Origin of the sequence: Pararhodobacter sp. SW119, assembly GCF_017811755.1 — a bacterium.
Classification (GTDB): Bacteria; Pseudomonadota; Alphaproteobacteria; order Rhodobacterales; family Rhodobacteraceae; genus Pararhodobacter.
Genome location: NZ_JADDJF010000007.1, coordinates 54,114 through 155,820, shown reverse-complemented (window position 1 = coordinate 155,820; position 101,707 = coordinate 54,114). Strand labels below are relative to the sequence as shown.

Annotated in this window: 93 protein-coding genes and 1 tRNA gene (1 of these 94 running past the window's edge); 30 read left to right on the top strand and 64 right to left on the bottom strand. The window is 68.3% G+C overall.

Annotated elements, in window-relative coordinates:
• Positions 1-152: 152 nt before the first annotated feature.
• Positions 153-974, bottom strand: a complete 822-nt coding sequence (locus IM708_RS06970; RefSeq protein WP_209425616.1) for a VPLPA-CTERM sorting domain-containing protein — start codon at positions 972-974, stop codon at positions 153-155.
• Positions 975-1,248: 274 nt separating this feature from the next.
• On the opposite strand from IM708_RS06970, the gene IM708_RS06965 reads away from it, so the two are divergent.
• The gene (locus IM708_RS06965) at positions 1,249-1,722 is read left to right on the top strand and encodes an acyloxyacyl hydrolase (protein WP_209425615.1); all 474 of its coding nucleotides are present in this window, start codon (positions 1,249-1,251) and stop codon (positions 1,720-1,722) included.
• Positions 1,723-1,728: 6 nt separating this feature from the next.
• On the opposite strand, the gene pepN is transcribed toward IM708_RS06965, so the two are convergent.
• The 7 genes from pepN to IM708_RS06930 form a co-directional block, all read right to left on the bottom strand.
• On the bottom strand, positions 1,729-4,275 hold the full coding sequence (gene pepN / locus IM708_RS06960; RefSeq protein WP_209425614.1) for an aminopeptidase N: 2,547 nt from the start codon (positions 4,273-4,275) through the stop codon (positions 1,729-1,731).
• Positions 4,276-4,361: 86 nt separating this feature from the next.
• Positions 4,362-5,021 (bottom strand): DUF1007 family protein, encoded by a 660-nt coding sequence (locus IM708_RS06955; protein WP_209425613.1) that lies wholly within the window; start codon positions 5,019-5,021, stop codon positions 4,362-4,364.
• 56 nt (positions 5,022-5,077) lie between these two features.
• The gene (locus IM708_RS06950) at positions 5,078-6,580 is read right to left on the bottom strand and encodes a replicative DNA helicase (protein WP_209425612.1); all 1,503 of its coding nucleotides are present in this window, start codon (positions 6,578-6,580) and stop codon (positions 5,078-5,080) included.
• A gap of 354 nt (positions 6,581-6,934) precedes the next feature.
• Positions 6,935-7,849, bottom strand: a complete 915-nt coding sequence (locus IM708_RS06945) for a dihydrodipicolinate synthase family protein (RefSeq protein ID WP_209425611.1) — start codon at positions 7,847-7,849, stop codon at positions 6,935-6,937.
• A 43-nt stretch (positions 7,850-7,892) separates the two neighbouring features.
• Positions 7,893-8,564 (bottom strand): orotate phosphoribosyltransferase, encoded by a 672-nt coding sequence (locus IM708_RS06940; protein WP_209425610.1) that lies wholly within the window; start codon positions 8,562-8,564, stop codon positions 7,893-7,895.
• Between the two features lie 32 nt (positions 8,565-8,596).
• Positions 8,597-9,370 carry a DUF1194 domain-containing protein gene (locus IM708_RS06935; protein WP_209425609.1) on the bottom strand — a complete coding sequence of 258 codons (774 nt, stop codon included), beginning with the start codon at positions 9,368-9,370 and terminating at the stop codon, positions 8,597-8,599.
• Positions 9,354-9,776 (bottom strand): VOC family protein, encoded by a 423-nt coding sequence (locus tag IM708_RS06930; protein ID WP_209425608.1) that lies wholly within the window; start codon positions 9,774-9,776, stop codon positions 9,354-9,356. The genes IM708_RS06935 and IM708_RS06930 overlap by 17 nt, the downstream gene beginning before the upstream one ends.
• A gap of 69 nt (positions 9,777-9,845) precedes the next feature.
• Here IM708_RS06930 and thyX point away from each other — a divergent pair, with 69 nt between their 5' ends.
• Positions 9,846-10,751, top strand: coding sequence for an FAD-dependent thymidylate synthase (gene thyX / locus IM708_RS06925; protein ID WP_209425607.1), 906 nt, complete (start codon positions 9,846-9,848; stop codon positions 10,749-10,751).
• On the top strand, positions 10,748-11,443 hold the full coding sequence (locus IM708_RS06920) for a serine protease (RefSeq protein ID WP_209425606.1): 696 nt from the start codon (positions 10,748-10,750) through the stop codon (positions 11,441-11,443). The genes thyX and IM708_RS06920 overlap by 4 nt, the downstream gene beginning before the upstream one ends.
• A gap of 272 nt (positions 11,444-11,715) precedes the next feature.
• On the opposite strand, the gene IM708_RS06915 is transcribed toward IM708_RS06920, so the two are convergent.
• Together IM708_RS06915 and IM708_RS06910 are read right to left on the bottom strand one after the other, a co-directional pair.
• Complete coding sequence (locus IM708_RS06915; RefSeq protein WP_209425605.1) at positions 11,716-11,931, bottom strand: hypothetical protein; 216 nt, start codon at positions 11,929-11,931, stop codon at positions 11,716-11,718.
• Positions 11,932-12,553: 622 nt separating this feature from the next.
• Positions 12,554-12,628 (bottom strand) — tRNA-Lys (locus IM708_RS06910).
• Between the two features lie 90 nt (positions 12,629-12,718).
• Between IM708_RS06910 and dapF the strand changes: the two genes are divergently transcribed.
• Both dapF and mtaB read left to right on the top strand, forming a co-directional pair.
• Positions 12,719-13,543, top strand: a complete 825-nt coding sequence (dapF, locus tag IM708_RS06905; RefSeq protein ID WP_209425604.1) for a diaminopimelate epimerase — start codon at positions 12,719-12,721, stop codon at positions 13,541-13,543.
• A complete protein-coding gene (gene mtaB / locus IM708_RS06900) occupies positions 13,540-14,793 on the top strand; it encodes a tRNA (N(6)-L-threonylcarbamoyladenosine(37)-C(2))-methylthiotransferase MtaB (protein WP_209425603.1) in 1,254 nt (417 codons plus the stop codon). The genes dapF and mtaB overlap by 4 nt, the downstream gene beginning before the upstream one ends.
• Positions 14,794-14,944: 151 nt before the next feature.
• Here the strand turns inward: mtaB and IM708_RS06895 are convergent, their stop codons facing one another.
• Genes IM708_RS06895 through IM708_RS06885 form a run of 3 tightly spaced genes read right to left on the bottom strand, consistent with a single transcriptional unit; the run spans position 14,945 to position 18,487 of the window.
• Complete coding sequence (locus IM708_RS06895; RefSeq protein ID WP_209425602.1) at positions 14,945-16,330, bottom strand: HAMP domain-containing sensor histidine kinase; 1,386 nt, start codon at positions 16,328-16,330, stop codon at positions 14,945-14,947.
• 21 nt (positions 16,331-16,351) lie between these two features.
• Positions 16,352-17,770, bottom strand: coding sequence for an FAD-dependent oxidoreductase (locus tag IM708_RS06890; protein WP_209425601.1), 1,419 nt, complete (start codon positions 17,768-17,770; stop codon positions 16,352-16,354).
• A 3-nt stretch (positions 17,771-17,773) separates the two neighbouring features.
• On the bottom strand, positions 17,774-18,487 hold the full coding sequence (locus tag IM708_RS06885; RefSeq protein WP_209425600.1) for a TVP38/TMEM64 family protein: 714 nt from the start codon (positions 18,485-18,487) through the stop codon (positions 17,774-17,776).
• Between the two features lie 237 nt (positions 18,488-18,724).
• Here IM708_RS06885 and rpmH point away from each other — a divergent pair, with 237 nt between their 5' ends.
• From rpmH to yidD, 3 genes are read left to right on the top strand one after another with little or no spacing between them, the layout of a single operon-like run.
• On the top strand, positions 18,725-18,859 hold the full coding sequence (gene rpmH / locus IM708_RS06880; protein ID WP_209425599.1) for a 50S ribosomal protein L34: 135 nt from the start codon (positions 18,725-18,727) through the stop codon (positions 18,857-18,859).
• A 19-nt stretch (positions 18,860-18,878) separates the two neighbouring features.
• Entirely contained in the window at positions 18,879-19,280 is a 402-nt protein-coding gene (gene rnpA, locus IM708_RS06875; protein ID WP_209425598.1) for a ribonuclease P protein component, read from the top strand.
• Positions 19,277-19,537, top strand: coding sequence for a membrane protein insertion efficiency factor YidD (gene yidD / locus IM708_RS06870; protein WP_209425597.1), 261 nt, complete (start codon positions 19,277-19,279; stop codon positions 19,535-19,537). Before rnpA ends, yidD begins: the two co-directional genes overlap by 4 nt.
• Before the next feature lie 18 nt (positions 19,538-19,555).
• Here the strand turns inward: yidD and rfbA are convergent, their stop codons facing one another.
• From rfbA to IM708_RS06820, 10 genes are all read right to left on the bottom strand, one after another.
• On the bottom strand, positions 19,556-20,434 hold the full coding sequence (rfbA, locus tag IM708_RS06865; RefSeq protein WP_209425596.1) for a glucose-1-phosphate thymidylyltransferase RfbA: 879 nt from the start codon (positions 20,432-20,434) through the stop codon (positions 19,556-19,558).
• Positions 20,431-21,297: a dTDP-4-dehydrorhamnose reductase gene (gene rfbD, locus IM708_RS06860; protein ID WP_209425595.1), complete on the bottom strand. Its 867-nt coding sequence runs from the start codon at positions 21,295-21,297 to the stop codon at positions 20,431-20,433. Before rfbD ends, rfbA begins: the two co-directional genes overlap by 4 nt.
• Before the next feature lie 34 nt (positions 21,298-21,331).
• Entirely contained in the window at positions 21,332-22,372 is a 1,041-nt protein-coding gene (gene rfbB, locus IM708_RS06855) for a dTDP-glucose 4,6-dehydratase (protein WP_209425594.1), read from the bottom strand.
• Positions 22,369-22,932, bottom strand: coding sequence for a dTDP-4-dehydrorhamnose 3,5-epimerase (gene rfbC, locus IM708_RS06850; RefSeq protein WP_209425593.1), 564 nt, complete (start codon positions 22,930-22,932; stop codon positions 22,369-22,371). The genes rfbB and rfbC overlap by 4 nt, the downstream gene beginning before the upstream one ends.
• Positions 22,929-23,948 (bottom strand): SDR family NAD(P)-dependent oxidoreductase, encoded by a 1,020-nt coding sequence (locus IM708_RS06845; protein ID WP_209425592.1) that lies wholly within the window; start codon positions 23,946-23,948, stop codon positions 22,929-22,931. Before IM708_RS06845 ends, rfbC begins: the two co-directional genes overlap by 4 nt.
• The gene (locus IM708_RS06840) at positions 23,945-25,249 is read right to left on the bottom strand and encodes a UDP-glucose/GDP-mannose dehydrogenase family protein (protein ID WP_209425591.1); all 1,305 of its coding nucleotides are present in this window, start codon (positions 25,247-25,249) and stop codon (positions 23,945-23,947) included. The genes IM708_RS06845 and IM708_RS06840 overlap by 4 nt, the downstream gene beginning before the upstream one ends.
• Before the next feature lie 224 nt (positions 25,250-25,473).
• Positions 25,474-26,655, bottom strand: coding sequence for an osmoprotectant NAGGN system M42 family peptidase (locus IM708_RS06835; RefSeq protein WP_209425590.1), 1,182 nt, complete (start codon positions 26,653-26,655; stop codon positions 25,474-25,476).
• The gene (ngg, locus tag IM708_RS06830; RefSeq protein WP_209425589.1) at positions 26,652-28,418 is read right to left on the bottom strand and encodes an N-acetylglutaminylglutamine synthetase; all 1,767 of its coding nucleotides are present in this window, start codon (positions 28,416-28,418) and stop codon (positions 26,652-26,654) included. The genes IM708_RS06835 and ngg overlap by 4 nt, the downstream gene beginning before the upstream one ends.
• Positions 28,419-28,471: 53 nt before the next feature.
• Positions 28,472-30,250, bottom strand: a complete 1,779-nt coding sequence (locus IM708_RS06825; protein ID WP_209425588.1) for an N-acetylglutaminylglutamine amidotransferase — start codon at positions 30,248-30,250, stop codon at positions 28,472-28,474.
• A gap of 92 nt (positions 30,251-30,342) precedes the next feature.
• The gene (locus IM708_RS06820; RefSeq protein ID WP_209425587.1) at positions 30,343-30,702 is read right to left on the bottom strand and encodes an HTH domain-containing protein; all 360 of its coding nucleotides are present in this window, start codon (positions 30,700-30,702) and stop codon (positions 30,343-30,345) included.
• 175 nt (positions 30,703-30,877) lie between these two features.
• On the opposite strand from IM708_RS06820, the gene tatA reads away from it, so the two are divergent.
• From tatA to IM708_RS06800, 4 genes are all read left to right on the top strand, one after another.
• Positions 30,878-31,135 carry a twin-arginine translocase TatA/TatE family subunit gene (tatA, locus tag IM708_RS06815; RefSeq protein ID WP_245243045.1) on the top strand — a complete coding sequence of 86 codons (258 nt, stop codon included), beginning with the start codon at positions 30,878-30,880 and terminating at the stop codon, positions 31,133-31,135.
• Between the two features lie 36 nt (positions 31,136-31,171).
• Positions 31,172-31,777, top strand: coding sequence for a Sec-independent protein translocase protein TatB (gene tatB, locus IM708_RS06810; protein ID WP_209425586.1), 606 nt, complete (start codon positions 31,172-31,174; stop codon positions 31,775-31,777).
• 113 nt (positions 31,778-31,890) lie between these two features.
• Positions 31,891-32,757 carry a twin-arginine translocase subunit TatC gene (tatC, locus tag IM708_RS06805; protein ID WP_209425585.1) on the top strand — a complete coding sequence of 289 codons (867 nt, stop codon included), beginning with the start codon at positions 31,891-31,893 and terminating at the stop codon, positions 32,755-32,757.
• Positions 32,754-33,596 (top strand): ATP-binding protein, encoded by an 843-nt coding sequence (locus IM708_RS06800; protein WP_209425584.1) that lies wholly within the window; start codon positions 32,754-32,756, stop codon positions 33,594-33,596. Before tatC ends, IM708_RS06800 begins: the two co-directional genes overlap by 4 nt.
• A gap of 182 nt (positions 33,597-33,778) precedes the next feature.
• On the opposite strand, the gene IM708_RS06795 is transcribed toward IM708_RS06800, so the two are convergent.
• The gene (locus IM708_RS06795; protein ID WP_209425583.1) at positions 33,779-34,207 is read right to left on the bottom strand and encodes a DUF1499 domain-containing protein; all 429 of its coding nucleotides are present in this window, start codon (positions 34,205-34,207) and stop codon (positions 33,779-33,781) included.
• 133 nt (positions 34,208-34,340) lie between these two features.
• On the opposite strand from IM708_RS06795, the gene IM708_RS06790 reads away from it, so the two are divergent.
• Positions 34,341-35,786, top strand: a complete 1,446-nt coding sequence (locus IM708_RS06790; protein WP_209425582.1) for a mannose-1-phosphate guanylyltransferase/mannose-6-phosphate isomerase — start codon at positions 34,341-34,343, stop codon at positions 35,784-35,786.
• Between the two features lie 173 nt (positions 35,787-35,959).
• On the opposite strand, the gene glmM is transcribed toward IM708_RS06790, so the two are convergent.
• From glmM to IM708_RS06750, 8 genes are all read right to left on the bottom strand, one after another.
• Positions 35,960-37,303 carry a phosphoglucosamine mutase gene (glmM, locus tag IM708_RS06785; protein WP_209425581.1) on the bottom strand — a complete coding sequence of 448 codons (1,344 nt, stop codon included), beginning with the start codon at positions 37,301-37,303 and terminating at the stop codon, positions 35,960-35,962.
• The gene (gene folP / locus IM708_RS06780; RefSeq protein WP_209425580.1) at positions 37,300-38,307 is read right to left on the bottom strand and encodes a dihydropteroate synthase; all 1,008 of its coding nucleotides are present in this window, start codon (positions 38,305-38,307) and stop codon (positions 37,300-37,302) included. Before folP ends, glmM begins: the two co-directional genes overlap by 4 nt.
• A gap of 290 nt (positions 38,308-38,597) precedes the next feature.
• Positions 38,598-39,518: a dihydroneopterin aldolase gene (locus IM708_RS06775; RefSeq protein ID WP_209425579.1), complete on the bottom strand. Its 921-nt coding sequence runs from the start codon at positions 39,516-39,518 to the stop codon at positions 38,598-38,600.
• A 100-nt stretch (positions 39,519-39,618) separates the two neighbouring features.
• Positions 39,619-40,275 (bottom strand): cell wall hydrolase, encoded by a 657-nt coding sequence (locus IM708_RS06770; protein WP_209425578.1) that lies wholly within the window; start codon positions 40,273-40,275, stop codon positions 39,619-39,621.
• 287 nt (positions 40,276-40,562) lie between these two features.
• Positions 40,563-43,136, bottom strand: a complete 2,574-nt coding sequence (gene ppdK, locus IM708_RS06765) for a pyruvate, phosphate dikinase (protein ID WP_209425577.1) — start codon at positions 43,134-43,136, stop codon at positions 40,563-40,565.
• Between the two features lie 282 nt (positions 43,137-43,418).
• Positions 43,419-45,650 carry a glycine--tRNA ligase subunit beta gene (glyS, locus tag IM708_RS06760; RefSeq protein ID WP_209425576.1) on the bottom strand — a complete coding sequence of 744 codons (2,232 nt, stop codon included), beginning with the start codon at positions 45,648-45,650 and terminating at the stop codon, positions 43,419-43,421.
• 17 nt (positions 45,651-45,667) lie between these two features.
• Positions 45,668-46,165 carry a DUF6446 family protein gene (locus IM708_RS06755; protein ID WP_209425575.1) on the bottom strand — a complete coding sequence of 166 codons (498 nt, stop codon included), beginning with the start codon at positions 46,163-46,165 and terminating at the stop codon, positions 45,668-45,670.
• A complete protein-coding gene (locus IM708_RS06750) occupies positions 46,162-47,091 on the bottom strand; it encodes a glycine--tRNA ligase subunit alpha (protein ID WP_209425574.1) in 930 nt (309 codons plus the stop codon). Before IM708_RS06750 ends, IM708_RS06755 begins: the two co-directional genes overlap by 4 nt.
• A 192-nt stretch (positions 47,092-47,283) precedes the next feature.
• Here IM708_RS06750 and IM708_RS06745 point away from each other — a divergent pair, with 192 nt between their 5' ends.
• Positions 47,284-49,062: a trypsin-like peptidase domain-containing protein gene (locus IM708_RS06745; RefSeq protein ID WP_348524949.1), complete on the top strand. Its 1,779-nt coding sequence runs from the start codon at positions 47,284-47,286 to the stop codon at positions 49,060-49,062.
• 73 nt (positions 49,063-49,135) lie between these two features.
• On the opposite strand, the gene IM708_RS06740 is transcribed toward IM708_RS06745, so the two are convergent.
• Positions 49,136-49,825, bottom strand: coding sequence for a hypothetical protein (locus tag IM708_RS06740; RefSeq protein ID WP_245243044.1), 690 nt, complete (start codon positions 49,823-49,825; stop codon positions 49,136-49,138).
• 98 nt (positions 49,826-49,923) lie between these two features.
• Here IM708_RS06740 and IM708_RS06735 point away from each other — a divergent pair, with 98 nt between their 5' ends.
• Together IM708_RS06735 and IM708_RS06730 are read left to right on the top strand one after the other, a co-directional pair.
• Entirely contained in the window at positions 49,924-50,970 is a 1,047-nt protein-coding gene (locus IM708_RS06735; protein WP_209425573.1) for an aldo/keto reductase, read from the top strand.
• A 3-nt stretch (positions 50,971-50,973) separates the two neighbouring features.
• Positions 50,974-51,462, top strand: coding sequence for a hypothetical protein (locus IM708_RS06730; protein WP_209425572.1), 489 nt, complete (start codon positions 50,974-50,976; stop codon positions 51,460-51,462).
• A gap of 16 nt (positions 51,463-51,478) precedes the next feature.
• Here IM708_RS06730 and IM708_RS06725 read toward each other — a convergent pair whose 3' ends face one another.
• The 4 genes from IM708_RS06725 to efp form a co-directional block, all read right to left on the bottom strand.
• Positions 51,479-52,351, bottom strand: coding sequence for a ring-cleaving dioxygenase (locus IM708_RS06725; protein ID WP_209425571.1), 873 nt, complete (start codon positions 52,349-52,351; stop codon positions 51,479-51,481).
• Positions 52,352-52,453: 102 nt separating this feature from the next.
• Positions 52,454-53,059 carry a CDP-alcohol phosphatidyltransferase family protein gene (locus IM708_RS06720; protein WP_209425570.1) on the bottom strand — a complete coding sequence of 202 codons (606 nt, stop codon included), beginning with the start codon at positions 53,057-53,059 and terminating at the stop codon, positions 52,454-52,456.
• A 13-nt stretch (positions 53,060-53,072) separates the two neighbouring features.
• Entirely contained in the window at positions 53,073-53,417 is a 345-nt protein-coding gene (locus IM708_RS06715; protein WP_209425569.1) for an META domain-containing protein, read from the bottom strand.
• A 91-nt stretch (positions 53,418-53,508) separates the two neighbouring features.
• Entirely contained in the window at positions 53,509-54,072 is a 564-nt protein-coding gene (gene efp / locus IM708_RS06710) for an elongation factor P (protein WP_209425568.1), read from the bottom strand.
• Between the two features lie 216 nt (positions 54,073-54,288).
• On the opposite strand from efp, the gene IM708_RS06705 reads away from it, so the two are divergent.
• Complete coding sequence (locus IM708_RS06705; RefSeq protein ID WP_209425567.1) at positions 54,289-54,609, top strand: DUF6280 family protein; 321 nt, start codon at positions 54,289-54,291, stop codon at positions 54,607-54,609.
• Positions 54,610-54,645: 36 nt separating this feature from the next.
• Here the strand turns inward: IM708_RS06705 and IM708_RS06700 are convergent, their stop codons facing one another.
• Both IM708_RS06700 and IM708_RS06695 read right to left on the bottom strand, forming a co-directional pair.
• Positions 54,646-55,476, bottom strand: coding sequence for an alpha/beta hydrolase (locus tag IM708_RS06700; protein WP_209425566.1), 831 nt, complete (start codon positions 55,474-55,476; stop codon positions 54,646-54,648).
• Positions 55,473-56,081, bottom strand: a complete 609-nt coding sequence (locus tag IM708_RS06695; protein ID WP_209425565.1) for a 2-hydroxychromene-2-carboxylate isomerase — start codon at positions 56,079-56,081, stop codon at positions 55,473-55,475. Before IM708_RS06695 ends, IM708_RS06700 begins: the two co-directional genes overlap by 4 nt.
• Positions 56,082-56,185: 104 nt before the next feature.
• Here IM708_RS06695 and IM708_RS06690 point away from each other — a divergent pair, with 104 nt between their 5' ends.
• Both IM708_RS06690 and IM708_RS06685 read left to right on the top strand, forming a co-directional pair.
• Positions 56,186-57,202, top strand: coding sequence for a ribose-phosphate pyrophosphokinase (locus IM708_RS06690; RefSeq protein ID WP_209425564.1), 1,017 nt, complete (start codon positions 56,186-56,188; stop codon positions 57,200-57,202).
• Between the two features lie 84 nt (positions 57,203-57,286).
• Positions 57,287-57,742: a universal stress protein gene (locus IM708_RS06685; protein WP_209425563.1), complete on the top strand. Its 456-nt coding sequence runs from the start codon at positions 57,287-57,289 to the stop codon at positions 57,740-57,742.
• Between the two features lie 321 nt (positions 57,743-58,063).
• Here the strand turns inward: IM708_RS06685 and IM708_RS06680 are convergent, their stop codons facing one another.
• On the bottom strand, positions 58,064-59,350 hold the full coding sequence (locus IM708_RS06680) for an alpha/beta fold hydrolase (protein WP_209425562.1): 1,287 nt from the start codon (positions 59,348-59,350) through the stop codon (positions 58,064-58,066).
• 138 nt (positions 59,351-59,488) lie between these two features.
• On the opposite strand from IM708_RS06680, the gene IM708_RS06675 reads away from it, so the two are divergent.
• Complete coding sequence (locus IM708_RS06675; protein ID WP_209425561.1) at positions 59,489-60,298, top strand: methyltransferase domain-containing protein; 810 nt, start codon at positions 59,489-59,491, stop codon at positions 60,296-60,298.
• A complete protein-coding gene (gene pyrF / locus IM708_RS06670; RefSeq protein WP_209425560.1) occupies positions 60,298-61,002 on the top strand; it encodes an orotidine-5'-phosphate decarboxylase in 705 nt (234 codons plus the stop codon). The genes IM708_RS06675 and pyrF overlap by 1 nt, the downstream gene beginning before the upstream one ends.
• Positions 61,003-61,380: 378 nt before the next feature.
• Here pyrF and IM708_RS06665 read toward each other — a convergent pair whose 3' ends face one another.
• From IM708_RS06665 to IM708_RS06635, 7 genes are all read right to left on the bottom strand, one after another.
• Positions 61,381-62,277 carry a DMT family transporter gene (locus tag IM708_RS06665; RefSeq protein ID WP_245243041.1) on the bottom strand — a complete coding sequence of 299 codons (897 nt, stop codon included), beginning with the start codon at positions 62,275-62,277 and terminating at the stop codon, positions 61,381-61,383.
• Positions 62,278-62,364: 87 nt separating this feature from the next.
• Positions 62,365-62,841 carry an SRPBCC family protein gene (locus IM708_RS06660; protein ID WP_209425559.1) on the bottom strand — a complete coding sequence of 159 codons (477 nt, stop codon included), beginning with the start codon at positions 62,839-62,841 and terminating at the stop codon, positions 62,365-62,367.
• Positions 62,807-63,193, bottom strand: a complete 387-nt coding sequence (locus IM708_RS06655; protein WP_209425558.1) for a metalloregulator ArsR/SmtB family transcription factor — start codon at positions 63,191-63,193, stop codon at positions 62,807-62,809. The genes IM708_RS06660 and IM708_RS06655 overlap by 35 nt, the downstream gene beginning before the upstream one ends.
• Before the next feature lie 75 nt (positions 63,194-63,268).
• Complete coding sequence (locus IM708_RS06650) at positions 63,269-65,344, bottom strand: hypothetical protein (protein WP_209425557.1); 2,076 nt, start codon at positions 65,342-65,344, stop codon at positions 63,269-63,271.
• The gene (locus IM708_RS06645) at positions 65,341-68,139 is read right to left on the bottom strand and encodes a DUF4159 domain-containing protein (protein WP_209425556.1); all 2,799 of its coding nucleotides are present in this window, start codon (positions 68,137-68,139) and stop codon (positions 65,341-65,343) included. The genes IM708_RS06650 and IM708_RS06645 overlap by 4 nt, the downstream gene beginning before the upstream one ends.
• On the bottom strand, positions 68,139-69,029 hold the full coding sequence (locus IM708_RS06640; protein WP_209425555.1) for a DUF58 domain-containing protein: 891 nt from the start codon (positions 69,027-69,029) through the stop codon (positions 68,139-68,141). The genes IM708_RS06645 and IM708_RS06640 overlap by 1 nt, the downstream gene beginning before the upstream one ends.
• A complete protein-coding gene (locus IM708_RS06635) occupies positions 69,026-70,042 on the bottom strand; it encodes a MoxR family ATPase (protein WP_209425554.1) in 1,017 nt (338 codons plus the stop codon). Before IM708_RS06635 ends, IM708_RS06640 begins: the two co-directional genes overlap by 4 nt.
• Positions 70,043-70,126: 84 nt before the next feature.
• Here IM708_RS06635 and IM708_RS06630 point away from each other — a divergent pair, with 84 nt between their 5' ends.
• Complete coding sequence (locus IM708_RS06630; protein WP_209425553.1) at positions 70,127-70,720, top strand: DUF1285 domain-containing protein; 594 nt, start codon at positions 70,127-70,129, stop codon at positions 70,718-70,720.
• 64 nt (positions 70,721-70,784) lie between these two features.
• Here the strand turns inward: IM708_RS06630 and IM708_RS06625 are convergent, their stop codons facing one another.
• The 5 genes from IM708_RS06625 to IM708_RS06605 all read right to left on the bottom strand — a co-directional run bounded on the left by IM708_RS06625 (position 70,785) and on the right by IM708_RS06605 (position 76,980).
• The gene (locus tag IM708_RS06625; protein WP_209425552.1) at positions 70,785-72,182 is read right to left on the bottom strand and encodes an acyltransferase family protein; all 1,398 of its coding nucleotides are present in this window, start codon (positions 72,180-72,182) and stop codon (positions 70,785-70,787) included.
• On the bottom strand, positions 72,179-73,075 hold the full coding sequence (locus tag IM708_RS06620; RefSeq protein WP_209425551.1) for an alpha/beta hydrolase: 897 nt from the start codon (positions 73,073-73,075) through the stop codon (positions 72,179-72,181). Before IM708_RS06620 ends, IM708_RS06625 begins: the two co-directional genes overlap by 4 nt.
• Before the next feature lie 68 nt (positions 73,076-73,143).
• The gene (locus IM708_RS06615; protein WP_209425550.1) at positions 73,144-73,758 is read right to left on the bottom strand and encodes a hypothetical protein; all 615 of its coding nucleotides are present in this window, start codon (positions 73,756-73,758) and stop codon (positions 73,144-73,146) included.
• A gap of 56 nt (positions 73,759-73,814) precedes the next feature.
• On the bottom strand, positions 73,815-76,619 hold the full coding sequence (gene polA, locus IM708_RS06610) for a DNA polymerase I (RefSeq protein WP_209425549.1): 2,805 nt from the start codon (positions 76,617-76,619) through the stop codon (positions 73,815-73,817).
• Between the two features lie 151 nt (positions 76,620-76,770).
• Positions 76,771-76,980: a zinc-finger domain-containing protein gene (locus tag IM708_RS06605; RefSeq protein WP_209425548.1), complete on the bottom strand. Its 210-nt coding sequence runs from the start codon at positions 76,978-76,980 to the stop codon at positions 76,771-76,773.
• Positions 76,981-77,056: 76 nt separating this feature from the next.
• Here IM708_RS06605 and IM708_RS06600 point away from each other — a divergent pair, with 76 nt between their 5' ends.
• Positions 77,057-77,986, top strand: a complete 930-nt coding sequence (locus tag IM708_RS06600) for an ABC transporter ATP-binding protein (protein ID WP_209425547.1) — start codon at positions 77,057-77,059, stop codon at positions 77,984-77,986.
• A gap of 197 nt (positions 77,987-78,183) precedes the next feature.
• On the opposite strand, the gene IM708_RS06595 is transcribed toward IM708_RS06600, so the two are convergent.
• From IM708_RS06595 to IM708_RS06570, 6 genes are all read right to left on the bottom strand, one after another.
• Positions 78,184-79,437, bottom strand: coding sequence for a hypothetical protein (locus IM708_RS06595; RefSeq protein WP_209425546.1), 1,254 nt, complete (start codon positions 79,435-79,437; stop codon positions 78,184-78,186).
• A 58-nt stretch (positions 79,438-79,495) separates the two neighbouring features.
• Positions 79,496-79,981: a CoA-binding protein gene (locus tag IM708_RS06590; RefSeq protein ID WP_209425545.1), complete on the bottom strand. Its 486-nt coding sequence runs from the start codon at positions 79,979-79,981 to the stop codon at positions 79,496-79,498.
• Positions 79,982-80,023: 42 nt separating this feature from the next.
• Positions 80,024-80,695, bottom strand: a complete 672-nt coding sequence (gene pgl, locus IM708_RS06585) for a 6-phosphogluconolactonase (protein WP_209425544.1) — start codon at positions 80,693-80,695, stop codon at positions 80,024-80,026.
• Positions 80,695-82,143 (bottom strand): glucose-6-phosphate dehydrogenase, encoded by a 1,449-nt coding sequence (gene zwf / locus IM708_RS06580; RefSeq protein WP_209425543.1) that lies wholly within the window; start codon positions 82,141-82,143, stop codon positions 80,695-80,697. Before zwf ends, pgl begins: the two co-directional genes overlap by 1 nt.
• Positions 82,144-82,415: 272 nt before the next feature.
• Entirely contained in the window at positions 82,416-83,195 is a 780-nt protein-coding gene (rlmB, locus tag IM708_RS06575; protein WP_209425542.1) for a 23S rRNA (guanosine(2251)-2'-O)-methyltransferase RlmB, read from the bottom strand.
• Between the two features lie 108 nt (positions 83,196-83,303).
• Complete coding sequence (locus IM708_RS06570; protein WP_280859876.1) at positions 83,304-84,080, bottom strand: class II aldolase and adducin N-terminal domain-containing protein; 777 nt, start codon at positions 84,078-84,080, stop codon at positions 83,304-83,306.
• A 201-nt stretch (positions 84,081-84,281) separates the two neighbouring features.
• Here IM708_RS06570 and IM708_RS06565 point away from each other — a divergent pair, with 201 nt between their 5' ends.
• The 4 genes from IM708_RS06565 to IM708_RS06550 are packed head-to-tail and all read left to right on the top strand — an operon-like array spanning position 84,282 to position 90,524.
• Entirely contained in the window at positions 84,282-85,253 is a 972-nt protein-coding gene (locus IM708_RS06565; protein ID WP_209425541.1) for a carbon-nitrogen hydrolase family protein, read from the top strand.
• A 57-nt stretch (positions 85,254-85,310) separates the two neighbouring features.
• Entirely contained in the window at positions 85,311-88,049 is a 2,739-nt protein-coding gene (locus IM708_RS06560) for an aminotransferase class I/II-fold pyridoxal phosphate-dependent enzyme (RefSeq protein ID WP_209425540.1), read from the top strand.
• Positions 88,046-89,533: a biotin carboxylase gene (locus IM708_RS06555; protein ID WP_209425539.1), complete on the top strand. Its 1,488-nt coding sequence runs from the start codon at positions 88,046-88,048 to the stop codon at positions 89,531-89,533. The genes IM708_RS06560 and IM708_RS06555 overlap by 4 nt, the downstream gene beginning before the upstream one ends.
• A 10-nt stretch (positions 89,534-89,543) precedes the next feature.
• Positions 89,544-90,524, top strand: coding sequence for a C45 family peptidase (locus IM708_RS06550; protein ID WP_209425618.1), 981 nt, complete (start codon positions 89,544-89,546; stop codon positions 90,522-90,524).
• A 199-nt stretch (positions 90,525-90,723) separates the two neighbouring features.
• Here IM708_RS06550 and IM708_RS06545 read toward each other — a convergent pair whose 3' ends face one another.
• The 5 genes from IM708_RS06545 to IM708_RS06525 all read right to left on the bottom strand — a co-directional run bounded on the left by IM708_RS06545 (position 90,724) and on the right by IM708_RS06525 (position 97,961).
• Positions 90,724-94,170: a pyruvate carboxylase gene (locus IM708_RS06545; protein ID WP_209425538.1), complete on the bottom strand. Its 3,447-nt coding sequence runs from the start codon at positions 94,168-94,170 to the stop codon at positions 90,724-90,726.
• A gap of 228 nt (positions 94,171-94,398) precedes the next feature.
• A complete protein-coding gene (locus IM708_RS06540; protein ID WP_209425537.1) occupies positions 94,399-94,668 on the bottom strand; it encodes an usg protein in 270 nt (89 codons plus the stop codon).
• A 350-nt stretch (positions 94,669-95,018) separates the two neighbouring features.
• Positions 95,019-96,008 (bottom strand): adenosine kinase, encoded by a 990-nt coding sequence (locus tag IM708_RS06535; protein ID WP_209425536.1) that lies wholly within the window; start codon positions 96,006-96,008, stop codon positions 95,019-95,021.
• Positions 96,005-96,649 (bottom strand): endonuclease III, encoded by a 645-nt coding sequence (gene nth, locus IM708_RS06530; RefSeq protein WP_209425535.1) that lies wholly within the window; start codon positions 96,647-96,649, stop codon positions 96,005-96,007. The genes IM708_RS06535 and nth overlap by 4 nt, the downstream gene beginning before the upstream one ends.
• 31 nt (positions 96,650-96,680) lie before the next feature.
• Positions 96,681-97,961 (bottom strand): MFS transporter, encoded by a 1,281-nt coding sequence (locus IM708_RS06525; RefSeq protein WP_209425534.1) that lies wholly within the window; start codon positions 97,959-97,961, stop codon positions 96,681-96,683.
• A gap of 134 nt (positions 97,962-98,095) precedes the next feature.
• On the opposite strand from IM708_RS06525, the gene IM708_RS06520 reads away from it, so the two are divergent.
• The 3 genes from IM708_RS06520 to IM708_RS06510 all read left to right on the top strand — a co-directional run bounded on the left by IM708_RS06520 (position 98,096) and on the right by IM708_RS06510 (position 100,619).
• Entirely contained in the window at positions 98,096-98,980 is an 885-nt protein-coding gene (locus tag IM708_RS06520; protein ID WP_209425533.1) for a bifunctional helix-turn-helix domain-containing protein/methylated-DNA--[protein]-cysteine S-methyltransferase, read from the top strand.
• A gap of 119 nt (positions 98,981-99,099) precedes the next feature.
• Positions 99,100-99,738: an OmpA family protein gene (locus IM708_RS06515; RefSeq protein ID WP_209425532.1), complete on the top strand. Its 639-nt coding sequence runs from the start codon at positions 99,100-99,102 to the stop codon at positions 99,736-99,738.
• Between the two features lie 110 nt (positions 99,739-99,848).
• The gene (locus IM708_RS06510; RefSeq protein WP_209425531.1) at positions 99,849-100,619 is read left to right on the top strand and encodes an FCD domain-containing protein; all 771 of its coding nucleotides are present in this window, start codon (positions 99,849-99,851) and stop codon (positions 100,617-100,619) included.
• A gap of 172 nt (positions 100,620-100,791) precedes the next feature.
• On the opposite strand, the gene IM708_RS06505 is transcribed toward IM708_RS06510, so the two are convergent.
• Positions 100,792-101,707, bottom strand: partial view of an alpha-hydroxy acid oxidase gene (locus tag IM708_RS06505; RefSeq protein ID WP_209425530.1) — the 3' portion only. Its footprint extends 254 nt past the window's final position; 916 of the gene's 1,170 nt are visible here — the last part of the coding sequence; its start codon lies beyond the right edge, outside the window — the gene reads right to left on this strand; its stop codon occupies positions 100,792-100,794.

Genomic DNA, 101,707 nt, shown 5'->3' with positions numbered 1-101,707 from the left:
ATTTCAAGGCGTTTATGCCGCCCTTCGCGCTCCCCGGGATGCGCCAGGCAGGGGCCTGAACCCGCACCGAGCTGCCGCTGATCCCTAGGAGTGCGCAACGAAAAACGGCGGCCCGAAGGCCGCCGCATCCAGTTCCTGCCGGGCGCGAGGTGTCAGGCCGAAGCCTTCTGCCGCCGGCGGCGCAGCGCGGCCATGCCGCCGAAAACGCCCATGCCGCCCAGAAGCAGGAAGGCCGGTGCGGGAAGCGGAATGACGGCCGCCTTGATCCTGTCGACGCCAAAGCCGTCGTTCCTTTCACCCGACTTGTTTGTCAGGAGAATCTCGACGTCGTTTAAACCGCCCACCAGATCGCTGAAAACCATCGTGACGAAGTTCACGGTCGCATCGCCCTGAGGTCCGATGACCTCGAAGTTCGGCGTAACCTCGAGACCGCCCACCCTGATGAAGAACTCCGTCTTCCTGACGTCCTTAACGTCGGTGAGGAAGAACGACAGATGCGTGAAGGAAAAAGTCTCCTTGGCGGGGATCAACCACTTGATCCCGACATGGTCGTTGCTGTCGAGCCAGTTTTCACCGGACAGAGCCAACCGGCCGAAAGCACTGGGCTCGTCGGATCTGACCACAACGCTGTTCGTCGGCTTCACCCTGGAGGTGCCGTTTCCCTGGGCGCCATCGGGCTGGAAGCTGCCGACGGCAGTGTCCAACGCGATATCGGCGCTGCCGGTGCTCCCCGCCCCGCAGTCCGCGGCAGCAGCAGAATTGTGGGCGACGGTGCAAGCGGTGCGCCCGTCGAAGTCTTCCTGAGCCACGATAAGGAGCGGAGAAATGAACGCGGTTTCCGCTGCCAAGGCGTTAGACACCTTGTCGGTGCCAGTGAAGGTCTGAACCGTGATATCAACGGTGGCGGCAACCGCCATCCCCGTCGAAAGCGCCAGCGCGGCCGTACCCATTGCAATTGACTTGAAAAAAGCCATCGAAAGCCCTCCATACTCGAACCTGTGCCCACTCGTACTGAAACTGGGCTCATGTTCAGTGTTACCAGAAGCTTAATGCCTAAACCAGTGGTCTGGTTGCGCCGGCGCCGCAGTTTCCAAGACTTTCTTCCTGGGGTTGCATGCTTGGGGCTTGACCTCATCTGCTGACAGAACAACGAGCAGACTCAACTGCGGCGGAATTCCACGCGAACCTTGACGCCGCGGGTCTGCGGCGCGATAGAAACCTGATAAGAAAACAAACTTGAGGTCGGGCATGAAAACCTTTGTTTCTCTAGCCGGTGCGCTGGCACTGGCGCTTTCGCCGCTGGCGGCCGCCGCCGAGGGGCCGCGCGCGGACATCCAGATCGGGCGGAATTCCGGCGGGTCGACCGAGGCCTATCTGCGCTATGTCGCGCCGCCGGCACTCGGGCCGTTCCAGCCGGTCTACGGCGTCTCGTGGTCGAGCCGGAACGAGGGCTGGGCCGGCGCGGGCCTTGCCTATACCTGGCGCGGGGCGGCGCAGGGGACCTTCGTGCGGGCGTCGGTGATGCCGGGGCTCTACCGGCGCGGCAGCGGGCGCGACCTGGGCGGCGCCTTCAGCGTGCGCAGCGGGATCGACCTGGGCTATGGCTTTGCCGGGGGCGCCTCGGTCACGCTGTCGATCAGCCACCGGTCGAACGTGGGCCTCTACCGTCGCAACCCCGGGATGAACACGGTCTCGCTCGGGCTGTCGCTGCCGTTGCGCTGAGGCGCGCTATTCGAGCATGCGCTCGACCATCTCGCCCATGTCGCGGCTGAGGCGCGCGTGGCGTCCGATGCGTTCCAGCGCCGCGCGCGCCCTGGCCTGCCGCGCCGAGTCGTAGCGGCGCCAGGCTTCGAACGCGGTGGACATGCGCGCGGCGAACTGCGGGTTGCGGGCGTCGAGCCGGATCAGCCAGTCGGCGAGCAGATCGTAGCCCGAGCCGTCGGAGCGGTGAAAGCCCGCGTGATTGCCGACCAGTCCGCCAAAGAGCGCGCGGAAGCGGTTGGGATTGGTCCAGTCGAAATCGGGGTGCGCGCTCAGCCCCTCGGCCACGGTCACTGCGCGCGCCGGCTGGGCATGGCCGGTCTGCAGGGCGAACCACTTGTCGATCACCAGCCGCTCCTGCTGCCAGCGGTCGTGGAAGGCGGCGAGCGCCGTCTCGCCCCGGCCCGCGTCGATCAGGCAGGCGAGCGCGGCCAACTGCTCGGTCATGTTGTCGGCGGCCTTGAAGACCACCTCGGCCATCTCGCCCCGGTCGGTCTGCGCGACCAGCCCCAGCGCGGTCATGCGCAGCGCCCGCCGCCCGGCCGAGGCCGCGTCGGGGCTGTAGGGCACGACCGGGGCCAGGGCGTTGACCAACCCGCGCAGATCGGCGTCGAACCGGCCGGCCACGGCGCGGCGCATGGCGCGGCGGGCGGCGTGGATCGCGTCGGGGTCGGGGGTGGTGCCGCGGTCGGCCAGATGCGCGGCCAGCGTCTCGTCGTCGGGCAGGCGCAGCATCAGGGCGCGGAAGGCGGGATCCAGGCTTTCGTCGCGGACCACGGGCGCCAGCGCGGCAAGCCAGGCCGGATCGGCGGGCGCCTCCTCGAGGATCATCGCCTCGGCGGCCTGCAGGGCCAGCCGCCGGCCGGCCTCCCACCGCGCGAAGGGGTCGGTGTCATGGGCCAGAAGATGCGCCAGCGCGCCGGGTTCCGGCGCGTGCACCAGCACCACGGGCGCCGAGAACCCGCGCAGGAGCGAGGGAACCGGACGCGTGCCAAGCCCCTCGAAATCCAGCGTGATCTCGTCCTCGGTGAGTTCCACCACCTGCGTCGGCGCAACCTCCTGACCATTGGCGCCGATCAGTCCCAGGGCGACGGGGATCGCCATCGGCGCCTTCTTCGGCTGGCCGGGGGTCGGCGGCACGGTCTGCGACAGGCGCAGGCGGAAGCGGCCGTCCTGCCACTCCTCGCTTACCCGGACGCGCGGTGTGCCGGCCTGTTCGTACCACCGCTTGAACTGGCTCAGGTCGCGTCCCGTCGCCTCCTCGAACACCTTGAGCCAGTCCTCGATCGTGCAGGCCTGTCCGTCGTGGCGGTCGAAATAGAGATCGAGAGCCTTGGCATACCCCTCCTCGCCCACCAGCGTCGCCAGCATGCGAATGACCTCGGCGCCCTTCTCGTAGACGGTGGCGGTGTAGAAGTTGTTGATCTCGACATATTCGGACGGCCGCACCGGGTGCGCCAGCGGCCCGCCATCCTCGCGGAACTGGCGGGCGCGAAGGGTCAGCGCCTCGTTGATGCGCTGCACGGCGCCGCCGCGCGCCTCGGCCATGAACTGCTGGTCGCGGTAAACCGTCAGCCCCTCCTTCAGGCTCAACTGGAACCAGTCGCGGCAGGTGATGCGGTTGCCGGTCCAGTTGTGGAAATACTCGTGCGCGATGATCCGCTCGATCGAGGCGTAATCCTCGTCGGTGGCAATCTCGGGCGAGGCGAGGACGTAGCGCGAGTTGAAGATGTTCAGCCCCTTGTTCTCCATCGCGCCCATGTTGAAGTCGTCGACCGCGACGACGTTGAACTGATCGAGGTCGTATTCGCGCCCGTAGCGCCGCTCGTCCCAGGCCATCGACCGCTTCAGCGCGTCCATCGCATAGCCGGTCTTGTCCTCGTCGCCCTTGCGCACCCAGATCGCCAGGTCCACGTCTCGCCCGGACGCCGTGGTAAAGCGGTCGCGGGTGGCAACCAGATCGCCGGCGACCAGCGCAAAGAGGTACGCGGGCTTCGGGTGCGGGTCGTCCCATTCGGCCCAGCCGGCGCCCTGCCCCGCCGGGTTGCCGTTCGACAGCAGCACCGGCAGGTCGGATTCGATGCGCACCTTGAAGGGCGCCATGACGTCGGGCCGGTCGGGATAGTAGGTGATGCGGCGAAAGCCCTCGGCCTCGCACTGGGTGCAGTACATCCCCTTGGAAATATAAAGCCCCTCCAGCGCGGTATTCGCCTGCGGGTCGATCTCGACCTCGGCCTGCCAGTCGAAGGGGCCATCGGGCAGATGCGCGGCGGGAAGCGTCAGGCCGGTTGCATCGGGCGCCACCTCGACCTTCGCGCCGTCGATCGTGGCCGAAATCAGCTTCAGGTCCTCGCCATCGAGCCGCAGATCGGCGCCCGGCCGCGCCGGGTTCGGGCGAAAGCGGATCTTCGAGGTGACGCGCGTCGCCGTCGGGTCCAGCCGGAAGGTCAGATCGACACGCTCGATCAGGTGGCTGGGCGGCGTGTAGTCGGACAGTCGGATCGGCTGGCGCATGGTGATTTCCCCTTTTTGCGGCTGAGGTGCCACGCCGCGGGCCGGGGTGCAAGCCGCGGCGCGGTCAGGCAGGGACCGATTACGGGTCAATCCCCCGAAGCGGTGCAGTCGAAGCGCAATTCCTCGGCAAAGTCGCGGCCGACAGCGGGGAAATCCTGTTCCAGATCGGCGGCGCCACCGGCGATCAATTCGTCCAGCGCCGCCTGCAGCCGTTCCTCGGCCGCCGAGAGGTCGGGGCCGAAGAAGCGCAGCCGGCAATCGCCGCGCCCCTCGATCCGGCTGTCGTGGCTGATCGTGTAGGAGACGTAGTATTCGGGGTCGTAGACCTGCACGACCAGATCCCCGGCGGCGGGGTCTACGCCGTCCTCGACCCTGCGCCAGTGCTGCGAGACGATCTCGCCGGCCTCCAGCCGCGCGCTCGCGGCCTGCGGGGGTCCGACAGGCAACGGATCGCCCGCGAAATAGGGCCAGAGGTCGCCGTTGAACCCGGGGATCCAGTTGGTATCGAACCCCGAAAGTTGCGCCTCTTCCTCGGGCGTCAGCGCCTCGGCCGCCGGGTCGATGCCCATGTCGCCCAGGATCAGCATCGAGGTGAAGGCATCGTAGCGCCATTCGACCCCGATCTGCTGCAGGTGACCCCCGCCGTCGAAATCGAAGATCAGGCGCGCCTCGACGAATTCGTGCGGGTGCGCCGCAGTAGCGGTGGCAGCGCACGCCAGCACCAACCCGGCAAGCCCGCCGCGCAAGACGCTCGCGGGGGAACCGCGAGGGCGGGATACGCCCCCGATCCCCCCGCGCACGCTCAGAAGCCCGTTCCGCCACCCTGTTGCCAAGGCTGCACCAGGTTTCCGAACCGGGTAAACCTTCCTTCGAAGCTCAATTCGACCGTGCCGATAGGCCCGTGGCGCTGCTTGCCGATCACCACCTCGGCCTTGCCGTGGACGCGCTCCATGATTTCCTGCCACTTCGCCATCCCATCCAGATCGTGATCGCCGGGTTTCTCGCGCTCGCGGTAGTATTCCTCGCGGAAGACGAACATCACCACATCGGCGTCCTGCTCGATCGAGCCCGATTCGCGCAGGTCCGAAAGCTGCGGGCGCTTGTCGTCGCGATTCTCCACCTGGCGCGAAAGCTGGGAAAGCGCAATCACCGGGATGTTCAATTCCTTGGCAATGGCCTTCAGCCCCTGCGTGATCTCGCTGACCTCCTGCACGCGGTTTTCCTTCGATGTTCCGCGAAGAAGCTGCAGGTAGTCGACCATCAGCACGTCCAGCCCCTGCGTGCGCTTCAGGCGCCGGGCACGGGCGGCGATCTGGGCGATGGGCAGCGCCGGCGTGTCGTCGATGAAGAGCGGGCAGGCCTCCAGCGATTTCGCCGCCTCGACGAAGCGGCGGAACTCGCCCTCGGTCATGTCGCCGCGGCGGATCTGCTCGCTCGGCACCTCGGCGGCCTCGGACAGGATGCGCGCGGCCAGTTGCTCGGCTGACATTTCCAGGCTGAAGAACCCGACGACACCGCCCTCGACCGAACCTTCGCTGCCATCGGGCTTCGTGCCGCGCCGATGCGCCTTGGCGATGTTGAAGGCGATGTTCGTCGCCAGCGACGTCTTGCCCATCGACGGCCGCCCGGCCAGGATGATCAGGTCCGACGGATGCAGCCCGCCCAGCTTCTTGTCCAGATCGGCCAACCCGGTCGAGATGCCGGAAAGCTGCCCCTCGCGCTGGTATGCGGCGTTGGCCATGTTGACTGCGTCGGTCACCGCCTTCAGGAACGACTGGAATCCGCGCTCGGCCACGCCCTGCTCGGCCAGCTTGTAAAGCCGCTGCTCGGCCTCGACGATCTGCTCGCGCGGTTCGCTGTCCACCTCGACCTTGCCGGCCCGGGCCGAGATGTCCTGGCCCAGTCGGATCAGGTCGCGCCGCACCGCCAGGTCGTAGATCATCTGCGCATAGTCGCGCGCGACGTAGGCCGAGATCGCCGCACCCGCCAGCCGGACCAGATAGGACGGCCCGCCCAGCTCCTTCAGCCCCGGATCGTCCTCCATGAACGCCTTCAGCGTCACCGGCGAGGCCAGCGCGTTCTTCTGGATGCGCGCCGCGCTGATCTCGAAGATGCGCTGGTGGACCGGTTCGAAGAAATGCTCGGCCTTGATCAGCGACGAGATGCGGTCGAAGACGTCGTTGTTGGTCAGCACCGCGCCCAGCAGTTGCTGCTCGGCCTCGATGTTGTGGGGCAGCACCTCGGGGTGCGCGCCTGCATGCGCCTCGCCCGGGGCTGCATTGCGCAGCGCAGCAATCTCGTTCATGTCACCTGCCTCCCCTTACGCCGATCTCGCGCGGCGCTTCGTGCCCTGGTTGCGGGGTTCACCCAGACGGCGGTTCGCGGCGGCCCAGAGCGAGTCACGGTATGCCAAATCCGCGCCCGCGTTGCAATCTGGGTAAGTCTGGGGATAACCGCGGGAAAACCTTTCCCAGGGCCAGATCTTGTTTGAAATGTGCAGGTTGTGGCAGATTGTTGAAGGCCGAAGCCGAATCAGGAAACTTAGTGTTTCCATATTCGCATCAATAGCCGCTCGGTTGACGCTGCCCTCGACGTCGGTTCGAAAAGCACGCCTGCGCCCCGTCGCTACACCTGCATCCGATTCTCCGTGCCGAGTCCGCTAGGCGCCCGGCGGCGTCGCGGTCGCCGCTTCCACCGCGTCGAGCGCCGCCCGAACGCGCACCCGCGTGGCCTCGGGGATCGGCAGAACCGGACGCGGGGGCGCCAGCGGACCCTGGCCCAGAAATTCGGCCAGGGCGAACATCACCCGAAAACTGCCGAAATCCCGAAACAGCGACCAGAGCGGGGCAAAGGCCGCGTCCAGCCGCTCGGCCTCGGCCCGGTCGCCGGTCTGCGCGGCGCGCGTCAGCGCCCTCGCGGGCCCGGGCAGCAGACCCGCGACGACGCTGTACCAGCAATCCGCGCCGGCCTGCAGCGCCGCCTTTGCCACCCAGTCGCCGCTATAGCCGATGGCGAAACTCTCCGGGACGCAGGCCCGCAGGCGCGCCAGTTCCGCCGCAACATCGCCATCGGCCGGCGGCGGCATCTTCACGGCCACCACGTTCGGCACCTCCGCCAGCCGTCCGATCAGGTCGGGCGAGAAGGTGAATTTCGTCGTGCCGGGATTGTTGTAGATGCACAGCGGCAGCCCGCCGGCCTCGGCTACCGCCTCGAAATGGTGAAACACCTCGTCCTCGGTCAGCGGCTGGTAGGAGACCGGGGCCAGCAGCAGGCCCTCCGCGCCGGCCTGCCGGGCATCGCGCGCGAGGTCGGCGGCCTCGTCGGTGCGCAGCGCGCCGACGCCGACGATGACCGGCACCCGCCGCGCCACGCTTTCCAGCGCGACGCCCAGCGTGCGCTTGCGCTCCTCCGCCGTCAGGTAGGCATACGCCCCGGTACTGCCCAGCAGCCCGATGGACTGGGCATCTGCCGCCACGATCCGCTTCAGAAACGCGCGCAGCAGCTCGGGGGCCAGCCGCCCCGTCGCATCGGTGGGCGTCATGGGAAAGGCCGAGAGGCCGGTGAAGAGGCTCATACGGGTTCCCTCCCGATTGATTGGCGCGGCGGGGTGCGTCGCCTCAGGCCGACGGCGCCCAGTCCCGCGGCGCGCGCAGAAACGCCTCGACCGCGTCCAGAGTGCCTGCATCAAACCCGCTCTCCCGCCGCGCCTCGGCCAGCACGTCCCACCAGGTGCAGAGGTAGTGCAGCTTCACCCCGTGCTCGGCCAGCCGCGGCTCGGTTTCGGGGAAAATGCCGTAGTAGAAGATCACCGCGGTATGGCCGCAGTCCGCCCCGGTCTCACGGATCGCCTCGACGAAGCTCAGCTTCGAGCCGCCGTCGGTGGTCAGGTCCTCGACCAGCAGCACGCGCTGCCCCTCGCTCATCGCGCCCTCGATCCGCGCGTTGCGCCCGTACCCCTTGGGCTTCTTGCGCACGTAGGACATCGGCAGCGCCATCCGCTCGGCGACCAGCGCGGCGAAGGGGATGCCCGCGGTCTCGCCCCCCGCGACGTTGTCGAACGCCTCCAGCCCCGCGTCCTCCATCACCCGGCAGGTCAGGAAATCCATCAGGCACGACCGGATGCGCGGAAAGCTGATCAGCTTGCGGCAGTCGATATAGGTCGGCGCCCGCATCCCCGAGGCAAAGGTGAACGGCTCCGCCGCGTTGAAATGCACCGCCTCGATGTCGAGAAGCATCCGCGCGGTCAGGCGGGCGACGGTGGCGCGGTCGGCAAAGCTGGACGGGATCATCGCGGGGTCTCCTCGGCGGGGTCGCGGGCGCCTTAGCGACTTTCGCGCGCCGCCGCAATCGGCGCGTCCCGCCCCGGCCCCCGGTCGCCCAGCAGCGCCGGGCGCAACTCGCGCAGCAGCTTGCGGGTCATCGCGCGCTCGAAATCGCTGTAGGCGTCGGCCGATTCGACAAACGCCCCCGGCCCGTGCAGCACTTCCGCGGCGAACCAGCCCGACAGTCGCCCCCCCTCCTCGGCCAGCGTGCCGTGATCGACCGGCAGGTCGCCCGACACCGCCAGCGCGTTCACCGTCACCCCCTGGAACAGCGCCCCCCGCAGCGGCCCCGGCTCGGGCCCGTCGTTGCTGACCCCGTCGCCGGCCAGGTCCAGCGTCTGCGCGTCGCAATCCGGTGCCCGGTCCAGCAGCCCCCGCGCCGCCAGCATCGCCCCGCCGACGCCGGTGCGCCCGCTCCACGGCCCCAGCGGGTCGCCCCCCGGCCGCGCGAAGCCCGCGATCCGCCCCGCCGCCGCCGCCAGCGCGGCCTCGTCCACGATCAGCGTCCAGTCTAGTACCATCGCCTGCTCGCGCGCGCCGGCCCAGACGAAGGCGCTCAGCGCCACCGGCGCGCCGGTCAGGAACGCCGCCGCCACCTCGGGCGCGCGCATCGCCGCCGCCGTGCCGCGCATCATCAGCGCATATTCCCGCGAATCGACCGAGGCCGAGACATCCATCCCCAGCACCAGCGCCAGCCGGCACGCCGCCGCCGGCGCCCCGGCCCAGATCACCCCCAGCGCCAGCGCCAGGGTGCGCTCACCAGTGCCCGACATTCTCCATCGATTTCCAGGGCTCGGCCGGCGCCTTCGCCTCGCCCTTCTGCAACAACTCGATCGAGATGTTGTCGGGGCTGCGCACGAAGGCCATGCGCCCGTCGCGCGGCGGCCGGTTGATCGTAACGCCCGCGTCCATCAGCTCCTGGCATTTCGCGTAGATATCCTCGACCTCGTAGGCCAGATGCCCGAAATGCCGGCTGTCCGAGGGCAACCCCTCGTCCCCGTCCCAGTTATACGTCAGCTCCACCGGGCATTCCCGCTGCCCCGGCGGCGCCATGAAGATCAGCGAAAACCGCCCGCCGTCGTTGTCGTGGCGCCGCGTCTCCTCCAGCCCCAGCAGCCGGAAAAAATCCATCGTCGCCTCAAGGTCCTTCACCCGGACCATCGTGTGCAAGTATCGCATGTTGCGTCTCCCGTGTTATACATCGCAAGATAGCGTATCAACGCGCCCCTGCAACCGAAGGTTTCCTCCATGCCGCTCGACCCCCAGCACCAGGCCGAAATCGACGCCCAGCGGGCCAGCCCCCGCCCCACGCTCCGCGCCGTGTCCGAGGGGATGGAGGCCCGCCTCTACACCGCCCACCCGGTGCTGGACCACGGCTTCGTGCGCGTCATCGACTACATGGGCGACGACGCCGCCATCGTCCAGGCCGCCCGCGTCAGCTACGGCGCCGGCACCCGCCACGTCAGCAATGACGAGGGGCTGATCCGCTACCTCATGCGCCATTGGCACTCCACCCCGTTCGAGATGTGCGAGGTCAAGTTCCACGTCAAGCTGCCGGTCTTCGTCGCCCGCCAGTGGATCCGGCACCGCACCGCCAACGTCAACGAATACTCCGCCCGCTACTCGATCCTCGACCGCGAGTTCTACATCCCCGCGCCCGAACACCTCGCCGCGCAATCCACCGTCAACAACCAGGGCCGGGGCGAGGTGCTGCAGGGGGACGAGGCCGCCCGCGTCCTCGACATCCTGAAATCCGACGCCGCCCGCGCCTACGACAATTACGAGGGGATGCTGAGCCAGGACAACCAGCAGGGCCTCGCGCGCGAACTGGCCCGCATGAACCTGCCCGCCAACATCTACACCCAATGGTACTGGAAGACCGACCTGCACAACCTCTTCCACTTCCTGCGCCTGCGCGCCGACGCCCACGCCCAGTACGAGATCCGCGCCTACGCCGAACTCATGCTCGACATCACCGCCGACTGGGTGCCGCTGGCCACCGCCGCCTTCCGCGATTATCGTCTGGGCGGGGCGACGATCTCGGCCAAGGGGCTGGAGGCGCTGCGCCGGATGCTCAAGGGCGAGGAGGTCACGCAGGAAAGTTCCGGCATGAGCAAGCGGGAATGGGGGGAGTTGATGGGGGTGCTGGGGTGAGTGAACTAGCGGGCGCTCCGTCAGCCGAAGTGCTGCAACGGGCCATTCGGATCAGATCACTGCAAGAAGGAACCGGAACAATCATCGACTATGACTCGAAGCAGTATCTTGTCACCGCGGCACACCTAATTTCCGATCGCCCCGAAGCTGACTGCAAGATATTCCTGTCGGAGTCCTGGCAAGACTTCCCCTGTCGATTAATAGCAAGCAACCTCGATTATGACGTAGCAGTTCTCCGGATGCCAGTATTTTTCGATCGCCGGCATCTCCCCTTGGAATTGGATGACAAGAATATTATCCTTGGACAGACAATCTCTTTCTTGGGTTTCCCTTTTGGATACTACGGCTTCGCGCAAGGAGGCTGGGACGAGAAATTTCCACTACCATTTGTTAAGAAAGGTTGCATAGCAACGTTTCATACCCGGGGATTTCCTCATCGAATTGTGGTTGACGGGCTTAACAACCCCGGTTTTTCTGGTGGCCCTATCGTGTTTTCTCACTCCGGCAAACGGAAGGTCGCGGGAATTGTAGTGGGGATGCACGAGGAGGAACGGTTTCTTACATACGCTTTTAAGGAGGGGCATCCAGAGAAGTTGCTGTATGCGCAGAACTCTGGGTTGGTTTACGGTGCAGCTGCAAGCATCATTCTCAGATTAATAGATGAGAACTCCGGCGGATATTCTTTTCCCTAAAGACACAATGACTTCCTGTCTGTTATCCGCCCGGGCCGGAGGCCCGGGCAGCGCCCGACCCGCCCCCACGGGGCGGGCGCTTCTCGCCCACCCCTCGGGCCGGGCGCTGCCCTCCGTTCGGCATCCCCTCACCGGCGGCCGGGCCGCATCGCAACAGTGCGCCCCGCCGGCCTTGCGCGTCACAGCCCCCAGCCCTCCGCTTGCGCTCCGGGCGTTCGTCACTTCGAACCGTCCACTGGACGGTCCGATCCGGCCTGCGGCCGGACCGTTCTTCACCCATGAACCGCCTCGCGCAGGTCCTCGCGGCGCTGGACGGCGGCGCGAAGGCGGCGGGTCCGGTCGCGCGGGTCCTCCTCGGACCCGGGCGTGTGCCGGTCGGGGCCCAGCACCAGCGCCTCGACCAACCACAGAAGGGTCGAGGACGGCAGCTCGGCGGGGCCGCGGAAGGGGGTCGCGATGGTGGCCGCGTGATGGGTCTGGAGGGTCATGGCGGGCTCCTTTCTGGATCGGGTTCGCCGCTTCCTGCGACGCCCCGACCCTACGCCCCGCCCGACATTGCCCCGTAAGGCCGGCGTCAGCGCGGCGTCAAAGCCGCCAGAAGAATTGCCCCGAGCGTCGAGAGCCCGCACCCGGCACGCACCGCGCCGGCCCGCATCGCCATGGGGCACTGTCCGCCGGCGTGGCGCGGAACCGCCCCCGGCCCTGCACTGGCGCTCCGGGCATTCGTTCCTTCGGGCCGTCCACTGGACGGCTCGAACCGGCCTGCGGCCGCACCGGGCCTCACCCCTCGGCGCGCGCCTCGGGCGCCTCTCGCCGGACGGCGCCCTCCTGCGGCCCCGTCCGGGCAGCCCTCACCCTTCGCGGCGTCATTGCTCCACCGGCCCGACTGATCGGGCCTGCGGTCCGACCACGGCGCACCCCGGACGCCCCGGCCCTGACGGTCGCCCCATTTCCTTGCCGAAACCCTGCCGCAGCGTTCGTTACTGCCATACGCTTGCCATACGCTTGCCAGCCACTTGCCATACGCCTGCCAGCCCCCTCGCCAGCGCCCCAAACGCCAGCAAACCCCGGCCAACGACCGGACCAACCCCCTGATCCAAAACGATTATCTGGTGAGCCCGGGAGGATTCGAACCTCCGACCAATTGATTAAAAGTCAACTGCTCTACCACTGAGCTACGGGCCCCTCGCCCGCCCTTTAAGAACAACCTCCGCCCTGGTCAACCCCGAAATCGCCCTACTGGCGCCGCGCCTCCCGCTCCACTATATCCGGCGCATGACTCGACACGGCCTTTCCTTCCTCAAGATGCACGGCGCCGGAAACGACTTCGTGCTCGTCGACTCGCGCGGCGGCCCGGCTGTGACCACCGCGTCGTTGGCGCGCGCGCTCGGCGACCGGCATCGCGGCGTCGGCTTCGACCAGCTGGCCGAGTTGCGCGATGCCGAGGGCGGGGCGCTGAGGCTGGAGTTCTGGAACGCGGACGGCTCGCGCGCCGGGGCCTGCGGCAACGCCACCCGCTGCGCCGCGGCGCTGGTGATGGGCGAAACCGGCGCCGAGGAACTGGATATCCTCACCGCACGCGGTCGCCTGCGGGCAGAGCTTCGCGACCGCGCGATCTGGGTTAACATGGGCGAGCCGATCACCGACTGGCAGGCGATTCCGCTGGCCCGTGCCGCCGATCCCATGCACCTGCCCCTGCCCGGCGATCCGGTCGCGGTTGGCATGGGCAACCCGCATTGCGTCTTCTTCGTTGATGACGCCGATGCCGTCCCGGTGGCCGAACGTGGCCCGCAAGTGGAGCGCGACCCGCTTTTCCCCGAGGGCACGAATGTCGAGTTCGTCAGTCCCCTTGGTCCCGACCGCCTGCGGATGCGCGTCTGGGAGCGCGGGACGGGCATCACGCTCGCCTGTGGCTCGGGCGCCTGCGCGGTGGCGGTGGCGGCACGGGGGCGCGGTCTGACCGGACGGCAGGTGACGATCGCGGCGGATGGCGGCGATCTGCGCGTCGACTGGCGCGATGATGGTGTCTGGCTGACCGGGCCGGTGACGACTGTCTTCGAAGGCCGGCTCGATCCTGCGTTCCTGGCGGCGCTGTCATGAACGCGCCGGTCTTTGCCACGCTCGGCTGCCGGCTGAATGCCTACGAGACCGAGGCGATGAAAGCGCTGGCCGAGGCCGCGGGTCTGCGCGAGGCGGTGATCGTGAACACCTGCGCGGTCACCGCCGAGGCGGTGCGAAAGGCGCGGCAGGAGATCCGCCGGCTGCGCCGCGAGAACCCCGAGGCGCCGATCATCGTCACCGGCTGCGCGGCGCAGACCGAGCCCGAGACCTTCGCCGCCATGCCCGAGGTGACGCGCGTGATCGGCAACCATGCCAAGATGCAGCCGGAAACCTGGACGGCGCTGACCCCGGACCTGATCGGCCGGACCCAGCGTGTGTGGATCGACGACATCATGAGTGTCGAGGAAACGGCGGGGCATCTGATCGACGGCTTCGGCAGCCGGTCGCGCGCCTATGTTCAGGTGCAGAACGGCTGCGACCATCGCTGCACCTTCTGCATCATCCCCTACGGCCGGGGCAATTCGCGGTCAGTTCCCGCCGGCGTCGTGGTCGAGCAGATCAAGCGACTGGTTGGGCAGGGCTACAACGAGGTGGTGCTGACGGGCGTCGACTTGACCAGTTGGGGCGCGGACCTGCCGGCGTCGCCGCGGCTGGGCGACCTGGTGCGGCGCATCCTGAAGCTGGTGCCGGACCTGCCGCGTTTGCGCATCAGTTCCATCGATTCGATCGAGGCCGACCCGGCGCTGATGGAGGCCATCGCGACCGAGCCGCGGCTGATGCCGCACCTGCACCTGAGCCTGCAGGCAGGCGACGACCTGACGCTGAAACGGATGAAGCGCCGGCACCTGCGCGACGACGCGATCCGCTTCTGCGAGGAGGCGCGCCGCCTGCGCCCCGATATCGTCTTCGGCGCCGACATCATTGCGGGCTTTCCGACCGAGACCGAGGCGATGTTCGAGAATTCCTTGAAGCTGGTCGAGGACTGCGGGCTGACCTGGCTGCACGTCTTTCCCTTCAGCCCGCGCAAGGGCACGCCGGCGGCGCGGATGCCGCAGGTGGCGGGTCCCGCGATCCGGGAGCGCGCGGCGCGGCTGCGGGCAGCGGGTCAGGCGCGGGAGGCGGCGCATCTGGCCGCGCAGGTCGGGCGCCGCCATGCGGTGCTGATGGAAAGCCCGCTGATGGGCCGGACCGAGCATTTCGCCGAGGTCGATTTTGACCAGCCGCAGCCCGTCGGGCAAGTGGTCGGGGCGACGATCCGGGGAACCGACGGGGCGCGGCTTCGGGCGTGAGAGGTCCCCAGGCCCGTTTCCGGCAGGGTGTGCGCGCGCGCACAAAGCGGCAATATATTGTTTTTCTATATAAAAAGTCGTGATCTTAACCAAAACGAAAGTTTTGCGGCAGCCGTCGCGTCGACCGCTTTCGGGGTATTCCGCGCCGCGGCTACATCCGCTGCGGCAGCACGATCCGGAACTCGGTCCCGTTCTGATCGCTGCGCACCAGGTCCAGCTTGCCGCCGTGTCCGCGCACCAGTTCGGCCGCGATCACCAGCCCCAGCCCGGTTCCGCCCTTGCGCACCCCACCCTGAAAGGCCGCGAAGAGGTTGTCGCGCGCGCGCGCCGGCAGGCCGGGGCCGGTGTCGATCACGCGGATGCTGACCCCCTCGTCCTGGACTGTGGCGGCGACCTCCACCATGCCTGTGGCGCCGGTTGCCTCGATCGCCTGGCGGGCGTTGCGCACGAGGTTCGACAGCACGCGGAACAGTTGTTCGGGGTCGGCGCGCAGGGTCAGGGTCGCCGGGACATCCAGAAGAAACTCGGCCTTGGTATCTTCACCCGCGGCCATCGCCTCGGATTCGACCACCTCCTGCACCAGCGGACGCAGGGCGAACTGGGTCAGGCGGGGCGGCGGCTCCTCGGCCTTGCCGAAGGCCAGCGTGCTTTCGCAGAGGCTGACCGCGCGCGACAGCGCCCCGACCAGCTTGGGCGCGGCGCGCGTCACCGCCGGGTCCGAGGACGATTCGATCCGGTCGGCCACCAACGTCGCAGTGGCCAGGATGTTGCGCAGATCGTGGCTGATGCGCGCCACGGCGCCGCCAAGCTGCGCCAGGCGTTCCTTCTGCCGCAGCGCGCCGGTCAGATCGGTCTGCAGCTTCGCCAGCGTCTCTTCGGCCTCGCGCAACTCGCTGACGCTGGCCGAGGGGGTGATGATGCGCCGGGCATCCTCGGGCGCCTGGGCATAGTCGGACATCGAGGCGATAACCCGTCGGATCGGCCCCACGATCAGCCGCTGAACGGCCAGAAACAGCAGCGCCGCCGTGGACAGCGAAATGACCAGCGAAAGGTAGAGGATGCGCAGCGCGTATTCGAGCAGTTCGCGGCGCAGCGGCGCGGTGTCCATCGTCACCTCGATCAGCAATCCGGCTTCGCGCACGGGCTCGCCGATGACGCGGATCACGCGGTTCTCGGGGCGGATCATCACCTCGAGCGCGTCGCGCATCAGGTCGATGGCGGAAGGGTCGCGCAGATCATAGGTCGCCGCGATCGGTCCGGGAACCGGCGAGGACAGCGCCAACTCGCGCAGCGCATCGCGCCGCAGGACGACGTTGTAGACGCCGGCGTTTTCCAGAAGTTCCGCCTCCAGCCGTTCGCTGATCGCCCCGTCCGAGGCTAGTTGCGCGAGCGAGGCGATCTGCGCGCGCTCCAGCCTTGAGAGCATGAAATCCTCGCGGAAGCGGGCGACGGAGGGCAGGAAGATGAAAACCTCGGCCAGCATGACGAAGATGATCGTCAGCATCAAGAACCGGCCTGAAAGCGTACGAAAGAACATGCCCAACCCTGACCCGCGCCGTCAGGGGAGCACCTTCTGCACCCCCCGGACGAAACGCTTGACCCAAGGATTATCAAACAGCCTGGGGGAAAAATAGGCTCCTGCCGCGCGTTTCGACAGTTCCGACATCGTCGGATAGGGCAGCACGGTGCCGGCCAGCGCGCTGAGCTTCATCCGGTTGGCCAGCGCCATCGCCCAGGGCGCCAGCATTTCGCCCGCCGCGGGGCCGGCGATGGTGACGCCGACGGGCCGGCCGCGCACCACCATCAGCTTCAGAAGGCCCGTATCGTGCCCCTCGGCCAGGGCGCGGTCATTGGCGTCGAAGCCCAGGCGGATCACCTCCAGCGCGGTGCCGTGGGTTTCCTGCGCCTCGCTTTCGGTCAGGCCGATCTGCGCCAGTTCGGGGTCGGTATAGGTGACGCGCGGGATGTGGTCGGCGCGCGCCTTGGCCGGCAGGCCGAACAGGACCGAGCGGATGACGACGCCCGCATGATAGCCGGCCAGATGCGTGAACTGCCCCTGCCCCGCGACATCGCCGATGGCATGGGCGCGGCGGTTGGTGGTGCGCAGCCTTGCGTCGACGGTGATGCCCCTGGCCGAATGCTCGATGCCCGCGGCCGGCAGGTTCAGCCGGCCGATGTTGGGCTTGCGGCCGACGGCGACCAGCAGTTCGGTGCCGGGAAAGACCGTGCCGCCCTTCACCTCGACCTCGATCGCGCCAGCGCGGCCGCGCACGCGCTCCACCGCGGCATTTTCGACGATCTGCACGCCTTCATCGCGCAGCGTCTTCAGCACCAGCGCGGCGGCGTCGGGATCCTCGCGGCCCATTGCTTTCGCGGCTTCGATGACGGTCACCTCGGCGCCCAGCCGGCGATGCGCCTGCGCCATCTCCAGGCCGATCGGGCCGCCGCCGATGATCAGCAGGTGCCGCGGGCATTCACGCTGCTCGAAGATCGTCTCGTTGGTCAGGTAGGGCACGCTGTCCAGCCCCTCGATCGGCGGGACGAGGGGCGAGGAGCCGGTGGCGATGACGAAACGCCGTGCGCGGATGCGGTGCGCGCCGGTCTCGACGGCGTCGGGGCTGACGAAGCGCGCCCAGTCGCGGATCACCCGCACGCCGAGGCCGGTGAAGCGCTCCTCGCTGTCGTGCGGCTCGATGGCGGCGATGGTCGCGGCAACATGGTCCATGGCGGCGGAGAAATCCACCTCGGGCGCGACGGACGCAACGCCGAGCCTTGCGCCGCGGCGCCGGGACTGCGCCGCCTTGCCGGCCGACAACAGCGCCTTCGACGGCACGCAGCCGTAGTTCAGGCAGTCGCCCCCCATCTTGTGGCCTTCGATCAGAATGACGCGCGCGCCCATCTGCGCCGCGCCGGACGCCACGCTCAACCCGCCCGAGCCTGCGCCGATCACGCAGACATCCGTTGACAGTTCTTCCATCGATCAGACCTTTGCAAAGGGGCGCAGGATCACCGGCAGAAGCGCCAGCGCCGCCAGGCCCAAGAGCGGGCCGAGGATATGCGGCTCGAAGATGATGCCGAGGTTCGGGGTTTCGCCGCGGGCGAAGACCTCGCCCAGCCCGGCGCCGACCCAGGTGTAGACCAGGCCGCCGGGCAGAATGCCGACGAAGGTCGTCCAGGCAAAGCGCACGGTCGCCACGCCGATGAAGGCCGGCAGCAGGTTGGCGATGAAGAAAGGCAGCACCGGCACGAGGCGCATGCCGATCAGGACCGGCACCTCGTTGCGGCGAATCCCGTCCGAGATGCGCTTGACCGCGCCGTCACGGGCATCGATGCGCGCCCGCAGCCCGTCGCCCAGCCCGGATCGCACCGCCAGAAAGATCAGGACCGCACCCACGGTCGCAGCACCCACATTGAACAGCCCCCCCGGGAAAAGCCCGAAAAGGAAGCCGCCGGTCAGCGTTGCGACGGTCGCGCCGGGCAGCGACAGTGCCACGATCCCGACATAGGTGAGCACGAATACCAGCGCGGCCCAGAGGTAATGGGAATCGCGGAACGCCAGCAGCGCCTCACGGTTGGCGCGCAGGGCCTCGAAGCTGAGATGGTCGCGCAGCAGCACGGCCCCGGTCACGGCGGCCAGCACCACGATCAGCAGCGGCACCTGGCGGCGAAGCCGGCTCTTGGCGGAAACTTGCATCGAGTGCCTCTCTACTCATCGGGCGGTATGCGCTATATCCGTCGCAGATGACCATGGGTCACGAAAAAAGCCACGACAGTCACGCCAATGTTCCAGGCTGAAATGTTCCGCACCGGCCGGCTTGCGCGTTGACTTGACCGGAAACCTTGGATATCAGCCGGCTCTCAGGATTTCCGGTCGATGACCGTTGCCGTGCGCGGCGGCCCGCTATGACCGAACAGAACGAGGACTACGGCGATGAAACGCACCTTCCAGCCCAGCAATCGGGTCCGCAAGTCGCGGCACGGTTTCCGCGCCCGCATGGCCACCAAGGCCGGGCGCAAGATCATCAACTCGCGCCGCGCCCAGGGCCGCAAGAAGCTGTCGGCCTGATCGGACCGGCAGGTTTGCGATGACCCCGGCGCAGGACGAGAGGTCGGCGCCGGTCGCGACCAGCGTGCCCCAGACGCTGTTGCGCCGCGCCGAGTTTCTGGCCACCGCCCGCGCCCGCCGTCAGCCCACGGCGGGCTTTCTGCTGCAGGCCCGCCGGCGCGAACCGGACGAGGCGGGCACAGGCATCCGTGTCGGCTTCACCGCGTCCAAGAAGACTGGAAACGCCGTGACTCGCAACCGTGCCAAGCGCCGGCTCAGGGCGATCGCGCGGGCGGTACTGCCGCGGCTGGGGCATCCCGGCTGGGATTACGTGCTTGTCGCCCGGCCCGGGGCGACGGTGTCGCGCGACTTCACGGCGCTGCTGGGTGATCTGGAGCGTGCGCTGGCATCGATCCACGCGCCCCGTCCGCCCCGGTCATGACCCCGCTTGCCCATCTGCTGTCCCTGCCGGTGCGCGGCTACCGACTGATCTTCAGCCCGTGGGTCGGCCACGGCTGCCGGTTCCAGCCCACCTGCTCGGCCTACGCGCTGGAGGCGCTGGAGCGGCATGGCGGCGTGAAGGGGGGCTACCTGACCGTTCATCGTCTCTGCCGCTGCCATCCCTGGGGTGGGCACGGCTATGACCCCGTGCCGGGCGCCGATCCCCTGCACGACGCCGGTATTGAACGCAGGGAGTGATCTGCGCCGCGCGTTTCGTCAGACCTCGCGCAGCAGGTCGGTCAGATAGCGGCCATAGCGGCTTTTGCCGTAGGTCGCCGCGTGGGCGCGCAACCGCGCGGCGTCGATCCAGCCGGCGGTATAGGCAATCTCCTCGGGGCAGCCGACCTGCGTGCCCTGCCGGTCCTGCAAGGTGCGCACGAAGTTGCCGGCGTCCAGGAGGCTGCCGTGCGTCCCGGTGTCGAGCCAGGCATAGCCGCGGCCCATGCGCTCGACGGTCAGTGCCCCGTCCGCCAGGTAGCTTTCCAGGACCGAGACGATCTCGAGTTCGCCCCGCGCCGAGGGCTGGACGTCGCGTGCCCGATCCGGCGCTGTCCCGTCAAGGAAGTAGAGGCCGGTGACCGCGTAGTTCGATGCCGGATTCTCGGGCTTCTCGACGATGGATCGCACCTGCCCGGACTTGTCGAACGCGACGACGCCGTACCGCTCGGGGTCGGCGACGCGGTAGCCGAAGACCGTGCCGCCGGCGGGCCGCGCGTCGGCGGCGGCCATCAGTTCCGGCAGGCCGTGGCCGAAGAAGATGTTGTCGCCCAGCACCATTGCCGAGGGCGCGCCCGCCAGAAAGTCGTTCGCGAGCAGATAGGCCTGCGCCAGCCCTTCAGGCTTCGGCTGGACGATCCAGGTGAAGGCAAGGCCCCACTGGCTGCCATCGCCCAGGATGCGCTGGAACTGGACCTGATCCTCGGGCGTGGTGATGATCGCGATCTCGCGGATGCCGGCCAGCATCAGCGCCGACAGCGGGTAGTAGACCATCGGCTTGTCGTAGACCGGCAGAAGCTGCTTCGAGACGCCCAGCGTGATCGGCCAGAGGCGAGATCCCGTTCCGCCGGCAAGGATGATGCCTTTCCGCCTGGTCATGACCTGCTTCCCTTCAATTCCTTCACGACCGCCGTCAGGCCCGCGCGCCAGTCGGGCGGGTCGATCCCGAAGGCGGTTTTCAGCGTGGTCCCGTCCAGCCGCGAATTCAGCGGACGCCGGGCCGGGGTCGGATAGTCGCGGGTCGGAATATCGGTGATCCGGCAGGAGAGGCCCGCCGCGGCCATGATCGCGCGGGCGAAATCCGCCCAGCTGACCGGCGGCGCGCCGGCAAGGTGATAGGTGCCCGACAGCGCCGGATCGGTGCGCAGCGCCGCCGCGACCGTCAGGCATGCGCGCGCGATGTCGGCGGCGGGTGTCGGGCCACCGACCTGGTCCGCGACAACGCGCAATTCCGCGCGCTCGGCGCCCAGCCGCAGCATGGTCTTCACGAAATTCGACCCATGCGCCGAAAACACCCAACTGGTGCGCAGGATCGCGTGCGGCCCGGCCGCGGTGCGCACCCCGTCCTCGCCCGCCAGTTTCGAGCGCCCGTAGGCGCCCAGCGGGCCGGTCGGGTCGGCGGGGTGGCGCGACTGGCGGCCGGAGCCGTCGAAGACGTAATCGGTCGAGATCTGCACGAAGGGTAGCCCGCGCATCGCGGCCTCGCGCGCCATCGCCGCCGGGGCGGCGCCGTTGATGTTGGTGGCCAGAACCTCTTCTTCCTCGGCGCGGTCGACGGCGGTGTAGGCGGCGGCGTTGATCACTGCGTGCGCATCCGTCACGGAAACGACCGCAGCGCAGGCCATCGGGTCCGAGAGGTCCGCGCGGCCGCGGCCGAGGAAATCGGCCTGCCATCCGGACGGCAGCGCGCGTGCCAGTTCGCGCGCGACCTGGCCGGTCTGCCCGAAGATCAGCAGGCGCATGGCAGGCTCCCTCGTTCAGTTGCGCTGGTGCCGGTCATGCCCGTGTCCCCAGCCGTTGCCCCACCCCCTGGCGCGCCATCAGCGGGCGCCACCAGTCGGCGTTCGCCAGATACCAGTCGACGGTGCGCGCCAACCCCTCGTCCAGCGTGACGGACGGTCGCCAACCCAGTTCGGCGCGGATGCGCGCGGCGTCGATGGCATAGCGCAGGTCGTGGCCCGGCCGGTCCTCGACAAATCTGATCAGCCGGTTGTGCGGCGCGCCCGCGGGCTTGCGGGTATCGAGAAGCGCGCAGATCCGCTGCACCAGATCGATGTTCGTGGCCTCGTTCTCGCCGCCGATGTTGTAGCTGCGTCCGGGCTCTCCGCGTGCCAGCACGGTCAGCAGGGCGTCGGCGTGATCCTCGACATACAGCCAGTCGCGCACGTTCTGCCCCTGTCCGTAAACCGGGATCGGCCGCCCGTGCAGCGCGTTCAGGATCACCACGGGGATCAGCTTTTCGGGGAAGTGGTAGGGGCCGTAGTTGTTGGAGCAATTCGACAGCACCACGGGCAGGCCATAGGTGTGGTGCCAGGCCCGCACCAGATGATCGGATGCGGCCTTGGAGGCCGAATACGGCGAGCGCGGGTCGTAGGGGGTTTCCTCGGTGAACTGGCCGTCCTCGCCGAGGCTGCCGAACACCTCGTCAGTCGAGATGTGATGAAAGCGAAAATCATCGGGCCTGCCCGCGGCCTGCCAATGGGCGCGCGCGGCCTCCAGCAGATTAAAGGTGCCGGCGATGTTGGTTTCGATGAAATCGGCCGGCCCGTCGATCGACCGGTCGACATGCGATTCCGCGGCCAGGTGCATGACCGCATCGGGCCTGTGCGCGGCGAATATGCGATCCAGCGCCGCACGGTCGCGGATATCGGCATGCTCGAACGCGTAAAGGGGCGACGCGGCCACGCTGGCGACGTTGTCGAGGCAGGCAGCATAGGTCAGCGCGTCGATGTTGACGACATGGTGGCCGCGCGCCACTGCCAGCCGCACCACCGCCGAGCCAATGAAGCCCGCGCCCCCCGTGACCAGGATCTTCATGCGCTTTCCTTGAAGTCGAACGGCGAGTCGAAAGCGTCGAAGGGCACCGCGGCCGCGTCCTTCTTGGACAGGAGCGGATCGCCGGACAGGCCCCAGTCGATGCCGACCGAATCCCAGCGCACCGCGCCATCAGCCTCGGCGTTGTAGTAGCCGGTGCATTTGTAGACGATCTCGGTCTCCGGTTCGCGGGTGACGAAGCCGTGCAGGAACCCGGCGGGCACCCAGAGTTGGCGGCCGTTCTCGAAGCTGAGTTCGGTTCCGAACCACTGCCCGTAGCTGGGCGAGCCGCGCCGCGCATCGACCGCGACGTCGAAGAGCCGCCCGCGCCCGCAGCGCACCAGCTTGCCCTGCGCATGCGGCGGCGACTGGAAGTGCAGCCCGCGCAGCGTCCCCGCCTGCCGTGAAAGCGAATGGTTCTCCTGAACGAACTCGGGCAGGTGCAGCCCGGCCTCTTCCAGCGTGCGGCGGTTCCAGCTTTCGCTGAAGAAGCCGCGCGCGTCCCCGATCCGGCGCGGCGTCAGGATCAGGACGCCCGGAAGCGGTGTCTGCTCGATCTTCACAGCGCGCCCTTTCGATACTCGAGATACCAGTCGACGAAGCGACGCACGCCCTCGGCGACCGAGGTCTGTGGCGCGTAGCCGGTCAACGCGCGCAGGAGCCCCGCGTCGGCCCAGGTGGCGGGGACGTCGCCCAGCTGCATCGGCATCAGGTTTCGCTGCGCCTTCTGACCCAGCGCGTCCTCCAGCGCGTCGATGAAATCGGTCAGTTTCACGCTGTCGGAATTGCCGATGTTCACGATACGGAAGGGCGCGGCGGGGCTGAGGCTATCGCCCGGCACCGGCGTCCCGCGCGCCGCCGCCACGGGCGGAACCGCGTCGATCAATCCCCGGATGCCGCGCACCAGATCGTCGATATAGGTGAAGTCGCGCCACATCTCGCCATGGTTGTAGACGTCGATGGGCCGGCCGTCGAGTATCGCGCGGGCGAAGCTGAAATAGGCCATGTCGGGCCGCCCCCAGGGGCCATAGACGGTGAAGAAGCGAAACATCGTCACCGGCAGGGTGTGCAGATGCGCGTAGGCGTGCCCCATCGCCTCGGTCGCCTTCTTGGTGGCGGCGTAGATGGTCAGCGGCGTATCGGCCTTGTGCCCTTCATGAAACGGCATCTCGGTATTGGCGCCGTAGACCGAACTGGTCGAGGCGATGAGCAGGTGATCGACCTTCTGCGCCAGCGCCGCGTCCATCACGTTGAAGGTGCCCACGACATTCGCGTCGATATAGGCGCGCGGGTTCTCCAGGCTGTAGCGCACTCCCGCTTGCGCGGCGAGGTGGACGACCACGTCGGGCGCGAAATCACGCATCGCCTGGCGCAGCGCCGCGTCGTCCTCGAGCATCGCCTCGGTCGCGGTGAACCGGTCGTGCTGGCGCAGGCGGGCGTGGCGTTTCCGCTTCAGGGTGACATCGTAGTAGTCGGTCATCCCGTCGAAGCCGTGGACAGCCCAACCCTCCTGCAGCAGGAGTTCGGCCAGGTGAAACCCGATGAACCCGGCGGTGCCGGTGATGAAGGCGCGCCTCATCGGCCGACCGACTCGTAGGTCACGAAGCCCGCGTCCAGCGCATCGCCAGGCTCGTAGATGTTGCGCAGATCGGCCATGCGGGGCGTCTTCATCCCCGCCGCAAGCCGCTTCAGGTCCAGCGCGCGAAACTCGTTCCACTCGGTCAGGATGACCAGCGCGTCGGCCTCGGCGGCCGCGACGTAGGGGTCGTCGCACCAAGTGGCGCCGGGCAGCAGCGCCTCGCCCTCGCGCCGGCCTTGCGGATCGACGATGCGGACCTTCGCGCCGCGGCCGACCAGCGCCGGCACGATCGTCAGGCTGGGCGCATCGCGCATGTCGTCGGTATTCGGTTTGAACGTGACGCCGAGGACCGCGATCACCTTGCCGTTGACCGACCCGTCGCAGAGGTCCATCAGCTTCTCGATCATCCGCTGCTTGATCTGGTCGTTGACCGAGATCACGGTTTCGACGATGCGCATGGGCAACCCGTGCTCCTGCCCGATCCGCGCCAAGGCCGAGGTGTCCTTGGGAAAGCACGACCCGCCATAACCGGGACCGGCGTGCAGGAACTTGTTGCCGATCCGCCCGTCCAGCCCCATGCCGCGCGCCACCGCCTTCACATCGGCGCCCGTGCGTTCGCAAAGCGCCGCGATCTCGTTGATGAAGCTGATCTTGGTCGCGAGGAACGCGTTGGCCGCATACTTGATCATCTCCGCGCTTTCCAGCGTGGTGAAGACGATCGGGAAGTCGCGCAGAAAAAGCGGGCGGTAGATCTCGCCCATCACCTCGCGCGCGTTGCCGTTCTCGATGCCGACGACGACCCGGTCGGGGCGCATGAAGTCGTCGATGGCGGCCCCCTCGCGCAGGAACTCGGGGTTCGAGGCGACGTCGAACTCGGCCTCCGGCCGGGTGGCGCGGATCACCTCGGCCACCTTGCGGTTGGTGCCGACCGGAACGGTGGACTTGGTAACGACCACGGCATAGCCGGTGAGTGCCCTGGCGATCTCCTCGGCGGCGGCCATCACATAGGTCAGGTCGGCATGGCCGTCGCCGCGCCGGGTGGGCGTGCCCACGGCGATGAAGACCGCCGCCGCGCCATCGACCGCGGCGGCCAGGTCGGTGGTGAAGCTCAGCCGCCCGGCGGCGACGTTGCGCGCCATGACGTCCTCGAGGCCGGGCTCGTAGATCGGCACCTCGCCGCGTTCCAGGCGGGCGATCTTCTCCGGCGCCTTGTCGACGCAGACGACCTGATGGCCGAAATCGGAAAAACAAACTCCGGAAACAAGGCCCACATAGCCCGTGCCGATCATCGCAATCTTCATCGAATGGTCTTCCGTTCGTAATGTCCGCCGCTCTGCGGCGCAGACTGACTGAATGAATCAGGCCATTTTCAGGCGCATTTCCGCCCGCAGCGGGCGGATGCGCGGCAAACGGCGCAGCGTGCGCGATGTTCATGCCGAAGCGGGCGGGCGGATTCAAGCCGCTTGCGGCCGTGCTGCGGACAAGCCGGCGAAATTGCGGTGGAACGCTGATTGGCCGGCACGGCTCAGTCGACCGGAGGGGGATCCTTCAGATCGCCGACTGGCGCGGGCTTGCTGGGCTGGCGCGTGAAGCCCGACAGGCCGCTGACGGTCAGACGGTCGCGCGTGATCTCGACCTCGCTCAGGCTGTAGGCGGTCAGCAGCTCGGCCAGCGAGCGCAGGGCGTGCATGTGGATCCGCTCGTACCCGTGGCTTGCGTCGACCCCGAAGGTGACAAGACCGGTGCGCACATCCGCCCCCGCCTCGATCGCCGAGGCGCTGTCGGACCGGTAGTGGCGGAACAGATCCTTCTGCATGCGGATGTCATGCTTCCGGCAGAGTGCAGCCAGCTTGCGCGTCAGGTGAAAATCGAAAGGTCCGGTCTGATCGCCCATCGCCAGCGTCACGCCGAATTCGGACGAGTTCTGCCCCGGCGCGGTGGTGCCGTTGTCGACCGCGACGAGCGAAGCGATGTCGGGCAGCAGGATCGAGGCGGCGCCGTGGCCCACCTCCTCGGCGATGGTGAACAGGAAAAAGACATCGACCGGCAGTCGCTGGCCCCTTTCCGAAAGCGACTTCAGGGCCGCCATCATCACCGCCACGCCGGCCTTGTTGTCCAGGTGCCGCGAGACGATGAAGCCCGAATCCAGGAATTCCGGCTGCGGGTCCACCGCGACCATGTCGCCGACCTCGATCCCCAGGCGGTGCAGATCGTCGATCCTGAAGGCGCGCGCATCGATCCTGAGTTCGACATGATCCCAGCCGACGGGCTGGGTGTCGATCTCGTCGTTGTAGGTGTGGCCCGAGGCCTTGAGCGGCAGGATCGTGCCCCGGTACGCGCCCTTGTCGGTGAAGAGCGTCACCCGCGCCCCCTCGGCGAAGCGCGCCGACCAGGTGCCGACCGGCGCCAGCGTGACGCGGCCGTTGGGCTTGAGCGCGCGCACCTGCGCCCCCAGCGTGTCCAGGTGGCTGACGATGGCGCGGGCGCCGCCGTGTTCGTGCCCGGGCAGGCGCGCGCGTATCGCGCCGCGCCGGGTCAGGTCGTACTCCACCCCCAACGCGTCCAGTTCGCCGCACAGATGCCGCACGATGGTATCGGTGTAGCCCGTCGGGCTGGGAATATCGAGCAGGCGCGCCAGGCAGGCGCGCAGGAAATCCACGTCGATGTCGAGCCGTCCAAGATCGGCATCGGGGGTCGTGTCGTTCATTCGCGGCGTCTCCGTTGTGCTTCGCGCACCGCTTGCGGGATCGACAGCGGGAACATCAGGTCGACATACCGCTCGGCGGTGGGCTGGGGTTCATGGTTGGCAAGCCCCGGGCGTTCGTTCGCCTCGATGAAGATGTAGTCGGGCTCGCGCGCGGACTTGACCATCAGATCGATCCCGGTGACCGGGATCTCGATGGCGCGGGCGACGGCGATTGCCGCCTGGATCAGTTTCGGATGCGTCTCGTCGGTGACGTCATGGATCGTGCCGCCGGTGTGCAGGTTCGCGGTCTTGCGCACGTTGATTTCGACGCCCTGGTCGGGCACGTCGTCCAACCCGTAGCCTGCGCCGGCCAAGCACCGTTCGGTCTCGGCATCGAGGGGGATCGAGCTTTCACCCTGGGTCGCGGCCTCGCGCCTGCGGCTTTGCACCTCGATCAACTCGCGCACGGTGGCGCGCCCGTCGCCGACGATGCGGGCGGGCCGGCGAATGGCGGCCGCGACGACGCGATAGTCGATGACGATCAGCCGCAGATCATCGCCCTGGTAGCATTCCTCGACGATCACATCGTGGCAGTGCTGCCGCGCCACCTCGACCGCGGCCTCGATCTCCTCGGTCGTGGTCAGGTCCACGGCGACGCCGCGCCCCTGCTCGCCCCGCGCCGGCTTCACCACCACCGACTTGTGCCGCTTCAGGAACTCCGCGCGCTGCTCGGCGTCGTCCACCGCCAACTGCTCGGGCACACGCACCCCGGCGCCTTCGACAATGCGCCGGGTCGCGCGCTTGTCATCGCAGATCGACATTGCGACGGCCGAGGTCAGTTCGCAAAGCGCCTCGCGGCAGCGGATGGACCGGCCGCCATGCGTCAGCCGGAAGAAGCCGCCCTCGGCGTCGATCACCTCGACATGGATGCCGCGCCGCCGCGCCTCGTCCACGACGATCTGCGCGTAGGGATTCAGCCCCTCGTCCGGGGCACTGCCGGCATAGAGCCTTTCGTTGATGACGTTGCGCCGCTTGACGGCGAAGACCTGCACCCGGCGGAACCCCAGCTTTTCGTAAAGCGCGATGGCCTGTTCGTTGTCGTGCAGCACCGACAGGTCCATGAAGGACGCCCCGCGGGTCTTGAAATGCTCGGCCAGCTTGCGCACCAGCGATTCGCCAAGACCCGCATGGGGCGCCTGCGCCGATACCGCCAGACACCAGAGCGATGTGCCCCCTTCGGTATCGCCGAAGGCGCGCGTGTGATCGATCCCCATGACCGATCCCTGGATCTCGCCGGTCTCGTCGTCCTCGGCCACGAGGACCGTCAGCGTCCGGTCGTCCCGCCGCGACCAGAAGAACTCGGGCGGCACCCGCACCATGCCCCGCTGGGCGTAGATCGCGTTGACGGCCTCGGCATCGCCGCGCGTCGTCAGCCGCCGGATATGGAACCCCTGCCGCCGCCGCGACGCCACCCGATAGGTCGACAGGTCCAGCCGATAGGTGTGCGACGGGTCCAGAAACAACTCCTGCGGACCCATCGCCAGCAGCACATGCGGGTCGCGCACGTAAAAGGCGATATCGCGCCGGTCCGGGCCTTCGGCACGCAGCACCTCGGCCAGCTTCTCGGCGCTGTCGAACGTATGGCCGAAGATCAACCGCCCCCAGCCGCAATCGACCACGGCGTCGGCATCGACCCCGCGCGGTTTATGGTCGGGGGCGCTGTGCAGGCGCTTCAGCCGGTGCGCCTGCGACCGGTGACGCTTCGGGTTGTCGGTCTCGCCCATGATCGGCCCTCCGTATCGGCCTTGCCTTCCGGCCAGCGGTCTCCGTGCCAGGCTCAGATACCCTGTTGCTGCAGCCACAGCTCCAGCAGCGCGACCTGCCACAGTTCCGACCCCCGCAGCTTGGTCACATGCGCCGGCGGGTCAGCGAAGAGCGCATCCAAATAGTCCTTGCGGAACAACCCGCGGTCGCGCGCCGCCTGGCTGGTCAGCGCGTCGCGGCACATGTCCAGATAGGGGCCATCGACGTATTTCAGCGCCGGCACCGGGAAATAGCCCTTGGGCCGGTCGATGACCTCGACCGGGATGACCTTGCGCGCGGCCTCCTTCAGGACGCCCTTGCCGCCATGCGCCAGCTTGTGGCGCGCGGGGATGCGACCGGCCAGTTCGACCAGTTCGTGGTCCAGAAACGGCACCCGCGCCTCCAGCCCCCAGGCCATGGTCATGTTGTCCACGCGCTTGACCGGGTCGTCGACCAGCATGACGTTGGTATCCAGCCGCAGCGCCTTGTCCACCGGGTCGTCGGCGCCGGGGCGGGCGAAATGCTCCTCGACATACTCGCGCGAGGCGTCGCGGTCGGCGAGCCATTCGGGCGCGAGATGCGTGGCCAGCCGCCCGTGATCGCGGTCGAAGAAGGCGTCGGCATAGGCCTCGGCCGGGTCATTCGCGTCGGCCATCGGCGGATACCAGTGATAGCCGCCGAAGACCTCGTCGGCGCCCTGCCCCGACTGCACCACCTTGATCGTTTTCGAGACCTCGCGCGACAGCAGGTAGAAGCCGATGTTGTCGTAGCTGACCATCGGTTCGGACTGCGCGGCGATCGCGTTGGGCAGGTTCTCCCGCATCTCCTCTGACGGGATGAAGATCTTGTGGTGCTTCGTGCCGTAGTGCCTGGCGATCAGGTCGGAATACTGGAACTCGTCACCCTTTTCGCCATGCGCCTCCTCGAAGCCGATGGAATAGGTGGCAAGCCCCTCCTGCCCTTCCTCGGCCAGCAGCCCAACGATAAGCGAGGAATCGACGCCGCCCGATAGCAGCACCCCCACCGGCACGTCCGCCACCATCCGGCGGCGGACGGCGGTGCGCAGGGACTCCAGCACCAGTTCGTTCCATTCCTCGGCCGGGCGTTCGGCATCTTCGGCGCTGCGCTCGAAGCTCGGCTCCCAGTAAACGCTGTCTGTGATCGCCCCGTCGGCCTCGATCACGCGGATCGTCGCCGGCGGAAGCTTGCGTACGCCCGAAAGGATCGTCCGCGGCGACGGCACGACCGCATGCCAGGACATGTAGTGATGCAGCGCCACGCGGTCGATCTCGGTATCCACATCGCCGGCCGCCAGCAGCGCCGGCAGGGTCGAGGCGAAGCGCAGCCAGTCCTTGCCCCTGGCGTAATAGAGCGGCTTGATCCCGAAGCGGTCGCGCACCAGCGCCACACGGCCCGAGTCGCGGTCAAAGATCGCAAAGGCGAACATGCCCAGAAACCGTTTCGGCGCCTCGGTTCCCCATTCGCGCCACGCCTTCACGATCACCTCGGTATCCCCGGTCGAGGCGAAGACATGGCCCTTCGCCTCCAGTTCCTTGCGCAGCTCGGGGTAGTTGTAGATGCAGCCGTTGAACGCGATGGTCAGGCCCAGATGGGTGTCGACGAAAGGCTGGGCGGCGGCCTCGGACAGGTCGATGATCTTCAGCCGCCGATGCCCGAATGCAACGCGCCCGCGCATGACGACCCCCGCACCGTCCGGCCCGCGCGGCGCCATGCAGTCGGCCATCCGCTCGATCGCCGCTGTCGAGGCCATTGCGCCGTGTCCAAATCGGATCTCTCCACAAATGCCGCACATGCCGGTGCAATCCTTCCTGTCGCCTGCTTCCGAAATGTCTAAAGACCTCGGTGTATGAAAGCAAACACACGAGGCCGGTTGTGGTTGCCTCCTCAACCGCTGTCGGGGTCGATTCCGGCCTGCGGCAGCAGTGTCGCGACCTTGTAGTGAAGGCTTCGCGCCGCGCGGGCGCGCGGGTGACCGGGCTGGCGGGCCAGCGTGCGCAGCGCCTCGTCCAGCGCGGCCAGTTCGTCGGCGGTCAGCACCGTCGGCGGCAGCACCAGCGGCTCGCGCAGGATGTAGCCGACACCGGGCTCGCCGGCGACGGGCAGTCCGGTTTGCGCCATGATCGCCATGTCGCGCCAGATTGTGCGGGTGGAGACGCCCATGGCGCGCGCCAGTTCGGCAGCTGTGCGCACGCGCCCGTCGCGCATCAGTTGCACAAGATCGTAAAGTCGCTGATCTCTCTTCATTCGGCGTCCGCTCACGCAGCCGTGGCACCTACTGACAGAATACTGTCAGCAGACCCTCCAGACCAGCCCTCACGGGCCGTTTTCGCGCTTTGCGCCGGCAGGGCGGGCGCATAGATAAGGGCGGAACCAACCTGTGCGCCACCGATGCGCCCGCCCCCGACGACAGGAGACCGCCATGCTGAGCACATTCATGGTCACACCGCATTTCATCAACAACGCCGGCCCCTGGGGCCTGCTTCTGATTGCCGTCGTGGTGCTGGTCCTTTTCGGCCGCGGCAAGATCGCCTCGCTGATGGGCGAGGTCGGCAAGGGCATCACTGCCTTCAAGAAAGGTGTCAAGGACGGCACCGAAGAACTTGAAAACAAGTCCGATGACGAAAGCGTCCAGAACGCGCGCGACGTCACGCCGCATACCGAGCGCGACAAGACCTGAGCGGGTGCCGGCCGCGGCCGGAACTGAGGATCACGCATGTTCGACCTGGGCTGGAGCGAGCTTCTGATCATCGGCGTGGTGGCGCTGATCGTGGTCGGGCCGAAAGACCTGCCAAAGATGTTCCGCACGCTGGGCCAGTTCACCGCCAAGGCCCGCAACATGGCGCGCGAATTCCAGCGCGCGATGGACTCCGCCGCGGACGAAAGCGGCGTGAAGGACATCGCCCGCGATCTGCGCAACACCGCCTCGGGCAAGGACATCAAGGACGCGATGGGCTTTGACGAGCTTGACCGCGACATGCGTTCGATGGGCCGGCCCGACCAGTGGGGCAAAAGCCCGTCGCCGAAACCGGCGAAGGCGGGAACGACGAAGGCGAAACCGGACCCGGCCGCCGCCCCGCCCGACGCCGACGAGGCTGCGGTGCAATCCGATGACCGCGACCAGACGGCGCGCGCCGCCCACGCCGCCGCGATGGACGAGGAGCGGCGCAAGCGCGCGGAACGCTCCGCCGAAGCCCGCGCCCGCGCCGCCGAGATCCGCGCCCGCAAGAAAGCCGAAAGCGCCGCTCCCGCCCCCCGCGCGTCCCCCGCGGCCGAAGCCCCGGGCGCCACCGGCACGCCGAAAACCGACGCCGACCGATGAGCGCACCCCGTCGCGACGCGAACCTGCCTTTCCCCACGCGCGCAGGCAGCGACCCGCGCTTTGCCGGCGCGCCCGCCCTTCCCTTCCGCTGATGACGGTCTGAACGCACAGCCATGCCCGCCCAACGCCCCCAGGATGACGCGATCGAAGACAGCTCGGCCCCGCTGATCGAGCATCTGGCCGAATTGCGAAATCGCATCATGAAGTCGCTGGCCGCCTTCGCCGTCGCGATGATGATCGCCTTCTACTTCTGGAACCCGATCTTCAACTTCCTGACCAACCCGCTGTGCGACGCGCTGAACGCGCGCGGGCAGCAGTGCGACCTGATCCTGATCCAGTTGCAGGAGGGCTTCTTCGTCGCCATCCGCATCGCCATGCTGGGCGGCTTCATGCTGGCTTTCCCGGTGATCGCCACGCAGATGTGGCGCTTCGTGGCACCGGGCCTCTACCGGTCCGAAAAGTCGGCCTTCCTGCCCTTCATCATCGCCTCGCCGGCGATGTTTCTGCTGGGCGCGTCCTTTGCCTTCTACATCGTGACGCCCTTGGCCTTCACCTTCTTCCTCGGCTTCCAGCAGCCCGGCATGCTGACAGGTGCCACGCCCGAGCTGGTCGAGGGCGAGGCCAGCGCGCTGGCGCAGGCCGGCATCACCTTCCAGGGTTCGGTCAGCGAATACCTGGCATTGACCACGAAGTTCATCATCGCCTTCGGCATGTGCTTCCAGTTGCCGGTCCTGCTGACGCTGATGGGCAAGGCCGGGCTCGTCTCGGCCGAGGGGCTGAGGAACGGGCGCAAATGGGCGGTGGTTGGCATCCTGACGCTGGCGGCCTTTGTCACGCCCCCCGACGTGATCACCCAGATCATCCTCTTCGTCGTCGTCTACGGTCTCTATGAAATCTCCATCCAGCTGGTTGCGCGCGTCGAGCGGAAACGCAATGAAGCCCTGAAAGCCGAAGGGCTGATGGACGAGGACGAGGCATGAATGACGGCGAGCTTGCGCGCATCGCGACGGCCCTGGAGCGGCTGAGCCCTGCCGCCGCCCCCCCGCCCGATTTCGACAGCGCGGAGGCGTTCATCTGGCATGTCGGCCCCGACCGGCTGGAACCGGTGGCGCAGGTCAACCGCGTCGCACTGCCGCTCCTGCTGGGCATCGACCGGTCGCGCGACACGCTTCTGGCCAACACCATCCAGTTCGCGCGCGGGCATGCGGCGAACAACGCGCTTTTGTGGGGCGCGCGCGGCATGGGCAAGTCGTCGCTGGTCAAGGCCGTCCATGCCGAGGTTGTGGCGCAGGGGCTGAGTTGCAAGCTGGTCGAGATCCAGCGCGAGGATCTGCCCTCGGTCGGGCGGCTTCTGGCGCATCTCCGGCGCGCGCCGGACCACCGTTTCGTGCTCTTTTGCGACGATCTCTCGTTCAGCCACGACGACCAGCACTACAAGTCGCTCAAGGCCGTGCTCGACGGCGGGATCGAGGGGCGGCCGGCGAACGTCATCCTCTACGCCACGTCGAACCGCCGCCACCTGATGCCCCGCGACATGATCGAAAACGAACGCTCCACCGCGATCAGCCCGTCCGAGGCGGTGGAGGAAAAGGTCTCGCTGTCGGACCGCTTCGGCCTGTGGCTCGGGTTTCATCCCTGTTCGCAGGATGACTACCTGGCGATGATCGATGGCTACTGCCGCGCTTGGGGTCTGGACCCCGCCCCTGAGGACCTGCGCGCCCAGGCGATCGAATGGCAGGCGACGCGCGGGGCTCGGTCGGGGCGGGTGGCCTGGCAGTTCTTCTGCGACCTTGCCGGCCGGATGGGCCGCGCGGTCTGAACGCCGTCCCAGCGCGGACCCTTCGGTGCGCGGTTAAGATTTGGTTTCAATCACGTCTTTTAATGTTCACTATCAGAAGGTTGTCCGATTGTCCAAGCTTGGACACTTCCTCGAATCGGCTTTCCGGCGCGACTGAGAGGCGCGATCGACGGCTTCCCGCGCCCGCGCCGCGCCTTCAAGCCTCACTCTGCCAGCCGGTCCAGCCAGCGCCGCAGCCGCGCGGCGTTCACCCCCATGTCCCCACGTCCGAAGCGCGCGCGCGACAGCGCCTGGATGCGGGTCCCCCCGCCCTCGGCCGGGTCGAAGCGGAGGCTCAGATAGTCCGGAAAGCGCATCCGGCGCGTGCGCGCGACATAGGTGGCCAGCTGGTCATCGCCGGCCAGCAGTTCCGCCCCCTTCCCGGTGGCGATCGCATGGAAGCGGTCGCGCGCCTCGTCCGGCGGCATCGGCACCACCCGGTCCGCGCGCGCGAAATTCGGGCGCGACGGGTCGGGCGCGGAAGCCGGATCGACATGCCAGCGCCCCGGATCCGAGGGCGCAAACCGCACCCAGAGCGCGAAGGCCACGAATGCCCCCACCGCTAGCAACAGAAGCAGCAACGTGATCTTCATGCGTTTCTCCCAGAATCTCGACAAGTCTAGCGCAAAGCGCGGTCCGGGCAATCTGACCTAGGTTCCGGCCGCGGTTTGTGCCAGAAACGGTGAAAACGGGGCTCCGCTGGAGCCGAAGAAACGGGACAGCTGCATGACGACGCCTATCCATCCCCTTCTCCTCTGCGGCGGCTCGGGCACGCGGCTCTGGCCCTTGTCGCGGCGCAGCTATCCCAAGCAGTTCGCCCGGATCACCGGCAGCGAAAGCCTGTTCCAGGCCTCGGCCCGCCGCTTTGTCGGTCCGGGTTTCGCGCCGCCGCTGGTGGTCACCGCGTCGGACTTCCGCTTCATCGTCACCGAACAGCTGGCCGCCTGCGAAATCGCGCCCGCCGACATCCTGATCGAGCCCGAGGGCCGCAACACCGCGCCGGCAATCCTGTCGGGCGCGCTGGCGCTGCACGCGAAATCGCCGGGGGCGCTGATGCTGGCCGCGCCATCGGACCATGTGATCCCCGACGCCGAAGCCTTCCGCGCCGCGGTCGAAGCCGCGATCCCGACCGCGCTGGCGGGCGAGTTGGTCACCTTCGGCATCCAGCCCGACCGGGCCGAGACCGGCTATGGCTGGCTGGAGCTGGAAACCCCGCCCGCGCCGGACACCGCCGCGCCGCTGCCGTTGCGCCGCTTTGTCGAAAAACCCGACGCGCCCCGCGCCGCCGAAATGCTGGCCGATGGTCGACACCTCTGGAATGCCGGCATCTTCCTCTTTTCCACCGACGCGATCATTGACGCCTTCGCGCGCCACGCCCCGCAGATCCTGGCCGGCGTGCAGGCCGCGCTGGACAGTGGCGTGCGCGATCTGGGCTTCACCCGTCTGGATGCCGAGGCCTGGTCGGGCGTCGACGCCATCTCGATCGACTACGCGGTGATGGAAAAGGCCGAACGCATGGCGGTCATGCCCTATTGCGGCGAATGGTCCGACCTTGGTGGCTGGGTCGCCGTCTGGCGGGATGCGGGGCCGGATGCGGCGGGCGTCGTCACCCATGGGCCGGCCACCGCGATCGACTGCACCGGCAGCCTGCTGCGCGCCGAAGACCCGCGCCAGCAGCTTGTCGGGATCGGGCTGGAGGACATCATTGCCGTCGCCATGCCCGATGCCGTGCTGGTGGCGCACCGCGACCGCGCGCAGGACGTCCGGCTGGCGGTCAGCGCGCTGAAGGCGCAGGGCGCCAGCCAGGCCGAACAGGCGCCGCGCGATTTTCGCCCCTGGGGCTGGTTCGAAAGCCTGGTCACCGGCCCGCGCTTTCAGGTCAAGCGGATCGTCGTGCATCCCGGCGCGGCGCTGAGCCTGCAAAGCCACCATCACCGCGCCGAACACTGGATCGTGGTCGAAGGCACCGCCCGCATCACCATCGACGCCGAAGTGAAGCTGATCACCGAAAACCAGTCGGTCTTCATCCCGCTGGGCGCGCATCACCGGCTGGAAAATCCCGGCAAGCTGCCGCTGACCCTGATCGAGGTGCAGACCGGCGCCTACCTGGGCGAGGATGACATCATCCGCTACGACGACATCTACGCCCGTTCGGCCCAACCCAAGCGCTAGTCGCCCCGCCGGACGCCGCGCGCGTGCTTCCGGCGCGGGTTCACTGGCGCCCCCGAAGCGATTGAGCCGATGGTTTCGAGAAGGTTAACGCCGCGGCGACAATCTTTGGATTTCAATGCCTTGATGGGGTTGTGCAACTTGCACACCCCGCTGCCGACGCCGCCAAGCCGGGGTCAGAGCGCCGCCTCGATCTCCTCGACCAGGCCATCGACCACCGCTTCCAGCAGCGCAGGGTCCTCGCATTCGGCCATCACGCGGACGAGCGGCTCGGTGCCGGACTTGCGGATCAGAAGCCGGCCGCACCCTTCCAGCCGGGCCTCGGCGTCGCGGATCGCGGCCTTGACCGAGGCGGCCTCCATCGGCGTCTGGCCCGCCGCATAGCGGACATTCTTCAGCAGTTGCGGCACCGGGTCGAACTGGTGGACCAGGGCGCTCGCCGGCAGCCCAGTCTCGATCATTGCGCCCAGGAACTGCAGGCCGGCGATCAGCCCGTCGCCGGTGGTCGCGTAGTCGGTCATCACGATATGCCCCGACTGCTCGCCCCCTAGGTTGTAGCCGCCCGCGCGCATCCTTTCGACCACGTAGCGGTCGCCGACGCCGGTGCGTTCCAGCCGCAGCCCGCGTCCCTCCAGATGCCGCTCCAGCCCCAGGTTTGACATCACCGTGGCGACCAGCGTGCCTGCGTTCAGCCGCCCGGCCTCGGCCCAGCGGCCGGCCAGCAGCGCCATGATCTGGTCGCCATCCGCCACCTTTCCGTTCTCGTCGATGAGGATTACACGGTCGGCATCGCCATCCAGCGCGATGCCCAGATCCGCGCCGTGCGCCACCACCGTCTCGGCCGCCGCGCGCGGATGGGTGGAGCCCACGTCGCGGTTGATGTTCAGCCCGTCGGGGCTGACGCCGACCGCGATCACCTCGGCGCCCAGTTCCCACAGCACTTCGGGCGCGGCGCGGTAGGCGGCGCCGTTGGCGCAGTCGATCACCACCTTCAACCCGCTCAACCGCAGCCCGCGCGGCAGCGTCGTCTTGGCGTATTCGACATAGCGGCCCAAGCCATCCTCGATCCGCCGCGCGCGGCCGATTTCCAGGGGCGGGGCGGGGTCGATCTGCTGCTCCAGGATGGCCTCGATCGCGGTTTCCGCTTCGTCCGACAGCTTGAAGCCGTCGGGGCCGAAGAACTTGATGCCATTGTCGGTCGCCGGGTTGTGACTGGCCGAGATCATGATGCCCAGATCGGCGCGCATCGACCGCGTGAGGTACCCCACCGCCGGCGTCGGCACCGGGCCGAGCAGCAGCACGTTCATGCCCGTGCTGGCCAGCCCGGCGGTCAGCGCGTTCTCCAGCATGTAGCACGACAGCCGCGTGTCCTTGCCGATCACCACGCGATGCCCGTTCGACCCGTCGGTGCGGAAATACAGCCCCGCCGCCGCCCCCAGCCGCAACGCCAGTTCCGCGGTCATCGGCCAGGTATTGGCCTGCCCGCGCACCCCGTCGGTGCCAAAGAGTTTCCGGCTCATGCGTCCTCCGTCGTCAATGCCCGCCAGAGCGCGAGCGCCTGCACCGTCTCGGCCACGTCGTGGACGCGCACGATCTGCGCCCCCTGCCCCGCCGCGTGCAGCGCCACGGCCAGTGACCCGGCCTGCCGCTGCCCCGCCACCTCGACGCCCGAGATCGTGCCGATGAATCGCTTGCGCGAGGCGCCCAGCAGGATCGGCGCGCCGAGGTCATGCATCAGCGCCAATCCTTTCAGAAGCGTGATGTTGTGTTCAACCGTCTTGCCAAAACCGATGCCGGGATCGACGATCAGCCGCGCCCGGTCGATCCCGTGGGCGTTGGCGGCGTCCATGCGCCCGGCCAGCCAGTCGAAGACCTCGACCAGCGCATCGTCATAGCGCGGGTCGACCTGCATGGTCTGCGGCGTGCCCTGCGCGTGCATCAGGCAGAGTGGCACGCCGGCCTCGGCGACCAGCGGGCCCAGTTCAGGGTCGTGGGTCAGGGCGGCCACGTCGTTGACCATGTTCGCACCCGCGTGCAGCGCGGCCTCGGCGACGGCGGCCTTGCGGGTGTCGATGGAAATCGGCGCCGTGATGCCGGCGGCGCGCAATTCGGCGATGACCGGCACCGTGCGCGCGATCTCTTCGGGGACCGACACGTCCGCCGCGCCGGGGCGGGTCGATTCGCCGCCGATGTCCAGCATGTCGGCCCCGGCCGCGACCATCGCGCGGGCCCGCTCGACGGCCGAGGCACGATCCGGCGTCTCGCCGCCGTCCGAAAAACTGTCGGGCGTGACATTGACGATCCCCATGACCAGCGGCCGCTCGGCCGGCAGGCCGGGCAGGACCGGGCGCGGCGCGGCCAGACGGTCGGCGGCGGTGGGGTCGGCCTCGGCCGGGCCGCGCGCGGCATCCATCGCGCGGACACGTGCGAACCAGACATGCGCCGACCCTGCCAGCGGCCGGCTGCCCGCCGGGCGCGGCAGGTCACTGCGCGGTTCCGGCCAGTGGAGAATGCGACGGCTCATGCCGCGTGGCTATGCCAAAGCGCGTGTTTCGCGCAAGGGGCCAAAGCGCGTGGCAGCAGTGCGGAGGTGGAATCGCGCGGTCCAGGTGCGTCCTCAAGGCTGGATACGCGGCGCTCGGTACAACCACCCCGGCGCGCCCGAAACGGACGCAAGAAAAAGGCTTCGCTCAGGTTAAGATCACGCTTTTTTATATATTATATCAATATCTTGATCTTCGGTCCGCATGCGGACGCCCCGGATTGCGTCGTCTCCGGGCCGTTTGGGATACCGGAGGGGGCGGGTTTCGGGGCTCAATCGGACACGGTTTCGACCGGCACGCGGCTTCCCGCCGGCAGGCGCGTGCCCTTCGGGACGATGACGCCCCGCGCCGCCAGTGTCTCGGCCAGCCACAGCGTCAACGCGGCCCCGTCATGGGCGCGGTCCAGCGGCCCGTCGGGCGTGTCCAGAACCACTTTCGAGGGCGCCCAGACGATGGTGTGGCCCTGCCGGATCGCCCAATCAATCTCGGTCCGGCTGGCGGTCACCACGCATCGCCGGTCGCGCGCCGCCAGCCGCCAGGCGTTCTGCTCGATCGCCAGCAAGTCGATGCGCCGCTGCACCGCCTTCGCGGCGACCTGCGGCGCCTCCATCGGCGGGCAGCCGACACACAGCACCACCGGCGCGCCCCGCGCTTCCAGCGCATCCAGCCGCGCGCCAAGATCCGGCGCGTCGATCATGGCGTTGTCCAGGTAGACGACCAGCGGATGCAGCGCCTGGTCGGTCCCGTCGTCCTGCACCTGCCGGACCGGCGCCGCAGCGCGGGCGCGCACGATCTCGACCCCCAGCGCGCCGGGGCCGCGATCCAGCTTCTCCACCCGCACGAAGGCGCGCATCGCGCGCGGCTCGGCCAGGATGCGCTCGGCGACGCGCTCGGCCAGGGTTTCCAGCAGGTTCAGCCGCTCGACAGCCAGCGCATCGCCGATCGCTTCGGTGATCCGGTCGTAGGACAGGATGCGGTCGACGTCGTCGTCCAGCGGCCCCGATTGCGGGCGCACCTCGACCACGACATTGAAGAGAAGCCGCTGGGTATGCCCGCGTTCGGCCTGAAACGCGCCGATCTCGGCCTCGACCGGCCAGTCGCGGACCGAGATCCGGTCGCGCGGATCGGCCGAGGCGGTCGCCTCGGCGCGTTCCTCGGGATGGGCGAAAGCGAGGTGGATTTCGGTCGACATGGCGCGGGTCCGTGGAAATGCTCCGGTCCCGCTCTAACGCAGCGCGCGACTTTCGCCCAGCCCAAAGGCGGCATGACGCGGCCCTGTAGCGGCGTGAGCGTCAGTTGCTGGTGACCTGCACCGGCTGGCGATAGAAGAGATGCGCGCCGATCTGGGCGGTACGCTCGTAGACCCGAGCCCACCGCGGGTTGACGTGGCGGGCGTGGAAATGGGTGGCACCGTCGGTCAACTCCCGCGGCGCGCCCGACAGCATGACCTGCGAGATCCGCGCTGCCAGTTCCCTTGCCCCGCGTTCACCCATCGACAGCGAACTGCCGTTGCAGGCATAGCTGAATTGGCAGGCGCGACCGCTGCTGGCGCCTTGGTTCACGACGCCGCAGACCGAGCCCGGAAAGTTGCCGGCGTCGACGCGGTTGAGGATCACCTCGGCCACCGCGAACTGACCGGCCAGGGCTTCACCGCGCGCTTCGTGATAGATCGCTTGCTGAAGGCACTGGAACTCGCCGTTGCCGGCCAGCGTAACCTGCTGGCGCATCAGATCGCGGCGCGTCATCGGCACGGTGGGCGCCTCTGCGGTCGCTGCGGCGCGCTGCAGAACGGCGGGCGGCAGCGTGCGGATCGCCTCGCGTTCGGTCATCAGCGCGGCGGCAAGATGTTCCTGATAGGTTGTCCCGGCCGCGACCGCGACAGGACCGGACACAGTGAATGAGACCGCCGCCGCCGCCATGGCGGACAGGGACAACAGGTGACCTTGCATCGTGTTCGACTCCTTACAGCCCATCGGTGCATCCGGACGAATTGACAGTCCGGAGACCCCGCGCGATCCGCGCGTTCCGGGTCATGTTGATTGTCGTAGACAGGCAGCCCCCCAGGCACGCTCGTGTCAGACCAGAGGCGGATACGCCAGCCGGGCCGATTGGTAAAGATTGACGGATTTCCGTCGGCAGGTTTACGCCGACCGGCGCGGCGGGCCGCAACCCCCACGCGATTTTCCGCCGAGCCACCTTGACAATTCCAAGTCCCTGAAAATGGCGCTCTCGCCAGTCAGCGCAGGTCCGGCATCGGATTATCGGCCTCGCGCCCAACAATCGTGAGTTGAGCCGCCGCGAGACGCGCCACGGGCACCCGAAAGGGCGAACAGGACACGTAATCGAACCCTGCCGCCCGGCAGAAGGCGATCGAATCGGGGTCGCCGCCGTGTTCGCCGCAAATCGACAGCGTCAGGTCGCTGCGCACCGCCCGGCCGCGCGCCGCCGCGATATGCAGAAGCTCGCCCACCCCTTCGGTATCGAGCCGGTGAAACGGGTCTTCGGCAAAGACGCCGTTCTGCACGTAGTAGGACATGAAGCGCCCGGCGTCGTCGCGGCTGAGCCCGTAGGTCATCTGCGTCAGGTCGTTGGTCCCGAACGACAGGAACGCGGAATGCTGCGCGATCTCCCCCGCGCGCAGCGCGGCGCGCGGGGTTTCGACCATGACCCCCAGCCGGTAGTCGAAATCCTGCCCCTTGGCCACGCGCACGGCGGCCGCCACGGCATCGATCCGGGCCTTGACCAGTTCAACCTCGCGCACGGCCGACACAAGCGGGATCATGATCTCGGGAACGACAGGCTGGCCGGTGCGCCCGACCTCGATCGTGGCCTCGAAGATGGCGCGGGCCTGCATCTCGTAGATCTCGGGCATGGCGATGCCCAGGCGGACGCCGCGCATGCCCAGCATCGGGTTGAATTCTGCCAGATCCTCGGCCCGGCGCACGACCAGGGACAGCGGCTTGTCCAGCGCGTCGGCGAGTTGCCGCATCCCGTCGCGCGTGTGCGGCAGGAACTCGTGCAGGGGCGGGTCGAACAGGCGAATGCAGACCGGCAGGCCCTGCATGATGCGGAACAGCTCGACGAAATCGGTGCGCTGCATGGGCAGCAGGCGTTCCAGCGCCGCGGCCCTGTCCTGCGCGTCGTCGGCAAAGATCATCTCGCGCATGACGGTCAGGCGGTCGTTTTCGAAGAACATGTGCTCGGTCCGGCAAAGCCCGATGCCGGCGGCATTGAAATCGCGCGCGATGCGGGCATCGGCGGGCGTGTCGGCATTGGCGCGGATGCCGATGTCGCAAAGCGCATCGGCCCAGTCGAGGAGCGTGTGGAACGGCCCGTCGAGGGCGGGTTCCAGCAGGTCGACCGCGCCGGCCAGAACCTGGCCGGTGCTGCCGTCGACGGTGATCGTGTCGCCCTCGCTGAACGTGCGGCCGCCGGCGAGGACCTCACGCGTGCGGGCGTCGATGCGGATGCCGTTCGCGCCGACGATGCAGGGCAGGCCCAGGCCGCGGCCGATCACCGCGGCGTGGCTGGTCATGCCGCCGCGTTCGGTGAGGACGCCGACGGCGGCATGCATGCCGCGGATATCCTCGGGCGAGGTTTCGCGGCGCACCAGGATGCAATCCTCGCCCCGCGACGCCGCCGCCTGCGCGGCGCTGGAGGTGAAGACTATCCGGCCGGTCGCCGCGCCGGGGCTGGCGGCGATGCCGTGCGCGATCACGTCGCGGGTGCCGCGCGGATCGACCTGCCGGTGCAGCAGTTCCGACAGCGCGCGGGGCTTCACGCGCATCAGCGCTTCCTTGCGGGTGATGATCTCATCCTCGGCCAGCCGGACGGCGACGGCGACGGCGGCGCGGCTTGAGCGGGGCACCTTCAGCGCGTCGATCACCCAGAGGGTGCCGTCCTCTATGGTGAACTCGATCTGCATCTCCTCGCGCAGCTTTTCGCGGCAGACGGCGTTGTGGCGCAGAAGCTGCTCGAACACCGCGGGGTGCTGTTCCTCGAGCGAGGGGCCGCGGCGGTCCCGGCGCAGGTAGATCGCCTGCGGGTTGTTCGCTACCGACTCGCGCCCCTGACCGTGGATCGCGTAGCGGCCGGTGATCTGCGGCGCGCCGGACACCGGGTCGATGAACTGGATCACGCCGGCGCCGCTGTCGCCGGTGCCGAAGCCGCCGGCCATCGCCTGCACCACCAGGCCTAGCCCGGCCTCGATCGGGGCGCCCTTGGCCTGGCGCAATAGCCGCGCCGAGGTGCCGTCCCAGGCCCGCGCCATCGAGCGCAGCACCTCGGTCAGCTGGCGCGCGGGGTCCTGGGGAAAGGGTTCCTCCATTTCGGCGGCATAATCGCGCAGCGCCGCCTTCAGGGCGGCGCGGCTGGGCTCCACCGCCTCGAACAGATCGGGGTCGAGGCGCGCAACATGCTGTGCGTAGGCCTGCACGAACCGCAAATAGAGGGCTGTGGCGACGGGTTCGCCATAGCGGGTGGCGATGGTTTCGTGGCGTTCGTCGTTGATGCCGATGTTGAGGAGGGCGCCGGGGCCGCCCCAGTCGGGGTTTTCGGAACTGGGGCGGACCGACAGAAGTTGCCCGGCTTCGAACCGGCCGAGGAGGGCGGACATGTTGGGCATGTGGCCGGCGGCGATGGCGTGCACGGCGTCGAACGACAGGGAGATGGTCCGGGGCACCGGCAGGTCCAGACGAAGCAATCTTTGCAAGCACTTAGCCCGCCAGCCGTGGCTTCGCAACGAGATCGGGGCGGAGTGCGTGATCTCGGTGAAATCGACGTAGGACCGGGCGGTTGTGCGGGTGGGCATGGGGACTCCTGACCCGGGCAAGATAGGGGTTTGGGCGCACCGTGCAAGTGCAGAAATCAGGTGGATGAAAGGGGTTCCGGGGCGCTGGCAAGGTGGCTGGCAGGCGTATGGCAAGTGGCTGGCAAGCGTATGGCAAACGTATGGCAGTTCCGAGCGTTGCGCATCGGACCTGTTAACCGGCGCGGCACGACGCCGCGGGCCGGGTGGAGGCGGATTTTCGGCAAGTCGCGGGGTGCCGGAGGCCGGCGCCGCGCCGGCCCGGTGGCGGGCGGCGCGGCCCTCTCAGCCCTCCAGCCGCGTGAGGTCGGCGACCTGAAGGCAGGTGGCGCGGATGCGGTGCAGCAGGTTCAGCCGGTTGCGGCGCAGGATGGCGTTGTCGGTGTTGATCTGCACCGCCTCGAAGAAGGCGTCGATGGGCGCGCGCAGCCCGGCCATGGCGCGCATGGCGGCGGCGAAGTCCTCCTCGGCCATTGCCGGGGCGATGGCGGCCTCGGCCCGGTCGAGGGCGGTGAAGAGGGCGCGTTCCTCGTCGGTCTCGGCCAGTTTCGGCTCGGGGCCGAAGGAGTATTCGACGCCGTCCTTTTCCTCGGCCTGGGTCAGGATGTTGTTGGCGCGGCGGAAGCCCTGAACGAGGTTTTCGCCGTCCTCGGTCTTGAGGAAGTCGCTGAGCGCCTCGGCCCGTTTGACCAGAAGCGTCAGGTCGTCGGCGCCGGGCATGGCGAGGCAGGCGTCGATGACATCGTGCCGGATGCCCTGCTCGCGGAGGTGGACTTTCAGACGGTCGTGAATGAAATTGACCAAGCTAGAAGCAATAGCAGAATGCATCTCAGCAGTGTTGAAGTCGAAGAAGTTCGTTTGAGTGTAACCAGTATCAATTATGAACTTGGCATTTTCGGTGCTCTTCACGGTCAATCCGCTAAGTCTCTCAAAGTTCTCCCGAGCTTCCTGCACCTCGAAAGCGTGCTGTCGTTCTTGTTCGATTACTCGCCGCTGATACGTGTGATCGAAGACGTGAAGAAGCGGCATCCGTACCGCATTTCCTAAAACCAACCGAATAACCCCCAGAGCCGCGCGCCGCAGCGCATAGGGGTCCTTTGACCCAGTGGGCTTCTCGTCGATTGCCCAGAAGCCCGTCAGCGTGTCGATCTTGTCCGCGAGCGCGACAGCGACGGCCACCGGATCGGTGGGCACGTCGTCCGAGGGGCCGAGGGGTTGGTAGTGGGTCTTGCAGGCTTGCGCGACGGCGTCGGAATGGCCGGCGGCGCGGGCGTAGTAGGTGCCCATCGTGCCTTGCAGTTCGGGGAACTCGCCGACCATCGCCGATTGCAGGTCGGCCTTGGCGATGCGGGCGGCCTCGGCGGCGAGGTCGGGTTGCGCGCCGACGAGGGGGGCGATTTCGCGCGCCAGCGCCTCGATCCGGGCGATGCGGTCGGCCTGGGTGCCGAGTTGCCCATGGAAGGTGACGTTGGCGAGGCCGGCGGCCATGCCTTCGAGTCCCTTCTCGGACACAACCCGCAAGTCGTTGTCCCAGAAGAATTTGGCGTCCGACAGGCGCGCGGCCAGCACCTTCTGGTTGCCGGCGAGGATGGTCGCGCCCTGATCGGCGGTCTCGCGGTTGGCGACGGTGACGAAATGGGTGATCTGGTCGCGCTTGGGGTCGCGCAGGGAGAGGAACTTCTGGTGTTCGCGCATCGAGGTTTGCAGCACCTCGGGCGGCAGGTCGAGGAAGTCGGCGTCGATCTGGCCGACCAGCACCACGGGCCATTCGACCAGCCCCGCGATCTCGGCCAGAAGGGCGCGGTCCTCGACCAGTTCCAGGCCCATGGCGAAGGCGCGGTTCTCGGCGTCGGAAAGGATCGCCTCCGCCCGCGTGTCGGGGTCGAGGGTGACGAAGGCGCGCTTGAGCTTTGCCGCGTAATCCTCGAAACCCGTTACGGAAAACGCGTTGGGCGCCATGAAGCGATGGCCGCGCGTGGTGTCGTCGGCGCGGATGCCGTCCACCTCCAGATCCACGACCTCCGCGCCCGCTTCGGTCGTCAGGATGCAGAGGATCGAGTGGAGTGGGCGCACCCAGCGCAGGCTGCCCGCGCCCCAGCGCATGGATTTCGGCCAGGGGAACGTGCGGATCGCGTGCTCCAGCACCTCGGCCAGGATCGCGGCGGCGGGGCGGCCGGGGCGGGTGATGCGCGCGAGGTAGAAGGCGCCCTTCTTGTCGTCCTGCGTGGTCAGGTCGTCGAGGGTCAGGCCGGTGGCGCGCAGGAAGCCGTCGAGGGCCTTTTGCGGGGCGTCGAGTTTGGGGCCCTTGCGTTCCTCGGTCAGGGTCGGGCTTTGCGCGCTCAGCCCCTCGATGGCCAGCGCAAGGCGGCGGGGGGCGGCGAAGGCGTGGGCGTGGGCGTAGGTCAGCCCCCCCTCGACCAGGCCGTCGGTGACCAGGCGCTTCAGGTCCTCGCCGGCGCGAGCCTGCATCCGGGCGGGAATTTCCTCGGAAAAGAGTTCGATCAGGACGTCGGGCATGGTCGGGCTTTCGCAGATCAGCTTTCAGGTGCGGGCGGGCAGCCCGGCGGCAGGTCGCGGCCGTCGAAATGCGCGCGGCCGCAGGTGTTCATCTGGTTCCAGAGGTAGGCGGCGCCGTCGGGGTAGACGGCCATGACGCGGTCGAAGCCCCAGGCGAAGTCGCCCTCGACCAGGTAGGCGGTGGCGCGGCCCTGGGCGAGGTCGCCGCCGATCGCGGCGGCGTCGAAGCAGTCGAACCAGCGCGGCGCGTTGAGCGGTTCGGGCGCGGGGTGCTCGATCAGCCCCTCGGCCGCGTGGAGCCGGAAGCAGGCGCGGCGGCGCAGGGGCGAGCTGTCCGAGTCGATGCCGCGGAAGTCGGTGACGGCCAGATCGGCCGGGCCGTCCGGCGTGGCGACGGTCAGGCGGTCGGTGGGGGGCAGCGGGTCGTAGAGGCCCCAGACCTGGAAATAGTACATCGCGCCGCCCGACAGGACACCGGCCAGAACCAGCACGACGACCACGATGCGTCCGGTCACGCCGCGGCCCCGCCGGCCTCGGTCATCACGAAGGCATCGGCGCATTTCTTCGCCAGGGTGCGGACGCGGGCGATATAGGCCTGCCGTTCGGTGACCGAGATCACGCCGCGCGCGTCCAAGAGGTTGAAGATGTGGCTGGCCTTGATGCACTGGTCATAGGCCGGGTGCGCCATGGTGATGCGGCGGCCGGCGCTGTCGGTTTCGGGCGCGGCGAGGGTGCGTTCGCACTCGGCCTCGGCGTCCTTGAAGTGCTGGAAGAGCGTGTCGATATCGGCGATGTCGAAGTTCCAGCGGGAATATTCCCGCTCGGTCTGGCGGAAGATGTCGCCGTAGGTCAGGGGTTGCGGCGCGCCCGGGTCGTTGAACGGCATGTCCATGACGTGATCGACGCCGAGGACGTACATCGCCAGGCGTTCCAGCCCGTAGGTCAACTCGCCCGAGACGGGGCGGCAGTCGTGGCCGCCGACCTGCTGGAAATAGGTGAACTGGCTGACCTCCATGCCGTCGCACCAGACCTCCCACCCCAGGCCCCAGGCGCCGAGGGTGGGGGATTCCCAGTCATCCTCGACAAAGCGGATGTCGTGGAGGGTGTCGTCGATGCCGATGGCGCGGAGTGAGCCGAGGTAGAGGTCCTGCAGGTCGGGGGGCGAGGGTTTGATGATCACCTGGTACTGGTAGTAGTGCTGCAGGCGGTTGGGGTTCTCGCCATAGCGGCCGTCGGTGGGGCGGCGCGAGGGCTGGACATAGGCCGCGGCCCAGGGCTTCGATCCCAGCGCGCGCAGGGTCGTGGCCGGGTGGAAGGTGCCGGCGCCGACCTCGATGTCGTAGGGCTGCAGGATCGCGCAGCCCTGCCCCGCCCAGTAGGACTGCAGGCGCAGGATGATCTCCTGGAAACTGCGGGGGCGGCGGTCGGTGGCTGGGTGCATCGGAGCCTCGGGGAGCGTTCTGCGCCTCCATAGGCAAGGCGCGGGGGCGGGTCAACGGCGCGGCGGGCGGGATGCGCGTTGCCGAGGTGCAACGCAGCGTTGAATTGCATATGGTTAGAGCGATGTTAATGTTGCCAAGGCGAGGTTGCTGCAAAGAATCAGTACGCCAGAATAAGCAGGATCATACCCACCGTGACCAAGCGCCTTTCGACGACCCTCGTTGCCGCCCTCGTTTTCTGCATGCTGCCCCTGGCCGCGCTGGCCCAGAGCCAGCACTGGGTCCAGGTGGAGGCGCATCCGACCTTGCGCACCGCCGAGGAATGGGCCGCGCGCTACGAGCAGCAGTTCGGCAATGTCGCCGGGTTCCGCGTGCCGGGCGGCTGGTACGCGCTGGCGCTTGGCCCGTTCGAGACGGAGGCGGACGCGGGCGCCGTGCGGTTGCAGTTGCTGGCCGACCGGATGATCCCGCGCGACGCCTATCTGACGCAAGATAGCGATTACGGTCAGCAGTTCTGGCCCGCCGGCGCGCAGGCCGCCCGGTCCGAGTTGCAGGCCCTGCCCGAGCCGCAGGAAGAAGTGCTGACCGACAGCGACACCCCTGCGATCGTTGCCCCCGAACCCCCGGTCGTGGTCGAGGAGCCGGAGGAAACGCTGGCCCAGGCCCGCGCGAACGAGGCGCGCCTGACCCGCGACGACCGGCTGGCGATCCAGACCGCGCTGCAATATTTCGGCCATTACACTCTGGCCATCGACGCGGCCTTCGGCCCCGGCACGCGCCGGGCGGTTGGCGATTGGCAGGAAGCCGAGGGGTTCGAGCCCACGGGTTTCCTGACCACGCGGCAACGCAACCAGTTGCTGCAGGGCCACGCCGCCGAACTGGCGCGGCTGGGCCTGGAGACCTGGCGCGACGAGGAAGCCGGCGTCGAGATCACGCTGCCGCTGGGCATGGTCGCCTTCGACCGGCACGAAAGCCCCTTTGCGCATTTCGAGGAGATCAACGACAGCGGCATGCGTGTCCTGCTGATCAGCCAGGAAGGCACGCAGGCCACGCTTTTCGGCCTCTACGAGATCATGCAGACGCTGGCGGTGATCCCGCTGGAGGGCGAGCGCGCGCGGCGGTCGAACGGCTTTCTGTTGACCGGCCGCAACGCCAACGCCCGCGCGCATGTCGAAGCCGGCTATCAGGGCGGGCAGATCAAGGGCTGGGCGCTGCTTTGGGAGCCGGGGGCGGATGACGATGCCGAACGCGTCCTGCCGGCGATGCGCGAGTCCTTCCGTTCCTTCGGCGGGGCGCTGCCCGACAACCTCGGGGCCTCGGCCTCGACCGTGGCGCGGCGGGACCTGCTGGCGGGGCTCGATGTGCGGCGGCCGCTGCGCTCGCGCTCGGGCTTTTTCGTCGATGCGCGCGGCACCGTCGCCACCACCGCCGAGGCGGTCGAAGGCTGCGGCAGCGTGACCATCGACACCGCCTATCGCGCCGATGTGACGCTGCTGGATGCCGACAACGGCATCGCCATCCTGACGCCGGCCGAGCCGCTGGTGCCGCTGGCCTATGCGCAGTTCGCGCCGAACGGCACGCGGCTGGATGCCGAGGTGCGCGTGTCGGGCTTTTCCTACGCCGATACGCTGACCCGCCCGATCCTGACCCGCGGCCAGGTGGCGGATCTGAAAGGGCTGAACGACGAGCCGATGCTGCACCGGCTGTCGATCAAGGTTCAGGAAGGCGACAGCGGCGGGCCGGTCTTCGACAGTTCGGGCGCGGTCGTCGGCATGCTGCTGCCGCGCACCGAGGACCCCGACCGCACCCTGCCCGAGGAAGTGAACTTCTCGGTCTCGGCCCAGGCGATGATCGATGCGCTGGATCGCGCCGGACGGCGCGGCGCGCTCAGCCGCGAGAATGGCGCGATGCCGCCCGAGACGCTGACCCGCGTCTCGGCCGACCTGACCGTGCTGGTGTCCTGCTGGGAGTGACGGGAAAGCGCGGGCCCAGCAAGAAACCGGCCCAGCCGCGCATGACGCCCTGATCGGTCCCGTTCGGCGGCGTCTATGCCTGATCCTGTTCCAGGCCGTGCGGGCCGGCCCGGAGCGGCCAGGCGCCGGGGGGCGCGGCGCGCGCCTGTAGGCGTTCCAGCCGCCAGGCCGGCCGGTCCGCGCCGGCGGCCAGCAGCGGGTGCAGCGCCCAGCGGCTTTCGACCCCGGCGATGCGGCTGTCGGCGCGCTCCTGCATCGTCAGCACCCCCAGCGGCGCGCATTGTCCCTTCCCGACGCCGGCAAGCCCGCCGGCGCGCGCCACCCCCGCGGCCGCGGCGCGGTGCAGCCGGCGAACCTGCCGCAGGTCGGGCGGGGCGGCAAGTTCGGCCACGACCAGCGCCACCGCCCCGCTTGAAAGCGCCTCTTCCGCGGTCCAGAGGATATCGGGCGCGCGCGGGCAGGCCACGAAGATCAGCGCGCCGGGATCGGCGAAGGGGCGCATGCCCCGGGGATGAAACCCCTCCGCCCCCCAGGACGGCCGCAGCCAGAGGACCGGCCCCTCGGCCTGGGCGCGCCCGGCCAAGGCCAATGCCAGAACATGCCGGGACAGGCCGCACACCTCGTGCACCCGGCCGCGGGCCAGACCCATCATCGGCACCAGGTCGAGCGGCGGCAGCGGCGCGGGCGGCAAGCCGGTCAACCCCTCCAGCGCGGCGGTCAGGCGGGCCCGGACCTGGGCAGGGGAATCGGCGGGTTCGTGCATGCGGTATGACTATCATGTTCGCCTTATGTTCTCAACGCCGCCACCTTGCCTTTCCGCCCCAAAAGGCTAGTGTCCCGCCGGCAAGAAAAGGGGGTTCCATGCAGAAGCTTTCGCTCGCCGCCGCGGGATTCGACATTCCCGCCTGGTGCCTTGGCACGATGACCTGGGGCACCCAGACCCCCGCCGCCGATGCGCACCGGCAGATCGACATGGCGCTGGAACATGGCATCCCCTTCCTCGACGCGGCAGAGATGTATCCGGTCAACCCGGTCAGCCCGGAAACCCGCGGCCGCACCGAGGAGATCATCGGCGAATGGATCGCCCGCAACCGCGGACGCGACCGGCCGATCCTGGCCAGCAAGGTCACCGGCACCGGCAGCGAGGTGATCGAGGGTGGCGCGCCGGCGATCGACGCCGCTCGCCTGCGCAGCGCGGTCGAGGATGTGCTGGGGCGGCTGCAGACCGATGTGATCGACATCTACCAGTTGCACTGGCCCAATCGCGGCACGTACCATTTCCGCAAGTCTTGGGTCTACGCGCCGCCCGAGGACAGCCGCGATGCGGTCCGCGAGCACATGCTGGACGTGCTGACGGAAGCGCAGAAGCTGATCGCCGAGGGCAAGATCCGCGCGATCGCGATGTCGAACGAGACGGCCTGGGGCCTGGCCAACTGGATCGCGCTGGCCGAGGCGAACGGCCTGCCGCGCCCGGTGACGGTGCAGAACGAATATTCGCTGCTCTGCCGGATCGCCGACACCGACATGGCCGAACTCTGCAAGCTGGAGGGCGTGCCGCTCTTGGCGTTCTCGCCGCTGGCGGCGGGGCTGATGACGGGCAAATACGCCGGCGACGTGATCCCCGACGGCTCGCGGCGGTCGCATCGGCCCGATCTGGGCGGGCGCATCACGCCGCGGGTCTTCGAGGCGGTCGCGGCCTATCTGGGTCTGGCGCGGGAACGGGGGCTGGAGCCGGTGCAGATGGCGCTGGCCTGGGTCCGCAGCCGCCCCTTTCCGGTGGTGCCGATCCTGGGCGCGACCACGGCCGAGCAACTGGCGCTGCAATTGCCGGCGACCGCCCTGACGCTGGACGACGACTTGCTGGCGGCGATCGATGCCGTACACAAGGCGCATCCGATGCCGTACTGAGCGATGCGCGCGGCACTTCCCGCCCTGGCGTTGCTGCTTCTGTCCGCCTGCCTGCCCGGTCGCGATGCGCAGGTTGCGCCGGGCGAGGACCGGATCGAAGTGACCGCGCTGGAAGCCGCGCCCGACGCCGGGACCGGCACGCCGGCGGTCGAGGTCGCAGAAGTGCCGGAGGTCGGCCCCGAGGAACAGGAAACTGCCACTGAGCCAGTCCCCTCACCCGCCGAGGCCGACGCGCCCCCCCTGCCCCCGTTTCTGGCCGCCGAGGCCCGCGCCTGCGAAGCGCGTGGCGGCACGCTGCGCCCGCGCGGGACAGGTGGCCTCTGGTCCTGCGTACGGGCGATGCGCGACGCCGGCCGAGCCTGCCGGAGCGGAGCCGATTGCGAAGGGCTTTGCCTGGCGCGATCCGGCACCTGCGCCCCGTTCGAGCCGCTTTATGGCTGTCACGAGGCGCTGGACCGCACCGGCCGAAGCCAGACCGTATGCCGCGAATAAGCGAAGCCGGGCGCCGTCAGAGGGCGGGCAGCGCTGCCTCGATCCGCGTGCGGTGCGGTTCCAGCCAGGGCGGCAGCTTCAATTCCCGTCCCAGCGCATCGGCGGGTTCGTCGACGGCGAAACCGGGCGGATCGGTCGCAATCTCGAACAGCACGCCGCCGGGCTCGCGGAAATAGATCGATTCGAAGTACTGGCGATCCTTGCGCTCGGTCACCTGCTCTCCGCGGGCGCGCAGCGCCGCGGCCAGTTCATCCTGATGGGCGCGGTCGCGAGCCCGGAAGGCGATGTGATGGACCGTGCCGGCGCCGCCGCGCGAGCGGCTGCTCGCATCGGCGCGCCAGAGGTCGATGAACCGTCCCGGCGCGTCCCCAGCAAGCGCAAGGCGTCGGCGGTGGCCACCCGCCTCCTGCTGCTCGGGGCCCTGGGTGTAGCCGAACACCTCGACCAGAAGCCGTGCGGTCGGTTCCGGATCGTCGAGCCAGAGCGTCACGCCGGCGATCCCCTCGGGACCCTCGAGCAGTTCCAGCGCCAATCCGTCCGGGTCGGTGAACTGCCAGATCGGGGCGCCGAACCGTTCTGTTCGGGCGACCGCGGTGCCGGCGCGTTCCAGTGCGTCAACCCGGGCTGCCGGATCGGGCACGGAGAAGGCCACCGCCGAGGTTGACCCCGCACCCGCCTGACCGGCCCGCGCGTTAGGAAAGGGGAAGGTGGTCATGATCGTGCCGGGATTGCCCGCGGCATCCCCGAAATAGAGGTGGTAGACCCCGGGGTCGTCGAAATTGACCGTGCGCTTGACCAAGCGCAGCCCCAGTGCTTCGGCGTAGAAGGCAAGGTTCGGCGCGGGTGGTCCGCTGGTGACGGTGACGTGGTGAAGACCTGCGATGCTCATGGCGTTCTCCATTCGATGCTGGACTGAATGTAGCCGCTTCGGCGCACCGATAAAGGCGAGAGTGCGCGCCGGGTCTGCGCGCCATTGCACAATGGCAGCGGATCAGCGGAACAGGCGCGCGGCGAGCAGGATGCGCGATATCGCGGTAAAGATGCAAAGCGCGCCGAAGATGGCTGCGAGAGGTGCGAACGCCGTGGGGAAAAGGCAGATGAGCGCGAAGAAAAAGATCGTCTCGCTCCCCTCGAGCAGCCCGGCGGAGTAATAGAGCGACTTGACCCCCTGCGCATCGGTGCGCATCCGGCGTTTTTCGGCAAGGACGGCAAAGCCAAGGAAGGTCGCGCCGTTGACGTAGAAACTGGCCAGCAGGAAGGCGCCGGCCAGTCCGTTTGCGACCGGGTCGTACCAGACGAAAGCCAGCGGGATCGCGGCGTAGAACATGAAATCCGCGACGATGTCGAGATAGCCGCCGAAATCGGTGATGCCGCGCGCCCGCGCCACCGCGCCGTCAAGCCCGTCGGCCAGCCGAGACAAGAGCACCATCCCCAGCGCGAGCCAGAAGACCCCAAGCGCCACGGCCCCGGCGGCCAGAAGACCCAGAAAAAGCCCCGTCAGTGTCACCTTGTCCGGATGCACGCCCGCCCCGGCCAGCCGCGCCCCGATCCGGTTGAGCGGCGGGTCGATCAAGGGGCGAAGATGTCGGTCGAACACCCGGGAGCGCGGATCAGGGCGCGAGGGCGCGTACCGTGGGCGCCCCCTCGGCGGTCAACTCGAGCGTTCCTTCCTCGGTCACGCGCCAGCCCGTGACGGCGTCAAGCGCGGCCAGAAAGCTGCGCTCGATCTCGCTGGCGCGACCCGGGCAGGCCATGCGCGTCCCGGCGATGGCGCCGACGTCGATATTTTCGGGACCGAGAGAGACGGGCCCGGTGTACTGGTTGCAGCCCGACCGCCCGCTGATGCGACCGTTCTGAAACCGGAGGGTGACATCGTCCGCGGGTTCGATCTGAAGTTCGCCGACGGCGGAGACCTGCCAAGACGTGCCGTCGAGGGAACCGCCGCCGTTCGCCATGGCGCACCCGGCCACCATGATGCCGGCGCATACCGCGAGCAGGGAAGCCGACCGTTGCATCTGCATGTACCCCACGGCGACGATGCGCGCGTCAGGCGCGCTCGGAATATTCGAAGGTCTCGGTATTGACGATAATCGCCTCGTCGGTACCGATGAAAGGCGGGATCATGATCCTCACGCCATTGTCAAGGATCGCGGGTTTATAGCTGTTGGCCGCGGTCTGGCCCTTCACCACCGGCTCGGTCTCGACCACGGTGCAGGTGACCTTCTGCGGCAGCGTGACGTTCAGCGCCTCGTCGCCGTAGTATTCGATCGTGACCATCATCCCGTCCTGCAGGAAGGGACGGCGATCGCCGAGGATATCCGCGGGCAGTGCGATCTGCTCGAACGTCTCGCTGTCCATGAAGGTCAGCATGTCGTCGGCCTCGAACAGGAACTGCTGGTCCTTCTGGTCCAGCCGCACGCGCTCCACCTTGTCTTCGGACCGGAAACGCTCGTTCAGCTTGCGGCCGTCGCGCAGGTTCTTCATCTCAACCTGGGCGAAGGCGCCGCCCTTGCCGGGCTTGACGTGATTGGCCTTCACGGCCACCCACAGGCCACCGTCGTGTTCCAGCACATTGCCGGGCCGGATTTCATTGCCGTTGATCTTTGGCATGGGAAACTCTTGATAAAGTGTTGAGATCGTTTGCGGGCTTCCTATATCTTGCGGGGGATCGGCTGACAAGCTTACCAGATCATGCGGCAGTTTTCCGCTGCCATGCACAAACCGCATGGCAGCCATGCAACAGATTGGTAGCGAATCGCACGCTTTCCCCGCTAGACAGGCACAGGCCGGGAAAAGCAAGAGCAAGAAAGAACAGGACGGAAGCACATGTTCGATTCGATGGATGGCACAGCGTATAATCAGGAGCAGGGTACCCGCGCGCGCAAACTTTTTGCAGCGGTCGTACTTGCGGCGCTGGACGACGCCATTGCGGATGACAAGAAATACGGCAATGGGCCGGAACAGATCGCCCGCTGGGCACGTTCGCGCGACGGGCGCGAAGTTCTGACCTGCGCCGGGATCGACCCCAACGAGCGTGTGGTCGAAGGCCTCATGAAGTTCGTGGGCGCCGGCGTTCGCACCTCTGTCGCGCTGTCGCGCGAGGAAAGCGAACGTCGCGCCGCTGCCGCGATCGCCGAGGCTGCCTGAATCCGCAGTTAACCTGAAGACAATCGGAAACCCGCGTCAACCGGCGCGGGTTTCCGTTTTCTGGCGGCCGGCTTCGGCACCATCCGGTGTGGCGTCCAGCCAGTCATCGATGACCGCGGCCACCTCGGCTGCGTGGGTGATGGGAAGCATGTGACCGGCATTCGGCACCGTGTGCCGCCGGGCATGCGGCAAGCGCCGGGCCAGAGCACGGTTCACCGCGTCGAAGATCGGCGGCGAGTTCGCGCCATCCAGCAGCAGGACCGGCGCGCGCAGTTCGTCCAGCCGACCGGGCTCCAGCACCCCGCCACTGTCGCGCTGAAGCCGCGGCAGGCTGGCCGCAAGGATGGGCATCTGTCCGATGATCTGCCGGCGCATGCGTTCGGTCATTGCCGCCCACCCCGCCGAATCGCCGTTCAACGCGAAGAATTCGGCGGCTGCACGCTCCAGGTCGCCGTTGCGAAAGGCTGCGTGCATCGGCTCCTCGGCCAACTGGTTCGCGGCGAATTCGGGCTCGTCCACGGCCACCGAGAAGTAGACCGGCTCGATCAGCACAAGGCCCGCCACAAGCTCGGGATGCGCGACCGCGAAGCGAAGCGCCGCCGCGCCGCCAAAGCTGTGACCGATCAGAAGCGTCGGGCGATCGACAAGTTCCTCGAATGTCGCTGCGACGAACCCCAGGGGATCGCTCTGCCCGTCCCAGGGGGCTGAGCCGCCGTGCCCCGGCAGATCGAAGGCCAGCGCATCGATCGGGGTCCTGAGTGCCGGGATCAGTCGCGACCAGGCACCGCTGTGCCCCAAGAAGCAGTGCGCCAGTACCGCGGGCAATCCACCCGCCACGCCGAGGCGGACGGAATGGACGCGGCTCACGCGCTTTCCGTAAGATAGCGATCCAGATCCTCCAGCCGGTCTTGCCCCCAGAACCTTTCCTCGCCGACGACCCAGAAGGGAAAGCCGAAGACGCCAGCCTCCATCGCGGCGACGAGGTTGCGGTCATAGGTGTCTGCACCCGACAGCAGCCCCGACATGGCGAGACCGGGGTCGAAGCCCGAAGCCGAAAGGCAGTCACGGATCACGGCGTCATCCGCCACGTCGCGCTCCTCTTCCCAGCAGGCGCGGGAAAGGCCCTGGACCAGTGCGTGGATATCGCCGCCCTGCCCTGCGGCGGCGGCTTCTTGCGCGGCGATCACCGCGTATCCGGCCGGCGCCGGGTTGGTGGGGAAATGACGCGGCTGCAGGGTCATCGGCAGGTTCCGCTTCGCCGCCTGACGGCGCAGATCCTGCAGTCGATAGGTCTTGCGGCTTTCGTGCCGCTCGGCCAGCGGCGTGCCGCCGGTGCGCGCGAAAATGGCACCGGGATCGACCGGCCGATAGACCATGGGAACGCCATGACGCGTCGCGATCTCGGCCGGAGTGCGCCCGGCGAAGTAGACGTAGGGCGAGGTGACGGTGAGAAAGTAGTCGATCTGCGACACGGTGCCTGCTCCGGTGGGGGATGCGGTTTGCAAGATCGTAGCGGGGTGCTAAGCGGTGTCAACCGCGCGACTCGCCGGTGCATCCTGTCCAGCCGGGGATATCCATGCCGACACTGACCGAACCGAAACTGATTGCCGGAAACGCCAATCGGCCGCTGGCGCAGTCCATCGCCCGGCGGATGAGCCTGCATCGCGGGATGTCGGTCAAGCTGGTCGATGCCCGCGTCGAACGGTTCAACGATCAGGAGATCTTTGTCGAGGTATACGAGAATGTCCGTGGCGAGGACATGTTCATTATCCAGCCGACCTCGAACCCCGCCAACGACAACCTCATGGAACTGCTGATCATCGCCGATGCGCTGAAGCGATCCTCGGCGGCACGGATCAACGCGGTGATCCCCTATTTCGGCTATGCCCGACAGGACAGGCGCACCAAGGCGCGCACCCCGATCTCGGCCAAGCTGGTGGCCAACATGATGGTCCAGGCGGGAATCGAGCGGGTGCTGACGCTGGATCTGCACGCGGCACAGATACAGGGCTTCTTCGATATCCCGGTCGACAACCTCTATGCCGCGCCGATCTTCGGGCTGGACCTGGAGCATCAGTTCCGCGGACGGTTGCAGGACGTGACCATTGTCTCGCCGGACGTGGGCGGCGTGGCGCGGGCGCGCGAACTGGCAAAGCGCGTGGGCGTGGCGCTGGCCATCGTCGACAAGCGGCGCGAAAGGCCCGGCGAGGTGGCCGAGATGACCGTCATCGGCGACGTGCAGGGCAAGATCTGCGTGATCGTCGACGACATCTGCGACACGGCGGGCACGCTGTGCAAGGCGGCCGAGGTGCTGATCGAGGCCGGCGCGACCGAGGTTCACAGTTACATCACCCACGGCGTCCTTTCCGGCCCGGCGGTCGAACGGATCACCAAATCGGTCATGAAGACCCTGGTCATCACCGACTCGATCCAGCCGACCGCTGCGGTGCAGGACGCCCCGAACATCCGCATCGTGCCGACCGCGCCGCTATTCGCGCAGGCGATCCTGAACACCTGGAACGGCACCAGCGTGTCGTCGCTATTCGATCTTGAAACGCTGGTTCCGATCTACGAGGGCCTCTACCCGCGCTGAGGTCCGGCCGGTGGGACCCCAGCGCGGCTGCTTCTGGACAGGCCCCGAGGCTTGCGCCAATATGCGCGGCAACAGGGGGTAGGGATGCGCAAGTTCCTCGTCGTGCTCGACGACAGCCGAGAATGTCTGAACGCGATCCGCTTTGCCGCGCTCAGGGCCGCGCATACCGGCGGCGGTGTGCAGATCCTGTCCATCATCCCGCCTGAGGAGTACCAGCACTGGCTGGGGGTGGCCGACCTGATGCGCGCCGAGGCACGCGAGCGGATCGAGGCGCATTTCGAGGTTTTCGCCAAATGGATGCGCGACCGGCAGGGGATCGACCCCGAACTGGTGATCAGGGAGGGGGAACCGGTGGACGAGATCCTGGGTCAGATCCGCGACGACGAGGAGATTGGCATCCTGGTCCTGGGCGCAGGCGCCGACCGGTCCGGCCCCGGGCCGCTGGTGACGCAGCTTTCGCGAAACTCGGGCAGCTTGCCGGTGCCGATCACGATCGTACCCGGCGGCTTGTCGAAGGAACGGATGGAAGCGATCGCCTGACCGGACCCGCTAAGCCACCGGTCCAAGCCCGGGGCGCGCAGAATGGCGCTGGTGCGCGCATGCGCGCATTCTTTCAAGACCTTGATTGTCAAAACAAAACTTTTGGCTGTTAACCCGATTGAAATGTCTGGGACGCGCGCAGACGGGGGCCAATCCAAATGCTGGACGGGTGCCGAAACTCGCGCGGCAACCGGGTCCGGGTCGCCTTTTGCCGAGGCAAACGCGTGGGTGGAAGGAGGGGGCTGTCTGCCCCCTCCGGGCCTGCGGCCCGTTCACCCCCGAGGATACTTCCGGGTAGAAAATTGGCGGTCGAAAGCCCGCTCATTCACCCTGGGTGCGCGATTCGAACCGCAGGCCAAGCGCCGTGCCCCGGTCGAACCCTTCCCAGTAGGTGTGTTCGGGGGTTCGGGTGCCTTCATCCTCGGACCAGACGCCGTCGTGGGCGTATTCGACGAGGTCCAGCCATTCGGCGGCCGCTTCGTTGCCGCTCAGGTGCAGGTCGAGGAACGCGGCGACGAAATGCTGGGCGATGTTGTTCATGCGCGCCGTGTCCCAGACCGGGTCGGCATAGTGGGCGAAGGGTGCCCAGCCCAGGCTTTCGGACACCGGCCAGCTTTCGGCGGGGGCGGGGATCGGCGCGGCGGCGTTGTGGCCGGCGTTGATGAAGGTGAGAAGGTGACGCTCGGTGCCGCGGGCGCCTTCGAAGATCGCGCGCATCGGCCCGTAGCCCGAGACCGTGTCGCGGTCGCCGGCCATGATCAGCGTGGGCACCCTGAGGCCGGAAAGCCCCTCGGCATCCCAGAAGGCCGTGTTCATGCCCCAGGGGCCGATGGCGACGACAGCCTTGACGCGCGAATCCATCAGGTCCTCGTGCGTGTCGCTGCCGGCGCGATGCTGCGACAGCAGGTCCTGCGGTGGCGCGAAAGGCAGATCGAGCGCGCTGGCGCTGACCCCTGCCCCGCCGAAGATGAGCGCGCCGTAGCCGCCCATCGAATAGCCGACAACCGCGGCGCGGTCGGCATCGATCAAGCCCTCGAGCACGGGGTCGAGCGCGCCGGCATCGGCCATCGCCTCGATCGCGAAGGCCTGATCCAGGGGCCGGTTGAACAGCGTCGAGCCGAAGGCGGCCTGATCGGAATACGTGCTGTCGGTATGATCGAGCGCCAGCACCGCGTGCCCGCGCGAGGCCAGCGTTTCGGCCAGATGCGACAGAAGGTAACGATTGCCCGGATAGCCGTGGCTGATCAGCACCAGCGGAAATGGCCCGGCGGCGGGTTCGGCATCGCGCGCCGCCCGGCCGGTCAGCTCGACCGCGGTCTGACCGTCGCGCAGAACGGTCTGGTACGCGGTGCCGGCCGAGGTGCCGTCCGCCGCCGGATACCAGAGTTCGGCCGCGAAGCTGCGCGCCCCGCGCACCACGGCCTCGGTCGAGTTCAGCACGTCGACGCGGTCTTCGTCGGTCAGTTGCAGGCTTCGCACGCCCACCGGATGCTGGCCGTAACCGGCAAGTTCCGGCGCGTCGGGGCGAACGGTGTCGATGCGGTTCTCGGCCATGGCAGCCCCTGTCAGTCCGGCGATCGTGACGATCGCGGCGGCGAGTTTCTTCATGTCTTTTCCTCTCCCGTTTCAAGCGAACACGCGGAACTTGCCCGCGCCCCGGGGTCAGCCTATCAGGGGCGTGCAACAGAAGGAATCCGCCATGCGCCATTTTGCGCCGCTTCCGGCCCCAGCCGGAGGAACGTTCCGGTGAAGCTCAAGGACTTCCGGCTCGATTTCGAAGCGATGCTTTCCGAGGCGGTGTTCGGACATGGTTTCCTGCATTACGGATATTGGCCCGAGGGGCGCCCGGCGACGCCCTCAGCCCGCGCGTTGGGCGAGGCGCAGCAGGCCTGGTTCGACCGGATGCGCGCCGAAATTCCGTCGGGCACCGCGACGATCCTCGATGTCGGGTCCGGCACCGGGGCCAATGCCCTGGCGTTGACGCGCGCCGGGTTTCAGGTCGAGTGCCTGAGCCCCTCGGCCCAGTTGAATGCGATGGCGCGCGCGAAACTGCCGGCGACTGTCCCCGTGCATGAAACCGGGTTCGAGACGCTGGATCTGCCGCGGCGGTTCGATCTGTGCCTGTTCGGCGAAAGCTTCCACTATATCCAGCAGGAAACAGCGCTGGACCAGATCGAGCGCTACGCGGGCCGCGCGGCGCTGATCTTCGATTACTTCCGTCGCGAAGGCGCCGGCGAGGACGGGCGGCGGCAGACGCATGCGGCCTTTCTGGCGGCGCTGGCGCAGCGGCCGGGCTGGCGGGTGGCGCTGGACGAGGATGTGACCGCGGCGATCCTGCCCACGTTCTACGTGCTCGATCACCTCAAGAACGCACATGTCGGCCCCTTCCTGACCCGGTTTCGCGCCGAGTTCCGGCGGAGCCGGCCGTTGCTGAGCCGGGGGGTCGAGGCGGTGCTGGGGCGGCGGATCGAGCGGTTCCTGAAACCGTCGATGCGCGAGGCGACCTTTGGCGAGGCGTTCGAGTATCGACTGATCCGGCTGGAAAGGACAAGCTGATGAACAACGCCGACGAGCGGCTGATCGTCGCGCTGGACGTGGCGGACCCGCTGACCGGGCTGAAGCTGGTGGAGCGGATCGGGCCGGCGGTCGCGTTCTACAAGATCGGACTGGGGATGCTGACCGCCGGCGGGTTGGCGCTGGCGAACGAGCTGAAGTCCGAGCACGGCAAGCGTATTTTCCTGGACATGAAGTTCTTCGACATCCCCGCGACGGTGGAGGCCGCGGTGGCCGGGGTGGCGCGGTTCGGTCTGGATTTCCTGACCGTACACGGCGATCCGAACGTGGTGCGGGCGGCGCGGGCGGGGGCGGCGGGATCGGGGCTGAAGATCCTTGCGGTGACGGTGCTCACCTCCTCGAACCGGGCGGATCTGGACGCCGCGCTGATCGCCCCTGGCACGATGGAGGAGATCGTGGCGCTGCGCGCGGCGCGGGCGTTCGAGGCGGGCGCCGACGGGGTGATCGCCAGCCCGCACGAGGCCGCGGCGATCCGCGCCCTGCCCCAGGCGGCGGGCCGGCTGATCGTCACGCCGGGGGTGCGCCCGGCGGGCAGCGCGGCGGGCGATCAGAAGCGCATCGCGACCCCGGCGGCGGCGGTCCGGGCGGGGGCGGATCACATCGTCATCGGCCGGCCGATCTGGCAGGCGGCGGACCCCCGGGCCGCGGCCGAGGCGGTGCTGGCGGAGCTGCGCGGCGCAGCGTGAGCGGAGGCGCGGGCGGGGTGGCGACCGCCTTGCGGCGGCCATTCGGACGCCGTGGCCGCGGGGGCCGGACCTTCTCGAAATGGGGTCGGGTGCTCACGCGTGAGCAACTGGCCGCTCGCGCCCGAAAATCGTCGAAATTTTTAGGGTTTTGCCCCAAGCGTGAAAGTGAGCGACGGTTTTTTGGTCGAAAGTGAAAAGAAACGTCATTTTTGCGCGTTTGAATTTTGCACATTTTTCGGGGCGTTTTGTAGTCGGGCTGATGTCGTACACTACATATGGCACCGAATTGGCGTGGTGGCGCCTCCGGGCCGGTCGAACGGACTCCGCGAAGGCGTCCCCGAAGGGGGGTCCGCGCCTTGGTTTCGGGCGGAACGCGCTTCATTTGTGGGGCGGGACGCGCGCCTTGCGCGCTTCGGCGGCCCAGAGGGCGAGCGCTACCCCGCCCAGGATGCCGACTGCGCAGACGGTCAGCCGCAGGGTCAGGGGCTCGGCGATGAAGACGACGCCGCCTGCCGCCGCGATGGCCGGGACGCTGAGCTGCACGAAGGCGGCCGAGATGCGGGTCAGGGCGGGCAGGACGCTGTACCAGATGGCGTAGCCCAGTCCCGAGGCCAGCGCGCCGGAGGCAATGGCATAGCCCCAGCCGGCGGGGCTGGCGGTCTGCAGGATCAGGCCCGGCAGGAGGAAAAGCAGCGCCAGCGGCAGGCAGCGGATGAAGTTGCCGGCGGTATCGACCAGCGGCGCCGCCGATCCCCGACCGATCAGCGAATAGGCCGCCCAGGCGATCCCGGCCAGCACCATGAGCGCGGCGCCCAGCGGGTCCGGGGCCGTCGCGCCGGGCAAGAGCAGCGCCAGCAGGAACGCGCCCGCGACCAGAAAGCCCAGCCATTCGAAGGCGCCCGGCCGCTCGCCCCGGCGCAGGGCCCAGCCGAGCATGGCGATCTGCACCGAGGCGAAGAGGATCAGCGCGCCCGTCCCCGCCGCCAGCTCGAGATAGGCCAGCGAGAAGGCGATCGCGTAGGCGAGAAGCGCAAGGGCTCCGCCCAGGCTGCCGCCGAGGCGGTCGCGGCGCGGCGCGCGGCCGCGCAGCGACAGGATCAGCGCGAGGATCACCGCCCCCGACAGAAGCCGCATGCCGGTGTAGGTGACGGCGTCGATATGGCCGCCCGCCAGCGCCAGGCGGTTGAGGATCGAGTTTGCCGCGAAGGCCACCATGGCCGCCGCGGTGAGCAGCGCGATCTTCAGAACCGCCGGTTGTGCCTTCTGCGCTGCCATGTCGACATCCCTTGCGGGGTCGCCCCCTGCCCGATCAGAACGGAAAGGAAGCACAGACCGAAAAGGGTGTCGAGCCAGCGGCCGCGATCAGAGCGTGCGGGCGTAGGCTTCAAGCTGGTCGGCGACGGTGCCCCAACCCTCGAAAAATCCCATGTCCTCATGCCGCTGGCGCGACTCGGCCGAGCGGTGGCGGGCCGTGGCGGTGTAGCGTGTACCGCCGCGCCCGTTATCCGCAATCTCGATGATCGCGGTCATGAAGGGATCGGCGGCGGGTTTCCAGCCTTCGCTGAAGGCATCCGTGAAGACGAGGCGTCGGCCCTCGACAATCTCCAGCCAGACGCCCTGATTCTGCATCTTGGCGCCGTCGACATCAAAGGTGGTGTTGAACCGTCCGCCGGGGCGCAGGTCGATCTGGCAATCGGTCACGCGATGCGGGTGCGGGACGAAGAAATGCGGGATATGTTCGGGCTGCGTCCAGCATTCCCAGACCAGTTCCGGTGGCACGTCCAGATCGCGGGTGAAGCTGAGATCAGTCTGCGGGTCGAGGTCTGTCCGGGTGTCCATGCGGGGGCTCCTTCTGCGATCGGGCGTCGTTCAAACGGGTGACGTAGTTGTCGAAGCGGTCCAGCCGCCCCGACCAGAGTGCGCGCTGCTTACTCAGCCAGTCCAGCGCGGGCGCCAGCGCGTCGGGGGCAAGGCGGCAGATGCGGGTTCGGCCCTGTTTCCGGGTTTCGATCAGCCCTGCAGTTTCCAGCTTCTGCAGGTGACCCATGAACGAGGGCAGCGCCATCGCATGCGGCGCCGCCAGTTCGCTGACGCTGGCCGGGCCACGGGCCAGCCGGGCCAGTACCGCCCGCCGCGTCGGATCGCCGAGGGCAGTGAAAAGGTCGTCGAGGTGCGGATCATGCTTAGCCATACGCCTAAGTAATTCCACCGCAGGCGACAGGTCAAGCGAATACTTAGCGCAACGACTAACTGTGCCAGGGGTGGATCAGCGGCGGGCTTCGCGCAGCCAGCCAGCGAGGATCAGCGCGCCGCCCAGCAGCAACCAGACCCACGGCGGCAGCAGCGCGCTGAGGCGCAGGTCGGTGGTCACATAGGCCTGGCGCGGGGTCACGCCGAGCCATCCGCGCCCGGCTGCCTGACGGCCGGCGGCAACGGTGCGCAAGTCGGGCAGATCGGCCTCGACCCGCATGGTGCCGCCGCGCGTCGTGGCGATGAAGGGGGCAAGGTCGGCGTCGGTGGCGATGGTGGTTTCGTATTCGCGCGGATTGCCGGGGCCCAGCACGATGACTGTGTCCAGATCGCCGTCGCGCAGGCGGTAGAGGCCGGCTTCGTCGGCGGCGTAGGTGGCGGTGAAGCGGCCGGGTTCGGCCTCCGCCAGGTCCAGCGCCTCTTCCTCGCCGTCGGGGCGGATGACGGTCACGCCGTGCGGGCCGTCGTCGAGCGAGCGGCGCGTCACGGTCATGGTCATGCCCTGGGCGCTGGCGCTGAGGGCTTCCTCCTCCAGCTCGGGCTCGCCCATCATCCAGTGCGCGAGCCGGCGCAGCAGTTCCGCCTGCGGCCCGCCGCCTTCGAAGCCGCGATCCCAGAGCCAGGCCTGGTCCGAGGCGAGGAGCGCGATGCGCCCCTCGCCCACCCGGTCGAGGGAGAGGAGCGGGCGGCCGTCGACCCCTTCCATCACCGCGTGCCCGGTGCGGTGGGTCAGGTCGACCTGCCGCAGCCAGCGCCCCCAGCGAGCGCTTTCGCCCGGCTCCAGCGCGCCGGCGCGCGGCAGTTCGGCGGTGACCGGGTGGCGGCGGCCGAGATCGGTCAGGCCGGGGCGATAGGCGGTCTCGAACACGCGGCCGGTGGGCTCGGCCGGGAAGATGCGACCCAGGGGCGAGTAGAAGATGCTGTCGGCGCCGGCCAGTTCGCGCCCGCCGATGACCAGCAGCGCGCCGCCTTGCGTGACGTAGTGGCGGATGTTGTCGAAATAGGCGTTGGGCAGTATGCCGCGGCGGCGGTAGCGGTCGAAGATGATCAGGTCGAATTCGTCGATCTTGTCGATGAAAAGCTCGCGCGTGGGAAAGGCGATCAGCGACAGCTCGTTCACCGGCACGCCGTCCTGCCGGTCGGGCGGGCGCAGGATGGTGAAATGGACGAGGTCCACCGACGGGTCGGATTTCAGCAGGTTGCGCCAGGTCCGCTGGCCGGTGTGCGGCTCGCCCGAGACGAGAAGGACGCGCAGCCGGTCGCGGATGCCGTTGATCTGCACCACGGCTTCGTTGTTGCGCGCGGTCAGTTCGTCCGGCGCGGGGTCGAGGACGAAATGCAGCACGTTCAGCCCGCCGCGGTCGAGCGTCAGGTTGAGTTCCATGTCCTGCCCGACGGGGGCCATCGCGTGGCGCAGATCCTCGCCGTTGATCGAGAAGCCGACGCGCGCGGGCTGGCCGCGCAGGGCCGGCGGTACCGCGCCTTCATCCTCGATCCGCAGGGTCAGGGTCAGGGTTTCGCCGAGGATGCCGTAGGCCGGGGCGTTGCGGATGATCAGGCGGCGGTCCCAGTCGTCGCCCTCGCCGGTCTGGAGCAGGTGCAGGGGCGCGGGCAGGTCGGGCATGAGGGACGGCGCGTCATGTGCGATGCCGTCGGAAACGACGAAGACCCCGGAGAGCCGGTCGCGCGGCAGGTCCGAAAGGCCGGCCGCGACGGCCTCGAACAGTTCGGTGCCGGTGTTGGAGGCGCCGTCGGGCAGCGTGACGGTGCGCGCCTCCACCCCCAGGGCGGAAAGGCGGCGGGTCAAATGGGCGGCGGCCTCCTCGGTCTGTTCGGCGCGCGCGGACAGGCGGTTCGAGCCGGTCTCGTCGACGACGACCAGCGCGATGTCGGGCAGGGACTCGCGCTCCTCGGTCTGCAGCGAGGGGTTGGCCAGCGCCGCGAGGACCGCCGTCAGGCCAAGCGCGCGCAGCCACCAGCCGGCGAGGCCGCGCCAGATCGCGAGCGCCACGGCAAGGACCGCGAGCGCCGCCAGCACCGCGACGGGCAGCCAGCCCAGGAACGGGTCGAAGACGATCTGCGCGCCGCTCATTGGCCCAGCCTTTCAAGCAGCGCCGGCACATGCACCTGGTCGGATTTATAGTTGCCCGACAGCACATGCATGATCAGATTGATGCCGAATCGCAGCGCCATCTCGCGCTGCCGGTCGCCGGTCATGCCGCGCCCGACGGGCAGCATCGGCATGCCGGCGTCATCGACGGCCCAGGCGGCGGCCCAGTCGTTGGCGCCGATCACCACCGGCGTCACCCCGTCGTTGAGGTTGCGAAACGGCATCCCTTCGGCGCGGAACGCATCCGGCGGTGCTGCCTCGACCCAGACCGGTGCGCCGGTGTGGCGGCCGGGAAAATCGCCCAGCAGGTAGAAGGTGCGAGTCAGCACATGGTCGGCGGGGACGGGTTCCAGCGGCGGGACGTCCAGCCCCTCGGCGATGGCGCGCAGGCGACGGGCGGCGGGGGTGGTGCCGGTGGTCAGGCGCGCGATTTCCGCATCGCGGGTGTCGAAGAGGATCATCCCGCCCGAGCGCAGGTAGCGGTTGAGCCGCTCATAGGCCTGCGGTGACGGGATCGGGCTGGTCTCCAGCACCGGCCAGTAGAGGAAGGGGAAGACGGCCAGTTCGTCGCTTTCAGGATTGACGGACATGGGTGCGGCGGGTTCGACCGAGGTGCGCAGAAACAGCGCGTCCGACAGCCCGCGCAGCCCGGCCTGCGCGATCTCGTCGACGCGCGCCTCGCCCGAGACGACATGCGCCAGCGTGACCGATTCGGTCGCCTGCAGGATGCGCGGATCGAGCGACTGCTCATCGGCCTGCGCGGGGGGCGCGGGCACCAGAGCCAGCGCGCCCAGCACCGCGGCGGCGCGCAGCAGGCGGCCCCCCAGCGCCAGTGTCGCCAGCACATCGGCCATCAGGACCATCGCGGCGAGCGCCAGCAGGTAACCCGCAAGCGGTGTTTCGGGGCGGTCGAGGCCGGTCTCGACGGGGACCGAGGCGGGCCAGTCGGCGGGTTGCAGCCGCGTCTGCGGCCCCGTGGCGTTGAGTGCCACGCGCTGCTCGCGCGCGATATAAAGGCCGGGCGGCAGGTCGGGATCGCCGGCTGCTGCGCCGGTCAGCGCCTCGGCCAGCGCGGTGCCGGTGACGGCGGGGCGGTCGGCGGCGCGGTGCAGCAGGCCGAAGCCGTCCATTCGTTCCTCGATCTGCCAGGTGGTGCCGGCCAGATCCGCGGGTTCGGGCATCGCCCCGCGCGTCGACACCGCCAGCCGTTCGAGCATCGACACGAAGAGGCCCGAGAGCGGCAGGTTCGACCATTCGGCATTGGCGGTGACGTGGAACAGCACCACCTGCCCTTCGCCCAGCGACCGGCGGGTCACGAGCGGCGTGCCATCGACGAGTTCGGCGATGGAGCGGTTGGCGAGTTCGGCGCCGGGTTGGGCCAGCACCTGGGCGCTGATCTCGACATCCTCGGGCACGGCGAGCCCGGCGAAGGGCGTACCGTCGCGGAAGGGGGCGAGACGGCGCGGGGCGCCCCAGCTCATTGCGCCGCCGACCGTGCGCCCGCCGGCGCGCAGCTGCACGGGCAGAAGCGGATCGCCGCCCAGCCCCGATTGCGCGCCGGTCGTCGGCGAGCCGCCGGCGCTGGCCAGCCGCGGCCCGGCGAAACGCAGGAGAAGCCCGCCTTCATCCACCCAACCCTGCAGCGCCAGGCCCTCGGCCTCGGTCAGGCCGGGGTGGTCGGCGAGCACCAGCACGTCGGGCGCGGCCAGCAGAAGATCGTCGAGGCTGGCGCTTTCGATGAGTTCGGCGGTGGGCGCCAGCGCCTCGCGGATGTAGTGCAACGGCGAGAGGAGGGCCATCGCCTCGGTCCCGTCGCGCACGGTCAGAAGCGCCACCTTGCGGCGCTGGAGGCTGTCGTCGGTCAGGCTGACGGTCCCTGCCCCGCGCGCGCCCTCTATCTGGAAACGGGTGATACGGTTGCGCAATTCCGGCGGCAGGACCATCGCCGTCTCGGCGGTGGTGGCGCCGCTGGCGAAGGTCAGGGGGGCGCGGGCGAGCGACCGCTCGGCCCCCGAGGGGTCGCGGCCGATCGCCTGGACCATCAGTTCGGCCGTGCCGAGGTCGCGGGCGGCGCGGCGCGCGTTCAGCGTGACTGCGCCGCCTTCGAACCCCGCGGGCATGAGGGCCAGCACCGCGCCCGCCGGTTCGAAAACGCTGACCGGTCCGCGCGTCTGCAGGGCCTGCAGCAGGCCCTGGCGTCCGTCGCGCGCCAGCCCGTCGGAGAGCCACAGCGTTTCGACCCCCTGTGGCAGGTCTTCCAGCCAGACCGGCAGATCGCGCGGCGGCGCGAAGGGTTCGGGGGCGAGGGTCGAGACGCGTTCCTGCCAGTAGTCGGCGGAGCGGAACATCAGCGCGTCCACCGGCGGCGCGGTCAGGGGCACTACGGCGACGGGCCGGCCGGTCCGCCGCGCCTCGGCCAGGGCCTGGCCCAGACGCTCGATCCGGCGCGGCCAGTCGCGGGCGCTGGCCCAGCTTGCGTCCATCACGACCAGCAGCGGGCCGCTGCCCGGACTGACCTGGCGCGGGTTCAGAACCGGCCCGGCCAGCGCCAGGATCAGCGCCGCGAGGGCGCCGATGCGCAGGGCCAGCAACCACCACGGGGTGCGCTGGCTTTCGGGATCCTTCTCGCGCAGTCCCAGAAGCAGGCCGATGCCGGGAAAGCGGTGCAGAGTCGGCGCCGGGGGCACGGCGCGCAGCAGCCACCAGAGGATCGGCAGCGCCAGAAGCGCGATCAGGATCAGGGGCGTGGTGAAGCCCAGGGCACCGAAGGTCAGCATCAGCGCCTCCAGCCGCCGCCGAGCGCGTGCCAGAGCCACAAAAGCCCCGCGGAGGGCGCGCTGTCGGTGTGCAGGGTGGCGAACTGCCAGCCGCCGGACCGCGCCAGCGTGGCCAGCCGGTCCTTGCGCGCGGCGAGCCGGTCGCGATAGGCGGCGCGCAGATCGCCGGCGCGCAGGGTCTCGAACGCCAGGTGGCCGGACATCGATTCGAACCGCGTGCGCCCGTCATAGGGCAGGCTTTCCTCGGCCGGGTCCAGCACCTGCACCAGCATGCCGCGCAGGTTGCGTTCGGCGGCCTCGTGCATCGCGTGTTCGACCGGGTCCAGCGGGCCGAGGAAGTCCGAAAACAGCACCGCGTGCCCGCCGGTCGGCGTCGCGCTCAGGTCCGGGGTGGCGTGCTCGCCGGTCTCGGCGGCCGTCTCGGCCAGCGCCAGCGCCAGCGTCGTCGCCTGGGCGCGGCCGCCGCGCGGCGCCATGTCGGCACGTGCCAGCCCGACGCGTTCGCCGCCGCGCAGCAGCAGAAGCGCCAGCGCCATCGCCAGAAGCCGCGCGCGGTCGCCCTTGCCGACGCGCTTGCGCGGCGCGCCGGAAAACCCCATCGCCGCGCCGTCATCGACCCAGATGGTGACGGCGCGCGCCGCCTGCCACTCGGTTTCGCGGATGAAATGCTCGTCCCCGCGGGCCGAGCGGCGCCAGTCGATGCGCGTCGCGCTGTCCGAGGCGACGGCGGGGCGGAACTGCCAGAACTCGGCCCCGGTGCCGGCCCGCCGGCGCCCGTGCGCGCCGGGCAGCGCGCTGTTGGCCAAGTGCTCGGCCCCGACCAGCAGCGGCGGCAGCGCGCCGGAAAGCGTCTCGGCCGACTGGCGGAGGGAGGCCGGTGTGACGCTCACGCAGCTTCCTCGCGCACGCCGGTGACGCGGTCGGAGATGCGGTCGATGAGATCCGACAGCGACTCGCCGTGCGCGCGGGCGGCGAAGCTGAGCGCCATGCGGTGGGTCAGCACGGGCCGCGCCAGCGCCGCCACATCCTCGGCCGAGGGGGCCAGCCGCCCGGTCAGCAGCGCGCGGGCGCGCACCGCCAGCATCAGCGCCTGCGCCGCGCGCGGCCCCGGCCCCCAGCTGAGGCTGTCGGCCAGCGACGGGTCGGCCTCGACGGTGCCGGGGCGACAGGCGCGCACGAGGTCGAGGATCGCCGCGACGACGCTGTCGCCGACCGGCATCCGGCGGATCAGCATCTGCGCCTCTATCAGTGCGGCGGGCGAAAGGACCTGGCGCGCGGCGCCGTCGTCGTTGCCGGTCGTCGCCAGCAGGATCTCGCGCTCGGTATCGCGGTCGGGGTAGTCGACGTCGATCTGCACCAGGAAACGGTCGAGCTGCGCCTCGGGCAGCGGATAGGTGCCCTCCTGCTCGATCGGGTTCTGGGTGGCGAGGACGTGGAACGGCGCGCCGAGCGGCCGGTGCTGGCCGGCGATCGTCACTTCACGCTCCTGCATGGCCTGCAGCAGCGCCGATTGCGTGCGCGGGCTGGCACGGTTGATCTCGTCTGCCATCAGAAGCTGGCAGAAGACCGGCCCCTCGATGAAGCGGAAGGACCGCCGCCCGTCGGCGTCGGTTTCCAGCACCTCGGAGCCGAGGATGTCGGCGGGCATCAGGTCGGGGGTGAACTGGATGCGGTTCGACCGCAGGCCCATGACGGTGGCCAGCGTATCCACGAGGCGGGTCTTGCCCAGCCCCGGCAGGCCCACCAGAAGCGCATGCCCGCCGGACAGAAGCGCGATCAGCGACAGGTCGACGACCTGTTCCTGGCCGATGAAACGGGGCTGGATCGCGTGGCGCGCATCCTCCAGCTTGGAACCCAGCGCCTCGATCGCGGGCAGAAGCGTCTCCGGGGTGGGGTGGGTCATGCGGCCTCCGGCGGGTGAATTCGGCTTGGCGCCAACTATATGATGCATAGGCCCCTGTCGCCCAGCCCAAGCGAGGGAAAAAGCATGAAGCAACAAGACAATGTGACCCCCGACGCCGAAAGCCTTGCGAAAGCCGCCAAGGACGCGAGCCGGAAGGGCGGATTGCCGCCGGTGCATCTGTGGAATCCGCCCTATTGCGGCGATCTGGATATTCGGATTGCGCGGGACGGCACCTGGTTCTACCTGGGCACGCCGATCGGCCGGAAGCCGCTGGTGCGGCTGTTCTCGACCATTCTGAAGCGCGAGGGGAACAGTTACTACCTGGTCACGCCGGTCGAGAAGGTGGGGATTCAGGTCGACGACGCGCCCTTTGTCGCGGTGGATTTCGTTGCCGAGGGCGCCGGGCAGGATCAGCGCCTGACCTTCGAGACGAATGTCGGCGACACCGTCACCGCCGGCGCCGAGCACCCGATCCGCGTGGTGCGCGACAACGCGACCGGAGAGCCGTCACCCTATGTCATGGTGCGCGCGGGGCTGGAGGCGCTGATCGACCGCAAGAGTTTCTACCGGCTGGTCGAGATTGGCGCGCACGAGGACCACGACGGCGCGCGCTGGTTCGGCCTGTGGTCGCACGGGCGGTTCTTCCCGGTGATCCCCTCGAACGAGTTGGAAGTCTGAGATCGACTGCCGGTGATTCGGGGACGGCTAGATTGGGGGCGGGTGCAACCCGATGCCCTCGCGCTCAGTCTTCGGTGCGCCCGCGCATTCCGTCGAGCGCCCGAAGCCCCGCCGCGAAGAAGATCAGGAAGATAAGTCCCAAGGCCGGCGGCAGTTCGGCCACCCCCAGCCACAACAGTCCCGCCACCGCGGAAGCGACGAGCGCGATGCCGAGGAGCGTCGATCCCCAACCGCCGCCGTCCGCGCCCTTTGCCGCGCCACCGGCATCCTCGAACCGGCCGGCGGCCGCCACGCAGCCCGCCAGTGCCACCGCGAAGGCCAGCAGCAAAAGCGGCTGATGTGCCCACCAGCGGGCGCCGATCGTCTCGGCCAGCGGCAGCCAGGCCAGACGCACCGCCAGGTTGGTCACCACCACCATCGCCAATTGATGCCACAGGAAGAGAGTCATCATCCGTGATCCGGTCAGGGCGACCCCCGCCCAGACCAGCGGTCGCCGAAGCGCCCGGCGCAGCGGATGGCGCGCCAGCAGCGCCAGCCCGGTCTGAACCAGTGCCAGCGAAAAGAGCGCGATCGTCGGCGGCGCGGCGTTGTTGGGCAGCGTCGTGCCCTCGACCGGCACCATCGTCAGCGGCCAGCCTCCGACCCCGATCAGCAGGACCAGCGCGGCGGCGCCGGCCACGGCCATCCCCGCCTGACCGGCCGGGCGCACAGGCAGCCGGTCGTCGGCCCAGAGGTGCCCAAGCTGGTGGATCGCCACCCAGATCAGCAAGAAGTTCGGCAGCCCCAGCAGCGGCTGCGTTCCCACCACCGGGCCGATCCCGGCAAGCCGCGCGACATCGACCAGCGCCGCCACGACCACCGCCGTCGCGATGGCGGGCACACTCCAGCCGCGCTCGTGCAGGGCCAGCGTCGCCGGCGTCAGCGAGAGCACAGCCAGATAGGCCGCGACGAACCAGAGCGGGATCAGCGCCACGCCGGGGTCGATCAGCAGGGCGCGGGGGAACAGCAGGTCCGCCGCCAGCCAGGCCGGGACCACGACCAGCAGAAGTGGCAGGGTCGGGCGCAAGAGCCGCCGGGCCCGGCGTCGGATCCAGCCCACCGGCGCCACGCCGTCGGCCCGCGCGCGCCGCCAGCTGCCTGCATTGAGCGCGCCGCCAACCATGAAGATCAGCGGCATGACCTGCCAGATCAGCGTCGCCGATTGCCAGGACGGCCGCAGTTCCAGAAGATAGCCCGCTTCCGGCGCACCCCCCGGCGCCACGACGACGCGGACGATCCAGTGACCGAAGATCACCATCAGGATCGCCGCCACGCGCAGGAAATCGAGGTAGCGGTCCCGATCGGCCCCGGTCTGCGCCTCGACGCGCGCCGCAAGACCGCCAAGCCCGCCGCCCCCGGAACGCCCTTCCGGCGCGGGCTTCACCATCGGCCCGGTGGCAGAAGGGCGCGCGTGCCGGGTCATCCGCCCTTGCGGAAATGCGGCAGGAAGGCGGCGAGTACCGCCTGGGGGTTTTCCTCCATCGCGAAATGGCCCGAGACGCAGGAGCCATCGGTGACCTGCCGCGCCCACCGGCGCCAGGTCCCGGCGGGATCGCCGGTGCGCGCCGGAAAGCCGCCGTCCGACCAGAGGAAATGCAGCGGCGCGGCGATGGTCAGCCCGGCGGCGCGGTCTTCGGCGTCCTGGCGGCGGTCCACGGTGGCGCCGGCGCGGTAGTCGGCGCACATCGCGGTCAGCCGCGCCGGATCGGCCGCCTGCGCGCGGTAGGAGGCGAGCGCGACGCTTGAGAAGGGCGCGAGGGACTTTTCGCGCGTCCAGCCCTTCAGCGTGTGGTCGATCCAGGCGCCCGGGTCGGCGCCGATCAGGCGTTCGGGCATCGGCGCCGGCTGCGCGAGGAAGGTCCAATGATAGAGCGCCATCGCCAATTCGGCGCCGAAGGCGTCCCAGTACTCGACCGTCGGCAGGATCTCGATCAGGCCGAGACGCGCCACCCGCTCGGGGTGATCCAGCGCCAGGCGGTAGGCGACGCGCGCGCCCCGGTCGTGGCCCAGCACATGCGCCCGCTCGATCCCCAGGGCGGCCATCAGCCCGGTGATATCCTCGGCCATGCGGCGCTTGGAATAGGTGCGATGCCCGGCATCGTCGGGGGGCGCGTCGGACTCGCCGTAGCCACGCAGGTCGGGGACGATGACGTGGAAATGCTCGGCAAGGGCGGGCGCGACGTTTTCCCAGCAGCGATGGTTCTGCGGAAACCCGTGCAGCAGGATCAGCGGCGCGCCCTGCCCGGCGCGGTGCACACTCAGCCGCACCTCGCCGGTGTCGATCTTCGCCTCGGTGAACCCCGCCAGGTCCGACATTACCCCTCCCGTCGCCCGTCGCAGCGGACCGATCCTGCGCGCGCCGCACCGCGAAGGCAAGCCCCGCGTCAGGCGGCAAGCTCGTTCTGCAACATGCTTTCGACCCGGCGCCGGTCGGCACGGCTGCGCAATTGGCGCGCGACCAGCGTGGTGGGCGCCACGCTGTAGCCTTTGCCCGATCTTTCGCGGACGAAATCGCGCGTGGCGCCGACCAGGGCCGAGGCATGGCTGGACGCTGCGACGACGGTGACGCGCAGGCGGTCGACCGCCTCGGGGGAGGTGCCCGGGGCGACTTGCTGCAGTGTCCGCTGGGCAAGGTCGTGAAAGCTGCCGATGTCGAGGAAATCGCCGCTTTTCAACGGCCCCTGCGAGGTGCGACGAAGCGGATCGTCGAAGGTTTCCATGTCGAGTTCCTCGCGGTCGGTGACGCGGGCCTCGCAGACTTCGCCGTCGATGGTCAGTTCGGCGATCACCGACAGGATGTAGATCGGCTCGCTCCCCATGTTCGAGACGATGCATCGGGCGCGGTCGTCATCGCTGGCCCCGCGATGGATCAGGATCACGGTCTCCTGCTGACGGCGGTAGCTGCTGAGGATGAGGTGCAGGTAAAGCAGCCAGATACCGGCGTTGAGAACGCCCACGCCAACCTGCAGCACGGCGCTGTGCTCCGCGATCCAAGACATCTCCACCCCCTCTGGCCTTCAGGGTAGAACGCGGGGGGGCGGTGCGGGTTCCGGCGTCAGTGCGCCTCGGCCCAGTGCGCGCCGGTGCCGGCATCGACGACAAGCGGCACGTCGAGCGCCACCGCGGGGGCCGCCGCCCCCTCCATCACCGCGCGCACGCGGGCAATGGTCTCGTCCACGGCCGCGGCCTCGACCTCGAAGACCAGCTCGTCATGGACCTGCAGCAGCATGGTCGCCGGCAAGCCCGCGATCGCGGCGGGGATGCGGACCATGGCGCGGCGGATGATGTCGGCGGCCGTGCCCTGGATCGGCGCGTTGATCGCGCCTCGACGGGCGAATCCCGCGCCCGGCCCCTTGGCGTTGATCTCGGGCGTGTGGACCTTGCGGCCGAAAAGCGTCTGGACGTAGCCATGCGCCTTGGCGAAGCCCACGGTCGCGTCCATGTAGGCGCGGATGCCGGGGAAGCGTTCGAAATAGGTGTCGATGAAGCTCTGCGCCTCGCTGCGCGGGATGCGCAGGTTGCGGGCCAGACCGAAGCCCGAAATCCCGTAGATCACGCCGAAGTTGATCGCCTTGGCGCGCCGGCGCACCTCGGGCGTCATATGGTCGAGCGGCACGCCGAACATCTCGGACGCGGTCATGGCGTGGATGTCCAGCCCGTCGGCGAAGGCCTGCTTCAGCGCGGCGATATCTGCGACATGGGCGAGGATGCGCAATTCGATCTGGCTGTAGTCGAGGCTGACCAGACGCATCCCCGGCCCGGCCACGAAAGCCTCGCGGATGCGGCGCCCTTCTTCGGTGCGGATGGGGATGTTCTGCAGGTTCGGATCGGTCGAGGCGAGGCGCCCGGTGTTCGCCCCGGTCTGCACATAGGAAGTATGCACGCGCCCGGTTTCGGGGTTGATGTGTTCCTGCAGCGCGTCGGTATAGGTCGATTTCAGTTTGGCGATCTGCCGCCAGTCGAGCACCCGCGCCGGCAGGTCGTGTTCGGTCGCCAGATCCTCCAGCACATCGGCGGGCGTCGACCAGGCGCCGGTCTTGCCCTTCGACCCGCCCGGCAGGGACATCTTGTCGAACAGGATCTCGCCCAGCTGCTTGGGGGAGCCTACGTTGAACTGCTCGCCGGCGAGGTCGTGGATCTCGTCCTCCAGCTGCGCCATCTTTTGGGCGAAGGCGTTGGACATGCGCGAAAGCGTCTCGCGATCGACCAGCACGCCCGCGCGTTCCATCGCCGCCAGCACCGGCACCAGCGGGCGCTCCAGCGTCTCGTAGACCGTCGTCACGCGCGCCCGGTGCAGGCGGGGTCGGAAGGTCTGCCAGAGGCGCAGCGTCACATCGGCATCCTCGGCGGCGTAGCGCGCAGCGTCAGTGATCGGCACGCGGTCGAAGGTCTTCATCGACTTGCCCGATCCGATCAGGTCCTTGATCGGGATGGGAATATGGCCCAGATACTGCTCGCTCAGCGTGTCCATGCCATGCCCGTGCAGCCCTGCGTGAAGCGCGTAGGACATGAGCATCGTGTCGTCGAAGGGCGCGACATTCACGCCGTGGCGCGCCAGGATCTTGGCGTCGTATTTCATGTTCTGCGCGATCTTCAGGATCGCGTCGTCTTCCAAGACGGGCCGCAGCGCATCGAGCACCTCCTCGCGCACCAGTTGCCCCTCGCTCAGCGCGTCCGAGCCGAAGAGATCGCCGTCGCCCTCGCGGTGCCCGACCGGCACATAGGCGGCCTGCCCAGGCGCAAGCGCCAGCGAGATGCCGACAAGTTCGGCCTTCATTTCATCCAGCGAGGTGGTTTCAGTGTCGAACGCCACAAAGCCCTGCTCGCGGATGCCCGCGATCCAGTCCTGCAGCACCGACATCTCGCGGATGCAGACGTAACCCGCGGGATCGAAGGGCGCGGCCTCGGGCGTGTCGGCATCTTCGGACGCGGGTTCCAAGGGGGCGGGCTCCGCGATGACCGGGGGCTCAGTGCCCAGCTTGTCGGCGACGCGGCGCGAGAGGGTGCGAAACTCCATCTGCGCCAGGAACCCCAGCAGCGGCTCGGCCTCGGGCTTGCGGATGGCGAGGTCGTCGAGCGTCACGTCGAGCGGCGTCTCGGGGTCCAGTTCCACCAGCCGGCGCGAGACGCGGATCTGCTCGGCATGCTCGATCAGGGTCTGGCGGCGCTTGGGTTGCTTGATCTCCTCGGCGCGGGCCAGCAGCGTTTCCAGATCGCCGAACTCGTTGATCAGCAGCGCCGCGGTCTTGATGCCGATGCCGGGCGCGCCGGGGATGTTGTCGACGCTGTCGCCGGCGAGCGCCTGCACATCCACCACCTTCTCGGGCGGGACGCCGAACTTCTCGATCACGCCGTCGCGGTCGATCAGCCGGTCCTTCATCGGATCGCGCATCAGGATGCCGTCACCGACCAGTTGCATCAGGTCCTTGTCGGACGAGATGATGGTGGCGCGCCCGCCCGCCGCCACCGCCCGCCGGGCCAGGGTCGCGATGATGTCGTCGGCCTCGTAGCCGTCGATCTCCAGGCAGGGGACGTTGAAGGCCCGCGTCGCCTCGCGGGTCAGCGGGAACTGTGGGCGCAGATCCTCGGGCGGCTCCGGCCGGTTGGCCTTGTAGGCGTCATAGATCGCATTGCGGAAGGTGGTGGCCGAGAAGTCGAAGACCACCGCCAGATGCGTCGGCGCGTCGTCGTTGGCGCGCGTCAGCTCGCTCCAGAGGATGTTGCAGAACCCCGCGACCGCCCCTACCGGCAGCCCGTCGGACTTGCGCGTCAGCGGCGGCAGGGCGTGGTAGGCGCGGAAGATATAGGCGGATCCGTCGATCAGATGCAGATGATCGCCCTTGCCGAAAGTCGTGCCCATCCCTGCCCCTTTCCGTGCCATCGGGCGGGTTATGCCAGCTTCATCGACCGGGGGCCAGACGGACCGGGGCCGCCGACAACGCGCAATGCCCGGTGCGCCGCGCGTCAGTCGTGCGACCGGGACCCGGCGCCAGGGCGGCCATTTGTCCGGATCAGGCGGCCTTGCCGGCGGCCTTCGCGGCCTCGGTGCCCTCGAGGATATAGCGCTTGTCGCAATAGCCGCAATCGACCCATCCGGCGTCCTCGGGGATCGATAGCCACACGCGGGGGTGTCCCAGCGCCCCGTCACCGCCATCGCAGGCGACGCGGGTCCGGGTCACGATCTCGGTCGCGGGGGCGGGATGGGCGGGTAGCGCAGTCATCTGGGCTTCCTTGTCACGGGCGGGCATTCGGCCTAAGCACGCGGGCATTGATACCAATTTGTCCGGCAGGAGCAAGATGAGCGAGAACGCCATCGAGATCGAAGGCCTGCGCAAGGTCTATGCGGGGACCGGCAAGGGCCCCGCCATGGAAGCGCTGAAAGACGTCGACCTGACCGTTCCGGCCGGGTCGATCTTCGGACTTCTGGGGCCGAACGGCGCGGGAAAGTCCACGCTTATCAACATCCTGGCGGGCCTTGTGGTGAAGACCGCGGGGCGCGTGCGGATCTGGGGGTTCGATCAGGACGCCAATCCCAGGCAGTCGCGGGCGGCGATCGGGGTGATGCCGCAGGAATTGAACATCGATCCTTTCTTCAGCGCCCGCGACTCGCTGGAGGTGCAGGCCGGGCTCTACGGTGTGCCCCGGCGCGAACGGCGCACGGCCGAGATCCTGCGCCTGATCGGGCTGGAGGACAAGGCCGATGCCCATGCCCGCACCCTCTCGGGCGGGATGCGGCGGCGGCTTCTGCTGGGCAAGGCGCTGGTGCACTGGCCGCAGGTGCTGGTGCTGGACGAGCCGACGGCGGGCGTGGACATCGAGCTGCGGCAGATGCTGTGGGAGAACGTGCGGCGGCTGAACGCGCAGGGCATGACGATCATCCTGACCACGCATTACCTTGAAGAAGCTCAGGAAATGTGTGACGAGATCGCGATCATCGACCATGGCGCGGTGATCGTGCGGGACACGACCGCGGCGATCCTAGGGCGAATGGATGGCAAGACGCTGCTGGTTCGCGCCGCCGGCGCGGTGGGGCCGCTGGACCTGCCCGAGGGCGTCACGCGCGAGGATCGGCTGGATGGGCTCATGGCCTTCACCTATCCGCGCAGCCGGGTGCAGGCGGGGCAGATCCTGGCCGCGCTGGACGCCGCAGGGGTGGAGATCCGCGACCTTTCGACCGCCGAGCCCGACCTGGAAGACGCCTTCCTGGCGCTGACCGGCACCCGCTGAACGCGTCGCCGCGAGGGCCGAAACGCCCGCCGGCAGGGTGCTGGCGGGCGTATGGCAAGCGGCTGGCAAGCGTATGGCAAACGTATGGCAGTTCCGAACGGTGCCGCAGGGATTTGGCAGGGTTTGCGCCACCCGAATTGGGAACTCCGCGTGGCGCTTTTCCGGCACGCGTGATCAACGCGGGCGTCGACGCTCTCTCAGGGGCTGTCGCGGGTGAACGTCGTATCGGCGAGCGCGCCACAGGACTCGTCGTCCGTTTGCGCCAGCTTGAATCCCGACGCGTCCGCCTCGATGGCGCAACGGATCGGAAATTCCACGCCCTCCAGGTCGCCGTCCGCCTCGTTGAGCGTGAGGATGCCCTCCGACAACTCGTACTCTCCGCTCGCACGGGCGCCGGTTCGGCGATTGAGCATCGTGTACATTCCGTCGGCGTCGAAGATGGCAGTGACCTGATCATGGGCGTAGCGCGTCCCGAAAGCGAGGCCCGACACTTCCTGGTCGGTGGCTGATCTTGCTGCCTGCTGCATCTCCGAAATCCGGCCCTCGAGTTCGGCGAGTTGCTCGCCGCGCTCGGCAAGCGCCAAGGTCAGCTCGACGACCATGTTCTGAGTCGCCTCCATGTGCGCCTCAGCGGCCTCGGTATCGGACGCGAGTTCGTCGCGCCGCTGGGTGAGCGTTTCGACCGTCGCGTCGAGGGTTTCGCGCGCGGCCTCAATCTCCTCCAGTTCCGCGCGGGCCGAAACCTTTTGCTGCTCGAGTTCCGCCTCGGCTAGCCGGGCGGCCTGAACCCGCTGCTCGGAATCGGTGGCTTCCCGCGTCAGGTCGGCCAGTTCGGCGGAAAGTTCGGCAAGGCGCGCCTGCAGTTCGGATTCGCGACCGCGGGCGTCTTCCAGCCGCGCGCCGACCTCGGCAAGTTCTTCCGAGGTCGCGGCGACCTCCTCGCGGGCGTCGGCGATGGTTGCGTCCAGTTCGGCCAGCACCTCATCGTCTTGCGCCCGCTCTGCCTCGAACGCTTCCTGCTCCGCGCGCATCTCCTCCACCTGGCTTTCCAGGTCGGCCATTTCCGCCTGTGCCTGCTCAAGACGCCCCCGCGTGGCTTCCAGTTCGTTCTGGGCTTCGTCCAGTTCGGCCGCGATACGCTCGCGCGTCTCTTCCTGCTGGCGTTGTTCCTGTTCTAGCGCGCTTGTCGCCGCGTCGCGTTGGGTCTGTGCGTCGGTCGTCTCGGCCTGCAGTTGTGCGATGCGTTGGTCGATCTCTTCGGCCGTGCCCACCATCTGGACTTGACGTGCCAGCTCGTTCTCCACCTGCGCCCGCGTGGTCCAGAAGTAGATGGCGAGCAGCCAGCCCAATACCGCCACCGTGACCACGGCAATACCGATGTAGCGGTAACGCTGTGTCTGCGATCCAACCTCTGCCATTCCAATCCCTCCATCTGGAAACTGCGCCGTCAATCATCAACACGTCCGGCCGGCGAACGGTTCCGGGCCCGCGGATGGCGGCCGGATGCGATCAGAGCTTAGAGGAGATGATGCCGGTGTTGAAGCCGCCCATGCGCAACTCGCCAAAGAGGCGCTGATACTCGATCTTCGGGCAGCGGTTCTGCACGAAATCTATCCCCCGGCTGGCCGACATGCGGAAGGCCGCGTCGCTTTCGATACCGATCTGCAGCCAGATGGTGCGCAGGTTCGGCAATGCCTCCAGCGCCTCCTCGACCACCGGGGGGACCTGCTCGGACCGGCGGAAGACGTCCAGCATGTCGGTCTCGGGCGGGCAGTCGGCGAGGCGCGCGCGCACGGTTTCGCCGAAAAGGGTCGTCCCGGCATGGCCCGGATTGACCGGGATCACGCGATAGCCCCGCAGGCGCAGGTAGCGCGCGACGTAATGGCTGGGCCGGATCGGGTCGGGCGAGACGCCGACGATGGCGATGCAATGCGCTCGTTTAAGGATCGCGCGCAGTTTTGCGTCGTCGGGCGGCTGGTAGCGGGGCTCTTCCATGTTCCTCCTTGCGGGGGTGCGCGTCGGCGCGGCGCGGGGCTTCTATTCCGCCCAGTGGATCTGCGCCTCGCCCAGCAGCGCGGCGACCGGCGCCTCGGCCGGGTCCAGATCCTCGGCGCGCTCAAGGGCTGCGCGCTTCTCGGCGCCGGTGATCACGATATGGATCGCGAAGGCCTCCTTCAGCACCGGCAGGGTCAGGGTCATGCGCGGCTCCGGCGCGGCGGCGGCGCGGATCGGCATCAGCGGCGGCGCGTCCGAGGCCAGCGCCGCGTCCAACCCCTCGGCGCCGGGAAAGAGCGAGGCGGTGTGCAGATCCGCCCCCATGCCCAGCAGCGCGACGTCGATGGGCAGAAGCGCGCCGACGGTCTCGCTCAGCGTCTCCAGCGCCTCCTCGGGCGTGCGGTCGGGCAGCCAGAGCGGGATCAGCCGCGCCGCCGCCGCCCGGCCCTGCAAGAGCCGGCGGCGCAGCAGGCCCGCGTTCGAGCGCGGGTCATCCTCGGGCACCCAACGCTCGTCGGACGGCAGCACGTCGATGCTGGCCCAGTCGAGGTCGATGTCGGAGAGGATGTCGAAGACCGGCCCCGGCGTGGTGCCGCCCGGCACGACGAAAAGCGCGCGCTCGCGCCGCGACAGCGCGCGGCGCAACTCGCTGGCCAGCCGGTCGGCCAGCGACAGGCACATCATCTCTTGGTCGGCGTATTCCTTCAGGTCCATCAGCGTATCTCCCGCCAGCGTCGTCCGTCCCGATGCATCAGCATCAGCGCGTCCTCGGGCCCCGAGGAGCCCGGATCGTAGGGGTGGGGCCGGTCGCCGCGCTCGGACCAGCCGGCGATCACCGGGTCGGTCCAGGCCCAGGCGGCCTCGACCTCGTCGCCGCGCATGAAGAGGGTCTGGTTGCCCCGGATCACGTCCATGATCAGCCGCTCGTAGGCATCGGGGATATGCACCCCCTCCCCCAGCGCCTCGGCAAACGACATGTCGAGCGCGACGTCTTTCAGACGCATGCCGCCCGGCCCCGGTTCCTTGATCATCACGCGCAGCGTCATGCCTTCGTCGGGCTGCAGGCGGATGACCAGCACGTTGGCGCGCCAGGGCGCTTCCTCGCCGAAGATGGAATGCGGCGGGTCGCGGAAGGTCACAGCGATTTCGGACGCCCGCGCCCGCAACCGCTTGCCGGTGCGCAGGTAGAAGGGCGTGCCCTTCCAGCGCCAGCTGGAGACCCCGACCTTGAGCGCGACATAGCTTTCGGTGCGCGTGCCCGGATTGCCCACCTCCTCGGCAAAGCCCTTGGCGCCGTTGCCCGCGCCGTACTGGCCGCGCACGATGTCGCCGGGCTGCACCGGGTCGAGGGCGCGAATGACCTTCAGCTTCTCGTCGCGCACGGCGTCGGGGTCGAAGCGGTGCGGCGGTTCCATCGCGATCAGGCAGAGAAGCTGCATCAGGTGGTTCTGCACCATGTCGCGCATCGCCCCGGCGTCGTCGTAGTAGCTGCCGCGCCCGTCCACGCCCACGGTTTCGGCGACGGTGATCTGCACGTGATCGACGAAGCGGGCGTTCCACAGGGGTTCGAACAGGATGTTGGCAAAGCGCACCGCCATCAGGTTCTGCACGGTTTCCTTGCCCAGATAATGATCGATCCGGTAGACCTGACCCTCGTCGAAATGCTGCGCCAGCATGGCGTTGAGCGCGCGGGCGCTGCCGAGGTCGTGGCCGAAGGGCTTTTCGACCACGACGCGGGTTTCGGGCCGGTTCAGGCCGTGCCGGTCCAGCCCGGCGGCCAGATCGGCAAAAAGCGCCGGCGCGACCGAGAAGTAATGCGCCTGCACCACGTCGTCGCGCAGTCGCCCCGCCAGCGTCTGCCAGCCCGCGGCGTCACCCGCGTCCAGCGCGACGTAGTCGAGCCGTTCGAGGAAGGCGGCCATGCTGGCGGGATCGGGCGGGACGCCGTCCAGATACTCGGCCAGCGCCTCGGCGGCGTGGGCGCGGAATTCGGCCGGCGACAGCGGGCTGCGCGCCGCGCCGATCACCCGCGCCTCGGGCGGCATCTGCCCGTCGGCGAAGCGGCGGAAAAGCGAGGGCAGGATCTTGCGCCGCGCCAGATCGCCGGTCGCGCCGAAGACGACCAGATCGAAGGGATCGACGGGAATGACGCGTGCAACCATGCGGGCCTCGATTGGCGGTCGGCGGGCAACCTGAGGCAGAGGGGTAGCGCCCGGATGCCGCCGGGTCCAGCTATTCGTGCGCGCGGCGGCGCGTGGCAAGCCACGGATGCACGGCCCCGCTCAATAAAAAAGCGCCCGGTAAAAACCGGGCGCAAAGGCAGGAACGAGGGACAGTGGAGGAAGCACGAATGTTCCGGTTCCGCGCTTCACACTGTGGATATGGGGACACGGTTTGCGAAAAAAAGGCCACTCTCGATAGTGTGATACATCTGTCAGTTGCGCGTCGCGGCGGCCGCATAAAGGGCGACGGCCGCGGCGTTCGAGACGTTGAGCGAGCCGAAGGCGCCGGTGGCGGGAATGCGCACCAGCGCGTCGCAGGTTGCGCGGGTCTTGTCGCGCATGCCCGGCCCCTCGGCCCCCAGCACCAGGCCCAGCGGGCGGCCGGTGGCGGCGGCGATGCCCTGCGCCAGCGTCTGCTCGGCCGCGCCGTCGAGGCCCAGCAGGATGTAGCCCATGTCCTGCAGGCGAGTCATCGCCTCGGACAGGTTGGTGACGCGCAGGTAGGGTTGGCGCTCCAACGCGCCCGAGGCGGTCTTGGCCAGCGCCCCGGTTTCGGGGGCCGCGTGGCGCGCGGGAGCGATGACCGCGCGCGCGCCGAACACCTCGGCCGAGCGTAGGACGGCGCCGACGTTGTGCGGATCACTCACCCGGTCCAGTAGCACGACGCAAGCATCGGGTCCCGCGGCGCAGAGGTCGTCCAGTGGGGGCCATTCCAGCGGCTTCACCTCCAGCGCCGCGCCCTGGTGGACCGAGCCGGGGTCGAGCGGCGCAGGGAACTGGCGCGCGTCGGCGATCTCGGGCTCGACCCCGGCCTGCGCGAGGGCGTCGCCCAGCCGGTCGGCGGCGTTGCGCGTGACGATCAGGCGCAGGCGTTCGCGCGCCGGGTTCAGCAGCGCGTCGCGCACCGCGTGCAGCCCGAACAGCCACACCGTCTCGGCCGCGGCCGCCCGGCGCGCGCGTTCCTTGTCGATCACCCAGGCGGGTTTCTTCACGGGCAAACCTCTCTGACCCCGGCGGCGGCGTGGCGTGTCATGCCTGCAACCGGCCCCATCTGGCGCAAATTCCGCAGTCCGGCAAGGGCGCGCAGAATGCGCGCCGCGTCAGGCGTCGAAATCCGCGCCCTCCTCGCGCAGGAGGGCCTTGATCTCGCGCAGGTGATCCTCGGCGAAGGCGGGATAGTCCTCCCATTCCTGCGCGGTCTTTTCGGCGACCGCATCGGGCAGCACGCGCAGCGGCCGGCCGGTCTGCAGCGCGCGCAGGTAGGTTTCGGCCGCGCGCTCGAAATAGTAGAGGCGGTTGAAGGTCTCGGCGACGGTCCGGCCGATGACCAGCAGACCGTGGTTGCCCATGACCATGGCGACGGTCTTCGGATCGGACAGGAGGCCGGCGCAACGCTCGCCCTCGGCCTCGAAGGCCATGCCCCCGTAGCCGTCGTCGATCACATGGCGGTCGTGGAACATCGCGCTGTTCTGGTCGATCGCCGGCATGCGCGAATCGGCCAGGCTGGCCAGGACAGTCGCAAACGGCGGGTGCAGGTGCATCACGCAGCGGGCATGCGGCAGGCGCCGGTGGATCGCGCCGTGCAGGCCCCAGGCGGTGGGATCGGGGGCGTCTGGGCGGTCCATCGTCGCCGGGTCCGTGGCGTCGATCTCCAGCAGATCAGCGGCGCGCATGCGGGCGAAATGGCGCCCGCGCGGGTTGATCAGCACCCGCCGCGCGGCCGGGTCGAGCGCGAGCGAGAAGTGGTTGGCGACCGCCTCGTGCAGGTTCAGGCGCGCGGCCCAGCGAAAGGCGGCGGCGAGGTCGGCGCGCATCCCGGCGACCGTGTCGGCAGCGGTTTCGGGGGGCGTCGGGGCGTCGGTGGCGGCAACGGACATGGCAGGCCTTTCAAGGTTTGCGCAAAGTCTAGGCAGCGACGGCGCGGCATGCAACGTCACGTCACGAACCATGGCATTCGCGCTACGGTTGTGCGCCCGCAGGGGGTCCGACCCTTGTATCTTCCGCCAGATTGCGCATATCAGGTGCCGCGCCGACTCTCGTATACCAAGCGTTGGCCAGAATAGTCAGGAGACTGCCCCATGACCCCCTTCGCCATTGCCGGTGTGCAGATGCATGTCAGCGCACTGAATTCGAATGTCGAAGGCATGCTGCAGCGGCTCGACATCCTGATGGCCCGCTTTCCCTGGACGCAGATGGTGTTGTTCAGCGAACTGGCGCCGTTCGGACCCTTGCCGCGCTATGCCCAACCTTTCCTGAACGACACGCTGGAGCGGTTCTGCACCGCCGCGCGTCATTACGGGATCTGGCTGATCCCCGGCTCGATGTTCGAGAAGGGAGCCGACGGCAAGATCTACAACACTTCGGCCGTGATCGACCCCACCGGCAACATCGTCACCAGCTACCGCAAGATGTTTCCCTTCCGCCCCTACGAGGCCGGGATCGATGGCGGCAACGAGTTCTGCATCTTCGACGTGCCGGGCGTCGGCCGGTTCGGCCTGTCGATCTGCTATGACATCTGGTTTCCCGAAACCACGCGGCAACTGACCAGCGCCGGGGTCGAGGTGTTGCTGCACCCGGTGCTGACCGGGACCACCGACCGCGACGCGGAACTGGCCATCACGCGCGCCACCGCCGTGCAGTTCCAGTGCTACGTCTTTTCGGTGAACGGGCTGGGCGCCGGCGGCGTCGGACGGTCCTGCGTGGTCGATCCCGCGTCGCACGTCCTGCACCAGTCGGCCGGTCAGGAGGATGTCTTTCCGATCGAGATCGACCTCGACATGGTCCGGCGCCAGCGCGAGACCGGCATGAAGGGCCTGGGCCAGGTCCTGAAGAGCTTCCGGGACAGGACGGTTGATTTTTCCGTCTACGACCGGAATAGTGGCTGGGATGAGTATCTGAATAGCCTGGGGCCGCTGGAAATACCGAAGCAGGGATCGCGCGCTGGACTGCATGTCGACCATACCGGGACGACGGCCACGCAGACCCGCCACGGGCACAACCTGCACATCCCGACCCCGGGCACAGCTCTGTCGAACGGCGGAGGGCACTGACCGTCACGCGGACGGCCCTGTCCCCGACCCGGCTTCGGCAGGACGGGGGAGGGCTTGATGCAGTCGGTGAACGAATACTATTCCGCAGTCCAGCTGAGGACTGATCGCTGGTCGTCCCTGCGCGAATCGCTGGGAACGCTGGCCCGAAACCCCGATGCGCGCGGCTCGGTCGGTCTGCGCAAGCGGATCGTGCAGCTTTTCGACGCGCTGACGGTGATCGAGCCCTACTGGGCGTTTCCCGGCATGGCCGCCTTCGACATGCTGCGCCGGCAGTTCGATCACGGGCATCTGGAGGCCGCGGCCTTCGCCACGCACCGGATCACCCGCGCGCTCACCTCGGGCGCGTATCGCCGGCGGCACATCCCGCTGGAACGCGACTTGGCCGACAGCGAAGATCACGAGGACGAGGCGCTGCTCTCGCCCGAAGCGCGGGCGCTGTCGAAGCCCTATTTCGAGGTGCTGATCGTCGATGACGTGAACGAGCAGCAGGAACGCTGGCTGAAGGCGAACATGACTCGCATGCGCCGGCCCGAGGACCCGTTCATCTACGAACCCGTGGTCGTGCCCTCGGTCGAGGATGCGCTGATCGCGGTGCTGTTCAACCACAACATCCAGGCGATCGTGGTGCGCCCCGGCCTGTCGCTGAAGTCGCGGACGGAACTGGCGATCCTCAAGCGCTACCTGAACCGCGCCGGCGGCGCCGAGGGGATCGAGACGCTCTCGCCCGAGGATTACGGCCCCGAGACCTGCCGCCTGATCGCCCGCGTGCGTCCCGAACTCGACGCCTATCTGATCACCGATCGCTCGGTCGAGGATATCGCCGGACACGACCTGGGCATCTGCCGGCGCGTCTTCTACAATCAGGAAGACTTCCTGGAGTTGCACCTGAACATCCTGCGCGGGGTCCAGTCGCGCTACAAGACGCCCTTCTTCACCGCGCTCGTGAACTATTCCAAGCAGCCGACAGGCGTCTTTCACGCCATGCCGATCAGCCGCGGCAAGTCGATCACCCGGTCGCACTGGATCCAGGACATGGGCGCCTTCTACGGGCCCAACATCTTTCTGGCCGAGACCTCGGCAACCTCGGGCGGGCTCGACAGCCTGCTGGAGCCGCACGGGCCGATCAAGGAATCGCAGGAACTGGCCAGCCGGGCGTTCGGCTCGCGGCAGACCTTCTTTGCCACCAACGGCACCTCGACCTGCAACAAGATCGTGGTGCAGGCGCTGGTCCATCCCGGCGACATCGTGCTGGTCGACCGCGACTGCCACAAGTCGCACCATTACGGCATGGTGCTGGCCGGCGCGCAGGTGGTCTACCTCGACAGCTATCCACTCAACGAATACTCGATGTACGGCGCCGTGCCGCTGCGCGAGATCAAGCACCAGCTTCTGGCGCTGAAAGCCGCCGGCAAGCTGGACCGGGTGCGGATGCTGCTGCTGACCAACTGCACCTTCGACGGCATCGTCTACAATGTCGAGCGCGTGATCGAGGAATGCCTGGCGATCAAGCCCGACCTGATCTTCCTGTGGGACGAGGCCTGGTTCGCCTTTGCCCGTTTTGGCCCGACCTACCGGCAGCGCACGGCGATGAACGCGGCGAACAACCTGCGCGAACGCCTGAAATCCCCCGAACAGGCCAAGGCCTGGGAAAAGCAGCAGGCAAAGATGAAGGACGCCGACGACGAAACGATCCTGAAGACCCGTCTGGTCGCGCCACCGCATGCCCGCGTGCGCATCTACGCCACGCAATCCACCCACAAGACCCTGACCGCGCTGCGACAGGGGTCGATGATCCATGTCAACGATCAGGACTTCAAGGGACAGGTCGAGCAGAGCTTCCACGAAGCCTACATGACCCACACTTCGACCTCGCCCAACTACCAGATCATCGCCAGCCTCGACGTCGGGCGCCGACAGGTGGAACTGGAAGGGTTCGAATTCGTGCAGCGCCAGGTCGAGGCGGCGATGTCGATGCGCCGCGCGATCTCGACCCATCCGCTTTTGCAGAAATACTTCAAGGTCCTGACCGCCGGCGACATGATCCCGACCGAGTTTCGCGAAAGCGGGGTCGAGAGCTATTACAGCGCCGATCAGGGCTGGACCGACATCTGGGAATGCTGGGAGAAGGACGAGTTCGTCCTCGACGCCACGCGGGTCACGGTGGCCGTCGGCGGCACGGGCTGGGATGGCGACACCTTCAAGACCCAGATCCTGATGGACAAGTACGGCATCCAGATCAACAAGACCTCGCGCAACACGGTCCTCTTCATGACCAATATCGGGACCACGCGGTCCTCGGTCGCCTACCTGATCGAGGTGCTGGTCGAGATCGCGCGCAGCCTCGACGATCTGCACGACGACGCCTCGAAGATGGAGCGCCTGTCGTTCGAGCGGCGGGTGAAGAGCCTGGTCGAGGATCTGCCCCCCCTGCCCGACTTCAGCCGCTTCCACGATGCCTTCCGCGCCGATCAGGTCACCGCCGAAGGCGACATCCGCAGCGCCTTCTTCCTCGCCTACGACGAGGACAACTGCGACTACCTGGACCTGACCGGCGCCCTGCGCACAGCGCTGGAATCAGGGCGCGAGGTCGTCTCGGCCAGCTTCATCATCCCCTACCCGCCCGGCTTTCCGATCCTCGTGCCGGGCCAGGTGGTCAGCCGAGAGATCCTCGCCTTCATGCTGGCGCTCGACGTGAACGAGATCCACGGCTACCGGCCCGACCTGGGCCTGCGGGTCTTCACCGACGAGGCGCTGGCGCGACTGGACCGCAAGGGACTGGCCGACGCGGCCGAATGACGAACAATAACAGGGAGGCAAAGATGCCCAAGAAGGAATTGCGCAACATATCCGAGATCCGGCGGTTCTTTCACCGTAACGAGGAGCCCGTCTACTTCATCTCGGCGACCAACTTCAACCTGCTCGGCCTCGATGAATGGGTCAAGAACTTCAAGTACATCTGCTACATCGACTGTTATGACGGCAAGCATCCGAACGTCTTCTGCCCGTCCGAGCAGCCGCATGCCGAGTTCCAGTCGATCGAGGACATCAACAACTACCTGCTGCAGCACAAGGAGGTCATCGACTTCATCAAGCGACGCGGCGGCAAGCCGAAATTCGTGTTCCTGATGTTCGACGAGGAGACCGAGCGGCTGTCCAAGGAACTCGGTGCCGAGGTCTGGTTCCCCAAGGCCGATCTCCGCCAACGGATGGACAACAAGATCGAGACCGTGCGCATCGGCAACAAGGCCGGCGTCCCCTCGGTCCCGAACGTGCTGGCCGAGGTGAAAAGCTACGAGGATCTGCGAAAGACCTGCGAGAAGGCCGGCATCGGCCACGACCTCGTGCTGCAATCGGCCTTTGGCGACTCAGGCCACACCACCTTCTTCATCAAGTCCGAGGCCGATTTTCGCCGCCACGAGCACGAGATCATCGGCGAGGGCGAGATCAAGATCATGAAGCGGATCGACTGCCGCGGCTCGGCGATCGAGGCCTGCGCGACCAAGGAAGGCACCATCGTCGGCCCGCTGATGACCGAGCTTGTCGGCTTCAAGGAACTGACCCCCTATCGCGGCGGCTGGTGCGGCAACGAGATATTCGCCACCGCCTTCTCGCCCAAGGTTCGCCAGCAGGCGCGCGACCTGACCTTCAAGTTCGGTGAACAGCTGCGCAAGGAAGGCTATCGCGGCTATTTCGAACTCGACTTCCTGATCGACAAGAAGACCGGCGACCTCTGGCTGGGCGAATTGAACCCGCGCATCACCGGCGCCAGTTCGATGACCAACCACGCGGCCTTCGCCCATGCCGATGCGCCGCTCTTCCTGTTCCACCTACTGGAATTCTCGAAAAAGAAGTTCAATCTGGATGTGGACGAGCTGAACGCCCGCTGGTCGGATCCGGACATGATCGACAGCTGGTCGCAGATGGTCATCAAGCACACCGAGGATTCGGTCGATATCTGCACCGATGTGCCGGAGACCGGCATCTACCGGCTGCTTGATGACGGGCGCGTCGTCTTCGACCGCTTCGACTATCACCGCCGTGCGGTCGAGTCCGAAAACGAAGCCTTCTTCCTGCGCATCCTGCGTCCCGGCGACTACCGTTACGAGGGTGCCGATATCGGCATCCTGGTCACCCGCGGCCGCTCGATGACCCAAAGCTTCCAGCTCAACGAGCGCGCGAAGAAATGGATCCACGGCATCAAGCAGGCGGTGTCGGCCAAGCCGTTGCCGATGGCCGAGGCCGGACCGGCGCTCAGCGACCCAGCCTTCAAGATCCTCTGATCCGGTGCAGCTGGTCTGGCGCGCCCTGAACGAACCCCAGCCCGGCCCGAAATGGGCCGGGCTCTTCCACGAATTCTGGCCCGACTATCACCGCTGGTGGCTGCGCGAGGGCGAGGACCCGCGCCCGACCTACTGGGAAAGCCGCAAGGCGCTGGCCGCCCACATGCCCGAGATCCTGCCGCTCTACGACCGTCTGTGCGAACTGGCCGGCGGCGGCGATCACGCGGCGCGGTTTCTCAGCTTCTACCGCCCGCCGCCCTATCTTTCGGGCTGCAGCCAGGCGATCTGGCCGGGCAAGGAGCCGGTGCTGGTGCGCAACTACGACTACCACGCGCAGGCTTTCGATGCGCTGGTCCTGCGCACCGAATGGGCGGGGCGGACGGTTCTGGGCACGTCCGACGGGCTCTGGGGGCTGGTCGACGGGATGAACGACGCAGGGTTGGCGATCTCGCTGACCTTCGGCGGGCGGCGGGTGGTGGGCGACGGCTTCGGCGTGCCGATCATCCTGCGCTACGTCCTGCAGACCTGCGAGACCGCGGCCGAGGCAGGCGCGGCGTTGGCCCGCATCCCCACGCACATGAGCTACAACGTGACCGTCGTCGACCGCCATCGCCATTTCCGCACGGTGATGATGGCCCCCGACCGGCCCGCCCGCGTGAGCCATGCCGCCGTCGCCACCAACCACCAGGACAAGGTCGAGTGGGACAGCCACGCGCGCTTCACCGCAACCGTGGAGCGTGAACGTTTCCTGCTGCAGCGCCTGACCCTGCATGTCGAACCGCAGGAAAAGTTCGTTTCCGCCTTCCTGCGCGCCCCGCTCTATTCCTCGGCCTTCACGGCAGGCTTCGGCACACTCTACACCGCCGTCTACCGGCCGCGGCTGGGCAAGATGGAACTGCGCTGGCCGCGCGCCACATGGCCGCTGGACCTGCACGATTTCCACGAGGATACGCGCGTGATCTACACGCCCGAGGCCAGCCAGCCGGCCTAGTCAAGCGGCGCGGAGGGGACCAATCCGGTCGCCACCCGGCCTACCCGGTCAGGCCGACAGGGCCCCAACCGGGGTTAATAAATGGTTTCTGAAAAAACTCTTTTCACCTTGTTTCAAGCGCTTATCCGATTGCTCAAGCTTGAGCACGCGCCCATAGCGCACCCGAACGGCAATCCCGGCCAACGCGCAAACGGACGGATCAATCCGCCGCGTCGAACTCGATCAGCAGCTCCTTCGCCTCGATCTGCGCGCCGGGCTGGACATGCACCGCCTTCACCTGCCCGGCGCGCTCGGCGTGCAGCCCGGTTTCCATCTTCATCGCCTCGATCGTCATCAACAGATCGCCCGGGCTGACCTTCTGCCCCGCCTTCACCGCGACCGACGCCACCGACCCCGGCATCGGCGCGCCGACATGCGCGGGGTTGCCCTCCTCGGCCTTGGGCCTTGCCGTGACGCTGGCCTTGGCCTTCCGGTCGGGCACCCGGATGGTCCGCGGCTGGCCGTTCAGCTCGAAGAAGACCCGCACCTCGCCGTCGTCCTGCGTCTCGCCCACCGTGATCAGGCGGATCTCCAGCGTCTTGCCGGGATCGATCTCGGCCGCGATCTCCTCGCCCGGCTCCATCCCGTAGAAGAAGTTCCAGGTCGGCAGCGTGCGCACCGGGCCGTAAAGCCGGTGCCGGCCCATGTAGTCGAGGTAGACTTTCGGATACATCAGGTAGCCGTTCAGGTCCTCGTCATCGACCTTGTAGCCCTCCAGATCCTCGATCAGCTTCGCGCGCTCGGCCTCGAGGTCGACGGGCGGCAGGTTCTTGCCCGGCCGCTCGGTCATCGGCGCCTCGCCCTTCAGCACCTTGGCGATCATGCCCTCGGGAAAGCCCCCCGGCGGTTGTCCCAGGTTGCCCCGCATCATGTCGACGACCGACTCGGGGAAGGCGATGTCCCGCTCGGGGTTCTCCACATCCGCCCGCGTCAGGCCCTGCGCCACCATCATCAGCGCCATGTCCCCCACCACCTTCGACGATGGCGTGACCTTGACGATATCGCCGAAGATCTGGTTGGCGTCGGCATAGGCGCGGGCGACTTCGGGCCAGCGCTCCTCCAGCCCCAGCGACCGCGCCTGCGCCTTGAGGTTGGTGAACTGCCCGCCCGGCATCTCGTGCAGATAGACCTCGGACGACGGCGCCTGCTGGTCGGTCTCGAACGCGCCGTAGAGGGCGCGGACGGTTTCCCAGTAATCCGAGATCTCGCGGATCGCCTCAATGTCCAGCCCGGTGTCCCGGTCGGTGTGGCGGAAGGCCTCGACCACCGATCCCAGCGTCGGCTGGCTGGTGTTGCCCGACAGCGCGTCCATCGCCGCATCGACGCAATCGACGCCCTGCTCGGCGGCGGCGACGATGGTGGCGATGGCCGCGCCCGAGGTGTCGTGGGTGTGGAAATGGATCGGCAGATCGACCGCATCCTTGAGCGCGGCAAAAAGCGACCGCGCGGCCGGGGCCTTCAGCACGCCCGCCATGTCCTTCAGCGCCAGGACATGGGCACCCGCGGCCTCCAGTTCCTTGGCCATGGACACGTAGTAGTTCAGGTCATATTTCGGCCGCGCCGGGTCCAGAAGGTCGCCGGTGTAGCAGATCGTCGCCTCGCAGATGCGGCCGGTTTCCAGCACCGCGTCGATCGCAACCCGCATGTTCTCGACCCAGTTAAGGCTGTCGAAGACGCGAAAGACGTCGATCCCGGTCTCCGCCGCCTGCCGCACGAAGAACTGCACCACGTTGTCGGGATAGTTGGTGTAGCCCACCCCGTTCGAGGCGCGCAGCAGCATCTGCGTCATCACGTTCGGCATCCGCGCGCGCAAATCGCGCAGACGCTGCCAGGGGCATTCCTGCAGGAAGCGATAGGCGACGTCGAAGGTGGCCCCCCCCCAGCATTCGACGGAGAAAAGCTGCGGCAGGTTCGCGGCATAGGCCGGCGCCACGCGGATCATGTCGATCGAGCGCATGCGCGTCGCCAGCAGCGACTGGTGGGCGTCGCGCATCGTCGTGTCGGTGATCAGCAGCTTCCGCTGCGCCTTCATCCAGTCGGCGACGGCCTTGGGCCCCTTTTCCTCCAGCAGCGTTCGCGTGCCGGCGACGGGCTCGGCGCGCTGCGCGGGCGCGACCGGGGCGCGTGGCTGCGCGGGTCGGGGCCGGCCCGCGGTCTCGGGGTGGCCGTTGACGGTGATGTCGGCAAGATAGGTCAGCACTTTCGTGCCGCGGTCGCGCCGCTTGCGAAAGATGAACAACTCCGGCGTCGTGTCGATGAAGCGCGTCGTGTAGCTGTCGTCCAGAAACGTCGGATGCTTCAGCAGGTTCTCGACGAAGGCGATGTTGGTGCTGACCCCGCGGATGCGGAATTCGCGCAACGCCCGGTCCATCCGCGCGATCGCCTCCTTCGGCGTCGGCGCCCAGGCGGTGACCTTGACCAGAAGCGAGTCGTAATAGCGCGTGATGACCCCGCCCGCATAGGCCGTCCCGCCATCGAGCCGGATGCCCATCCCGGTGGCCGAGCGGTAGGCGGTGATGCGCCCGTAGTCGGGGATGAAGTTGTTGAGCGGGTCTTCGGTCGTCACCCGGCACTGCATCGCATGGCCTCGCAGCCGGATGTCCGCTTGCGCGGGCGTGCCGGTGGCCTCGGCCAGCGTCGTGCCCTCGGCCACGCGGATCTGCGCCTTGACGATGTCGATGCCGGTCACTTCCTCGGTGACGGTATGCTCGACCTGGATGCGGGGGTTGACCTCGATGAAGTAGAAACGGTCGGTGTCCATGTCCATCAGGAACTCGACCGTGCCGGCGTTCTGGTAGCCCACCGCCTGCCCGATCTTCAGCGCCAGCGCGCAGACCTCGGCGCGCTGTTCGGGCGTCAGGTAGGGGGCCGGGGCGCGCTCGACGACCTTCTGGTTGCGGCGCTGCACGGTGCAGTCCCGCTCGAACAGGTGATAGAGCTGCCCGTGCTGGTCGCCCAGCAACTGCACCTCGACATGGCGCGCGCGCTCGATCATCTTCTCCAGATAGCCCTCGCCATTGCCGAACGCCGCTTCCGCCTCGCGCCGGCCCTCGCGGACTTTCGCCTCCAGCTCGTCCGCACCCTCAATCGCGCGCATCCCGCGCCCGCCGCCGCCGTGGCTGGCCTTCAGCATCAGCGGAAAGCCGATCTCGGCGGCCTCCCTGCGGATCGCGTCCATGTCCTCGCCCATGACCTCGGTCGCGGGGATCACCGGCACGCCGGCCTCCATTGCCACGCGCCGGGCGCTGGCCTTGTCCCCCAGCGCGCGCATGGTCTCGGCGCGCGGGCCGATGAAGGTGATGCCGGCCGCGACACAGGCATCGACCAGTTCGGGGTTTTCCGACAGCAGCCCGTAGCCCGGATGGATCGCATCGGCGCCCGCGGCCTTGGCCACGCGGATAATCTCGGGGATCGACAGATACGCTGCCACCGGTCCCAGCCCCGCGCCGATCCGGTAGGCCTCGTCGGCCTTGAACCGGTGCAGGCCCAGCTTGTCCTCTTCGGCGAATACGGCGACGGTGCGCTTGCCCAGTTCGTTGGCCGCGCGCATGACGCGGATGGCGATCTCGCCGCGATTGGCAATCAGGATCTTGCGGAAAGCGGCCATGCGGTCCCCCGGGCAAAGTGGCGGTGTCATCGGTTCTGCAGCGCGGCAGGCGCCGCCCCACTTGGCCCGTTCACCCGGGGCTTTGCAAGTCCCGCCGCCGCATTCCCTCCGCAGGGCGCTCGGGGCGGTGTCTGGAAAAATGCCCGCCCCGGTCCCGCAGCGCGGGTCAGCCATTGAGCGGGCGGCCGGCACCGCCGGTACCGGCGCCGCAGGCCGGGCGGTCGCGACTCAGTGCAACGTGAACTCACCCACCACGTTGCGCCACTCGCCGGGGGCGATCAGCTTGCGATGGGTGAAGCGCACCGAATGTAGCGGCCCCTCGATCTCGCGTTGCCAGAACTCGATGAAGCCGAAAAGCTTCGGATAGTCGGGCGCCAGATCGTATTCCTGCCAGATGTAGCTGTTGAGCACGCGCTGATAGTCCGGCATGCGGTAGTAAAGTTCGGCCGTCGTCAGGCCGTAGCCCTTGAGCATGAGTTCGGTTTCAGACTGTTCCATCGCTCGGATACCATGAAAGATGCCTCGGACTTACATATCTGCCATAGCCGTCTTAAAAATCAACAAAAACAGATTGTTGGCAATCCTGTCCGGTGGCTGCCAGCCAGATCTTCAGCGTACCACCGGCGAGGACGACGCATATTCGCGCAGCCTCGGCGATGGCGCGAGCGGCATGGGAACGGAACGCGCGCTGACCCTCGACCCCGCCCCAGCAGCGCGTGGAACGGCGCATCTGCCCGCTCGCCAAAGATTTCATTGCGGTTAACGAGGCCGATTTCGTCTGCCATTTCAATGCCTTGCGAAAACGTCCGCATGCGGACCGAAGGCTCGGCAGCGCGTCCTGCCGCGCCTCAAACCAGCTTCTCGGACCGGAACATTGCCAGCACGTTCGCCTTGGGGCGCGCGCCCAGATGGCCGATGACCTCGGACGCGGCGATGCAGCCCATCCGCGCGCTGGTTTCCAGCGAATGCCCGCCCGCCAGCCCATAGAGGAACCCCGCCGCGAACTGGTCGCCCGCCCCGGTGGCATCGACCGGCGTCACCCGCGCCACCGGCGCGGTCACCCGGTGCCCGTCATGGATCGCCACCACCGGATCGCCCGAGCGCGTGCAGATCACCATCGAACAGTCGCGCGCCGCCTGCGCCAGCGCCTCGTCCAGGTCGTTCGCCTGATAGAGCGCGACCCATTCGGACTGGTTGCCGATGACGTAATCCATATCCTCGGCCACCAGGCGGCGGAAATCGGCGCGGTGGCGGTCCACGCAGAACGGATCCGACAGCGCGATGCCCGCGCGCCCGCCCGCCCCGCGGCAGGCCCGCGCCGCCTTCAGGAACGCCTGCTTTCCGCGGTCCTTGTCGAACAGATACCCTTCCAGAAAGACCACGGCGCTGTCGGCCATCACCGCCTCGTCCACGTCCTCGGGGCCGAGGTCGGCGGAAATGCCCAGATAGGTGTTCATCGACCGCTCGCCATCGGGCGTGACGAAGATCATCGACCGCGAGGTCGGCAGGTCGCCCCCCGGCACCGGCGCATTGACGAAATCGGTGCCCGCCCGCGCGGTGTCCTGCGCGTAGAACCGCCCCAGCGCGTCGTCCTGCACCCGCCCGACAAAGGCCGTGGACAGCCCCAGCGCCCCGATCCCGGCGATGGTGTTGGCCACCGACCCGCCCGAGGCCTGCGCGCGGTCCTTCATCGCGCCGTAGAGCGTCTCGGCCCGGTCGCGCTCGATCAGCTGCATGATGCCCTTGCGGATACCCATGTGGTCCAGGAAATGGTCATCGACGGTGGAAATCACGTCGACGATGGCGTTGCCGATCCCGGCCACTTGGTACTTCTTCACAGGGACTTCTCCTCATAGGGGCAAAGATCGCGGATCGGGCAGGCGGGGCAGTTGGGCTTGCGCGCCTTGCAGATGTAGCGCCCGTGCAGGATCAGCCAGTGATGCGCGTGGCGCTGGTAGGGAGCGGGCACGTTGTCCTCGATCGCGCGCTCGACGGCGTCGGGGTCGCGGCCGGGGCAGATGCCGGTGCGGTTGCCGACGCGAAAGATATGCGTGTCCACCGCCTGCGCCGGATGCCCCCACCACATGTTCAGCACCACATTGGCGGTCTTGCGCCCCACCCCCGGCAGCGACTGGAGCGCGGCGCGCGACGACGGCACCTCGCCGCCATACTCCTCGACCAGGATGCGGCTCAGGCGGATCACGTTCTTCGCCTTATTGCGGTAAAGCCCGATGGTGCGGATATACGCGACCAGCCCCTCCTCGCCCAGTTCCAGCATCTTCTCGGGCGTGTCGGCGATCTGGAACAGCGCCCGCGTCGCCTTGTTCACGCCGACGTCCGTCGCCTGCGCGCTCAGCGCCACGGCGACCAGCAGGGTGAACGCGTTCAGGTGCTCCAGCTCGCCCTTCGGCTCGGGCTCGGCCGCGTGGAAGCGGCGGAAGATCTCGTGGATCGTATGATAATCCAGCTGGCGGGCCATGCCGGTCTCATGCACGGGCCTTGCGCGGGCGTCAATCCTCGGGTTCGCGCCCCCCTACCCGGTCGCGGCCGCCGCCATCGCGCCGCTTGCTGTTCTCGCCATTGCCCCGGCGCAACAGCCGGCCGATCAGGAACGAGGTGCGCGGCACGTAGACATAGGCCGTCCGTTCGCCCGGCGAGGGGCGCACCCACATCCGGTAGAAGCCGAAGACGACCAGGATCAGATGCGCCAGCGCGATGAAGACGAACATGCTCGCCGGCCCGAACCGGTCGATCAGGACCGAGGCGATGACCGGGCTGGCGATGGCGCCGACCGCGTAAAGGAACATCAGCGCCGCCGACAGCTCCACCCGCTCGTGCTGCGCGGCGTGGTCATGGGCATGCGCGGCCGAGACCGAATAGACCGGAAACGTCGTGAACCCGAAGAACCCCGCCGCCAGGAAGATCGCCACCACCCCCTGCTCGGCGCCCAGCACGGTCAGCCCGCAGGCCAGGATCGCCGCCACCGACAGCCAGATCAGCACCCAGCGCCGGTCGAACTTGTCAGCCAGCCACCCGATGGGGATCTGCGCCACCGCGCCGCCCAGTACATAGGCGGCGAGGAAGAGCGCGATCCGGTCGGCCTCCAACCCCACGGCCAACCCGTAAAGCGGGCCGACCATGCGAAACGCCGCCCCGGTGATACCGGTGACCACCACCCCCGTCGCCGCCAGCGGCGACATCTTCCAGGCCATCGTCGGGCGCAGGCGCGGCGCGGGGCCGGTCTCCGGCGCCTCGGCGCGGGTCAGCACCAGCGGGAACAGCGCCGCGCAGCACAGCAGCGCCAGCAGGTTGTAGGACAGGTACACCGCCGGCTCCAGCACCGCGATCAGCAGCTGCGCGCCCAGCGATCCGACGATGTCGACCACCCGGTAGACGCCCATCGCCCGGCCGCGCGTGGCGTTGGTGACCTTGGCCTGCAGCCAGGCCTCGATGATCGTGTAGCAGCCGGCGACCGCCATGCCGATGGTCACCCGCATCAGCGCCCAGGCGATCGGGTCGGTCAGCATCATGTGCGACAGGATGCCGATGGTGCCGGCGCCGATCAGCGCGGCAAAGGCGCGCGAATGACCGACCTCGCCCATCAGCCGCGGCGCCCACCAGCAGCCGATGAAGAAGCCGACGAAATGCGCCGACCCCAGAATCCCGATCTCGCCCGCCGAGAACCCCAGCACCGCGCCGGACAGCGCATCCAGCGGCGCAACGCCACCCAGGCCCAGCTGCAGCAGCACGACCGACAGGAACAGGGCGGCGAAGGATACCAGAAGGCGCATGGGCAGGGGTCCGGATTCGCTTGCACGTTGCGCCGGGGGCCGCCAAAGGTCCAGTGCGGATGCGCAGCTTCCGGGTCGCGGTCGGCGGCCTGTGGCGTTAGGATCGCGGCACACGGCACGAAAGGTCCGCGCGCATGTCCGACACCGTCACCCCCCTGCCCGACGCGGCCGAGCGGGCGTATCATTACCGCGTCATCGCCCGCGCCATCGCCGCGCTGGACGCCGCCGGCGGCGAGCGGCTTGCGCTGCCCGATCTCGCCGCGCGCCTCGGCATGAGCCCGGCGCATTTCCAGCGCGTCTTCAGCCAGTGGGTCGGCGTCTCGCCCAAGCGCTACCAGCAATACCTCGCGCTCGGGCACGCTCGCCGGCTTCTGGCCGAACGCTTCACCGTGCTCGAAACCGCCATGGCCTCGGGCCTGTCCGGCCCGGGCCGGCTGCACGACCTCTTCCTGCGGTGGGAGGCGATGACCCCCGGCGACTACGCCCGCGCCGGTGACGGGCTGCGCATCGCATTCGGCTGGTTCGACAGCCCCTTCGGCCCGGCCATCGCGATGGGCACCGACCGCGGCCTCTGCGGGCTGGGCTTCGCCGCCGAAATGGGCGCGCAGGCCGCCCATGACGACCTCGCCCACCGTTGGCCCAAGGCCACCTTCACCGAAGACCCCGAAAGCCTGCGCCCCTGTGTCGAGGCCGCCTTCGGCGCGGCACCCGGCACCGCGCGGCTGCACCTGATCGGCGCCCCCTTCCAGATCAAGGTCTGGGAGGCGCTGCTCAGCGTCCCCTCGGGGCACGTCACGACCTATTCGGAACTGGCCGGCGCGGTGGGCAGCCCGCGCGCCGTGCGCGCCGTCGGCACCGCCGTCGGGCGCAACCCGGTCAGCTTCCTGATCCCCTGCCATCGCGCCATCGCCAAGTCCGGCGGTCTGGGCGGCTATCACTGGGGCCTGCCGGTGAAACGCGCGATGCTGGCGTGGGAGGCCGCGCGCCTCGACGCGGGCACCGAACGCACACCCGCCTGATTCCGCGCCGCCCGGAACCCGGCGTTCAGCCAGACGTTATCGGATAACGTGGCCTGACCCTGTTCCGCGCGCGCGGCACCGGATAAAAGGCCGTGAACCGAGTCGGAGGAATCGACATCATGACCTTGAAGCCCTTTATTGCCTCTATCGCCGCCGTGGGCCTGCTGGCTGCCTGTGAAACGCCCCAGGGCGAATTCAGCCGCACCCAGACCGGCGCGCTGACCGGCGCCGCCATCGGCGGTCTCCTCGGCGCCACCTCGAACTCCTCGAACCGGCTGGGCGCGACCGCCGTCGGCGCGGCGGCCGGGGCCATCGGCGGGGGCGCCATTGGTGGCATCCTGGACCGTCAGGCGGCCGAGCTGCGCCGCGACCTGGGACCGGGCACCGACGTGCGCAACACCGGTCAGGAAATCATCGTGACGATGCCGCAGGACATCCTGTTCGCCACCGACAGCGCGACCCTCCGGCCCGACCTGCGCGCCGATCTGGCGGTGATCTCGAACAACCTGCAGCGCAATCCCGAAAGCATCATCCGCGTCGTCGGCCATACCGACAGCACCGGCTCGCTGGCCTACAACTTGGGCCTGTCCGAACGCCGCGCCGATTCGGTCGCCGCAGTGCTGATCCAGAACGGTGTGTCGGGTCGCAGGATAGTGACTCAGGGCGTCGGTCCCAACCAGCCCGTCGCTTCGAACGCCACGGCCGCGGGCCGCGCGCAGAACCGCCGCGTCGAGATCGTGATCCGCCCGACCATCTGATCGGATCAACCGGGCGCTGAACCCGCCCGCGATCAGGACCGCGATGGGCGCATGATAGCGCTTGCCAGCCCCTCCGACCGGTCATAACATTTGACCAATCGGAGGGGATCATGCCGTTCCAGCCCGTTCAGACCGAAAAGCTCGCCCGCGGCGTCGTGCGCCAGGTCGAGCTTCTGATCCTGCGCGGCCTGCTGCGCCCGGGCGAGCGCCTGCCGCCCGAGCGCGACCTGGCCGAACGCATGAACGTGTCGCGCCCGTCGCTGCGAGAAGCGCTTGCCGAGTTGCAGGAACGCGGCCTCGTCGTCGCCCGCCCCGGCGCCGGCGTCTATGTCGCCGAAATGCTCGGCTCGGCCTTCCCCGAGGCGCTGGTGCAACTCTTCGCGCGCCATCAGGAAGCGGTTTTCGACTACGTCAGCTTCCGCCGTGATCTGGAGGGGATGGCCGCAGAACGCGCCGCCCGCTTCGGCTCGGACACCGACCTGATGGTGATCGGCGCGGTCTTCGCCAAGATGGAAGCCGCGCATTCCAGGCGCAACCCGGCGACCGAGGCCGAACTGGACGCCGAGTTTCACCTCGCGATCATCGAGGCCAGCCACAACATCGTCATGCTGCATCTGATGCGGGCGATGTTCGACCTGCTGCGCGCCGGGGTTTTCTACAACCGGCAGGCCATGTTCCGGCATCGCGGCACGCGCGATCTGCTGCTGGACCAGCACCGCGCGATCAACGACGCGATCCAGTCCCGCGACCCGCAGGCCGCCCGCGCCGCCGCCGAGGCGCACATGAGCTATGTCGAAAGCACGCTCAGCGACCTACAGAAAGCCGACGCGAACGAGGCCTTCGCCCAACTGCGCTACCAGCACGAGATGTCACGCGGCTGAAGATGTCGCGGGAATGACTGCCCGTTCAGGCACCGCGCAGGCGCCGAAATCCGCGGCCCGCCGCCTCAACAAAACCTTTCCGCACCGTTCGGAACTGCCATACGTTTGCCATACGCTTGCCAGCCACTTGCCATACACTTTCCAGCACCCTGCCAGCGGGCGAAACCACCCGTCAGAGGGGGACAGTCGGGTCCCCGAATCCCTGCGGAACATACAGCATGTGCGGCCCGACATTCGCGATGTCAGTCTCCCCACACAGCGCCATCGACACGTCGAGTTCTTTGTGGATGACCTCCAGCGCCTTCGTCACCCCCGCCTCCCCCATCGCGCCGAGACCGTAGGTGTATGCCCGCCCCACGTAGGTGCCTTTTGCCCCTAAACTCAAGGCCTTGAGAACGTCCTGCCCCGACCGGATGCCGCTGTCGAGATGCACTTCGACGCGGTCGCCGACGGCATCCATGACCTGCGGAAGCATCCGGATCGAACTCACCGCGCCATCCAGTTGCCGTCCCCCGTGGTTCGACACGACGATCGCATCGGCCCCCATATCCGCCGCGCGCCGCGCGTCCTCGGGCTCCATGATCCCCTTGACGATCAGCTTGCCCCCCCACCATTCCTTGAACTGCGCGATCCGCTTCCAGTCCAGCGACGGATCGAACGCCTGGCTCGTCCACTCCGACAACGACCCCGGGTCCGACACGCCCTTGGCATGGCCGACGATATTGCCGAAGAACCGCCGCTTGGTGCCCAGCATGCCCAGCCCCCACTGGACCTTGGTCATCATGTTGGCGATCGATGCGGGGGTCAGCTTGGGCGGCGCCGAAAGGCCGTTCTTCAGGTCTCGGTGGCGCTGGCCCAGCACCTGCAGATCGACGGTGATGACCAGCGCCGAGCATTTCGCCGCGCGCGCCCGCTCGAACAGCCGGCGCATGAAGTCATCGTCCTTGAGCGTGTAGACCTGAAACCAGAAAGGCTTGCTCGTGTTCTCGGCTACATCCTCGATCGAGCAGATGGACATCGTCGACAGCGTGAACGGCACGCCGAACTTCTCGGCCGCGCGCGCCGCCTTGATCTCGCCATCGGCGTGC

What these genes read in the sequence shown, in the direction of transcription:
- IM708_RS06970 (WP_209425616.1), bottom strand. Translation starts at nt 974, where the DNA reads ATGGCTTTTTTCAAGTCAATTGCAATGGGTACGGCCGCGCTGGCGCTT.
- IM708_RS06965 (WP_209425615.1), top strand. Translation starts at nt 1,249, where the DNA reads ATGAAAACCTTTGTTTCTCTAGCCGGTGCGCTGGCACTGGCGCTTTCG.
- pepN (WP_209425614.1), bottom strand. Translation starts at nt 4,275, where the DNA reads ATGCGCCAGCCGATCCGACTGTCCGACTACACGCCGCCCAGCCACCTG.
- IM708_RS06950 (WP_209425612.1), bottom strand. Translation starts at nt 6,580, where the DNA reads ATGAACGAGATTGCTGCGCTGCGCAATGCAGCCCCGGGCGAGGCGCAT.
- IM708_RS06945 (WP_209425611.1), bottom strand. Translation starts at nt 7,849, where the DNA reads ATGAGCCTCTTCACCGGCCTCTCGGCCTTTCCCATGACGCCCACCGAT.
- IM708_RS06940 (WP_209425610.1), bottom strand. Translation starts at nt 8,564, where the DNA reads ATGATCCCGTCCAGCTTTGCCGACCGCGCCACCGTCGCCCGCCTGACC.
- IM708_RS06935 (WP_209425609.1), bottom strand. Translation starts at nt 9,370, where the DNA reads ATGTCGGGCACTGGTGAGCGCACCCTGGCGCTGGCGCTGGGGGTGATC.
- IM708_RS06930 (WP_209425608.1), bottom strand. Translation starts at nt 9,776, where the DNA reads ATGCGATACTTGCACACGATGGTCCGGGTGAAGGACCTTGAGGCGACG.
- thyX (WP_209425607.1), top strand. Translation starts at nt 9,846, where the DNA reads ATGCCGCTCGACCCCCAGCACCAGGCCGAAATCGACGCCCAGCGGGCC.
- IM708_RS06915 (WP_209425605.1), bottom strand. Translation starts at nt 11,931, where the DNA reads ATGACCCTCCAGACCCATCACGCGGCCACCATCGCGACCCCCTTCCGC.
- dapF (WP_209425604.1), top strand. Translation starts at nt 12,719, where the DNA reads ATGACTCGACACGGCCTTTCCTTCCTCAAGATGCACGGCGCCGGAAAC.
- mtaB (WP_209425603.1), top strand. Translation starts at nt 13,540, where the DNA reads ATGAACGCGCCGGTCTTTGCCACGCTCGGCTGCCGGCTGAATGCCTAC.
- IM708_RS06895 (WP_209425602.1), bottom strand. Translation starts at nt 16,330, where the DNA reads ATGTTCTTTCGTACGCTTTCAGGCCGGTTCTTGATGCTGACGATCATC.
- IM708_RS06890 (WP_209425601.1), bottom strand. Translation starts at nt 17,770, where the DNA reads ATGGAAGAACTGTCAACGGATGTCTGCGTGATCGGCGCAGGCTCGGGC.
- IM708_RS06885 (WP_209425600.1), bottom strand. Translation starts at nt 18,487, where the DNA reads ATGCAAGTTTCCGCCAAGAGCCGGCTTCGCCGCCAGGTGCCGCTGCTG.
- rpmH (WP_209425599.1), top strand. Translation starts at nt 18,725, where the DNA reads ATGAAACGCACCTTCCAGCCCAGCAATCGGGTCCGCAAGTCGCGGCAC.
- rnpA (WP_209425598.1), top strand. Translation starts at nt 18,879, where the DNA reads ATGACCCCGGCGCAGGACGAGAGGTCGGCGCCGGTCGCGACCAGCGTG.
- yidD (WP_209425597.1), top strand. Translation starts at nt 19,277, where the DNA reads ATGACCCCGCTTGCCCATCTGCTGTCCCTGCCGGTGCGCGGCTACCGA.
- rfbA (WP_209425596.1), bottom strand. Translation starts at nt 20,434, where the DNA reads ATGACCAGGCGGAAAGGCATCATCCTTGCCGGCGGAACGGGATCTCGC.
- rfbD (WP_209425595.1), bottom strand. Translation starts at nt 21,297, where the DNA reads ATGCGCCTGCTGATCTTCGGGCAGACCGGCCAGGTCGCGCGCGAACTG.
- rfbB (WP_209425594.1), bottom strand. Translation starts at nt 22,372, where the DNA reads ATGAAGATCCTGGTCACGGGGGGCGCGGGCTTCATTGGCTCGGCGGTG.
- IM708_RS06845 (WP_209425592.1), bottom strand. Translation starts at nt 23,948, where the DNA reads ATGAGGCGCGCCTTCATCACCGGCACCGCCGGGTTCATCGGGTTTCAC.
- IM708_RS06840 (WP_209425591.1), bottom strand. Translation starts at nt 25,249, where the DNA reads ATGAAGATTGCGATGATCGGCACGGGCTATGTGGGCCTTGTTTCCGGA.
- IM708_RS06835 (WP_209425590.1), bottom strand. Translation starts at nt 26,655, where the DNA reads ATGAACGACACGACCCCCGATGCCGATCTTGGACGGCTCGACATCGAC.
- ngg (WP_209425589.1), bottom strand. Translation starts at nt 28,418, where the DNA reads ATGGGCGAGACCGACAACCCGAAGCGTCACCGGTCGCAGGCGCACCGG.
- IM708_RS06825 (WP_209425588.1), bottom strand. Translation starts at nt 30,250, where the DNA reads ATGTGCGGCATTTGTGGAGAGATCCGATTTGGACACGGCGCAATGGCC.
- IM708_RS06820 (WP_209425587.1), bottom strand. Translation starts at nt 30,702, where the DNA reads ATGAAGAGAGATCAGCGACTTTACGATCTTGTGCAACTGATGCGCGAC.
- tatA (WP_245243045.1), top strand. Translation starts at nt 30,878, where the DNA reads ATGCTGAGCACATTCATGGTCACACCGCATTTCATCAACAACGCCGGC.
- tatB (WP_209425586.1), top strand. Translation starts at nt 31,172, where the DNA reads ATGTTCGACCTGGGCTGGAGCGAGCTTCTGATCATCGGCGTGGTGGCG.
- tatC (WP_209425585.1), top strand. Translation starts at nt 31,891, where the DNA reads ATGCCCGCCCAACGCCCCCAGGATGACGCGATCGAAGACAGCTCGGCC.
- IM708_RS06800 (WP_209425584.1), top strand. Translation starts at nt 32,754, where the DNA reads ATGAATGACGGCGAGCTTGCGCGCATCGCGACGGCCCTGGAGCGGCTG.
- IM708_RS06795 (WP_209425583.1), bottom strand. Translation starts at nt 34,207, where the DNA reads ATGAAGATCACGTTGCTGCTTCTGTTGCTAGCGGTGGGGGCATTCGTG.
- IM708_RS06790 (WP_209425582.1), top strand. Translation starts at nt 34,341, where the DNA reads ATGACGACGCCTATCCATCCCCTTCTCCTCTGCGGCGGCTCGGGCACG.
- glmM (WP_209425581.1), bottom strand. Translation starts at nt 37,303, where the DNA reads ATGAGCCGGAAACTCTTTGGCACCGACGGGGTGCGCGGGCAGGCCAAT.
- folP (WP_209425580.1), bottom strand. Translation starts at nt 38,307, where the DNA reads ATGAGCCGTCGCATTCTCCACTGGCCGGAACCGCGCAGTGACCTGCCG.
- IM708_RS06775 (WP_209425579.1), bottom strand. Translation starts at nt 39,518, where the DNA reads ATGTCGACCGAAATCCACCTCGCTTTCGCCCATCCCGAGGAACGCGCC.
- IM708_RS06770 (WP_209425578.1), bottom strand. Translation starts at nt 40,275, where the DNA reads ATGCAAGGTCACCTGTTGTCCCTGTCCGCCATGGCGGCGGCGGCGGTC.
- ppdK (WP_209425577.1), bottom strand. Translation starts at nt 43,136, where the DNA reads ATGCCCACCCGCACAACCGCCCGGTCCTACGTCGATTTCACCGAGATC.
- glyS (WP_209425576.1), bottom strand. Translation starts at nt 45,650, where the DNA reads ATGCCCGACGTCCTGATCGAACTCTTTTCCGAGGAAATTCCCGCCCGG.
- IM708_RS06750 (WP_209425574.1), bottom strand. Translation starts at nt 47,091, where the DNA reads ATGCACCCAGCCACCGACCGCCGCCCCCGCAGTTTCCAGGAGATCATC.
- IM708_RS06740 (WP_245243044.1), bottom strand. Translation starts at nt 49,825, where the DNA reads ATGCACGAACCCGCCGATTCCCCTGCCCAGGTCCGGGCCCGCCTGACC.
- IM708_RS06735 (WP_209425573.1), top strand. Translation starts at nt 49,924, where the DNA reads ATGCAGAAGCTTTCGCTCGCCGCCGCGGGATTCGACATTCCCGCCTGG.
- IM708_RS06730 (WP_209425572.1), top strand. Translation starts at nt 50,974, where the DNA reads ATGCGCGCGGCACTTCCCGCCCTGGCGTTGCTGCTTCTGTCCGCCTGC.
- IM708_RS06725 (WP_209425571.1), bottom strand. Translation starts at nt 52,351, where the DNA reads ATGAGCATCGCAGGTCTTCACCACGTCACCGTCACCAGCGGACCACCC.
- IM708_RS06715 (WP_209425569.1), bottom strand. Translation starts at nt 53,417, where the DNA reads ATGGCGAACGGCGGCGGTTCCCTCGACGGCACGTCTTGGCAGGTCTCC.
- efp (WP_209425568.1), bottom strand. Translation starts at nt 54,072, where the DNA reads ATGCCAAAGATCAACGGCAATGAAATCCGGCCCGGCAATGTGCTGGAA.
- IM708_RS06705 (WP_209425567.1), top strand. Translation starts at nt 54,289, where the DNA reads ATGTTCGATTCGATGGATGGCACAGCGTATAATCAGGAGCAGGGTACC.
- IM708_RS06690 (WP_209425564.1), top strand. Translation starts at nt 56,186, where the DNA reads ATGCCGACACTGACCGAACCGAAACTGATTGCCGGAAACGCCAATCGG.
- IM708_RS06685 (WP_209425563.1), top strand. Translation starts at nt 57,287, where the DNA reads ATGCGCAAGTTCCTCGTCGTGCTCGACGACAGCCGAGAATGTCTGAAC.
- IM708_RS06680 (WP_209425562.1), bottom strand. Translation starts at nt 59,350, where the DNA reads ATGAAGAAACTCGCCGCCGCGATCGTCACGATCGCCGGACTGACAGGG.
- pyrF (WP_209425560.1), top strand. Translation starts at nt 60,298, where the DNA reads ATGAACAACGCCGACGAGCGGCTGATCGTCGCGCTGGACGTGGCGGAC.
- IM708_RS06665 (WP_245243041.1), bottom strand. Translation starts at nt 62,277, where the DNA reads ATGGCAGCGCAGAAGGCACAACCGGCGGTTCTGAAGATCGCGCTGCTC.
- IM708_RS06660 (WP_209425559.1), bottom strand. Translation starts at nt 62,841, where the DNA reads ATGGACACCCGGACAGACCTCGACCCGCAGACTGATCTCAGCTTCACC.
- IM708_RS06655 (WP_209425558.1), bottom strand. Translation starts at nt 63,193, where the DNA reads ATGGCTAAGCATGATCCGCACCTCGACGACCTTTTCACTGCCCTCGGC.
- IM708_RS06650 (WP_209425557.1), bottom strand. Translation starts at nt 65,344, where the DNA reads ATGAGCGGCGCGCAGATCGTCTTCGACCCGTTCCTGGGCTGGCTGCCC.
- IM708_RS06645 (WP_209425556.1), bottom strand. Translation starts at nt 68,139, where the DNA reads ATGCTGACCTTCGGTGCCCTGGGCTTCACCACGCCCCTGATCCTGATC.
- IM708_RS06635 (WP_209425554.1), bottom strand. Translation starts at nt 70,042, where the DNA reads ATGACCCACCCCACCCCGGAGACGCTTCTGCCCGCGATCGAGGCGCTG.
- IM708_RS06630 (WP_209425553.1), top strand. Translation starts at nt 70,127, where the DNA reads ATGAAGCAACAAGACAATGTGACCCCCGACGCCGAAAGCCTTGCGAAA.
- IM708_RS06625 (WP_209425552.1), bottom strand. Translation starts at nt 72,182, where the DNA reads ATGACCCGGCACGCGCGCCCTTCTGCCACCGGGCCGATGGTGAAGCCC.
- IM708_RS06620 (WP_209425551.1), bottom strand. Translation starts at nt 73,075, where the DNA reads ATGTCGGACCTGGCGGGGTTCACCGAGGCGAAGATCGACACCGGCGAG.
- IM708_RS06615 (WP_209425550.1), bottom strand. Translation starts at nt 73,758, where the DNA reads ATGTCTTGGATCGCGGAGCACAGCGCCGTGCTGCAGGTTGGCGTGGGC.
- polA (WP_209425549.1), bottom strand. Translation starts at nt 76,619, where the DNA reads ATGGGCACGACTTTCGGCAAGGGCGATCATCTGCATCTGATCGACGGA.
- IM708_RS06605 (WP_209425548.1), bottom strand. Translation starts at nt 76,980, where the DNA reads ATGACTGCGCTACCCGCCCATCCCGCCCCCGCGACCGAGATCGTGACC.
- IM708_RS06600 (WP_209425547.1), top strand. Translation starts at nt 77,057, where the DNA reads ATGAGCGAGAACGCCATCGAGATCGAAGGCCTGCGCAAGGTCTATGCG.
- IM708_RS06590 (WP_209425545.1), bottom strand. Translation starts at nt 79,981, where the DNA reads ATGGAAGAGCCCCGCTACCAGCCGCCCGACGACGCAAAACTGCGCGCG.
- pgl (WP_209425544.1), bottom strand. Translation starts at nt 80,695, where the DNA reads ATGGACCTGAAGGAATACGCCGACCAAGAGATGATGTGCCTGTCGCTG.
- zwf (WP_209425543.1), bottom strand. Translation starts at nt 82,143, where the DNA reads ATGGTTGCACGCGTCATTCCCGTCGATCCCTTCGATCTGGTCGTCTTC.
- IM708_RS06570 (WP_280859876.1), bottom strand. Translation starts at nt 84,080, where the DNA reads ATGTCCGTTGCCGCCACCGACGCCCCGACGCCCCCCGAAACCGCTGCC.
- IM708_RS06565 (WP_209425541.1), top strand. Translation starts at nt 84,282, where the DNA reads ATGACCCCCTTCGCCATTGCCGGTGTGCAGATGCATGTCAGCGCACTG.
- IM708_RS06560 (WP_209425540.1), top strand. Translation starts at nt 85,311, where the DNA reads ATGCAGTCGGTGAACGAATACTATTCCGCAGTCCAGCTGAGGACTGAT.
- IM708_RS06555 (WP_209425539.1), top strand. Translation starts at nt 88,046, where the DNA reads ATGACGAACAATAACAGGGAGGCAAAGATGCCCAAGAAGGAATTGCGC.
- IM708_RS06545 (WP_209425538.1), bottom strand. Translation starts at nt 94,170, where the DNA reads ATGGCCGCTTTCCGCAAGATCCTGATTGCCAATCGCGGCGAGATCGCC.
- IM708_RS06540 (WP_209425537.1), bottom strand. Translation starts at nt 94,668, where the DNA reads ATGGAACAGTCTGAAACCGAACTCATGCTCAAGGGCTACGGCCTGACG.
- nth (WP_209425535.1), bottom strand. Translation starts at nt 96,649, where the DNA reads ATGGCCCGCCAGCTGGATTATCATACGATCCACGAGATCTTCCGCCGC.
- IM708_RS06525 (WP_209425534.1), bottom strand. Translation starts at nt 97,961, where the DNA reads ATGCGCCTTCTGGTATCCTTCGCCGCCCTGTTCCTGTCGGTCGTGCTG.
- IM708_RS06520 (WP_209425533.1), top strand. Translation starts at nt 98,096, where the DNA reads ATGTCCGACACCGTCACCCCCCTGCCCGACGCGGCCGAGCGGGCGTAT.
- IM708_RS06515 (WP_209425532.1), top strand. Translation starts at nt 99,100, where the DNA reads ATGACCTTGAAGCCCTTTATTGCCTCTATCGCCGCCGTGGGCCTGCTG.
- IM708_RS06510 (WP_209425531.1), top strand. Translation starts at nt 99,849, where the DNA reads ATGCCGTTCCAGCCCGTTCAGACCGAAAAGCTCGCCCGCGGCGTCGTG.